The following is a 115,343-nucleotide window of genomic DNA, read 5'->3' as shown; positions in this document are numbered from 1 at the left end:
TTGGTCTTCGCCAGCTATAACACACCCGGAGCACACCGTTTGCGCCTGGATGACCAGAGCAATGCATGGCTCAAGTTCGACAGTCGCGAGATGACGCTGGTCGACAGCTCGCACTGAGTACCGCGCACAAATGCCCTGTGGCGCGGCGAGATCATGACGTCGAAAGGAATCGTATGAGCCTGTTACCTGACGCGGTTTGCTGGCATGAGGGCATGCAGTTGTTGCCCCAGCATTTTCAGTTGCAAGGGCTGCGGGCAGAGGCGTTGGTCGCGCATTTCGCCCAGGCGTGCAATCCGTGGTTCTGGGGTATCAACCGTGTCGAATTCGATCCCTCGGCCTTGAGCGCCGGGCTGGTACGTTTGCTCAATCTGCAAGCGAGCATGCCCGACGGTTTGCCGCTGAACGTGCAGGCCGGTGTCGGTCCGACGCTGGAGCTGGACGTCAACGAAGCGGTGAATGCCACGGACGATGCCACCGTCACCGTGTACCTGGCGATCAGCCCGTTGTGGCGTGCCGGGCAGTTGCTGCCGCTCAAGGGTCGGCTGCAATCGGTGGTCGGTGATGCGCTGCCGGATCTGACCAGTGGCGAATACCCGGAATCGATCACGGTATGGCGCCCGAATCCGCGTTTATGCACGCAGTTGAACAAGGCAGATGCCATCTGTTTGCCGCTGCTGAAAATCCGCAAGGAGGGCGGCGGCTTTATCCAGTTGCCGTACACACCGCCGACGCCGATTGTATTGCCGGAATCGGTTTTGGGCCGGGAGGTGGCGCAGTTGTGCGCAAGGGCGCGGGAGAAATGCATGTTCCTCGCCGGCCGTTTGCGTCAGGCGCAGCAGGCCGGCAATCAGGATGACGCGCTGGAAATTCGTCGCCAGTTGACCGCGCTCTGGGCACGCCTGCCGGAGGTCGAAGGCACACTGAGCAGCCGTGTTGCGACACCACAAAATCTGTATGTCCAGCTGCTCGGCCTGGCGGGTGCCTGGTCGGCGCTCGACCCCCTGGCCGGTGTGCCACCGTTCGCGCCGCTGGACTTTCTGGAGTTGCAGCGCGGCTATGAAGCTGTGCTCGACTGGCTCGATTGCACCCTCGAATTGATCCGCGCCGGTTACCGTAGCCTGCCGTTCGCGCGCAACGAACAGAGCTTCTCGATTCAACTGCCCGATGATCAGCCGAGCCAGCGTCTGGTGATTGGTTTGCGCATGCCCAACGGTGCCGGCGAGCTGGCGGCCAGCGAATGGCTGCGAGGCGCGATCATCGCTTCGGCACCCCACGTCCCATTGCTCAGCCGCCAGCGCATGAGCGGTCTGGCGCATCAGGCCATGAGCCGCAACGAGCAGGTGGCCTACAGCGTCGGCGATGATACGCGCCTGTTCGTGGTGACGGCGGACGGCCAATGGTTCGACGGGCAGCTGCCGTTGCAGATTGTGGCACCGGCCTCGAAACCGGCCAGCAGTCCCTGGCAAGTGGTGTTGTTTGTGCCGCAGACAAGTGAACGGGTTTGATCACGCAAGGGGCGCTGTATGTCTGAAGGGAATGGCGGGTCGGGAACATTGGGCCTCAACGACGCACCGCTGAGCAGCGCCTTTCGCCAGGCCTGGCAACAATGGACCCAGGACTGGAATCAGTTGCCCAAGGACAGCGACGAAACGGTGTTGGTGGAGGCGGTGGTCGAGATGTCCACGCAGCAGTCCCAGCGCTTGTGGCGCACGGCATTTTCCAGGGTCGGCGACTCGGCGACCGAGCAGGTCAAGGCGCTGGTCTACGCCTTTGTCGCCTTGATCGACGAGACCCTGCTGTTCACCCCATGGCCGGGGCAATCGGCCTGGCAGGACAAACCGCTGGAGGCGCGCATGTACAGCAGCCGTCAGGCCGGCGAACGATTGCCGACGGCGATCAAGGAACTGCTCGAGGAGCAAGTGGCCAATACCCGCGATATCGCCAATGTCTATTTGCAGTGCCTTGTGCTGGGGTTTGAGGGACGTTTGCGCGGTGAGCACAGTCAGGTCCAGCACGAGAAATTGCGCCTGGCGCTGTACACCTTTGCCTGGCAGCACGAGCCCGACGAGGCACACGTGATGGCCTGTCTGGAACAGCCAGCGGTGTCGCCGCCTGTGCAATTGCCGGTGCGCCTGTCGTTGCCCGACGGCTTTCGTCTGGCGCTGGGCATTCTGGCCATGGTGTTGTTGCTCACAGGTCTTGGGCAACTGGCCTGGCGTGATATTCGACAGGAACTCGAACCGGTGCTGCAAATGACGGATTCGGTCAGCACCCCGGAGCAAGACTCATGAGTACGCTGGGGATGATCGGCCTGGTCGTGGTGCTGCTCCTGGTGCTGATTCTGATCGCCGTCGCGCTCTGGTGGTTGCGCACCCAGAGCGGCGCGGCGATTCGCAGTTTTTATGCCGCTGTGCGGCACATGGAGCAGGAGCAGGGTGCCCAGGATCGTTATCAGATTCCATGGCTGCTGATGCTCGGCGACGAGGTGCAGGGCACGCAACTGTGCATGCAGTGGCGCTTGCAGCCCACCGACAAACCGGCCTGGTTCGGACGCTGGTGGTCAGATTCAGAAGGCGCGGTACTGGTGGTGCCGCAAGCGCTGTTCTTGCCGGACGAAGGCATGAACCTGCAACGGGGCGGCTGGTGGCGGTTGCTGGGGTTGATCCTGCGCCTGCGCAGCAAACGGCCACTGGACGGTGTGGTGTGGACGGTGCCGGTCAGCAGCCTGGCCAATGTCGAACAGGCGACGACCCTGGGCCTGGCGGCCCGGCGCCGCTTCATCGACCTGCTGCAACGTTTCGGCCTGAGCCTGCCGGTGTACGTGGTCATTACCGGCATGGAAGAGCTGCCGGGCTTTCAGGAACTGATTACGGCCCTGCCCGAAGAGAGTCGCGAACGAGCGCTGGGCTGGTCCTCGCCGTACAGCCCGGATGCGGCCTGGCAGTCGCAATGGAGCGATGTGGCCTTGGACCAGGTGTACCGGGCGCTGTCGGAATCGATCATTGAAATCGGTACCTTGTCCGGTACGTTGAGCAGCGATCTGTATGCATTGCCACAGCGTCTGGAGGCGCTGCGGCGTACCTTGCAAACCCTGCTGGAGCCGGTGTTCCAGGGCAATGCCCAAGGGGAAGCACCGCGTTTTCGCGGGGTGTACTTCACCGCCAACCAGCCGGCGGAAGATGCCGTCGACGGTTTTTCCGCCGACGACAGCGGCGTGCAGCAGAGCGCGTTTGCCCGCCGGTTGTGGCAGCGTCGGGTGGTCGCCGAGCGCGGCCTGGCCCAGCCCGTGCCGCGTCTGTTGCGTCTGCGTCAGCGCTGGCAGCGGGTGACCGGTGGCGTGGCGGCGGTGCTCGGGGTGATCTGGGCAGTGTGCATGCTCTGGGTCTGGCAAGGCTCGGTCAAGGACGCCCGCGACCTGGCGCGGCTGCTGCAAGGCGCACAGAAAAGTTATGTCGCGGTCATCGACGACAGTCATCGTCAGGACCCGACCCGGCGTAACGTCCAGGGCTTCTGGCGGGTGCTGGAAAAGGCGCCGCGCTGGACCTTCACCTCACTGGCGTTTCCCACTTCATGGTTTTCTCCGCTGGACGTGCAACTGGAGAGTGAGCTGCGGCTGATTGCCAAGCGGCACATGGTGCAGCCGCTGCACGATCTGCTGGGCTCGGACCTTGTGGCGCTCAAGGCGATTCGCAATACCGAGCGACGCAATGCCGTGGAAAGCGACGACCCGGCCCAGTGGCAAAACTACGTCAAGTCGAAGGAGCTGGTGGATCGCGCCGTGCGCCTGGAACAGCAGAACCAGTGGTTCGGCCAGGCCCTGAACAACTCACGCACGCCGCTCGATGATCTGGTGCTGCTGAGCAATAACGCCTTGTCGCTGAACCTCAATGTCGGCACCTTGAGGCGCGCGGCGTTTTACAACCGGGTACTGCTCGACACTAACGACGACAGCTTGCAGGCCCTGGACCTGACGGTCGAACGTCCCGGCGTCCAGAGCAATTTCAGTGGGCTGATGGAGCGCTGGCTGGACCAGTACTTCCTTGCCGACAACTTCGTCAGTCAGGCCGGTTACCTGAAACTGCACCTGGAACGACTGGAAGCCGGCAGCGGCAATACCCTGACAGAGCTCGAAGACCTGCAAGCACTGATCAGTGATTTGCAGGGCCTGATCGGCCTGACCAATTCGGCCTGGAGCCGGGGCAAGGGCCAGGACCTGGTGCCCGGTTACCGCGACATGATGGACAAGGTGCGCCAGAGCCCGCTGCTCGGTCAGCAAGTCCAGCAACAGCTGGATGACCAGGCGGCGAAATTGCAGCAGAGCTTCCGTGATCAGTGGATCGCCAAGGCCGGGGCCAGGGGCAATCTGCTGGTGCTGCAAGGCAGCGGGCAGTTGGCGTTGCAGGATCAGGTCGTGCAGTTGAGCAACGCGGTCGACGCGCTGTTCAAGCGTGATTTTGTCGCCATCGCCTTGCGCGCCGACGACGCCGAATCGGGTAATTCCCAAGGGCAGGATGTCGACGGCGATGACCTCAATGGCGCGCTCAATTATTTCGCCAGTTACAAGAGCTACACCGCCGAAGAACTGCCGCGCATCCCGCCGGCGTATCGCGGCGCGCTGCTGCAAGCCGCCGAAGATGCGGTAGCGACGGCGATGTGGGAGAGCATCAAGGACCACAAGGAACAGACCCATGCTTATGGCGTATTCAACGTCCAGGCACCGCAAGCGATTGCCTTGCAGAAAGCCTTTGTCGAAGTGCGCCGCAGTGACCTGGCCACGCGTTTGCAAACCGTGCTGAACCGCCGTGCCCTGGCGGAAGTGGTCGGTGGCCTGAATGAAATTGTCGCTCAGCCGTTGTTCAGCGGTCGTACCGAAATCAGCCAGTGGGATGGCTCGAAAAACCTCGGCCTGCAACTGTTCGGCGCCAGTGACGTGCAGGACCTGAAACTCAGCCTCAAGCAGCAATTCAACACCATGCTCGGTATCACCGAGCGGCGCAGCTCGGCACTGGACTGGCTGCGTACCCAGCAGCAGAACCTGTCGGCGCTGGATTACGAACGGGTGACGCAATTCAACGCGCTCAACGACGAACTGCTCAAGTACAAGGACCAGAACCCGGCCAGTTCACCGGCGCAGATCGAGCAACTGGTCAGTCGCGATTTCATCGACATGGACACCAGCACCTGCGGCCAGATCCTGCAAACCGCCAGCCTCGGCAGCGGCCGTGGGACGCTGGCGTTGCGCGCGCTGGATTTGCAGCAAAGCGCCATGCGCCGTTGTCAGGTCCTGCAACAGCAGCAGGCGGCGACGGCCTGGAACGATGTGGCCAATTATTTCAATCAATACCTGGCCGGGCGTTTTCCGTTTGCCAGTGGCGTGCAGGCCAGCGACGCCGACCCGGCGCGGGTCGAGCATTTTCTGGAACTGATCGACAAACGACTGCCGGTGGCACAGGCCGGGTTGGCCCTCAGCCAGGCACCGAGCCGCATGGCGGCACAGGAGTTCCTCAATCGTCTGAAGCAGGCCAGCACCTGGCTCGGGCCGTTGTTTATCCGCGACAAGAGCGGCGTGCTGGGGGTCGAGATGGATGTGCGCTGGCGCACCGATCGTGATGAGGAGCGCGGCGCCGATCAGGTCATCGCCTGGGACTTGAACGCCGGCAATCAACAGATCAGTTATCCCGGCGAGCCGCAACCGAACCTGCGCTGGATGGTCGGCCAACCGATTCGCTTGACGTTGCGCTGGGCCAGAAACGGCTCCCAGCGTCCGGCCAACGATCCGTTGCAGCCGAACCTGGTGGTGCGCGATCTGGAAGCCGGTTGGGAATATGGCGGGCCGTGGTCGTTGCTGCGCTTCATGCGTGCGCAGTCCTCGGTACAGCGCCAGCCGAACGTGGATTACACCGACTTTCCACTGATCTTGCGCCTGCCGGTCACCGGGCAGACGCCGACTGCCGAGCAGACCCGGATGTTCATGCGCCTTTCGCTGATGAGCCAGGGCTCGAAACTGCCGCTGTCGATTCAACCGCTGCCCGCCGTGGCGCCGCCTTCACCGTTCATGGGCACGGGCACCACCGCGTCTATCGCCAATACTGAGGTGGGCCTGTGAATCAACCTTCAATCCCCATGCCGGAACTGATCGACCGGCTGCTGGCGCCCATCAGCGCTGAAGCACCCTGTGGTCAGGATCTGCGTTATGAACACGAATTCGATCAGGCCCGGGAGTTGCGCCGCGAAGACGATACCAGCCTGCCGACCGGTGTCTGGCAGTCGTCGATCAAGCGTGCGCAGTGGCCGCAGCTGGAGCAACTGACGACCAGCCTGCTGCTGGAACGCAGCAAGGACCTGATGCTCAGTGCCTGGCTGGGCGAAGCCTGGTTGCATCAGGACGGCCTTGAAGGCTTGCCCGGCAGCCTCGCGCTGGTCGCCGGGTTGTGCGAGCGCTATCCCGAACAACTGCACCCCCAGGCCGAAGACGGTGATCAGTCGTGGCGGGTGATACCGCTGGAATGGCTGGCCCGGCGCTACAGCGAAGTGCTGCTGACCCGGGTGCCGTTGCTGGACACGCGCAACGGTGAATTCGAGGGCGTATGTCTGGATACCTGGCGCCGGTTGCAGTTGCAGCAGGTGCTGGTCAATGACAGCAAAGTGGCAAAAACCTCGGCGGAAACCGCCCGCAGCGAACAGAAAAAACTCACTGAACAGATTCGCGCCACGCCGCTGTCTTTCTGGTTGCGCAACCAGGGCAGCCTGTTGCTGAGCCTGCAACATCTGCAGCGCCTGGATGCCTGGAGTGATGCTTATCTGGGCGATCAGGCGCCCGGGTTCAAGGCGTTGCAGAATGTCATCGAGGCGTTATTGACGCTGGTGGAGGAGTTTATTGCCATGCACCCACGACAGCCCAATCAGCCGCCGGTCGAGGTTCCATCGGTGCCAGTGTCCATTGCCGTGGAAGCGGCGGCGCCTGAGCCTCAGGTATTCCGTGAGCCGGCGAATCGTGAAGAGGCCTATCGGCAATTGTTGCTGATTGCCGAGTACCTGGCCCGTACCGAGCCACACAGCCCGGTGCCGTACTTGATCCGGCGCGGGGTGGAGTGGGGGAGCAAGCCGTTGAGTGAATTGCTGGGTGAATTGATTTCGGCGGATGCGGAATCGCGGCGGCTGTGGACGTTGCTTGGAGTTCTCTAGAACACTGCACACCTTGCGGGAGCGGGCTTGCCCGCGATGAAGGCGGCACATTCAGCATGGGTACCGACTGACACGCCGCCATCGCGGGCAAGCCCGCTCCCACAGGATTTTGGGGTGTCAGCAAGATTTGTAGTGTGTCAGGTGGAGCGGCCTGGCACCGGCATCGGCAACGCAATCGGCGTCAGCACCGGGTTGCCGGAAAAGAACGCCGCCAGGTTTTTGCCCACCAGCTCAACGGTGCCCTGGGTCGCTTCCGGCGACAACCCGGCGACGTGCGGTGTGAGGATGACGTTGGTCAGGCTCTTGAGCGCTTCCGGCACCTTGGGCTCGGCATCGAACACATCCAGTGCGGCGCCGCCGATGCGGCGTTGTTCCAGCGCGGTGATCAAGTCGGCGGTGACCACTACGCTGGCCCGGGCGATATTCACCAGAAAACCTTTAGGCCCCAGCGCGTCCAGCACCTGGCGGTTGATCAGGTGCTGGGTGCCGAGCCCGCCCGGCGTGGCGACGACCAGAAAATCCGAGGCCCTGGCCAGCTCCGTGGGGGTCGAGCAGTAGTCGTATGGCACGTCGCTGCGATGCTGGCGGTTGTGGTAACACACACTCATGTCAAAACCGTCGGCCGCCCGCTTGGCGATGGCCATGCCGACCGCGCCGAGACCGAGAATCCCCAGGCGTTTGCCAGCCAGGGAAGGGCGCATGATTTTAGGCCATTCACCGCGACGGACAGCGGCGTCGGCCCGGGGAATGTCGCGCACCAGTGACAACAGCAACGCCATCGCGTGATCGGCCACCGAAGATGCATTGACCCCGGCGCCATTGGTCACGGTGATGTGCCGGTCGCTGGCGGCTTGCAGGTCGACGTGTTCGTAACCGGCGCCGATCACGCAAATGATTTTGAGTGCGGGCAGGGCCGCGATCTCATCGGCGTACAACCCCAGCGGACCACGCGTCAACACGGCGTCGATGCGCGCACCATGGGTGGCGATGGCCTGGGCGCGTTCGGCAGGGGTTGGCGCCAGGATCAGGTGAAAGCCCTGATGTTCGAGAATCGGCAGGTAGTCGTTGATGGTTTCAACCAGTACCAGAACGGTTGCGGTCATGCCGGGGCTCCTGTGGGCTTCGGATGGTCGGGCTCTATGTCGTTGCAGATTGCTGATTCCAGAGCGGTTTGGCAATGGCCAACTCTGGACAGTGTAGGAGCTTGCACGGCCTCTATGCCTGCCGGTAAAGATCTACACTGCAAAACCCTGTGGGAGCGAGCTTGCTCGCGATAGCGGCGTGTCAGTCAACATATGAGTCAACTGCCACTGCGCCATCGCGAGCAAGCTCGCTCCCACAGATTATGTATTTAAAACTGGATATCGGCGGTGTTGATGATCCTGGCGAACGCACCATTCAACGTCGCATTGTGGTGTTCGATAATCGCCGAGGCCGCCAGCACCGGCGTGTCCATGCAGGTATGCGCATCAGCCACCAGCAGCGGTTTGAGCCCCAGATCCGCAGCTGCCCGGCAAGTGCTGTCGATGCAGTATTGGGTTTTCATGCCGACGATCAGCAGCTCATCGACCCCGCCCGAGCGCAGGTGCTGCGCCAGCGAAGTGCCATGGAAGGCGTTGGGTCTGGTCTTGTTGAACAGGATGTCGATATCGCCATCCAGCTCAAGCTCGGGCAACAACTGCCAGAAGGGACTGCCAGCGGCAATCGGCGACCCGTCGGGGCCGGTGTGGCGGACGGCATGAATCGGTACGTTGCGTTCCCGGGCCTGTTGGATGAGCCGGCGAATATTGCCCAGCACCCGCTCGCCGTCGTGGGGTTTGTCCGGGCCGTGGAACAGGCCGACCTGCATATCGATGATCAGAAGCGCTGATGGCATGGTGTTTCTCCTGGGTGTCGTACACAACGTGCCGAACGGAGGGGAGAAACAACAAGGCCCCGTCCATTGCTGGCGGGGCCTTGGGTTCACTGCGCTGTGTTTACCCCAGCCAGCCACCACACGACCCGCCGGTAGCGGTCGTGGTGGTGCGGGTGAGGTTCAGCGCAGGGATCTTCATGTGGCCGATCATGCTGGCGCCGGGCCGGGCTTGTCAACGGCCTTTTCGGCGGTCAGAAACTTCAACGCCGCCGCCAGGATTTCATCGGACAGTGGCTCGCCCTGAGTGGCGCGGGCCAGGGTCAGGGCACCGACCATCAACGAAAATTGCACCAGCGCCTGTTGTCGATCCTGCGCGGCATCGCCGGTCTGCATCAACGAGCCGAAGGTCTGCAGCAGTCGGTCCAGGCCCTCGTTGAACGTCTGGCGCAAACCGCTACCAGCCGCTTCGTGGCACATGTCCCCGGCGAAGGCGACCACCGGGCAGCTCGCGCCGGGATTGTCGCGGCTGGCTGCCGACAGATAGGGTTCGATCAAGGCGCGGCGGGCGCTGTTCTTGTCTGCGCTTTCGGCGATCCAGGCATTCCAGCGCTCACCTGATTGCTGGAACGCCCGGCCACCGGCTTCCCGCGCCAGGGCTTCCTTGGACTCGAAATGCCCGTAGAACCCGCCGTGGGTCAGTCCGGCGGCGGCCATCACATCAATTACGCTGATCCCGTGCAGCCCCCGCTCACGGAACAGCCGCGTGGCGGCATCGACGATGGTTTCGCGATTGAGGTCGGCTTGTGCGCGGGAGACTCGGGGCATGATCGTGGCTCGCAGGTAGAGAAGGGGGCATCAGGCGTATTGGGCGATGCCGTTGCCGAATGACCAGTTTTCCTTTTTCACTTCCACCAGGCTGATGAATACGTCTTCAAGGCGCACCGCCAGTTCCGTATGCAGGCTGTCGGCGATGGTTTTGTAGAGCAGTTTTTTCTGCTCGGTGGTGCGGCCTTCGTTCAACGTGATCTGGATGATCACCAGATTGTCTGTTCGATTAATGCCCAAATACTCGGTGTCGAAGATGAAATGTTCTTCATCGTGCTCGGCCAGTATCTGGAAATTATCGTGTTCCGGCACACCGATGGCGTTGTGCATGGCGGCATAGATCAACTGACCGACGCGTTTGGCGTAGGTGGGGTCTTGATGCTTTTTGATGTCGACGCGAACCAGTGGCATAGGAATGACTCCGGGTGGAAGGCAGGTTCATTCAAAATACATGATGGTGAACCTTTATCAAGTCGAGATTGGCATGGACCGATGAGTTGTCCGCCAGCGAAGGGGGCTTCACTGACACGGAACAAGCGACCGTTCTTGGCCGCTTGCTGAACGCGGTCCAACGTTTGAATGCGGATGTTCGAACGCTGGCTGGCGCTGTGCAGTCTGCCACGTCACCAGAAATGTTCACGACATCGTAGGTATGGCCATTGTATTGGTATTGTTCAAGTGTCTTGCAGCGTCGACCGCTGGGTGCATCTGGCCCCGACCGCCTTGCATCCGTACAGCGTGTCTCGGCTGGCGCGACGTGCGCACCGCTCTGCGCTCTGTGGACCCCGGTGAGCACTAATAAAATAGCGCTAGCGTCGGGTATTGATTTGCCTTGGAATGGGAATGACCAATTGTTAAGGAAGTATGATGACTTCAAGTAAGCGTTACTTGCTCTGATTAAGCGTTGCGCAGCGATATGAGTGAGGTTTGAAGGGGCACATTAGTAGCGAGGGAGAGTATGCGGTAAATCACGCAAGGCCTCCGTTGACGGGTAGTTACTTGGCTTGCTTCAAATGGGAGCGTCGCAGCTCTGCGCAGGTTGAATTTTTTTGCGTGTCAAGAATAGTTTAATTTGTCGCGTGAGGAAAATGTAAAATAGTGTGTCTCCTTGTAGGACGCGTGCGTAGGCAGATGTGGCTTTTTTCTCAAAATATAGGCCTGTCAGTGACAAAATGCACCGCGCATTGCGTGTTAGCATTCAATAGTCAGGAGAGAGAAGTGCAGTAGATTTGCACTTGTAGAGCGGCTGGATAGAGCAGGCTCAAGAGAGAGGGGCGCAGGCGTATCTTCTTGCGCAATGGTACTTGATGATTAGAGGGTGTCTGGCATTTTATGTAATGGCGGTAGGGCTGAAGGGTCATGGCGATATGATATCACTTAATGTTGTCCTAATGTCTCCTCACTAGAACTGTCAATACGCGCTGATGTTTAATCAGGCTCCCCTGTCAGGCACCTTGCCTGCATTTCTGAAGGGGCGGGGATTTGCAGTTGCTTGTGTGTTTGATGTTCATGGCGTCAAGGTTTTTTGGTTGATAAGAGCTATTGTACTAATTTTGAGTGGGCGGGAGAGCAGGTAAATACTTGACCTGGGCGGCTAATGCATTGTAAAAAAATAATATGCGGAAATGATGTTGGCATGCTGAGGTGGCATGGCAGCATAGGAATGCTGTACAAGTTCGGGATTAAAATGATATGCAAGGTGCTAACACGCTTGATCAGAAGATATCTCCGTGTCGATGGTGCATTCCTGCTTTTCAGTCATTATCTACCTCTGTAGAGGGGGTTTATATTCTGACGAGAGGAGGGCTGACAATCCGAGATGTTAACGTAATAAGGTGTGTTGAGGCGGGTGAGCTTCTCTTTGTCAGACGAGGAAGTTATCTGGTCAGCACCGGTGAGCATCGAAGTGAATTGCTATGGATTCCCTTATCGGAGCAGTTTTTGCAGAGTTTTATCCAGCGTTTTGGTGCATTGCTCGGTGAGGTTGAGCGCAGAGATAAATGCGGGGGAAACATTATTGTCTTTGCGAGCAATCCATTACTCGTAGATTGTGTGAAAAGCATGAAAACCCTGCTTGCACATGAACATCCTCCGATGCTGGCATCCTTGAAGGTGGAGGAATTGTTGATGTTGTTTGTCTTCGGCCCTCAAGGAGCCGAATTAATGTCGTTACTGCGTCAGCAGAGCAACAGGCATGTCGAACGCTTGCAGCAATTTATGGAACAGTATTTCTTGAAAGAGTGGCGGCTCAGTCAGTTTTCCAGGGAGTTTGGCATGGGGCTGACGACCTTCAAGGAGTTGTTCGGGGTTGTGTATGGCGTTTCTCCAAGGGCCTGGATCAGCGAGAGGCGTATTTTGCATGCTCATCATTTGCTCCTTAATAGCGAGCTGAGCATCGCGGACATAGCCATGGCAAGTGGCTTCTCCAGTCAATCGTACTTCACTCAAAGTTATCGGCGACGGTTCGGTTGTACGCCAAGTCGATCCCGGCAGGGTAAAGAGTCGGTGCTGAAGTACGCAAGCATGATCTCCATCCGTCTGAAAGAGCCGGCGTGATGAATGCTTGAGCGATCTTGCGGAGCCGATTTGTCTGGAGTCGCCAGTCAGGATCGAGAGCGTGGTGGTGCTGTTTATTTTTGTTGGAAATTGATAAAAAATCGCCGTTTTCTATAAGTTTTTAGATTTTATTTTTGATACGGTCTGTCTATTGATTATTAGATCGCATCAGCGACGATTTATAGGAAATGTCTAAGCGTATTTGCCTTGAGTAGCCGTGTCATTACAGCTGTCAAGTGTCAATTTGCATAGATTTATGAAATATGCAGGGATGTAATTTCAGGAGTTCACTATGAATATCCATCTGCTCAGTGTTTATCTGGACGGGGTTTTGTCCTTGTCGATGATGCATCGAAATGGAATCGAGGTATTTTCTCTGCGCCACCATGCGCATTGCGTCCTGATTGCGGCACAGGTGGCCTGGAAGTGGCAGCGTGGACTGATTCAGCGCTATTTCATGGGGGTCCGCTTACCCGTTTGCTGCTCCAGTTCGCAACACTCTACTCATAAGGCTATCAACGCCTTGTCAATGAATATGACGATAGACCATGAATGCGCGAGTGCAAGGCTTGCCATGGGTATCGCTCTGCGCAGTACATTTTTCGATCCCGTACCTGCCAAAGTCTGTTCCTCAGGCGCGCACTTTACTTCGACCTCAAAAAAAATCGGCGACTCATTCAAGTCTGATCGAGTGTTGGTCAATGGGGCGAAGTTTGTGTTGTGGCAATGTTTGCATTGACTATGCCAGGCGTCACCCACTTTCGTTGTTAATAAAGTAAGCAGGCTGCTTATGGCACTGACTGCCTGAAAGTTCCTGCTTATGGCGAAAATTAATTAATGATTTGAACTTGTCGTTGTGACGGGGAATGGGCCGAAGCGCTCATTGCACGGAACAGATGATGACCGGTGTATGTCTGCTCATACATCGTTTGCGATGACGGTCATGTGTGTTGGAAATATCTACTTAACAGTTGCCTGGGTGGGATGAAACTTATGAGTTCGATCATTGAAAAACTTTGCGAGCGTGCCAGAACTTCTCCTTCGCAGAGGGCATTCGAGTTTCTGTCGTCCAAGGGCGTGTCGGAGCAAGTTCTGGATTACGCCGAGCTGAAGCGCTCTGCAAGTCGCGTGGCCGCCATGCTCAAGTCTGCTGGAGCGGTTGCCGGCGAGCGTATTCTGATTCTCTGTCAGCCTGGACCTGAGTACGTCACTGCTTTTTTTGGCTGCCTGTATGCAGGGACAGTGGCTGTGCCTTTGTTTCCGCCGCGTAACCGTCTGCATGTCTCTCGGGTTGTCAGCATTTTGAAGGACGCCCAGGCGTCCTTGTTGCTCTGCAATACCAAGGGAGTGGGGCGTTACGGGGCTTTTTTTTCCGAGATGGGCGTCCCTGACTCTGCATTGCTGACGATTGATGCAAGCGAGCGCTACGTTGATGAGTTGCCGGAGCCTGCAGTTCAACTTCCGCAAAACACGGCATTCCTGCAATACACTTCTGGCAGCACGGGAAATCCGAAGGGAGTGATGGTTTCCAATCAAAATATTCAACACAACCTGGGGATGCTCAACGAATGGTTAGGGGGGAAGCCTGGCGAGATCATGGTCAGCTGGCTACCGCCTTACCACGACATGGGATTGATCGCGGGCCTACTGGCCCCCGTCATGGGCGGTTATCCGTGCGTATTGATGCCACCGGAAACCTTTGCCCATAGCCCTTTTGTCTGGCTGGATGCGATCAGTCGATATCGGGCGACGATTAGCGGAGCTCCCAATTTTGCCTACAGCATGTGCTGCCAGCGAATAACCAATGAGCATCTATCTACGTTGGATCTTGCCAGTTGGCGGCATGCTTTCAACGGTGCCGAACCGGTCAGGGCGCGCACCATGGCTGAGTTCTCTGCACGTTTTGCTGCCAGCGGTTTTGATCTGCGAGCCTTTGCACCGTGTTACGGGTTGGCTGAAAGCACGTTGATCGTTACCGGCTATGCCGGTGAGAAGCAGCCCTCGAGCCTCCTGGTCGACAGGCAGATCCTGCAGGATGAAAAACACGCCATCATCAATCAACAACTCGATACATCGCGGGTGCAAGACAGTCCAGTGTGGCGCTCACTGGTCAGTGTCGGGCCGGTCATTGGCCAACAACGCTTGCTGATCGTCGATCCTGACACGGGCTTGCCATCAGCCGAGCGCTGTGTCGGCGAGATCTGCGTATCGGGGCCAAGCGTTGCCGCTGGGTATTGGCAGCAGGAACAGGCCACCAGTCACGCCTTTTACTCAGTCAAGGATGATACGGGACGGGTTTATCTGCGTTCCGGTGATCTCGGGTTCCTGCACGAAGGGGAGTTGTACGTGACCGGTCGCCTGAAGGACATGATCATCATTGCAGGGCGCAATTTCTATTCGGAAGACATCGAGCAGTCGGTTGTGACAAGCCAGTCCAAAGTGGTCGCCAACGGCTGCGCGGCATTCGTCAGCGAACATGACATTCAGGAAAACCTGGTGATTGTCGCCGAGCTTGAGCGCACTCAGCGTCACGGCAACCTGCAGGACGTCATGATCGATATCCAGAAAGAAGTCTGGATGAAGCACGAAATCAATCCGCAAGCCGTGGTGCTGGTATCTCCCGGCCAGGTGCCACGTACCTCCAGCGGCAAGGTCCGCCGCAAAGCCTGTCGCCAGGCCTGGGAAAACGGCGAACTCAAGGTGCTCGATCAGTGGGCGCGGGAGCCTTCGATGGCTGACTGAGTTCTCGCCAGGAGGCTGTTACCTCAAAACCGGAATCAAAGGTCTCGTTAACCCTGCCGCTGGATGAAGCCTGATTGGCTCATCCCGATGGTATAGGGGGCCTGTGCCCGGCATAAATTTCAACCTCTCATTATTTGAATAACTTTCGGGTGGCACTATGAATACACCAGCTTTTTTTTCCGAGAGCGAGAAGGCCGGCGGTCCCCAGACGGACTTTCAGGACATCGCAATCATCGGTATCTCCGGTCGTTATCCCATGGCCGAAAATCTTGATGAGTTCTGGCGCAACCTCGCGTCAGGTCGCGACTGTGTATCCAGGCTGCCCGACGACCGATGGCAGGCTGGGCATCCGCAGCTCGGTAGCATGGGCGACATCCAGGGCGGTTTCTTGAAGGATGCCGATTGCTTCGATTCTCTGTTCTTCAACATCACCCCGAGAGAAGCCGCCAAGCTTGATCCACAGGAGCGCCTTTTCGTGCAGTGCGCTTACGCGGCCATTGAAGACGCCGGCTACACCCGCAAGACGTTGGGCAAGTCTGCGTCCAGTCGCCATGCAGGGCAAAGCCGGGTGGGAGTCTTTGCCGGCGCTATGTACCAGGAGTATCAATTCTACGGTATTGAAGCTTCACTGATCAGTGATAGCACGGCATCGGGCGGTGTGGCCGCATCGATTGCCAACCGGGTGAGTTTCTTCTGCGGTTTCAATGGTCCCAGTCTGACGCTCGACACCATGTGTTCGTCCTCGATCACTGCCATCCACCTGGCTTGCCAGAGTCTGCATCTGCAGGAGTGTGAGGTGGCGCTGGCCGGAGGCGTCAATCTTTCTCTGCACCCCAATAAGTACCGATTGCTCAGGGACAACAAATTCCTTTCGCACAAGGGCCGTTGCCGCAGTTTCGCCAGCGGTGGGGATGGCTACATTCCCAGTGAAGGGGTCGGGGTCGTGGTGCTCAAGCCCCTAGCCACGGCGTTACTCGATGGCGACCAGATCCACGGTGTCATCAAGGCCAGTGTGATCAACCACGGCGGTCACTCCAGTGGTTATTACGTACCCAACGCCGAGCAGCAATCGGCATTGATCAAAGAGGCCATCGACAAGGCTGGTATCGATCCCCGGCACATTCAGTATGTCGAAGCCCACGGCACCGGCACACCGGTCGGCGACCCGGTAGAGCTAAAAGGACTGTGCACGGCTTTTGGCGCTTATACCCAGGACAAACAGTTCTGTGCGATCGGCTCGGTCAAATCGAACATCGGCCATTCCGAAAGCGCCGCCGGTGTCGCTGCGCTCAGTAAAATCGTGCTGCAGATGAAGCACGGGCAACTGGCGCCTTCGTTGTATGCCGATGAAACCAATCCTGACCTCAACTTCCGCGACTCTCCGTTCTATGTGCAACGCGACCTGGAAGCATGGTCGCGTGAAACCGATGAACAGGGCCATGAACGCCCACGTATGGCCAGTCTGTCTTCCTACGGTGCAGGTGGCTCCAATGCTCACCTGATCATCGCCGAATACCTGCCGCCGCCAAGGGGTGCTAAAGCACCACCGCAAGTGGCTCCAGTGCTGTTGTTATCTGCCCCCAATCAGGCGGCCTTGAAGCTGCAGGCCAGGCAACTCCTGCAATTTTTCCAGGCCGGTGGAGTTGCCCGCTCCCAGACATTGATTGATTGTGCCTATACCCTGCAAGTGGGCCGGGAGGCCTTTGATTGGCGTCTCGGTTTCGTGGCCATGGATGTGGCAGCCGCTATTGTTTCACTGGAGCGGTTCCTTGAGGCACCTGATGAGCCGGCTGCGCACATCTTGCATGGCCGGATAGGTCGATCGGCAGTTTCGATGGATATCGAAGCCGGTGCTGACCCTCAGCAATGTCTGCGTGCCTGGATTGAAGGTGCGGATATCGACTGGGCAAAACTGTATGGCGATGTACGCCCGGTCCGCGTCAGCCTGCCGACTTATCCGTTTTCCCGGAACAAACTCTGGTTGAAAACCGATACCCGCCTTTCACCTCTGAAGGATGAACATGGCGCCCACCCTTTGCTCGGTCAGCATCAGCCTGGAACATCGACATTTACGTCGACGTTCAGCGGCCAGGAAGGTTTTCTGGCGGACCACCAAGTCGACGGCAACCCGATATTGCCTGCCGTGGCCTACCTGGAGATGGCCAGAGCGGCCCATGAGGCGTTGAGCCCTCATGAGGTGTCTCTGAGCCTGCACAAACTTATGTGGTCCAGGCCGGCGCAAGTGATAAATGCTGTACTCGATATGCGTATCAGCCTGAGCGCCAACGATAGCGTTACTCCCTCATTCGTCATCGAAAGCACCGATGCTTCGGGTCACTACCTGACGTGCGCCAGGGGCACGATCGGCAAGTTGGAGGAGCCAGCGCCACCCGTACTCGATGTGCAGGCATTCATTGCCCGGCATTGCCAGAAACGGTACGAGGGAGCCGACTGTTATCGCCATTTCACGAACATCGGCCTGGACTACGGACGTAGCCATCAGACCATTGAATACCTGCACGCAGGCGCACACCACGTCGTTGCCAGGCTGAGCCTGGCGCAGTTCGATACCCACTACCAACTCCACCCTTCGATGGCTGATGGCGCGTTCCAGGCCATCATCGGATTTTATCTGGGGGTCGACCGCAGTGTCGGACTACCCGTGCCTTTTGCGCTGGAGCGGGTCGATCTGCATCGAGCCTGTTCATCTGAAATGTGGTGCATTGTCTCGCGTTCGAAACAAGGTGATGGCAAGGTCTTCGATATTCAGTTACTCGACGTTGAAGGGCGTCTGTGCGCCTTGTTCAACGCGTTGACGATCAAGGATTTCTCGGCGGCGAAACGTGTTGCGGCCAACACAGCGCCGGCCACCGTGGCCTCGGGTACGAATGTGTCCTTGGCGGTCGAGTGGCGCCCGCGTCAATGGACCGCGACGCCGGCACCTGTGCCTTCAAAGGTATTGCAGATCGGCACGCAAGACGGAATCGAAACAGAACTGTCGCGCCTCTTGCCACAGCGCGTGTACGCGGATCACCGGGAACTGGGCAGCCGCGAATCATGTGAGCGCCTGCTGACCCGTGCAGGGGAGTTCGATGAAATTCTGTGGGTTGCGCCGACGTCTGGAGCCGACCTGATTCAAGCCCAGGAAACAGGATTGTTGAGTCTGTTCCGACTGATCAAGACGCTGCTGTCGCAAGGCCGCCATACGCGTCAGTTGTCATTGACGCTGGTCACTTCCCAGGCCCAGTCGGTATTTGAGGCTGAGCCGGTCTTTGCAGCTCATGCCTCTGTACACGGGTTGGTGGGGGCGCTTGCCAAGGAGATGCGCAAATGGCGTTTTCGAATGATCGATCTGGACGGGACTTGCCCTTGGCCGCTTGAGCAACTGCTGGCATTGCCCTTTGATGCGAAGGGTGAAACCTGGGCCTGGCGCGCAGGCCAGTGGTATCAGCAGTGCCTGATGGCATGCCATGAACCGTTGGTGAAGGAGGCTCAGGCTTTTCGTCGGCACGGGGTATACGTGATCCTCGGTGGTGCCGGCGGTATCGGCAAGGTCCTGAGTCGTTACCTGATCGAGCACTACGACGCCAATGTCATCTGGCTCGGCAGGCGCAGTCTGGAGCAGGGCGTCGCTGCGCAGCTGGACAGCTTCAGCGACCTGTCACATCCACCGATCTACTTTCAGGCCGACGCCACCGACGCGGCGGCTCTTGCCCAGGCTCACAGGCAGATCAAACAACGCTTTGCACACATTCATGGCGTGATCAATTCCGCCATTGTGCTGCAAGACCAGAGCGTTTTGACCATGGATGAACAAACGTTCGCTCTGGTGCTGGGCACCAAGGTCGCCAGCAGCGTCAACATAGCCGCGGTGTTCGGCAACGAACAGCTCGACTTCATGTTGTTTTTCTCCTCGCTGGTGGCCTTCCTCAAGACTGCAGGGCAGAGCAATTACGCGGCGGGTTCGGTGTTCCAGGACACGTTCGCCCACCACTTGCGCAGTGTTTGCCGGTTCCCGGTCAAGATCATGAACTGGGGCTATTGGGAGGCGTTCGGCGCGGGTGCTTCCGAGCACTATCGTCAACGCATGGCCAGCATCGGCGTTGCCGGCATTGATACCGCCGATGGCGTCGCGGCTGTCGAATTTCTACTACGCAGTTCGCTTTCGCAACTGGGTTTTATTCACATGCTGGAGTTCACCAATCTGAGTATCGTGCCGGGCATGGTTTTGGACCGGGCGTTGGAAATCGCTGATCAGCACACGTCAGTCAGCGATGTGAAGGGCGTACTGGCTCGTGCAGCGCAACAGATGCAGGCTCTGATACCGCAGAACTTCGATGCGGCCATTGGTGCAACACCGAAGGTGGCAGCCTCGACTGCGGCATTACCCGTCGAAGCGGGCAGGGTGCAGGCACAACGGTCTGTGAAAGACGCCGGCGAACCGCTGCCTGATTTACGCAGCAAGGCGCTGGCCCATATGGCGGCACTGGTCAGCGAAGCCCTGCAAGTACCCCTTGATGAGTTGGATGTCAGTACACCACTGGTGCGCTACGGCGTCGACTCGATCTCGGCGGTGTACATTACCAATGCCCTGGGCGAGGTGTTTGGCAGCGTCGATGGCACCTTGTTGTTCGACCTGCAGACGATCGAAGAACTGGCCGACCATTTTCTGTCTGTTCAGCCGCAGGTTTACGCGGACTTTTTCGCCACCGTGGTGGCCGATGACTCTGCGCCCAGCATGGGCCAACCTGCTGTCTTGGCCGGCGAAGACTTGCGAATCGCCATCGTCCTGCGCATGCGTACCGTGGTCAGCAATGCGCTGGAGGTTGCGCTCGATGAACTGGATGACAGCACGCCGCTGGTGCGCTATGGGGTCGATTCGATTTCGGCGGTGTACATCACCAATGCGTTGGGCGAATTGTTCGGCACTGTCGACAGCAGTCTGCTGTTCGATGTCCAGACCATCGATGAACTGGCAGATTACTTCCTCACATACGAATCCGACGCCTGCGCCGAGCTGGTCGGGGCAGGCACCGGCGTGGTTGGGGCAGACAATGCTCAAGGCTCCTCCCTGGGCTTGACACCGCCATTGGTATCAGCGCCGAAACAGGCTACAGCTGTGGAGCCGCAACTACCGATGCTGGCGATCAACCGCGACGACGACATCGCAATTGTCGGCATGGCAGGTCGTTATCCGCAGGCGCTCGATCTCCCTGCGTTCTGGCATAACTTGCTCAACGGTGTGCACTGCATCGAAGAAATTCCCGCACAGCGCTGGGACTGGCGCACCGGCTTTAGCGACGACCCTGAATTGATCGGCGGCTGTTACACGCGTTGGGGCGGTTTCATCGCGGGGCATGACGAATTCGATCCGGTCTTTTTCCATATTTCCCCGGCTGAAGCCGAACTGATGGACCCGCAGGAGCGACTGATTCTGCAGCACACCTATGCCTGCATCGAGGACGCGGGGTACACCCCCAAGGCGCTCTCCAGCGGCGGTGAAGTCGGCGTGTTTGTCGGCGTCATGAACAGCGACTATCCGCTGGTTTCACGCTATTGGTCGATCGCCAATCGGGTGTCCTACGTTTTTGATTTTCGAGGTCCGAGCATTGCACTGGACACGGCCTGTTCCTCGTCCCTGACGGCGCTGCACATGGCTGCCGAAAGCATTCGTGGCGGCAGCTGTGCCAGTGCTCTGGTGGGCGGGGTCAACCTGATCACCGACCCGGTGCACCTCTCCAGCCTGTCCTATATGCAGATGCTCTCCCACGGCAATGCCTGCCGTGCCTTTGGTGATCAGGCGGACGGCTTCGTCGCCAGTGAAGGGGTGGGCGTGGTTATGCTCAAGTCCCTGGGGCAGGCCCGGCGCGAAGGCGACCATATTTACGGTGTGATCAAGGGCAGCATGATCGGTGCCGGTGGGCGGACATCGGGCTATACGGTGCCGAGCCCGCGATCGCAGTCCCAGGTCATGGTTCAGGCACTCGAACGTGCCGGCATCGCTGCACAGGATGTCAGCTACATCGAGGCCCATGGAACTGGAACAGCACTGGGTGACCCGATTGAAATCAAGGGACTGGTCGGCGCATACGCGGCGCCGGCAGGGTCTGAGCAGACATGCGCGCTGGGGTCGGTGAAGTCCAACATCGGCCATGCGGAAAGTGCCGCCGGTATGGCTGGCCTGAGCAAGATATTGCTGCAAATGAAGCACGGCATGCTGGCGCCAACCCTGCATGCACAACCGGGCAACCCACGTATCGATTTCAGCCAGACGCCGTTGCGTCTCGTGCAGACGGCTCAAGTCTGGGAACGGCGGATCAAGCACCAGGACGGACACACCTGGCTGATGCCGCGTATTGCCGGTCTTTCTTCTTTCGGTGCAGGAGGGGCCAATGCTCACCTGTTGATCGCCGAGGATGATCAACGTCATGAGTCAACACCTTGCCCAATGGCGAGTGCGATTGTGCTGTCGGCGCAAAGTCTCGGGCAACTGCATCAACGTATTGATGATCTGTTGCAGCATCTGCACAACGAAAAGCTCGAAGACACCCATCTTGCTCGTCTGGCATTCACCCTGCAGACCGGGCGCGAGACCCTGGAGTGGCGGTTGGGGTTCATCGTCCGCGATATGGCCCATCTGAGCCAGTGCCTGCGCCAGTTACTGGACAGCGACTGGTCGCAACTGAGCTGGCTGGCGAGCGACAACTCTGTACCACGCAGCAAGCCGACATTGCCGCCAGTCAATGGCGAAACGCCCTGGTCCGGCGCTGCACTACAACAACGGATCGACAACTGGGTGCAGGGTGACCCCATGGATTGGGCGCCGTGCCATGCTCGGCAACCACAACGCCTGAGCCTGCCCGGTTATCCGTTTCGTCGTGACCGCTATTGGCTTGCGCCGAGTCATGATCTGCGCCGTCTGACGCCAACAGCGGACGGGCGTTTGCCTTCTCCCGTCAGCGACAGTCAGGCGCTGGAGCCGCGTCCAAAGCAACCGGTATTGACCTACCGGGAAGTCTGGCAGCCACAGGAACGGCAAGGGCATAGCCCGCAAGCGATTGTCCGGCGCGTCCTTTGCCTGGTTGACCATGCCGCGCACGGCCTGGCACTCGGCCCGGTTATAGAGCAGGCGCATCCGGGGTGTGAGGTGGTGTTCCTGCTCTGCGAGGGTGACGCATCCGGGCTGGGCAATGCTGTGGCTGTTGTCCGTGATGACCTTGAGGGGTTTACCGCAGCCTTTGAGCAGGTGCGTCAACGCATGTCCCAGGTGGACATCTGCTACCACGCACTGGGTGCCTGCGATATCTATTACTGCGAGCGTTATCAGGGGCTGCTGTACAGCCTCCAGGCCATCATGGCGGCACGGTTGCCGGTAGGTCGGCTGTTGTTGCTGGCCCGTTATCCTCAACCAAGAATGCAGGCCCAGGTCGAGAGCTGGCTGGGGTTTGTTCGCTCGCTGCCCATGGTCATGCCACAGACGCGGGTCAGTTTGCTGGCATGCCAGGACAATCACAGCACAGGCGCCTTGTCGCTGCCTGACTGGTTCGCCCTTCATGTGTTGCCAGAGGCGCTGGCCGGTGGTGATGAAAGCGTGTTCTATCGCGATGGCATGCGTCATGTGGCTGTCATCGAGGCCTTGACGCTGACCGACAGCCCTCTGATCGCGCAGGCGGGTAAGACCTGGTTCATCACCGGCGGGATGGGCGCGCTGGCGCAGTTGCTATGGCGTCGTCTGCATGCGCAGGGGGCCAATCTGGTTCTCGCCGGGCGTTCGGCGCTGACACCGGACCAGGCCAGAGACATTGGGGCACTGGACCGCGGTATCGGACGCCTGTTTTACGTGCAGGCTGATGTCAGCGACGAAATCAGCTTGCGTCGTGCGGTACAGCAAGCCAAGGCCCGCTTCGGGCAGATTCACGGTGTTATCCACGCGGCGGGAGCGGCTCCGACCACGACGCTGGAGGCAATTGATCTGGCGGACTTCCAGCGCGTACTGGCGGCCAAGGTCGAAGGAACGCGTGCGCTGTTGCGTGTCTTTGAACCCGAAGCACTGTCCTGGCATGTGCAGTTCTCGTCCTCGTCGGCGATTCTGGGGGATTTTGGTTCTTGCAGTTATGCCGTGGCCAACCGGTACCAGAGCGCGTTCGCCCAGGCCAGGAATGACGACAGCTCGACGCGCCATATCGTCATCAACTGGCCGTTGTGGCGCGATGGGGCAATGGGGCTCAACAGTCGCCGCGAGGAGCGCTTTTATCTGGACGGCAGCGGCCAGGACTATCTGGAAACCAGCGACGCTCTGGCGCTGTTCGAGCAGATTCTCGCGACAGCTGTGCCTCAGGCGATTGTTCTGGTGGGTAGCAACAACCCATTGCAGCGTCGTCTATCGGGCCACACTCCGGTAGTGCAGGACGTGCCGGGCGTGATCGAAGCGGTTCAACCGTCGTCGGCCGCGGTCGATGCGCAGCAGGTGCGTCAATGGGTACTTGAGGCCATCGAAGAGCAGCTGAAGCTGCCGGCGGAGCGCATCAGGACGAGTTTGAACTGGACAGAGATGGGCTTCGATTCGATCAAGCTGGCTCAATTGGGCAAGCAGTTGTCTCAACGATTGGGGTGCAACCTGACACCCGCAACGTTTTTCGGCAACCCGAGCGCCGATGACCTGATTGCTTTCCTGGCGCGCACCTTGACGACACAAAGTGCGCCTGTCGAAGCCGTCGTGAAGCCGCCAGCGGCACCGATGAACACATCCGGCGCCTATGAGCCGATTGCGATCGTCGGTGTCAGCGGCCGTTTCCCGGGGGCCGATTCAGTCGATCAGTTATGGGAGAACTGGGCCGAAGGTACATCCGCCATTCAGGCGGCCTCGGCATGCCGTGGTTTGCGGGCAGACAGCGCCGGTTTTGCTTCACAGTCCAGGCTCTACGGGGGCTTTATCGATGATGTGGAGGCGTTCGACCCGCTGTTCTTCGAGCTGTCGCCCCAGGAAGCAGCGGTCATCGATCCGCAACAGCGTCTGTTTCTGCAAGCCGCCTGGCATGCGTTCGAGGACGCCGGTTATCTGGGCGCCTCGATCCGTGGCAGCCAGTGCGGTGTGTTTGTAGGTGCCGAAGAGAGCTTCTATGGCGAGCAACTGGCCCACGAGGGGCGGATCAATGCCAACCGCAATGCCACCCTGTCAGCGCGGATTGCCTACGCGTTGGACCTCAACGGTCCCAACTACAGCCTGACCGCTTCCTGCTCCTCCGGGCTGGTGGCGATCCACCAGGCGTGTCGTGCTTTGCATAACCGTGAATGCACCATGGCACTGGCCGGTGGCGTCAGCCTGATGGTGTCCTCACGGGAGCTTGGGGTATTGGCCGATGTCATGCCGCTGGCACAGGAACCGGCGTGCCGGGTTTTCGATCAGGGCGCCAGCGGACTGGTTCCGGCCGAAGCCGTGGCCGCCGTGGTGCTCAAGCCATTGAGTCAGGCACTGGCCGACGGCGACCAGGTTTACGGCGTGATTCGCAGCAGTGTGGTCAATTACGACGGTCGTACCAATGGCATTCTGGCGCCGAATCCCGTTCGCCAGGCCGAACTCTTTGCCCAGGCACTGACCACCGCAGGGGTTGAGTCCGGGCAGATCCAGTTGGTGCTGGCCCACAGCATCGGCATGCAACTGGGCGATCCGGTCGAAGTGCAGGCCTTGCAGCAGGTGTTCGGCACAGACCGCGCCGTGCCCTGTGCGTTGAGTTCGATCAAACCACTGGTGGGCCATAGTTTCGCGGCCTCGGGGATCGTGGATCTGTTGGCCATGTTGATGGCTATGCGTCATGCATCTAAGCCCGCCTTGCAGGGCTTGCGCCAGGTCAACGAATACATCGGGTTCGATCGGTCCGGTATTGCTCCGGTACTCAGTCGACAACCCTGGCAGGTGGCGCCAGGGGAGCTTCGACGCGGTCTGATCAGCACCACGGGGATCAATGGTTCCAACGCCTGTCTCTTGATAGAAGAAGCACCGCAACGTTGTGAGACCACATCCACACCCGCCGATATGGCGCACCTGATACTGCTTTCAGCCCCGGATGCCGGGCGCCTGGCGAACCTTGCAAAGGGGTTGCTGCTGCAGGTCACGGATAACCCTTCGCTGCAAATCGAGGACATCGCGTTCACCTTGATGCAGGGTCGTGAAGCACTGGAGTGTCGAGCTGCCTGGGTGGTGCATTCGCTTGGCGAGTTGCGTAGCGCGTTGGCCGGTTTCAACGACGGGGCGTTGGGGTATCGCGGTGATAACCCGGTGCTGGAGTCGCTGGCCCCTGCGCAATGGCCCGCTTCGCCGGATCGCGACGCGTTGCAGGCCCTGGCCGCGAGTTGGGTGACTGGGACGCCGATGCCCGAGCGTCCGGCGCTCAAGGGCCGGCGCACCCGCTTGCCGCTGACCGACTTCCTGCGCACGCCTTGCTGGTCGGCCGTCACTCTGTCCGGCCCGGCCATACAGCCCGTGGCAGAGGCTCTTGCCCGGCAGGATAACGATGTCCATGCCTTCATCCTCGCGTTTCTCGAACAACACCTGGGGCTGGGCTCCGCGCAGTTGTTGGTGGACAAGCCGCTGCGTCAATACGGCATGGATTCGGTGCTCGCGATCAGGCTTGCGCATGCTCTGGAACAGCGTTTCCAGGTGCGGCTCTCGGCGCGTGCCTTCCATGAGAACCCGTCGCTGGCGGCGCTCAATGCCCATATCCAGCAACAACCCGAGATCGCTCCTGCGGCCAGGAGCGAAGTTGCGCAGTTTCAGGATGCACAAGTCATCGCAATGCTCGACTCGATCATCCATAGCGATAAATCCCTCGACGACGTTAAGGAACTGTTGAAATGAATGCAGTTGCCACTAAAGAACAGCTTCTGGCCGCGTACAAAGCGGGAGAAATTTCCACCACACAACTGAAGAGCTTGCTGTTCGCCACTGAACCGGTGTCTCTGTCCGCTGGACAAAAAGGATTGTGGGCGCTGCACAAGACGCTGCCGGAGATCACCGCGTATCAGATTCCGTTGTGCTTTCGTTGCGACCGTGCGCTGGACTTCGAAGCACTGCAGCAGGCATACCGGCGAGTCCTGACCACCTATCCGCTGTTGACTAGCCGCCTGCGCGAGGCGCAAGGCCAGCCGAACCTGCAACCCCAGGCGGTTTCACGGTTCAGCCTGGTTCTGGAAGACGTTCGTGGCGTGCCCTCGCAGCAGATACTCGACACCTTGCATGGCTTGAGCAAGCAGCCTCTGCCGCTGGAAGGAACTGCGTTGATCGATGGCCGTGTGTTCCAGGCGGATGATGACCAATGGTGGGCCTTGTTCCGAGTTCATCACATTGTCTTCGACGGCACGTCCGCCTTGCTGTTTCTCAATCACCTGTTTGATGCCTACCAAAGTCTCACCAGTGACACGCCGTCGCGGGTCGAGCCACCGGCGGCGCACTTCGGTGAGTTTGTCGCCTGGCAAAGCGAAATGCTCGAAGGTCCCGCTGCGCAGCCACTGCTCGACTACTGGAAAACTGCACTGGAGCACGCGCCGCTGCCTCTTGAACTGACGACGGACTTCCCGCGCAGCAGCACGGTATCGTTCGAGGGCAGCAGTGTTCGTCTGCCCGTGCCCGCGGAATTGAATGCACGCCTGGAGGCTTTTTGTTCCGAGCATGGTTTGACCCGGGCGGTGTTCTTCCTGGGCATTTTCAACGGCTTGCTTAGCCGGTACACCCAGCAGCAAGACATTATTGTCGGCATGCCGACGCTGGGCCGCCCCAAAGAGTGTTTTGGCCAAAGCATCGGCTATTTCATGAACATGGTGCCGATCCGTAGCCGCGATATTGAAGTCGATAGCGCGCGTGACTACCTGCGACGCCTGCAAGAGACTGTGGTCGATGCCGTCGACCATTGCGACTATCCCTTCCCAACGCTGCTCAATGCACTGAAAGTGCCCCGCAATCAACGACAGCGGCCGCTGTTCAACATCGCTTTCGCCCACCAGAACTTCGCCAACAGCCACGGGTTGCAACAACTGGAACGTCAATATACCCAGCCTCTGGGTATCACCATGGTCGAGCAGTTGCGCCAGGAAGGCGAGTATGAACTGGAGCTTGAGATCATCGAAAACGCCGACGGCGCGGTGATCAACTTCAAATACTCGACTGAGCTGTTTGAAACGACGCGCATCCAACGCATGCTCGCGCACTATTTGCGGTTGATGGACGGAGTGCTGGCCGAACCGCTGCGCTCTCTGGCGGACCACGACATTGTGCAGGCCGAGGAACTGGCACTGTTACAACGCTGCAACGACAGCGACCTGCCATTGCCAGCGGTCGCGAGCCTGCTGGAGTGGGTGCAGCAACAGGCCGACCGTCACCCGGAAAAAACCGCCTTCCGGCATCACGAAAACACCCTTGATTACCGTTCGTTGATGCAGGGCGCGCAGGCGCTGGGGCATTTCCTGAATGCACGGGGGATCGGACCGGGCGCGAAGGTTGCGATTTGCCTCGAACGCTCGCTGGACCTGCCGCTGGCCATCCTGGGCGTTGTGCACAGTGGCGCGGCGTACGTTCCGCTGGACCCGACGTACCCCGGCGAGCGTCAGCGCTACATGCTCGAAGACAGTGGCGCGAGTCTGCTGTTGAGCCAGTCGACCATCACCCGCAACTGGTCCGTGCCCTGTGAGGTACTGTGCCTGGACAACGAGCGCGCACGCATCACGGCGTATGCCGACACCCAGGTGCCGACACTCAAGGCGCGCAGTGACAGTGACCTGGCGTACCTGATCTACACCTCGGGCTCCACTGGCAAGCCCAAGGGCGTGATGGTGCCCCACCGTGCGTTGAACAACTTTCTGCATGGCATGGCCCAGATGCTGGAGGTTGATGAGCGTGATCGTTTACTGGCCGTGACCACCTTCAGCTTCGATATCGCGGGGCTGGAGTTGTTGCTCGGGCTGATTCGCGGTGCCGAGTGCGTCCTGTGTGATGCCGCTGTGGCCAGCGATGCCGAGCGCCTGAAGACATTGATCGAACAGAGCGATCCGAGCCTGATGCAGGCGACGCCGACCACCTGGCAATTGCTGTTCCAGGTCGGCTGGCAGCCGTCCTCGCAGTTGAAGGTGTTGTGCGGCGGAGAAGCGATGCCCGTGGCGTTGTTTCAACGGTTTCAGGCGACGCCGGCGCAAATCTGGAATCTCTACGGCCCGACCGAAACCACGATCTGGTCCAGCGCCAAATGTCTGGATCATGCCGAAAGCGTGACGATCGGCGGTCCGATTGCAAACACCCAGCTGCATATCCTCAATCAGTATCGACGTCTGCAGCCGGTGGGCGCTCCGGGCGAGTTGGCGATTGCCGGTGCCGGAGTGGCAACGGGATACCATCGACTGGCTGAACAGACGGCAGACAAGTTTGTCGCCGACCCGTTTCGTCCGGGACAGCGAATGTTTCTCACCGGTGACAGCGTACTGCGCCTGGAAGACGGTGACATTCGCTGCCTGGGCCGCCTGGACCTGCAAATCAAGGTGCGTGGCCATCGGGTCGATGTCGAGGAAATCGAGACCTGCATCGTCACGCAGTGCCCGGTGCAGTCGGCAGTCGTTGTGCTGCACAAGGCGAGTGAACAAGCCGGGGTGCTGGTGGCTTACCTGCAAACCGACTGCGCTGCTGCCGAGCACCGAAAGCTGATCGCAACGGTCAAGGCAGAACTGGGCAAGCGTCTGGCGGGGTACATGATGCCGCATCGCTTTGTCTGTGAGCAGACGTTACCCCTGACCGCCAATGGCAAGATCGATCGCAAGGCGCTGATGGCTCGCGTGTTGCCGAATACGGACCGCGTTGCCCAGGCAGCACCACGCTCGGGTCAGTCGAAGATGCTGGAGCTGGTCCGGCAGGCGTGGCAGCAGGTACTCGGTTATCCCGTGGAAGATGACGATACCGGCTTCTTTGATTTTGGCGGTGATTCGGTCAGTGCGGTGCAGGTCGCGCAGTTGTTGAGTGAACAGTTGCAGCACAAGGTGGCGGTGACGCTGCTGTTTCAGTATCCGACCGTGAGATTTCTGGGGACGGCACTGAATCAATTGGCACCGGTTTCGGTCAGCGATAGTACGTCGGACACGGTTGAGGCAACACCGACGCAAACCGTTGAGCACTTGCCCAGCGCACTGGATGGCGCCGCTGCAGTCATCGGTATGTCCTGCCAGTTTGCGCAAAGCGCGGACCTGGAGGCGTTCTGGAACAACCTCTGCCAGGGACGTGAATGCGTCACTCGCTGGAGCGATGAACAGTTGCGTGAACTGAACGTTCCCGAGTCGATTATCAGGAACCCGCAATTCGTCCCGGTCAAAGCGATCCTGGACGACAAACATGCGTTCGATGCAGCCTTCTTCGGACTCTCGCCCAGGGATGCCGGCTTCATGAGTCCGGCGTTCAAACACCTGCTGATGCATGCCTGGCGGGCCTTTGAAGATGCCGGTTACATCCCGGAGCAAAACCCGCGCACGGCTGTGTACATTTCGGCCGGGCAGAGCATGAGCGGCCAGCAGGGCGCGGCAGACGCGGCGTATTTTATCGAAGACGCCGATGAGTACGTCCGCTGGCTGATGGGGCAGGGCGGCAGTATCCCGACCATGATTTCCTACAAGCTCGGTCTGTCGGGGCCTAGCGTATTCATGCAGACCAATTGCTCGTCGTCGCTGGTGGCATTGCAGGCAGGCCTGGAGAGTATCCGCAGCGGCGCCGCGGATTACGCGCTGGTGGGCGCGGCGACGGTTTTTCCGGTGTCGATGGCCGGGTATCTCCATCAGCCGGGGCTGAACTTCTCCAGTAGCGGCCAATGCCGCGCATTCGATGCCGAGGCAGACGGCATGGTCAGCGGTGAAGGCGTGGCCATGGTGTTGCTCAAGCGCGCCAGTCTTGCAATGGCCGATGGCGATCCGACCTACGCCGTACTCAAGGAAGTACATGTCAATAACGACGGCGCACTCAAGGCCGGGTTCTTTGCCCCCAGCATCGCGGGGCAGGCAGCCGTGATTGGCCGCGTGCTGGACAAGGCGGGGGTGGCGCCGCAAGAGGTCGGCTACATCGAGACCCACGGCACCGGCACTGCACTGGGCGATCCGGTGGAGTTCGCGGCGCTTAGCGACGCCTATGCAAACGGCGCTGGCGCCTTGCAATTTTGCGGTCTGGGTTCAGTCAAGAGCAACATCGGCCATACAGACACGGCGGCGGGGCTTGCAGGTTCGATCAAAGCCATCCTCAGTCTGTCCCGTCAGCAGATCCCGCCAACCTTGCACATCGGCTCGCCGAACCGGCAGATCGATCTTGAGCATTCCCCCTTCTTCCTGGTGGACCGCTTGCGCCCATGGCCGGCGCAGCAGGGGCAGGCACGGCATGCGGCCGTCAGTTCATTTGGTGTAGGCGGCACCAACGCCCATGCATTGTTTCGCAGTGCCGATGATTTGCCACGGCGCCCGGAGTCTGCGGACACGGGCCCTTATCTGGTGTTGCTGTCGGCCAGGACCGAGGAAAAACGCCGGATTGCCGCACAGCAGTTGCTGGCCTTTGTACAACACGGCGACCCCGCGTTCGACCTCGCCGACCTCGCTTACACCCTGCAAGTGGGCCGCAAGGCCTGGATCCAGCGTATCGCCATGGTGGTGAGCAATCGTGACGAGCTGCGCCGGGCCCTGACGAGTTGTGTCGAAGGGCAGGCCGCCGACGGGCTGTATCTGGGGCAGGCCGGTCGTCAAGCGGGCAGTCGCGAGGGACTAGCCCCACCGGCGACCGACATTCACAGCCTTGCCCGGCACTGGGTCCAGGGTGGCCATATCGAGGCTGATCAATGGCCAGCCGCTGGCCGTTCGCCAAGGCGCATTCACCTCCCGACTTATCCCTTCATCACTGACCGCGAAAGGCACAGTATGCCGAACACTTTGCACAACTCTGTCGAGCCCGCTCCAGCGTCCACTCCCATGGCGGCGACCGAAACGGCCAGCTATGACCTGCAAGGGGTCGTCTGCTGGGTCCGCGAAATCTCACCGGTTGGCCAATCGCAGCCCGGTGGCAGGACGGCGATTGTCTGTGACGAGCTTGAATGGCCTGGTGCACCGGATGTATTGCACATCAACCCCGCGCACTACCCGAACGAGGCCGCGCTGGCGGCGCTGTTTGAACAGCAGCCGGACATTGCACAGCTGGTCTGGCTGCTGCCTGAGGACCGCGTCGGTACATTGGCCAACATGCAGGCCGAACAACGCCGGGGTGTCTTGTGGGGTGCGACCCTGCTGCGTGCTCTGGGTCGCAGCCGCTATCAGGCCCAAGCGCTCAAGCTCACGGTGGTCACCCGCCGCAGTGTGGCGATTGTCGACCAGGACCCGGTGCTGGCGACCCACAGCGGGGCGCATGGGTTGGTCGGCACAGTGATCAAGGAGCATCCACACTGGCAGGCGCGGATTGTCGACGTTGAAGACCTTGGCGTGGTCTCGACCCCGGCCTTTGCCGCATTGCCGTTCGAGCGCAGCGGCAGGCCCTGGGCGTACCGTGCTGGCGACTGGTTCCGACCTGCGTTGCACCTGTTGGACGACACGCTGATGGGGGCGACCACGCCTGCCGGGACGACCTATCGCCGAGGTGGCGTGTACGTGGTCGTGGGCGGCAGCGGTGCCCTCGGGCAGGACTTGAGTGCCTACCTGCTGCGCAATTATCAGGCGCAATTGGTATGGATCGGTCGTAGTGCGCCCGACGCTCAACTGCAAGCGAGTATTGATAAGCTGGCGGCATTGGGGCCTGCGCCGCAGTATGTTCAGGCCGATGCGACGGACCTGGCGCAATTGCAACAAGTCTGCGCCAACATTCGCCGGCGGTTCCCCCAGATTCATGGTGTCGTGCACTCGGCAATGGTCCGTGAGAATCAGGTCCTGCTCCAGCAAACGGAGCAGGACTTCGAGCGCCAGCTCAATACCAAGGTGGCCATTGGTCTGAACCTGGCCCAGGTGTTCGGTGAAGACCGACTCGACTTCCTGTTGTTTTTCTCATCGATCAACGGCTTCTACCTGGCTCCCAACAGCTGCGCATACGCAGCCGGTGGCAGCTTCATCAGTGCGCTGGTCGACCAGCTCAACCAGCGCACTGATGGCTGCGCGAAGGTCGTCTACTGGCCGCACTGGGAAACCGCGCAACTGCGCGAGGATACCCATGGGGTGCGGCAGCACCTGGCACGGCTGGGGTTTGGTGTTTTGCCCGCCGGGGAGGGCATGGCCCAGCTTGAAACCTTTCTGTCGCAACCCTTCAAACACATGGCCAGTTTGCGCTTGACCAACGAAGCCAAGCTGCAACAGCTGAACTTCAGCGGCTTCGGCTTGCAGGCCAAGCAGCAGGCCAGCGCCGGCGACAGGGTACCGGCGGTGACACTTGAACTTGATGAGGCCCAGCGGCTGATTGAAGCTACCTACGGTCGACTGGATGAAATCGCACCGTTGTTGCGTGCGTTGATGTGGCGACAAATCGATGTCTTTCTCGGCGAAGCAGGCCTGACGTCGGGCACCCGCAGGGGCCGTTATTCATTGCAGCACCTGCAGTCGGCGCTCAATGACGGTCACTATCTTGTGCGCTGGCTCAACGCGAGCCTGCGTATTCTCGAGGACCGTGAGGAAATCACCCTTTCAGGTGACCAGGTCATTCTTTCCAGTGCCCTGGAATATCGAGTCAACAGCAGTTGGGAGCGCTGGCAGACAGTAAAGGCCGATCTTGAAAAAGACCCGTTCCTGGCATCGGTCAGCCGTTTTATCGATGTCGCATTGCAGGCCATTCCCGATGTGCTGGGCTCGCGCAAGAAAGCCACCGACGTGTTTTTCTCCAACAGTTCGATGGCACTGGTGGAGTCCATCTACAAGGAAAATCCAGTCGTCCACTATTACGGCTCGGTGGTCGGTACGCTGGTCGCGGCCCAGATCAAGGCGATTGTGGATCGACAGCCAGACGCCAGGATTCGTCTTCTGGAAGTGGGCGCAGGCACGGGCAGTTGCACCGAACACGTGTTGGCGGCGCTCAAACCGTTTGCCCAGAACATTGGCGAATACTGCTTCACCGATTTGTCGCAGCTATTTCTGCAACGTGCCGAACGTCGCTACCGCGCCGAGCATCCGTACCTGGTCACGCGTATTTTCAACGCCGAGAAGGAACCACAAGACCAAGGCATGACACCTGAACACTATGACGTGGTGATCGGTGCCAACGTGATTCATGCGACCCAGGACATTCGCACCTCGGTGCGTCACATTCAGTCGCTGATGAAGACCCATGGTCAATTCCTGTTACTGGAACTGACCGAGAATTCCCTGTTCTCCCACCTCACGTTCGGGTTACTGGAAGGCTGGTGGCGCTTCGGTGATCCGGAGTTGCGCATGCCTTATGGTCCGGCCCTGTCGGCGGCGAGCTGGCGCAGCGTGTTGCTGGATCAAGCGTTTGATAGCGTCGATTTTCCCTGTGCTGCACTGCAACGCAGTGACCTGCAAGTGGTCGTGGGCCGAAGCAGCGGGTTCGGTCTTGGCCCGCAAACGCCGCGCCGCTGGACACTGGGGCAGGCGCCCGAGTCCACGGCGACCCAGGCTCCGACGGCCAGCCCACAGCCTGCGGTGATGCGTGCCGCTGCCCAGCAGGCGGCTGTACAAATGCCAGAATCGTCTGCGTTCAAGTACGTTCTCAGCAACCTGGTGCAGGTCTTCAGTCAGGCTCTGGGCGTTGCAGGACATGACATGGATGGCGATGAATCTCTGGGGGATTACGGCCTGGACTCCATCATTGGCGTCAAGCTGGTGCAGCAGATCAATGAGCGACTCAATGTGGAGTTGGTAGCGGGGGTGCTGTTCGAATTCAACACCCTGAATCTGCTCGCCACCCATGTCGCGGGGTTGCTGCCAGCCTCGGCGTTCACTCCCGTGGCGGTTGTCGAGCCGATTCCGGAGGTCGTCGCACCGGTTGCTCCCCAGCAGCCGGCCCAAGGGCCGAAGCCGGAACACACGCCTCATCACCTTGACGTTGCCATTGTCGGCATGAGCGCCCAGTTTCCTGGGGCAAACTCGCTGTCAGCATTCTGGAACAACATTGAGCAGGGCACCGACTGTACTCAAGAGATTCCGGCGGACCGCTGGGACTGGCGCCAGTTTTTCGGCAAAAGCGATGGGACAAACCCACGCACCGAGTCGCGCTGGGGCGGTTTTATAGACAATGTCTACCACTTCGATCCGTTGTTCTTTGAACTGTCGCCCTACGAAGCGGCGCTGATGGACCCGCAGCAGCGTTTGCTGCTCAAGCACTCCTGGCTGGCGATCGAGGACTCCGGTGTTGCACTCAAACGCTTCGCGGCGAAGAAAACCGGCGTGTTCATGGCCGTCGGCGCATCCGAGTATGCGTACACCGTGCAATTGCCGGTGGGCAATCCGTTGGTGGCGTCGTCAATTTCCTCGGCGATGGTCGCCAACCGGATTTCTCACCTGTTCAACCTTCGCGGGCCGAGCGAGCACTACGACACCGGATGTTCATCCTCACTGGTGGCCCTGCACAGGGCTCTGGTGGCGATAGTCAATGGCGAATGCGAGCAGGCATTGGTTGGTGGCGTGCAATTGGTGTTATCGCCCCTTGGTGCAATCAACCTGGGTGCCGTGGGCTTTCTCAGCAGCGACGGCAAGTCGCGTTCGTTTCAGGCGGGAGCGGACGGGTTTGTCCGCTCCGAAGGTGTCGGGGTTCTGGTCCTCAAATCCCTGAAACAGGCCATTGCCGACCAGGACGATATCTACGCGGTACTCAAAGGCAGTGGCGTGGCCCATGGTGGTAAAGGGATTTCGCTGACCGCCCCCAACGCTCAGGGCATGAAGGAGGCGATCAGCCAGGCGCTGAACCGTTCCGGTGTCGAGCCTACGTCCTTGTCCTATATCGAGACCCACGGTATCGCCTCGCAAATCGGCGACAGCATCGAGATTCAAGCGTTGAAGTCAACCCTGGGCGGCGGTGCGGCGGATTGCGTCTTGAGCAGTCTCAAGCCAGTGATTGGCCACGCCGAAATCGCTTCGGGGATCGCTGCGGTGATAAAAACCGTACTGGCCTTGCGCAACCGCGTGCGTCCGGGCGTGCCCGGTTTCACATCGGCAAGCGAACACCTGTCGATGGCCCACAGCCGATTGAGCATCAGCGCGCAGCCGCGCGACTGGCCGGCACCGAACAGCGGACACCCGCGCCGCGCCGGGGTCAACAGCTTTGGTTTTGGTGGCGTCAACGCGTTTGCGATCCTTGAGGAATATGTCCATGCGGCAACAACGCTGCAAACCCGGGTCGACGAGCCGCAGTTGCTGGTCATCAGTGGCAAGCAGGACGCCGCGTTACGCCGCAGCGTCGTAGCGCTGCTGGAGTTCCTGGAAAACCACGCCACGCAAGACCTGGCGCAGTTGGCAGCCGCCCTCTGGCGCAAGACCGCGTTGCCGGTGCGGTTGGCGTTGGTGGTGAGCGATGTCCGGGAAGCCATCAGCCGCCTGCGTGCATTTATTGCCAGCGAACCGGGGCACGCGGCGCATCTGCCGGGTTGTCATTACGGTGATGAGAGCAGCCGTTCGCCTGCCTTGAACGAGCTGCTGGAGAGCCCTGGCGGAGCCTCTCTTGTGCAGGGGCTACGTGAGCAGCGCGACTACCCGCGACTGGCGAGCCTTTGGTGCAGCGGGGTGGCGCTGGACATCGAACCGTCCCTGAGCGATCAGCCGGCGCTGCGACTGCCGGCCTACGTCTTCGATGAGCGCATCTGCAAACTGCCTGCACACGCAGACGGCTTCAGTGTGCCGAGCCTGCTGAAAGCAAGTCCCGCCGAGGCGCCAACGGTGGTAGAGGAGGCCCGCCATGAGGTCGTGCAGGGGGACGCTGAAGGTCAACTGCGGTTGATGCTGGCAAGCCTGCTGCAACTGGAGCCCGATGAACTGGACTTTCAGCGACCTGTTGCGCAATACGGCGTCGATTCACTGACCGCCGTCATGTTACAGAACCGCATTTTCGAGCAGTACGGCGTGCGGCCCGGTTTGCCGCAGTTGTTGAACTGTCGCAATTTCGCCGAATTGGCCCGTAGCCTTCCCCAAGGCGCGGTGGCGGTTGCTGTGCGGCCTCTTGATGCTGTGTTGGCCGAACATCCGCCCAGTATCGGGCAACAGGGTTTGTGGACCGAACAACGCTACTTCGCACAGCAGGCCGGATACAACATTCCCTATGCGTTCCGGCTGGACGGCCAGGTGGACGCGCGACGGTTGTTCGCGGCCGCCGAAAAAACCGTTTCCCGCCACCCGTTGCTGGCGGCCAGTTTTGAGTTGCGGGGCGAAAATCTGTGGGTGCGCAACAACGCCCATCCACATCCGCAATGCACGGTTCATGACTACCATGGTGCTGATGCCCAGGCGCTGGAAGCGTTCATGCGCGAGGTCGCCAGAAAACCTTTCAACCTGGCGAACGATGCATTGCTGCGCATCGATGTATTTGCCCAGGCGCCGGATCAGGACAGCACGGTTGTGATGCTGACGTTCCATCATGCGGTGTTCGACGGCAGTTCGTTGCCAATCTTCCTGAGCACCTTTTTGGCGTTCTACGAGCAAGGCACCGAGGCCGATGTACCGTCACCGCGCAGCAGCTATGGCGCCTTTGTCGCGTGGCAAAAACAGTGGCTGCTCAGTGCAGAAGGCGCCGGCGCCCGCAGCTTCTGGCACGAGCGCCTCAGTGCACCGCATATGCTTGTGACGCTGCATGGCCAGCAGTCCGGCGACGGCGCAGAAGGCCAACCTGAAATGCTCAAGGTGGCGTTGCCGGCCCAAGCCCTCGAAGGGCTGGCACAGTTGGCCGCAGAGCGTAACGTGAGTACTTACAGCCTGATGCTGGCCGCCTTTGGCCTGCTGCTGCGACGTAAGGGTGCCAGCGGGCAACTGCGCGTCGCCACCCCGTTTTTCGGACGCCCACATACGCAGTTCGAGGACCTGGTGGGCTACTTCGTCAACTTGCTGGTGATGCCGCTCGATGTCCCCGAGGAACATGCACTGGGAGGCTGGTTGCCGACCTTGCAAAGCGAACTGCTCGACGCGCTGGAGCACGGACATTACCCGTACCCACGCCTGCATCAGGAGCTGGCACGGCCGGGGCAGCCACTGTACGACGCGGTGTTCATGTACCAGAACTGGGTGCGCTCCACCCAGCGCCGGCTGGCCGCCAGTGGGCGGCACCTGCAACCCATGTTGCAGATCCAGCAGCAAGTCGATTTTCCGTTGGCATTCGAGGTCTTCGAGGGTGAGGAGGGCAGCACGCTTTTTTGCCATTTCGACGCGGCTATTTATCCGCTGGCCCTGATGCAGGACCTGCAAAAGCAGTACCTGGAACTGCTGGCCGAAATGCCGCAACTGTGCGCGTCACAGCAGGCTCCCCAAACTGTGGAGCCAACAGGACAAGCTTCGCTGGCGACATTGTTTGAGCGCCAGGTGGCACTCACGCCTCATCAGGTGGCGCTGATTTGCGACGACCAGCCGCTGGACTACCAGCAACTCAATGAGCGTGCCAATCAACTGGCCCGTCATATCCGGCAATCGTTGCCAGCCCATGACGACAAGGAGGTGGTGGTCGGTCTGTTGCTCGAACCCGGGTCGGAATTTGTCACCGCTGTGCTTGCGGTCTGGAAACTGGGCCTGGCCTATCTGGCGCTGGACCCGACACTGCCGGGCAACCGATTGGCGTACATGGTGGCCGACAGTGGTTGCCAGTTGGTGGTCACCCACGGCGCGGCATACCAACCTCTGCAAGGGGCTTTGGAATGGACCGTTCTGGACCTGGATGCCCGACGGGCACAGATCGACGCGCAAGATGTCAGTAATGTCGCAAGTTCGCGATTTCAGGACTTCTGCTATGTGATTTATACCTCGGGCTCCTCTGGCAGTCCGAAAGGCGTAAAGGGCAGTCAGCGCGGCACGCTCAATCGTCTGCAATGGGGCTGGCAAGCGTTTCCCTATGGCGAGCAGGAGCTGTGCTGCCAGAAAACTTCACTGAATTTTGTCGACCATGTGGCGGAGCTGTTTGCACCGCTGTTGCAGGGCATAACGACGGTGATTTTCCCCGACCGGCGATTACGCGAAGGGGGCGCCGCGGCTTTTCTCCAGGTTGTTGAACAGCATCGGATCACGCGGATGGTGGTGATCCCGTCGCTGCTGCGGGCGATGCTGCAAGAGCCTGTGGCCGCGACGGCCCTGCGCAGCTTGCGCTATTGCTTGAGCAGCGGTGAGCCGCTATCTGCGGATCTGGCCAAGGCGTTTTTTGCGCTTTGCCCGCAGTCCGCGCTGATCAATGTCTACGGTTCCAGCGAAATGAGCGCGGATGCGACCTTCAAGCGCATCACGCCAGGTGCTGAAGAGCAGATCAACATCGGTCATGAGCTGGACAATGTGCGTGTGGTCATCGTCGACGAGCAGGACCGTCCGTGCGCCACGGGTGTCACTGGGCAGTTGCTGGTCGCCGGTGCGGCCCTGGCCCTGGGCTACATCGGCCAGGGTAACGAACACGACCAGCGTTTTGCGCTACTGGACCTCGATGGGGCTGGGATCAGGCGCTACTTTCGCAGCGGCGACCTGGGGTATCGGCTGGCCAACGGGGAGATAGTGCTGTCGGGCCGTCATGACCAGCAGGTCAAGGTCAAAGGACAGCGAGTCGAACTGGGCGAGATCGAAACTGCGCTGCGTGGTCATGCCAGTGTCGTGGAGGCGCTGGTCAAACAGGGCGGCGAAGACGCGGGGCTGGAGGCATTTTTGACGCTCAATGCCCCCCTCGATGGTCACACCCTGCGTGAGCACCTTGGTCGAACGCTACCGTTGTACATGGTACCGAACCGCTACTATGAGCTTGCACGCCTGCCGCGACTGGCCAGTGGCAAAGTCGACCGTCTGAGCCTTTCAGAGGCCAACGCACGCCTGCTGCCTTATGAGTCGCAACAAGCACCTGGCAGCGGCGATGCCTGCGTGGTCAGCGGTCACGAAGCCCGCGTGCTGCAAGTCGTTGCGCACATCCTTCAGGTGCCGGCAAGTGAACTCAGTCTTGACCAGGACTTCTATCAACTGGGTTTCGATTCGTTCCGCTTCGTACGCCTGGCCGATGCCTTGAACGCGGCATTCGGGGTCAACAGCTCGCCGGCTGATTTCTATCGCCACGGCACGCCACGTAAATGGCTTGCCAGCCAGGCGCTGCACAGCCCGGATAAGGGGCAGGAGAGCGAGCGCACTTCGAGCGCATTCGATGAGCCCATTGCGGTGGTCGGGATGGCCGGGGTATTTCCCGGCGCCGATGACCTGAGCCGCTTCTGGCAACAACTGTATGACGGCAATGATCTGGTCAGTGAAACACCCGCCGCCCGCTGGCGTTGGCAGGACTATGCCGACCAGCCGGGGGGTGACGCGTTGCGCTGGGGCGGTTTCATCAACGATGTCGATAAATTCTCCCCCGGTTTTTTCGGCCTTTCACCGCTGGAAGCCGAGTTCATGGACCCGCAGCATCGGCTGTTCCTGGAGTCGGCCTGGCATGCCCTGGAAGACGCCGGTTATGCACCGCGTACTTTGCCCGAGCGTGAAGTCGGTGTGTTTGTCGGGGTCAGTTCAATGGACTACGCCGGGAAATTGATGATCAACGGCGAGGTCGATCCGCTGGCGAATTTTGGCAATGGCCACAGCATGCTGGCCAACCGGGTGTCTTACCTGCTCGACCTGACGGGGCCGAGCGTGGCCATCGACACAGCCTGCTCCAGTTCGCTGGTGGCGATTCACGAAGGGGTCAAGGCCATTCGCAGTGGTGATTGTCGTTGGGCGTTGGTCGGTGGCGTCAATATCCTGCTTGAACCGCGCATTACGTTGGCCATGGGCAAGGCGCGGATGCTCAGCCCGCAAGGGCGCTGCAAAACCTTTTCCGCCGCCGCTGATGGCTATGTACGAGGCGAGGGGGCCGGGGTGCTGGTGCTCAAGACGCTCAAACAGGCGTTGGCCGATAACGATCAGATCCATGGCGTCATTCGCGGCAGCGCGGTGAACCACGGTGGCCGTGCCAATTCGATGACCGCGCCCAATCCGCAAGCACAGACCGACCTGGTGCACCAGCTGTACCAGCGAGTGGGAGTGCGCCCGGACCAGGTGAGTTACATCGAGACCCACGGCACGGGCACGCCGATTGGCGACCCGATTGAAATCAATGCACTGAAGGAGGCCTGGCAGCGCGGCGGCTATCAGCCTGCATCCGAGGCTCGCTGTGCCCTGGGCGCCTTGAAAAGCAACATTGGCCACCTTGAAGCCGCTGCCGGGATCGCCGGTGCGATCAAGTTGCTGTTGTGCCTCAAGCACAAGACGTTGGTGAAGAACCTGCACTGTACGCACAAAAATCCCCACATCGATTTGCAGGACAGCCCGTTCTATCTACTGGAGAACAGCGGCCCCTGGCTGACCGACTCTGCCAATCCACGCATGGCCGGACTCAGTTCATTCGGTATTGGCGGCACCAACGCTCACCTGCTTTTCGAAGAGTTTTCAAAGGAATCTGCTGATGAATGATCGTGATGATCAACTGATCGTGCTCTCGGCGTTGCAGCCGCACACGCTTGCGGTGCTGGCGCAGCAACTGCTTGAGCATGTACTCGCAAGGCCGGATCTTGCGCTGTCGGATATCGCCTACACGCTTCAGGTCGGCCGCGAAGCCTTGCCCCATCGTCTAGTGTTGCTGGCGGCATCCGTGGAGCAATTGATTACCCGGCTTCAGGACTATGCCCAGTCGCCCGAAGCGGCTGATCCACAGCGCTGGCGCGGGATCGCCGAGCGTGCCCAGGGTGAACGGTGGAGTGTCGAGCAATCCCGTGCTGCCGCCCACGAGGCCCTGGCCACGGCCTGGGTCGAGGGCGTCACGCTGCCATGGGCGGGGCTCTGGGCCGGGCAATCGGTGCGCCGTATCAGCTTGCCGGGTTACCCATTCGAGCGTGAACGGCATTGGGCTCAGCCGGAGCAGAGTACGCAACCCGCGTCTCAAGAGGCATCGACGCACACCTTTCATCTGAGCGGTAAAGAGTTCTTCCTGCTTGATCACCGGCTCAATGGCCAGGCGATTCTGCCAGGCATGATGTACATCGAGCTGCTGAGCCGTGCGCTGCGTGCCGAAGGGCAACCCGCGGCGCCGTTTCAGTTGCGCGATCTGGTCTGGCTGCAGCCAGTGTGGGGCAACGAAACCGGGATGGACGTCCAGGTGCGCCTGCAGTCAGTGGCAGAGCGCGGGCAACAGCTTGAGGTCCGTTCACAAGCGGCCGATGGCCAATGGGTGGTGCACTGCAAGGCCGAGGTCTGCGCGCCCTCGCGAACAATCAGCCGCCTGGACAGTGCGGCACTTGAACAGCAGGCGCGCAGCCAGTTCACTGGGGCCGACTGTTATCCGCAACTGACGGCCATGGGACTGCAATACGGTCCCGGTCACCAGTGCATGGAACGGTTGTGGGTGGGGGATTTCGGCGTACTGGTCAAACTCGATACCCCTGGTGCCACCGAGCCTCCACAGGGGGACTTTCTGGTTCATCCGGGCGTGTTCGACTCGGCCCTGCAAGCGGCTCTTGGTCTGAATATGAAGGCATCAGGCGCAGGGCCGGCAACTGTTCCCTTTGCGCTTGCGCACTTCGAATTGCTGCGCAAGTGCGAGCCGCCACACTGGGCCTGGTTACGACCGCAGCCGGATGCGCGGGCCACAGCAGCGTTGCAGTTGATCGACATCGATCTGTTTGATGCCGAGGGTGAACCGGTGGCGATATTGCACGGGCTGGCCTCCCGCGCGCTGGCCACCGGCAGCACGGTTTCCACCGCGCCATCGCCAGCCTCTGGCGCGTCAGCACCCGCATCCGCCGGGGATTTGCGTCCCGCAGCGCTTACCTACTTTCGCCAACAGTTCGCGCGGGTCCTGCGTCTGAGCGAAGACGACATCCAGGAGCAGGCACAACTGGAGCAGTACGGCATTGACTCCATCATCATCATTCGTCTGACCGATGAGCTGGAAAAGACCTTTGGACGGCTGTCCAAAACGTTGTTTTTCGAATACCAGACGTTGGGTGAAGTCACGGACTATTTCATCGCCGAACATGAAGAGATTTTACTCGGGTTGCTGAAGCAAGCACCGCAAACACCTGCCCCGGCGGTTGCCAGCGTGGTGCCTGCGCCCGTGGTGGTGCACGACGTTTCGGCACCGACTCCGGCCGCCCGTGAAGACGATGATCAGGAGATCGCGATCATTGGTCTGGCAGGGCGCTATCCCGGTGCGCGCAATATGGACGAGTTCTGGCAATGCCTGGCGAACGGTCAGGACATGATTCGCGAGATTCCGGCCGAGCGCTGGGATCACCAGCGGTTTTATGACCCGACCAGGAACACCATCGGCAAGACGTACTGCAAGCACGGTGGTTTCATCGACGATGTCGACAAGTTCGACCCGTTGTTCTTCGGTATTTCACCACGGGAAGCCATTGGCATGGAGCCCCAGGAACGCCTGTTCCTGGAATGCGCCTACGAGACGCTGGAGGACGCCGGCTACACCCGCAGCAGCCTTCCGGTGGCGCCTGGTGGCGGCAAGGGACGCAGTGTCGGGGTGTTCGTCGGGGTCATGTACCAGGAGTACCAGTTGTTCGGCGCGCAATCGACAGAGCGCGGTTATCCCTTTGCCGTACCGGGGCATCCTGCCTCGATCGCCAATCGGGTGTCTTACATCTTCAACCTGCAAGGTCCGAGCATTGCGCTCGACACCATGTGTTCGTCGTCCATCACCACCTTGCACCTGGCTTGTCGCAGCATTCGTGACGGTGAATGTGAAATGGCCCTGGCCGGTGGCGTCAATGTGTCCATTCATCCCAACAAATACCTGATGCTGGGGCAGGGTGGTTTCGCCTCGGCGAAAGGGCGCTGCGAGAGTTTCGGTGAAGGTGGCGAAGGCTATGTGCCCGGCGAAGGTGTGGGCGCGGTGTTGCTCAAGCGCAAGCGTCAGGCAATTGCCGATGGTGACCAGATCTACGGCATCATCAAGGCGTCGGTCCTGAACCATGGCGGCAAGACCAACGGCTACACGGTGCCCAATCCAGTGGCCCAGGCTGAACTGATCTCGGCGGCATTGGCCCAGGCCAACGTCCCGGCGCGTGCGGTGAGCTATATCGAAGCCCACGGGACGGGCACGCCACTGGGCGACCCGATTGAAATCACCGGGCTGTCCCGCGCGTTTGCGCGGTACACCCAGGACACAGCGTTCTGCGCCATTGGCTCGGTGAAATCCAATATCGGCCACTGCGAAAGTGCGGCCGGGATTGCCGGGATCAGCAAGATATTGATGCAAATGAGGCACGGGCAACTGGCCCCGTCGCTGCACTCGGCGACACTCAATCCCAACATCGATTTCGCCAGCAGCCCGTTCTACGTGCAACGCAGTCTGACGCCGTGGCAACGTCCAATGCTGAGCGAACACGCGGTAGAAAAAACCTGGCCGCGTTTGGCGGGCATTTCGTCTTTCGGTGCAGGCGGGGCTAATGCTCACCTGTTGATCGAGGAATACGTGCCTTCTACCGTGCAGCCACCTATTGCTCGGTCAATGCCGATCGCCATTGTGCTTTCAGCAAAAACCGCGACCGCCTTGCACCTTTGCGTGCAGCGGCTGGCATCGGCACTGGCGACCCCGGCCTTTTCCTCAATGGACTTGTCTCGCATCGCCTTTACCTTGCAGGTCGGGCGCGAAGCGATGAGTGAACGTCTGGCGCTGTGTGTGAGTTCTCATCAGGAACTGCGGGCCAGACTCGACGCCTGGTTGCAAGGTGACCAGGCGACAGCGGCGCTGCTCATTGGCACGGTGCGAGCGGCACCGGTCAGTGTATCGACCGTCGCGATGAACGATCTGCCGGCGGTCATCGCGACCTGGGTTGCGGGGCAGGAGGTGGACTGGCGTCAGGCTTATTCGCGGCCGTACCCGCAAAAAATCAGCCTGCCGACTTACCCGTTCGCCCGTGAGCGCTATTGGGTCGAGGACGAAGTCGAGGCGGCGATGGCTGCCGATGGCAATCGAGCGGCGCATCAGGTCACACAACACTTGCACCCGCTGGTGCAGCGCAACACGTCCTGCGTCGGCCAGCAGCGTTTCAGCAGCCGCTTCGACGGCAATGAGTTCTTCCTCGACGAACACCGCATCAACGGCGAAAAACTCTTGCCCGCGGCGGCGTCCATCGAGATGTTCATGGCCGCGGCGAAACTCAGCCATCGTCAGGGACACCGCGGCTCTGCACTGCGCCTGAGCCGTGTGGCCTGGCTGCAACCGGTCTGGCAGCGCACGGCTGAACTGCAACTGGACATCGAGGTTCAGGCTGAGTCCGGGACGATGGACTGGCAGCTGCGCTGTGTCGATGCACAAAGCCCTGAACGTGTGTACTGCCAGGCGAGCGTCGCCGATTGCGAGCCACGTTCGATTCAGCATGACATCGAGCAGTTGATCGCCGGTTGTAGCCGCCATCTGGGGGGCGGCGACCTGTATGAGCGTTACCGCCAGGCCGGTTATGAATATGGCGAGTCTTTCCAGAGCATCGAGACGCTGTGGGGAAGCGATGACTATGTGATTGCAAAGCTGCACGTACCGCTGGCCCGGGCAGCGAGGCTGGCCACGCCGTTCGATCTGCCTCCGTCGCTGCTCGATGGTGCGTTGCAGGCCAGTGCGGGCCTGATGTTGCCCGTTGCGAGTGCCGATCTTTCGGTGGCCCTGCCATTTGCCATCGACAGTCTGGAACTGTATGGCGCCTGCGATAACACCTTGTGGGCGTATGTCCGGCGTCAACCGGCACAGAGTGAAACGGTTACCCGGTTCGACATTGATCTGTGCGACCGCGCGGGCAATGTCTGCGTTGCTATCAAGGGATACAGCTCGCTGCGACTCAAGTCTGGTGAGACGGACGCGCCCACGCGGATGACTGCCGATGCCGAGCAGAAGGTCTATCTGTTGCCGCAATGGACCCTTGCACAACCGGCATCCAGTCCGCTAACGCACGACGTGCGACGGCTGTTGATCCTGGGGAGCGAACAGGCGGACCTGGCGCGAATCGTCGAAGGTCAACCGGACGCGGTCTGCCTGCAAGTCAGTGCCGACAGCAGCAGCGCCGCACTGGTGGCTTTGCTCGAAGGTCGGGATATCGAACACCTGATGTGGGTGGCGCCCAGCCAAAACCATTCGCCTTTTGATCATGGCGCGGTCTTGCAGGCACAGGAGGGCGGGGTGATGTTCCTGTTCAACTTGCTCAAGGCCTTGCAGCAGTTGCCGGTGGCTGGCTCTGCTTTCGAATTGACCGTGGTGCAATACGAGACCAGCGGTTTCGACGAGCATGCGATCAACTTCACTCAGGCCGGGGTTCATGGCCTGGTCGGCACCATTGCCAAAGAATCGCCACGCTGGCGAGTGCGCAGTGTCGATATTGAGCGCGACAGCGTGGCAACCCTGAGCGATATCCTGCAACAACCGCATGATCCGCTGGGGCTGCAACGGGTGCGGCGCAATGGCCTCTGGTACGTCAGGCAGTGGCTCAAGACCGAGTTCGAGCAGCCGCCACACGGCGATTATCTGCGCCAGGACGGTGTCTATGTGGTGATCGGGGGCACGGGCGGGTTGGGCACGGCCTGGAGTGAATACGCGATCGGGCACTGCAATGCGCAAGTCATATGGCTGGGCCGCCGGGCACTCGATGCCGGTATTCAACAACAGATAGACGCCTATGCCCAGGCAGGACGGGCGCCGGTCTATTACCAGGCGGATGCCTGCGACCTGGAGACACTGCAAGCGTGTCTGCGCCAGATTCGCGAGCGCTTCGGTGACATTCATGGGGTCATTCATTCAGCGCTGTCGCTTGAAGACAGCACGCTTGCGAATATGGATGAGGCGACCTTGCGTCGAGTGTACTTCGCCAAAGTCCAGAGCAGCCTGAACCTGGGCATCGCACTGCAAGAGGCGCCCCCTCAGTTCCTGCTGTTTTTCTCCTCGACCGTGGTGTTCACACCTCCACCGGGTCAGGCCAACTATAGCGCCGGGTGTCTGTTCCAGAATGCCTTGGCTGAACAGTTGGCGCGGGAGTTGCCAAGCCAGGTCAAAGTCATCAACTGGGGCTTCTGGGGTAATACCGGGGTTGCGGCGTCTGCGCACTACCGCGAACTCATGGCGCGCAACGGCATTGCGTCCATCGAGCCGGCGGACGGCATGGAAGCGTTGAATCGTCTGTTTGGTGATGATCTCAATCAGTTGGCATTGCTCAAGGTCACCGACAAGGTGCGCAACCCGCCGTCGCTGATTCCTTCCGATGAACAATTGACCGTGCTGGCCGCGCCGTCCGGGCCCCATGGTCGTATTGTTCGCCAGTCGTTGCGTGAGTCTGTCGCCGGACAACAGACGCCGCTGACAGTCCCGGCCCCGGCATCTGCCGCCACGACGAATACACAAGCGGCACCGGTCCACGAAGGGCGTTTGCTGGACGCGGCCCTGGTCTACTTCAAGCGGCTGATTGCGCAGGAGTTGCGCATTCCGGTCGAGCGTCTGCAAATCGACGAACCGCTGGACAGCTATGGCATCGATTCGATCTATTCGGTGCGGCTGGTCACGCTGTTGAATCAGTCCTTTTCCGAGGTGAGTAACACGCTGTTTTTTGAAGTGCAGAACATTCGCGCATTGGTAATGCATTTCATCGACAACCATCGGGCACAGCTTGAGACATTGCTGGGTGTGCAGACGACGCCATCACCTGTTGCTCCAGCGCCACCGGCCCCGGTCACCCTGACCGTACGGCCACCTGCGCCGACGGTGGCTGCTTCGGGGCCGCGTGACGGCGCCTGTGACATCGCGGTGATCGGCATGAGCGGGCGGTATGCGCAGGCAGACGATCTTGAAGAGTTCTGGCAGAACCTGTCCCAGGGGCGCAATTGCATCAGCGAAATTCCGGCAAAACGCTGGGACTGGCGTCAGCATTTCGATGCGCAGCGTGGCAAGTGGGGCAAGCACTACAGCAAGTGGGGCGGGTTCATCCGCGACATCGATGCATTCGACCCGTTGTTTTTCCAGATTTCGCCGACCGAAGCCGAGCGTATGGACCCGCAGTCCCGGTTGTTCCTTGAACAGGCTTATGCCTGCATCGAAGAGGCCGGTTACACCCCCGCCACCCTGTCGAGCGGGAACAGGGTCGGGGTGTTCGTCGGGGCGATGAACGCGGACTACGTCAACGGCGCCAGTTTCTGGTCGATTGCCAATCGTGTTTCCTATCTGTTCGACTTCAAAGGGCCGAGCCTGGCAGTCGATACGGCGTGCTCGTCATCCTTGAGTGCCATTCATCTGGCAATCGACAGCCTGCTGTCGGGCTCGTGCGACAGCGCGATTGCCGGTGGCGTCAACTTGATCATGAACCCGACCCACTACATGGGCTTGTCGCTGATGGGGATGTTGTCGGAGAGTGATCAGTGCCGGGCTTTCGGTGCCGATGCTGATGGTTTCGTCGACGGGGAAGGGGTGGGTGCGGTTCTGCTCAAACCATTGTCGGCGGCAGTGGAGGCTGGCGATCATATCTATGGGGTGATCAAGGGCAGTGCAATGAACGCTGGTGGTCGCACCAGTGGTTTCACAGTGCCAAATCCGGCAGCGCAGACAGCGGTGGTGAGCGAAGCCCTTCGTCGTTCTGGCATTCCAGCGCGACACATCAGTTATGTCGAGGCCCACGGGACCGGCACGCCGTTGGGTGATCCGATCGAGATCAAAGGTCTCAGCGATGCGTTTGCCGGAGCGGGTCCGGAGCGTCAGTTCTGTGCCCTGGGTTCAGTCAAAAGCAATATCGGCCACTGCGAAAGCGCAGCCGGTATCGCCAGCGTGACCAAGGTGCTGCTGCAGCTCAAGCACGCCACGCTGTTACCGACCCTGCACAGCGAACGCAGCAACCCGCGTATCGATTTCTCGCGCACGCCATTCAAGCTGCAACTCAGCGTGCAGAACTGGCAGCGCGCTTCAGTGGAGATTGACGGGCAGGTGCAGTCGGTAGCACGCAGTGCCGGTGTTTCATCCTTCGGCGCTGGGGGCGCCAACGCCCATCTGATCATTCAGGAATACGAAGAGCCAACACCGCGGGCTCCTGTTGAACCAGGTGTGGCACTGATCCTGTTGTCGGCACAATCGGCAACCCAATTGCACCAGCGCGCCGAACGTTTGCTGGCCCACCTGCAAGGCGGTGGCGCGCAGGTCGATCTGCGGGATCTGGCCTACACCCTTCAGGTGGGGCGCGAACCGATGGAGTATCGCCTGGCGTTTGGTGCGTCGACGCAGGAGGCGGTCTGCGAAACCCTGAAGGCATTTGTCGAGGGGCGTGATGTCGAGCGGGGCGAGCTGTATCAGGGCTGCGTGCAGGAGTACCGCGAGGCGATAAACCTGTTGCAGGACGATGAAGACCTGAGTCAGACCATCGATCACTGGTTTGAAAAGGGCAAGCTGGGCAAGTTGTTGGCACTGTGGGTCAAGGGCTTGCAGGTGGACTGGCGGCACTATTATGCAGAGCGTCCGGGTCGTCGCGTGAGCTTGCCAACCTATCCATTCGCCAGGGAGTTCTTCTGGCTCGACCTAGGGGCGCAAGCTGCCGCGCTGCTGCCGACACTGGCGGCACCCGCGCAACTACACCCGTTGTTGCAGGACAACCGTTGCGGCTTGGAAGTGGTTCGCTATGTCAGCCATTTCAGCGGTATCGAGTCGATATTCAGTGATCACCGCGTTGCCCAACAGCGCCTGTTACCGGCTGCGGCGCAAGTGGAAATGATTCGTTGCGCGGTCAGCGCCGCGCTGGGACACCCGGTCGACGCCGTGACGCCGATGCGTCTGCGGGACCTGGCGTGGGTGGCTCCGATCAGCGGCGAGCAGGCGCTGAGTCTGGAGGTGGTGCTCGATCGCACCGCGAAGGGCCTGCAATTCAGCCTCGGGCAATCGATCTCGGTCACCGGTGGGACCTTCCATTGCCAGGGCAGCGTGGACTTCCCTGAAGTGCAGGACCTGCGTGCGGTTGATCTGGACAGCTTGCGTGACAGCCATCCACCGCTGGGGCTGAGCACTAGCGAGTTCTACCGGAGACTGGGTGAACGTGGTCTGGAATACGGCACTTCGCTGCGTACGCTCAACTGGCTGGGGAGCAGGCCGCAAAGCGTGTTGGTGGGCTTGAGCGCCGATCCGCAGACCTATGCCGATCCGCGTTATGTGATTGACCCCGGCGTACTCGATGGGGTCCTGCAAGCACTGGCCCTGTTCGAACCGCCGGTGACCGAGGGTGCTCAGCCGTCAATTGCGCTGCCCTTTGCAGTCGACAGCATCGAGTTGTATGCGGCCTGTCGCGGCACGTTGTGGGCTCATCTGCAGCGCCAACCGGCCTTCAGTGCCTTGGGACCGAAAACCGATATCGACGTGTATGACCAGGCAGGAGGCCTGTGCCTGTCGTTGCGCGGCCTGGTTACTCGTGGTCTGGTCGCCGAAACCATGCCCTGCGTGGAAGAGGACGCACTGGTCATCCTGAGCCCTCGCTGGACGCTGGCCAACCTTTGAAGTTCGAGGAAAAGAACATGCAGCAATTAGCTCACCAGATTTATTTTTGTCACAAGGCCTCGCTGCCGTTCGTGGCTTTGAATGCGCATTTCACGGACGCGCAGTGCCATGACTTCAGTGGCCAGTCAGCCGATGGCGTGGCGCAGTCCTTTGAGCGCCTGTCAGTGTCGTTGCTGGAGCATCTCCACCAATGCCTACGTCGCGCCGGCACGCAGTTGCCGCTGGTTCAGGTAGTCCTGAGCGAAGTGCAGTTTGCCCAGCGCTCTGGCATTGCCGGTCTGTTTCGTTCGATTGCCAGCGAGTACCCGGAATTTCGCGGGCAGGTCATTGCGGTCAATGCGCAGGAGAGCCTGGCATCGCTTACCGGGAAATTACGCGGCAATGCGCAGGCGGACGACCGCCATGTGGAAATTCTCTACCGTGATGATCAGCGTTATGCGCTGGACTGGCAGGAGTTGACGTTGCTCGACCATTGCCCTTTACCCTGGCAGGCCGGGAATGTGTATCTGATCACTGGCGGCTTGGGCGCCGTGGGACGCCTTTTGATCGAGGAGATTGTGAGCCAGGGGATCAGTTGCCGCGTGATCCTCGTCGGTCGTTCCAGTGTCGATGAGACGGCGCGCCAGCAACTGGAGGCCTGGGCGCGTGCCGGCGTCCTGGTCAGCTATCGGCGTACCGATGTCGCTGATCCGGTGACGGTCGATGCCTTGATCGCATGGGTGCTGGAGACCTTTGGACGGCTGGACGGCGTGATCCACTGCGCCGGGATCATTCGCGACAACCTGTTGCTGAACAAGACGGTCAGCGAATTCGAGCAGGTGCTTTCACCCAAAGTTCGCGGTGCAGTGAATTTGGACCAGTCGACCCGGTCGCTGCCGTTGTCGTTCTTTGCCTTGTTCTCTTCATTGTCGAGCGTACTGGGCAATGCCGCGCAGTCCGACTACGCCACAGGCAACGGGTTCATGGACGGTTATGCCCGGCTGCGGGCGCAACGGGTGCGCGCCGGCCAGGGGGCCGGACGATCGGTGTCGATCAACTGGCCGTATTGGAAGGACGGCGGGATGCGTATGGACCCGCATCAGGTGGAGCGCATGTGGCAGGACAGCGGCCTGCGTGCCCTGTCCACCGCAAATGCACTCAATGCCTTTTATCAGGCATTGGTCCAGGGTGACGAGCAAGTCTTGGTGGTCGAGGGCGATGCCCGGCGCATACGTCAGGTGGCGGCGACACTGCATGGCTTCAGTGCGCAAGTAACCGTGCCGGATGCCATAAAACCGCCGAGCAAAGTGACGCAGGCCGGGACCGGGTCGCGTTCGGCATTACTGGCCCACCTGACCCGATTGGTGGCGGTGGAACTGGGGCTTGCCGAGCAACGGATTCAAATCGATGCGCTACTGAGCAAGTACGGTATCGACTCGGTCATGATGATGAGAGTTATCGGCTCCCTGGAAAGTGACTTTGGCTCCTTGCCCAAGACGCTTTTTTTTGAATACCAGACGTTAGCCGAGCTGGCCGATTTCTTTGTGGCGAAGCATGCCGACGTTGTGGCCAATCGCTGGCCCGATCAAGTGCCTGAAGCACCGGGCAAAGACGTTGCTCCCGCTGTCGTGGTGGTTGCACCCGTGCAACAGCCCGTCGTGCGCAGCGACTACGTTGCCCAGCCCGTGGCAGACAGTGATACAGAGCAGGAACCATTGATCGCTATCGTTGCGGTGGCGGGGCGTTATCCCGGTGCCGATTCGGTGGACGTATTCTGGGAAAAGCTGGCCGACGGTTACGACGGTATCAGTCAGATTCCCCCCGAGCGCTGGAATGCTGAAGACTTCTATTCCCGCACGCCAGTGCTGGGCAAAAGTACCTGCAAGTGGGGTGGTTTTCTGGATGATGTCGCGTCATTCGACCCGGCGTTTTTCAACCTGACACCGCGAGAGGCCAGCGTCCTTGACCCGAACGGGCGCCTGTTTTTGCAGACAGTTCAGCATCTTTTCGACAGTGCTGGCCTGACACGCCAGCGTATCGCCGAGCGTTATCGGTCAAAGATCGGTGTGTTCGTCGGCGCGATGTACCAGCAATACAGCGACGTCGATAGCGACCTTCTCAGCGAATCGCTGGTGTCGATCTCGTCCTACAGCTCCATCGCCAATCGGGTTTCCCATGCGTTCGATTTGCAGGGGCCAAGTCTTGCGCTCGACACCATGTGCTCATCATCGCTGGTAGCGTTGCACTACGCCCGCCAGAGCCTGCTGAGGGGAGAGTGCAACGGGGCAATTGTCGGGGGCGTCAACCTGTCGTTGCACCCCAAGAAGTACATCGGCCTTGGGGCCTCGAACATGTTGGGAAGTGCACCTGACAGCCGCAGTTTCAGCAACGGCAGCGGCTATCTGCCCAGCGAAGGAGTAGGGGCCGTTTTGCTTCGCCCGCTGAGCGACGCCTTGCGTGATCAGGACGAAGTGCTGGGCGTGATCCGTTCGAGCCACGTCAGCCACAGCGGCGGGGCCAGTCATTACGCCACGCCGAACGCAAAGGCACAGACCGCGCTGATACGCGAAAGCCTGGAGCAGGCCGGGGTTGCGGCCAACAGCATCAGCTACATCGAAGCCGCCGCCAACGGTGCCACGCTCAGCGATGCCGTGGAAATGCTGGCACTGCGCAAGGTCTTTACCGAGCCTGGAGTGGCCTGCGCGATCGGTACGGTGAAGTCCAATATCGGCCACGCCGAGGCGGCTTCCGGGCTGTCGCAACTGACCAAGGTGTTACTGCAACTCAAGCACCGTAAATGGCTGCCAACGCCTGGCATCCAACAGATGAACACCGACATCGACTTGCAGCAGGCGCCTTTTCAATTGCAATCGACGCTGTGCGACTGGCCCCAACCGATAATGATGGTCGACGGCAAGGAGAGCCGGTTGCCGAGACGTGCCGCCATCAATTCGTTTGGTGCAGGCGGCACCTATGCCCACGTCATCGTCGAAGAGTTTGAGGCCCTACAGCCTCAGTTTCCGGCACTTGTGCCCCTGGCAACCAGCGAGCAGTTGATTGTGCTGTCTGCCAATAGTGTGTCATCGCTGCGATCCTTGGCGACGGCACATGTGCAGCGATTGAGCGCAGACCCTTCGATCAGCCTGACCGACTACGCACGAGCCCTGCGCCAGCAACGCGAGGCTATGGATGTGCGGCTGGCAACCGTGGTGTCAGACGTGCCGGAGTTGATCCAGAACCTGCAAGCATTTTGTGCGGGCTCCGAGGACTGGCATGCCCCTGATGGCGCCAGTTTTGCCGGAGCCGTCGATGCTCCTGATACTCGATTGCTGGAAACCCTGGCACAGGGCCGGACAACCGACAGCCTGATTGAAGACGCCGTGAATCACCAGCGCCTGATTCTGTTGGCGGCGCTGTGGGCAAACGGTATCGATATCGACTGGAGACGCCTGGACGGCAATGAGCCCCATCGCCCAGTGACGTTACCGCTTTACCCGTTCGACAAGGTCCGGTGCTGGGTCGACACGCAACCGCCGGCGGCAGCGCCGGAGGTGCAATGGGCTGGGGAACAGCCGAAAGGCTCGTCGCAGGAGCGGATTCGAGGCGTCCTCAGTGAAGTGACCGGGTTGCCTGCCACTACCTGGCGTGAGGACCGGGCGCTGAGTGAGTACGGCCTGGGCTCCGCGACGTTCATTCTGTTTTACCAACGGCTGAGCGCGAGCTTCGGCGAGTTCACGCTGGACGCCCTGCGCGATTGCCAGACGCTGAACGACATTGTCCGTTTGCTGGACGCGCAACCGGCAACCCCGGTTACGTCACTTGCGCCACGCAATCTAAACCGGCGCTATCCGGAGTTAGTGGCACTCAATCAAGGCCGGAGTGGGCGTCCGGTGTTCTGGATTCATGCCGGCATCGGCGGCGTCGAGGCATACCAGACATTGGCGCAACGCATTGAGCGGCCGTTCTTCGGTATCCAGGCTCGGGGCTACATGACTGAGCGCGCGCCCTTGCAGGGCTTGCAAGCGATGGCGGCGTATTACTGCCATTTGATCCTGATGCAGCAGCCCTCCGGTCCCTACGCCCTGGGCGGCTATTCCCTCGGCGGCGCGCTGGCTTATGAAGTGACACGGCAGTTGCAGGAACTCGGCGAAACAGTGGAAAGCCTGGTGATGGTCGACAGCCTGGACAGTCACGCCATGAGCGGGGCAGCGGTTTCGACCAAGACCCTTTATCTGCAGAGCGCCAACATTGCCATTGGCGCCTCCTACGGCGACGACCTGGAGCAGGCGCTGGAGAACATGATCCATCAGGAGCAGATCGACAGTGACGTCAGCGACGAGGATTTTCTCCAGGCACTCGCCGAGCGCGCCTGTCAGCACAGCGCGGACGTTTCCGTCAGCCAGTTGATGCAGCGTATCCGGCATAACGCCAAGGTGCAGTCGGCCTACGACAGCACGAATTTCTTGATTCTGCCGTTACCTCAGCCGGCGGCCATTCAATGCCATTACCTGCACAACCGTGGCGGCAATTATTTCGGCGGCCTGCAACCGTATCTGTTCGTCCGTGGCGAGCACAGCGCCCTGGGACAAACCGATTACGCACAAGGCTGGAAGCGGCAAATACCAGATATCGAAATCGTCGAGGTGGATGCCCTCTGTCACATGCTGATGCTGTCCACTGAACCGGCTCTGGACCAGATCAGCAGCTATTGCCAGCGCCTATATGCCACGAACGACAGCGCAATGCCTGAAGCAATTAAAACCCCGCTGATGAAATCGGTCGAGGCCTGACCCGTCAGCAGTCGGGTCGCTAATAAACAGGAGTGAATGAAAATGAAAGCGTATATTTTTCCCGGTCAAGGCTCTCAAACTCAGGGGATGGGTGGAGAGTTGTTCGATGAGTTCGATTTCTATACGCGTCAGGCGGATGAAATCCTCGGCTATTCGATCAGGGAGCTGTGCCTGAACGATCCGCAGCGCCAACTTAACAACACGCTTTACACCCAGCCGGCGCTGTTTACCGTCAACACCTTGTATTACCTGAAGGCCATCCAGGAGGACCCGGCACCGGCAGCCTGTCTGGCCGGGCACAGCCTGGGTGAGTACAACGCGTTGCTGGTCGCGGGGGCGTTCGGTTTCGACGATGGTCTGCGCATTGTCCATAAACGTGCGCAACTGATGAGCAGCGCATCCAGTGGGGGCATGGCGGCGGTGATCAACTGCGACCTCGACAGGCTCCGTGAGTGCTTGAGTCAGGGCGCCCTGGCGGGCATCGATGTGGCCAACTACAACTCGGACTCGCAGATTGTGATTGCAGGGCTGCAATCCGATCTTAGCGCCGCCTACGCGTTGTTTGACGAGCAGAACATTGTCTATGTGCCCCTGAAGGTCAGCGCTGCGTTCCACTCACGCCAGATGGCGCCGCTCAAGGAGGCGTTCGCGGACTTTCTGCGGGGTATCAGGTTTTCCCCGTTGCGAGTGCCGGTGCTGTCCAACATTGACGCCGCTCTATACAGCGATGACAGTCTGGTTGAGCGGTTGTCCGCGCAGTTATGCAGTTCGGTAATGTGGCGCGACTCGGTACTGAACATGCGGGCGACCGGTGTCACGCAGTTCAAGGAAGTCGGTCCGGGGGATGTACTGACCAAGCTCGGTGGAAAAATACTATGACGCAATTCGAGCATGGGATTGACCGCACATTGCCGGACGACGGGGCGCGTCCGGGAGAAGCGGTGTCGGTGCACTTGCAAGCGCTGTTGCGTCTATTCGGTGCTTCCACGGGCAATGGCAGGGTGCTGAACGAACTGGAGCGCACCATCGCGGGAGATCCGGTCGGCTACTTCAACAGCCCGGCGTTCGGTGGCGACATGAAGGAGGCGCTCGAGACCGCGTTCTCGTCCGCCTGCCTTCCAGAGCTGCCGGTGTCTATTGATGAACATGTCCAGCACCTGCAGGACAAGGTGTTCAGCCGTGCAACGCCGACGGCCTCTCCTAGATTTGTCGGCCACATGACCTCGGCGCTGCCCTCGTATCTGTTGCCGTTGGCAAAGATCATGACGGCGCTGAATCAAAATCCGGTGAAGCTGGAAACCTCAAATGCCTTCACGCCGCTGGAGCGCCAGGTCCTGGGGATGCTGCACCAACTGGTCTTTGGTTGCAGCGAGGATTTCTATCGCCAGTCCTTGCAGAGCGGCGAGCATGTGCTGGGTGCATTTTGCGCGGGCGGGACCACGGCCAATATCACGGCCTTGTGGGCGAGTCGAAATAACCTGATGCCCGCCGACCAGGGCTTCGCCGGCGTTGCCCGGGAGGGACTGGCCAGCGGGCTTAAACACTATGGCTACGACGGCCTGGCCTTGTTGGTGTCGGAACGTGGCCATTATTCATTGAAAAAAGCCGCCGATATTCTCGGGATCGGTCAGGACCATCTGATTGCGGTGCCCACCGATGGCGCCGGGCGCATTCGCATTGGCGCCTTGCAAAGCTGTGTTGAACGGTTGCGTCTGGGCAACATCAAGCCGCTGGCGCTGATAGGGATCGCGGGCACCACTGAAACCGGGGCTATCGATAATCTTGATGCCATGGCCGATGTCGCGGGGCAGGCTGGCTGTCATTTCCATGTGGATGCAGCATGGGGCGGTGCGAGCCTGATGTCGGATCGACAACGGCCACTGTTCAAAGGCATTGAACGCGCCGATTCGGTGGTTATCGATGCCCACAAACAACTGTATGTACCGATGGGCGCCGGCCTGGTCTTTTTCAAACGGCCGATGTTGGCCACTGCAATCAGTCAGCACGCCAACTACATCGTGCGCAAGGGTTCCAAAGACCTGGGGCGCCATACCCTTGAGGGCTCGCGCAGCGCGATGGCGATGCTGTTGTACGCCAACCTGCACATTCTGGGGCGCCGAGGGTATGAGCAACTGATTGATCACGGGGTCGACAATGCCCGTTACTTTGCCGAATTGATCAAGCAGCAGGACGACTTCGAACTGCTCAGTGAGCCGCAACTGTGCCTTCTGACTTACCGTCACGTCCCTTCAGTGATCATGCAGGCATTGCGCAAGGCGGATGGTGCACAGTGGGTGGCCTTGCAGGACGGCCTGGATGCGCTGAATGAGGACATTCAGGAGCGCCAGCGTGATGCCGGGCGCTCCTTTGTGTCGCGTACACGGCTGACGCCGGATGTATCGGGGGGGCGCTCGATCTGTGTCTTGCGCGTGGTGCTGGCGAACCCGCTGACCACCCCGTCGATCCTCAAGGACATTCTCCACGAACAACGGGCACTGGCGCTCGACAGTCGGTGCCTGGCGCCGTTGCTGGCGTTGCTGACACCGCCAGCCCAATCCTCGGCTCCGGTCAGGGGATGACGGCTTCCAACCAGAAGGTCGCCGTCCACGAGCTGCTGACATTGCCTCGAGGGAAAGTCGATATGTGGATGGCAACCTGCAGCGACATTGACCCCGCGCTGTCTGGACGCTACCGGGACCAATTGCTCTGCGAAGAGGAGAGGGCGGCTGAGTCGACCTTCCATTTTGCCCGTGACCGTCAGCAATATCTTGTCACTCGCGCCCTGGTGCGTTGCGTGCTCTCTCGGTACAGCGACCGGTTGCCTGCGGATTGGCGGTTCGGCAAAACGGCACACGGTCGCCCGACGATTCTGTGTCCCTCTGAGGAAGAACGTGAGTTGTCGTTCAACATTTCCCATTGTGCGGGTGTGGTGCTGGTTGCGGTCATGAACGGCGGTCAGTTGGGGATCGATACCGAGTCGTACGAGCGAGGCGATGATTTCATCGCCATCGGCCAGCGCTGTTTTACCCGGGGCGAAGTGTCGGCACTCGACTGCCTGCCACCGGCGCAACGATGGCAGCAGTATGTCCGTTACTGGACGCTGAAAGAGGCCTATGTCAAAGCCACGGGAACCGGTCTTGCGACGGTACTCGACAGCTTCGGCTTCCAGATGCCAGACGTAGAGCGCATCGAATGCCGGTTCAACGATCCAGCGTCAGCGGCCACAGATTGGCACTTTAGCCTGCTCGAACCGACCGCCACCCATGTGGCCGCTCTGTGCTGTGCCGGTCACGGAGCACGCGCCCCACACTTGCTGCTGCGTCGAATGCGTCCTCTGGTCGACGAACACTTTGTCGACTTCACACTGTTGGCCCGCTCGGCGTAGAGACCGGCTACCGGGCCTGTGTATTTCTTGAAGAGTCAGAACCCATGAGCCAACGCAAAACCATTTTCATGTACCCCGGACAAGGGTGTCAGTACTTCCACATGTGCAAGACCTTGTTTGCCCACGACACGGTTTTTCGTGACAGTCTCAAACGTCTGGACCGTTGGGTGCAGGCCGAAATCGGCGGGTCGATCATTGACTACGTATTCAATGAACAGGTCAGCGCACTGATCCCCTTCGACGCAACCCTTTACTCCAATCAGGCCGTTTTCTGTTTTGAATATGCCCTGACCCAGTCACTGTTATCCCGTGGTGTTTATCCCGATGTACTGCTGGGAGCCAGTCTGGGGGAGGTGGTGAGTGCGGCGGTATCCGGGGCGCTGAGCCCCAAGGAATGCATCGGTCTGCTGGCCGTGAGCGCTCGGGTGCTGGCGCAGACTTGCGAGCCGGGGGGAATGCTCTCGGTGTTTGCTCCACCCAGTCTGTTCGATGAAGATCGCCTGTTGCACGAGAACTGCGAGATAGCATCGGTGTCCTTTGACAGGCACTTCGTGGTCGCCGCAGAACGCTCGCGGATCGAGCAGGTTGAGGCACACCTCAAGGCGGGCAACCACATCACCAGCCGCTTGCCGGTCGAATACGGGTTTCACTCCTCGGCGATCGACCCTGCCCGTTCGGCGCTGCGTGAGCACTATGGGAACAGCACACCTGGTCATCCGTTGGTGCCGGTGTTCTCCTGCCAGAAAAAAGCGATGATCCGCGCCTATGAAGTCGATCATTTTGATGCAGTGCTCAGAGAGCCGATCTATTTCAAGGAGACGCTGGCCATATTGGAGCTGCAAGGTCCCAATCTGTATGTGGATGTCAGTCCTTCCGGAACCCTGTCGACCTATTGCAAGTACATCCTGCATCCTGACTCGAAGTCCAGAACAGTACCGGTATATACACCGTTTTCGAAGCACGGAACGCTCGATCCTGCGCTATGGTTGCTGTAGTTCGTGAGCCTGGCGGACAGGAGTGCCACCCATCTTTCGCAAGATGGACCGACCGTAAATAAGGGTGTGATTCGGGCGTGTTGTGCCCAAACCTCACATAGAGACTGGACATCTGCGAGCCGTTATCGCTGAGCCCCAATCTTGGTCCCGGTGCCGTGCCAGACACGGCGCTAAATCCGATGGAGGCAGCGACGAGGGACAGTGCCAAATGTCTTGTAATACGGTGCCAAATCTGGCGCGCGCTTACACACAGGAGGGGTGTGTTGGCCCTGAAACCATCTGATCCGCACAACCGCTGCTCAGCTAAGTCTTTGCTTCTGCTCGCTAATCCCGGACAATCGCGCCCCTGTTTCGGCCAGGACGCTGCCTGTCGGTTTTTCCGACTCGTCCTGACCGGGTAGCAACTGACCGGAATGCGGAGATCCCACCGGATGAATGATCAGGCCAAAAGCGTCGACGAACGCTTTGAAGCGGCGGCACCAGTAAGTCTTTCGAGCTGGAATCGCCATGACACCACCTGGATGCTCGGCCTGTTTGGCACGGCCATCGGGGCGGGCACGTTGTTTTTGCCGATCAACGCAGGGCTGGGCGGTTTCTGGCCGCTGGTGATACTGGCGTTGCTGGCGTTCCCCATGACGTTCTACGCCCACCGTGGCCTGACCCGTTTTGTGCTGTCCGGTCGTGAAGGCGCCGACATCACTGAAGTGGTGGAAGAGCATTTCGGCATCAAGGCCGGCGCGCTGATCACCTTGCTGTACTTTTTCGCGATCTTCCCGATCCTGTTGATCTACAGCGTGGCACTGACCAACACCGTGGGTAGTTTCCTCGAACATCAATTGCACATCACGCCGCCGCCACGGGCGATTCTGTCGTTCGTGCTGATCCTCGGCCTGCTGGCGGTGGTGCGTTGCGGTGAGCAGGTGATCGTCAAGGCCATGAGCCTGATGGTGTACCCGTTCATCGTTGCGCTGCTGTTCCTGGCGGTGTTCCTGGTGCCGCACTGGAACGGCGGCATCCTCAGCACCGCGTCCACGCTGCCTGAGCCGTCGGCATTGCTGCACACGTTGTGGCTGGCCATTCCGGTGATGGTGTTCTCGTTCAACCACTCGCCGATCATCTCGGCGTTCGCGGTGGACCAGAAGCGTCGTTATGGCGAACACGCCGAAGAGCGCAGCTCGCAGATCCTGTTTCGCGCCCACGCCTTGATGGTGGTGATGGTGCTGTTCTTCGTCTTCAGTTGCGTGCTGACCCTGTCGCCTGCACAACTGGCTGAGGCCAAGGCGCAGAACCTGTCGATCCTGTCTTACCTGGCCAACCACTTCAGCAATCCGACCATCGCCTTTGCGGCACCGTTGATTGCCTTCGTGGCGATTTCCAAGTCGTTCCTGGGGCACTACATCGGCGCCAGCGAAGGCCTCAAAGGTCTGATCATCAAGAGCGGCAAGCGTCCGGGTGCCAAGGCTCTGGACCGCATGACCGCTGCGTTCATGCTGGTGGTGTGCTGGATTGTCGCGACCCTGAACCCGAGCATCCTGGGCATGATCGAAACCCTGGGTGGCCCGATCATCGCGGCAATCCTGTTCCTGATGCCGATGTACGCCATCCGCAAAGTACCGGCCATGGCGCGTTATCGTGGTCAGGCCTCGAATGTGTTTGTGACGGCGGTGGGTCTGGTGGCGATTTCGGCGTTGATTTATTCGCTGACGGCCTGATGCATAAGTGGGGGCTGTGAGTCTGCCTTCGCGAGCAGGCTCGCTCCGGGCGGCGTTCCTACAAAAGCGGTGTATCAGTCGACTTTGATGTTGAATGACACAGCGCCTTCGCGGGCAAGCCACGCTCCCACAGTGGGTTTGTGCCGAGTCCAGAATATCGGTAACACTGCAATACCCTGTGGGAGCGAGCCTGCTCGCGAAAGCGGTGTGTCAGTCGACGTTGATGTTGAATGACACAGCGCCTTCGTCGGAACGCCGCCCGGAGCGAGCTTGCTCCCACATTTCATCTTTGTTCAGTCTCCCCATCTGATCCAGCGCACACATCCCAAGGCATAAGCGGCTACGCTAGAGAAGCCATTTCTCTGGAGAGTTTCCATGCCCCGTGCCCACCCGCAATTGATCAGCGCCAAACTGGAAAAACTTCGGCCCACGCAACTCACGGTCGGCCTGGCCGAGGTGGCGGCCAAGCGTCTGGAGTGGAAGAAGCTCAAGCGCAAAGAGCGTGCTGCGGCGATTGATCACCACTGGTTTCCCAGTGTGTTGGGGCCGGACGGCGACTACTACATCGTCGATCATCACCACTTTGGCCTTGCGTTGCTGCAAGAAGAGGTCAAGCGCGTTTCGCTGCTGGTGCTCAAGGACCTGTCGTTTGTCGACCCGGTGACGTTCTGGAATGTGATGAACTTCAACCAGTGGGCCCACCCGTACGACAGTCGGGGCGCCAGGCGTTCCTTCGAGGCCATTCCCAAACGCATCGTCGACCTGCCGGACGATCCCTATCGCAGCCTCGCCGGGTTCCTGCGCCAGGCCGGTGGCTACGCCAAGGATGCCACGCCCTACAGCGAGTTCCTGTGGGCGGACTTCTTTCGCAGTCGTATCGCCAGCGACCTGATCAACGACCAGGGGCCAAAATTGCAGGCCAAAGCCATGGGCCTGGCCCGCAGTCAGGAGGCTCGGTATCTGCCGGGCTGGGTGGGGCCGATTGTCAACTGAGCCGTCGAGCGTCGCCGTCTCTTCTCGCCCCGAAGCACCCAACCGCTGGCAAGACCTGCTGGCCGGGTTATCGATTGCCGGGCTGTTGCTGCCTGAAGCGGTGGCTTATTCGAGCATTGCCGCGTTGCCGCCACAGGCCGGGGTGATCGCGCTGTTTGCCGGGTTGTTGTGCTACGCGCTGATGGGCACCAGCCGTTTTGCGATTGTCTCGGCAACCTCGTCTTCGGCGGCGGTACTGGCGGCTGCCACGGCCTCACTGGCCGGCGGTGATGCGTCTTTGCGCCTGACTCTGGCTGTCGCGCTGGTGCTGGTCACCGGGGCGCTGTTCCTGATCGCGGGGCTGCTCAAGCTGGGCAGCGTGACGTCATTCATTGCCAAGCCGGTGTTGCGTGGTTTTGCCTTCGGCCTGGCAGTGACCATCATCCTCAAGCAGGTGGCGAACGTGGTTGATGTTCACCTGACGGACATCAACCTGATCCGTTTTCTGCCACAGCTGCTGGAGCAGTGGCCGCAGTGGAACCGGGTTGGCGCGCTGGTGGCTGCGGTGGCGTTGCTGGTGCTCATGCTGTGCGCCCGTTTTCGCCGCGTGCCTGGTGGCCTGTTGGTGGTGGCGCTGGGCATTGTCGCCAGCCACTGGCTGAATCTGCCAGCTTATGGCGTGCAACTGATCGGGGTGATTGACCTGAGCCTGGAAATGCCGCGTCTGCCGCTGCTGCCGTTTGCCGACTGGCTGCGCCTGGGCGAACTGGCGTTTGCCATGGTGATGATTCTGTATGCCGAGTCTTATGGATCGATCAGTTCGTTTGCCCTGAAACATGGCGACCGGGTGTCGTCGAATCGCGATTTGCTGGCACTGGGTGCGTCGAATCTGTTGTCCGGTCTGTTCCATGGCATGCCGGCCGGTGCTGGCTATTCTGCTACCTCAGCCAACGAGGCGGCGGGCGCGACCTCGAAGCTGGCGGGCATCGTGGCGGCGGCTGTGGTGTTGCTCATCGTGTTGACGGTGCTGCCATATATCGCCCTGACGCCGGAACCGGTACTGGCTGCCATCGTCATTCATGCACTGGGCCGTGGCTTGAGTTTGCAGCCGCTGGGCCGCTATTTCATCTGGCGTCGTGACCGGGTGCTGGTGATCTGCGCAGTGGCGGCGGTGTTGGTGTTGGGGGTGTTGGACGGCTTGCTGGTGGCGGTGGCGATCAGTGTGGTGCTGATGCTCAAGCAGATGTCGTCGGCGGACATCCAAGTGTTGGGACAGATGGGCAGCGGTCATGACTATGTCGATGTACAACGCCATCCGGATGCCCGACAGATTCCCGATGTGCTGATTGTACGGCCCGGCGAGGCGTTGTTTTTCGCCAACGTGGAACGCATTCTCGGTGGTGCCCTGCGGCTGGCCCGGCATGCTTCGCCGCCGGTGCACACCATCATTCTCAGCCTGGAAGAATCGCCTGATCTGGACGGCACCAGCATTGAAGCGCTGGAGGCGTTTTTCCTGCAGGTGCGGGCCGAGGACAAACTGCTGATCCTGGCGCGACTCAAGCATGAGGCGCAGAGCGTGCTGTTGAAGTTGCCGGAGCAGGAGAGGGAGCAGGTGGTGTTCAGCGATTTGAGTGTGGATGGAGCGGTGCAAGTGGCACTCAAGTCGCACACTGTCTGACCCACAGGGGAGACGGGGTGGATTTGGCATTGTGTACAGGCATAAAAAAACGCCGCTCATCTCGCGATGGGCGGCGTTTTCATTGCGTTGCAGCGTTAGGCTTGAACGACCGGAATGTTGGCGTTCGCAGCAGCTTCACGGAACTCGGCAATCTGGTCGAAGGACAGGTAGCGGTAGACATCGGCCGCCATGCTGTCGATCTTGCCAGCGTATTCCATGTACTCCTCGACGGTCGGCAGGCGACCCAGGATGGAAGCAACAGACGCCAGCTCGGCCGAAGCCAGGTAGACGTTCGCGCCGTCACCCAGACGGTTCGGGAAGTTACGGGTCGACGTCGACACCACAGTCGAGTTCGGCTCTACGCGTGCCTGGTTACCCATGCACAGCGAGCAGCCCGGCATTTCCATGCGCGCGCCGGCCTTGCCGTAGATGCCGTAGTAGCCTTCTTCGGTCAGTTGGTGAGCGTCCATCTTGGTCGGCGGCGACAGCCACAGACGGGTTGGCAGCTGACCCTTGACCTGATCCAGCAGTTTACCGGCAGCGCGGAAGTGACCAATGTTGGTCATGCACGAACCGATGAACACTTCGTCGATCTTCTCACCAGCAACGCTGGACAGCAGACGGGCGTCGTCCGGATCGTTTGGCGCGCAGAGCACAGGCTCCTTGATGTCGGCCAGGTCGATTTCGATGACTTCAGCGTATTCGGCGTCAGCATCGGCAACCATCAGCTCAGGGTTGGCAACCCAGGCTTCCATCGCTTGGGCGCGACGTTCCAGCGTACGTGCATCGCCGTAGCCTTCGCCGATCATCCAGCGCAGCAGGGTGATGTTGGAGTTCAGGTACTCGGTGATCGACTCTTTCGACAGCTTGATGGTGCAACCGGCAGCCGAACGTTCGGCCGAGGCGTCGGACAGCTCGAAAGCCTGCTCGATGCTCAGGTTGTCCAGGCCTTCGATTTCCAGGATGCGGCCGGAGAAGGCGTTCTTCTTGCCTTTCTTCTCGACGGTCAGCAGGCCAGCCTGGATCGCGAAGTAAGGAATGGCGTGAACCAGGTCACGCAGGGTCACGCCCGGCTGCATTTTGCCTTTGAAGCGCACCAGGATCGATTCCGGCATGTCCAGCGGCATGACGCCGGTGGCAGCAGCAAACGCAACCAGACCGGAACCGGCCGGGAACGAAATGCCCATTGGGAAGCGGGTGTGCGAGTCACCACCGGTACCGACGGTGTCCGGCAGCAGCATGCGGTTCAGCCAGCTGTGGATGATGCCGTCCCCCGGACGCAGGGAAACGCCGCCGCGGGTCATGATGAAGTCAGGCAGGGTGTGGTGGGTGGTCACGTCGATCGGCTTTGGATACGCCGCGGTGTGGCAGAAGGACTGCATCACCAGGTCGGTCGAGAAGCCCAGGCACGCCAGGTCTTTCAGTTCGTCACGGGTCATTGGACCGGTGGTGTCCTGGGAGCCGACGGTGGTCATTTTCGGTTCGCAGTAAGTACCCGGACGAACGCCTTTGCCTTCTGGCAGACCGCAAGCCTTGCCGACCATTTTCTGTGCCAGGGTGTAGCCCTTGCCGGTGTCGACAGGTGCTTCAGGCAGTTTGAACAGATCGGTAGGGCCCAGGCCCAGTTCGGCGCGAGCCTTGTCGGTCAGGCCGCGACCGATGATCAGCGGGATACGGCCGCCAGCACGAACTTCGTCCAACAGGACCGGGGTCTTCATTTCGAAGGTGGTCAGGACTTCGTCGGTGCCGTGCTTGCAGACTTTGCCAGCATGCGGATACAGGTCGATCACGTCGCCCATGTTCATGTTGGTAACGTCGAACTCGATCGGCAGTGCGCCGGCATCTTCCATGGTGTTGTAGAAGATCGGAGCGATCTTGCTGCCGAAGCAGAAACCGCCAGCACGCTTGTTCGGTACGTAAGGAACGTCGTCGCCGAAGAACCACAGCACCGAGTTGGTCGCCGATTTACGCGACGAACCGGTACCGACCACGTCACCGACGTAGGCGATAGGGAAGCCTTGACCGCGCATTTCTTCGATCTGCTTCATCGGGCCGGTGACGCCTTGAGCGTCAGGCACGATGCCTTCACGGGCCATTTTCAGCATGGCCAGGGCGTGCAGCGGGATATCCGGGCGGGACCAGGCATCCGGGGCAGGGGACAGGTCGTCGGTGTTGGTTTCGCCGGTGACCTTGAACACGCGCAGGCTGATCTTGTCGGCCAGGACAGGGCGGTTGCGGAACCACTCGCCGTCAGCCCAGGACTGGATCACGCCTTTGGCATGTTCGTTGCCGTTTTTGGCTTTTTCGGCCACGTCGTGGAACGCATCGAACATCAGCAGGGTGTGCTTGAGTTGAGCGGCAGCGACAGGGGCCAGTTCGGCGCTGTCGAGCAGGTCAACCAGGGTCACGATGTTGTAGCCGCCCTGCATGGTGCCGAGCAGTTCAACAGCGCGTTTCTTGTCGATCAGAGGGGAGGTGGCTTCGCCCTTGGCCAGGGCAGACAGGAAGCCGGCCTTTACATAGGCCGCTTCGTCCACGCCAGGCGGAATGCGATTGGTGATCAGGTCAACGAGGAAAGCTTCTTCGCCAGCCGGGGGATTTTTCAGCAGCTCGACCAGGCCGGCTGTTTGTTCGGCGTTAAGCGGCTGGGGAACGATACCCAGTGCTGCACGCTCTTCGATATGTTTGCGGTAGGCTTCAAGCACAGTTATTACCCTCATCAGTGGTCCCAAATGGGTGTCCGGGACGCTCATCCCGAAATTGCCGTACTCATGCGCCGCGCGGCGTTGTGGGCCGCTTGGCCAGAATTACCGGCAATTCCTTACAGAAGCTGCTTTCAAAGTTTTACGCCTGCAGAACGGGGAGCTGATGAGGGTTGGCGTTGGGCTTTTCCCCGCTGGAAAAACCCGTCGCCAACACCGCTCTGAAGGAACGACTGTGCTCGTGACGCTTTGAAAACAGCTTCTAACGGACATTGGCGCCTTAAAAGGCTGGCTGATTCTACGGCAAAAAAAATTTAAAGGTAAGTCAGGGGGTATTGGACTTTGGTGGCGAGTCGCGTTGCCGGGCCAAAGTCCGACAGACCCCGAGACCCTGAACTTTGAGGGGTGATGAATGTTGGGCAAAGGGCTAACATGCTGACCTGTTCTGCTTTCCTGATGTTTTGCCTATCTATGCCCAATCAGACTATCAAGACCCCCTGCGTCGGCCTCTGCTCCACCGTTTACGGTGATCTGGTGTGCCGTGGCTGCAAGCGTTTCCACCATGAAGTGATCAATTGGAACGGTTACAACGAGGAGGAAAAGCGTGCGGTGTGGCTGCGTCTTGAGCAGTTGCTGTCACAAGTGATGGCCAGCAAGCTGGAAGTGTTCGATCCGCGTCTGCTGCGCCAGCAGCTTGAGCAACGCAAAATTCGTTTTGTGCCGCATCAGTCGGAGTATTGCTGGGCCTACCAATTGATCGCCCGGGGTGCGCGGGTGATCAATAACCTGGAGGCGTATGGCATGGTGCTGATGCCGGAGTTTCGCGAGTGGAACCTGCCGGAACTGCGCGATGCCATTGATCGGGAGTTTTTCCTTCTGTCTGAAGCGCATTACGAGCGCTACATTGCGCCGGGTTTCCTCAAGGACGCCTTCAGCGGCTGATCCTGGATTCTGCGGCGAGTGAGCTTGTTGTGGCGAGGGCGCTTGCCCCCGCTGGGCTGCGAAGCGGGCCCGAATGCTTGTGAGCGCTACGCACTCAAGCGGGAGCAAGCTTCCTCGCCACAGAAGCGCCCTGACACCCTCCTTGCGACAACCGTCAGGCGCTCAATGCCGCGTCACCACCTCTTCCAGATGGTCCATGATGTCTTCCGGCTTGAGCACCAGCACATCGCTCTCCACCGCATCCAGCACCACTTCTGCCGTATTGCCGATCAACGCCCCGGACAACCCGGTGCGCGCCACGGTGCCGATGACCACCACCGCCGCCTGAAGCTTGTGCACCGTGTGCGGAATCAGCACGTCCGCCGGGCCTTCCTCGATGTGCAGATGCGCATCGTCTATGTCGAACTCGGCCTGGAACGCCTTGCACTGCTCGCGGTACTTGGCCTCGATGGTTTCGCGCAGTTGAAACACCGGGTCCGCCGACGACAGCATCGGTGACGGGTGGGCGCTCACCACATGCAACTGAGCCTTGGCCAGCGCGGCGATGTCGTAGCCATGATCGACGATGCACGCGTGCAGGGAGCGGTGCTCGGCATCCGTGTTACCGACGTCGATCGCCGCCAGAATCACGCCACCCGCCCAGGGTTTGCAGGTCTTCACCAGCAATACCGGCGTCGGGCAATAGCGCAGCAGTTTCCAGTCCGCCGGGGTCAGCAGGGCCTTTTTCAGGGGGCTGTCGGGGAAGTGTTGCTTGACCACCAACCCGCAGCCTTCGGCCTGCTGCACGTCGACGATGGTTTCGTGCAGGCTTTCGTTCCACGCCTGTTCGGTGGTGACGCTGTAGCCGTCCTGCAACAGCGCGGCCTTGAGCACGCCCAACATGCCACTGTGGTCGTGCTTTTTATCGCACACCAGCAGGTGCAGATGGGCCTGGGTCACGCCGGCGATCAACTTGGCCCGTTTAAGCGCCAGGCTTTCCGCGTGTTCGGGTTCGATGACCACCAGAATGCTGCGAATGGCTTGCATGTGCGGGCTCTCCAGAAAAGTAAGAAGCGGGGGCGTTGCACAACTATAGTTGCTGGTCGTGAACCGGGTACTTGATGCATATCAACGGTGGCGACTGGTGGTCTGCCGACGGGCCGGTATAATCGGCGCCCTTCGCTCGAAAACCTTTTTATCCGTGAGCCCCATGATCCTTCCCGAAATTCACGAGTTCCTCGGCTGCCGCACCCCCGACGGCTGGGTCCAAGCCGCGCTGGCCGATCAGGAAACCCTGCTGATCGACCACAAGAACTGCGAGTTCAAGGCCGCCAGCACGGCGTTGAGCCTGATCGCCAAGTACCACTCCCACGTTGACCTGATCAACCTGATGTCGCGCCTGGCCCGGGAAGAGCTGGTGCACCACGAGCAGGTCATGCGCCTGATGAAAAAGCGCAAGATCGAGCTGCGTCAGCTGTCCGCCGGGCGTTACGCCTCGGGCCTGCGCAAAGTGGTGCGCAGTCACGAACCGGTGAAACTGGTGGATACGCTGGTGGTCGGTGCTTTTATCGAGGCCCGCAGTTGCGAGCGTTTCGAGGCATTGGTGCCGCATCTGGACGAAGAACTGGGCAAGTTCTACTTCGGTTTGCTGAAAAGCGAAGCCCGGCATTTCCAGGGCTATCTGAAACTGGCTTACCAGTACGGTGATGCCAAGGATATCGCTCAGGTCATCGACCGCGTTCGTGCGGCCGAGCAGGAGTTGATCGAGTCGCCGGACGTGGAATTCCGCTTTCACAGCGGCGTGCCCGCCGCCGCATGAAGATCAAAAGATCGTCCGAACGCAGCCCGAGCGTTCATCGTCGTGATTTGAATTGTTAAAAACTCTTAAGAGTATGAAACATCACCCAAAACCGGCCCCGAGGCCGGTTTTTGCTGCCTGTCATACGCGTGCGCCCGCCGATTGCCGCCATAATGGCGCCCACTTCATTCATGGGTTGGCAGACGGTCGTTATGGATAACCTGGGTTTTGGCAAAGTATTGCTGGTGGAAGACGACGAAAAACTCGCGGGGCTGATCGCCTATTTCCTGTCCCAACATGGTTTCGAGGTCCAGACGGTGTTCCGTGGCGACCTGGCGCTGGCGGCGTTCCTCGACTTCAAGCCAAAAATCGTCGTGCTCGACCTGATGTTGCCGGGCCAGAGCGGTTTGCATGTGTGCCGGGAAATCCGCAGTGTGTCCGATACGCCCATCGTCATTCTGACGGCCAAGGAAGACGATCTTGACCACATCCTCGGCCTGGAATCCGGCGCCGACGATTACGTGATCAAACCGATCAAGCCCCCTGTACTGCTGGCCCGCCTGCGCGCCTTGCAACGTCGCCAGGCGCCGGACAACGCGGTGTGCAGTGCACTGGAGTTCGGCAACCTGAGTATCGACCGCAGTTGCCGTGAAGTGCGCCTGGCGGGCGAGGGCATCGAGCTCAGCACCATGGAGTTCGAACTGCTCTGGCTGCTGGCCAGCGCCGCTGGCAAGACCCTGACCCGTGACGACATCCTCAACCGGATGCGCGGCATCGCCTTCGATGGTCTGAACCGCAGCGTCGATGTGTACATCAGCAAGCTGCGGGCCAAGCTCAAGGACAATCCGCGTGAGCCGATCTGCATCAAGACCGTGTGGGGCAAGGGTTATCTGTTCAATCCGTTTGCGTGGGAGCTGTAGATGCTGCGTCTTTATTTCGGGCTGTTCATCATGCTGGCCGTCGGGCTGGTGGCGTCGCTGGAAGTGGTCGACCGCACCTTCAACGCGCTGCTCGACGGCACTTTGAAAACCTATAACCGTGATGCCGTGCGCGGTCCGGCGTATTCGCTGGCGGAGCAGTTGCGCCCGTTGGACAAACCCGCTCGTGCGCAGCAAATCCAGCAACTGCAACCGCACTACGGGTTGCAGCTGGGGCTGGTCGAGGCCGGCGAGCTGGCGCTCAGTGACACGGAAAAAACCGAGCTGGCCAATCACACACTGGTGGTGCGCAAGAACTACACACGGTTCATCTCGCGCATTGACGACAGCGACCAGTTACTCAGCATCGAAATGCCCCCCGAAACCCAACTCAATACGCTGTACATGGTCGCCGCCTATTCGATGCTCGGGGTGTTGCTGGGGATCGTGCTGTTCTTCTGGGTGCGACCGCACTGGCGCGATCTGGAGAAATTGCGTCTGGCGGCGCAACGCTTTGGCGATAACAATCTGTCGACGCGCATTGAATTGTCCAAACGCTCGAACATCCGCGACCTGGCGGAGCACTTCAACCTGATGGCCGCACGCATCGAAGGCCTGATCGCCAATCAGCGTGAGCTGACCAATGCGGTGTCCCACGAACTGCGCACGCCGATTGCCCGGTTATCGTTCGAGCTCGACCAGCTCAAGCAACAGCCCGATCCGACCCAGAATCGCGAACTGATCGCCGACATGTACGCCGACCTCGGCGAGCTGGAGGAAATGGTCTCCGAACTGCTGACCTACGCCAGCCTTGAGCGCGGCGCCACGGTGATTACCCGCGAGAACATTCAGGCCAGCAGCTGGCTCGACAGCGTGGTGGGCAGCGTCGCGCTGGAAGCGGAAGCGGCGGGGGTGCAGCTGCTGATTGTCGAGTGTCAGGTCGAGCACGTCCGCATCGAGCCACGGTTCATGGCCCGTGCGGTGATCAATCTGCTGCGCAATGCCATTCGCTATGCCGAGCGGCGGGTCGAGGTGTCGCTGGTACGCACGGGTGATCATTACGAAGTGCGGGTCAACGACGACGGGCCGGGCGTGCCGGTGGACGGGCGGGAGAAGATCTTCGAACCGTTCGCCCGCCTGGACGCCAGCCGCGACCGGCGTACTGGCGGGTTTGGCCTGGGACTGGCGCTGGTGCGCCGGGTGTCGCACTCCCATGGCGGGCAGGTGCAAGTGGCGGAATCGCCGTGGGGCGGGGCGTCGTTTTGCATGACCTGGGCGCATCTGGATTAGGCTTTTGTGGTGCTCTGACTGGCCTCTTCGCGGGCAAGCCCCCACATTGGATTTGTAGTGCACAGTGGATTTGTGTACGACACCGATCAAATGTGGAAGCGGGCTTGCCCGCGATGGGGCATTCAGTTGCACCACAAATCTTCCTCAGTGGATGTGTAGTGCACATTGAGTTTTTGCCTGGCACAGATCCAATGTGGGAGTGGGCTTGCCCGCGATGGGGCCATCAGCCACAACGCAGCACTAAAAACTGTACACCACCTCCCCAGCCAACGACCCCTGCAACCGCCGATCAACAATCGGGCTATCCGCCGCCTCTTTACCCAGATACTGCACCGCCATCACCGTCGACACACTCCACCGTGCATTGATCGGCACCGCCCAGGTCAGCTCCGCGCCGCGACTCACCAGCCCACCATGGGCGTCATAAGCCCGGAACTGGCTGCGCGACGCCTGTGCATCACTGACGCCATACCAGGTACGCATATAGTTGCGGTCGCCAAACTGACTGTTGAGGCTGCCCGTCACCGTGCCGTAGCGGCCTTCGTAGAACGGTGTGCTGATGCTCAGTTTCAAGCGGTTCCAGGACAAACCGGTGTCGTGATCGTCATTATCTTTTTCCATCGCATGCTGCAGGCTCGCACCGAGGATGATCGGTCCCATCTGATACGTGCCATCGAGCCCCAGCACCGGCCGCGGCTTGATCGAGCCCATGCCGTTGAGTTCATCCGAACCCTTGAAACCAGTCTTGCGGTCCTTGCGCACATCGCTGGCGCCGACGTACACGCTGAGGCCGAAATCGTCTTCATCGAACGCCCAGCCCAGGCCCTTTTCAGTGTCGAGGAATACGCCGTAAGGGCTGACGATCTCGCCGCCCACCAGCGGCACGACCGCGCGCTCGGTGCTGCCACTGTAACGGGACGCAGTCGCCACGCCGGCACGCAGGACGTAGCGCCAGTCCTCGGCGCGTAACGTGTTGGCCGGCAACAGCAGGCAAAGCGAAGTCAATGACACACAGCACGAACGAAGCATGGGGACACCCGAGGCAGTTGGATGCGCCATGCTAGGCGGCTGCCCGCGCACAATCTTTGGCAGCTTTGTCGGGAAACTGTCAAAGACTGTGAACGCTGCTCAGCGGGTCAGGCCCAGGCGCTCATGCCATTGGGCAATGGACTCTTCGGGGTAGACGTCGAACTGTTTGTCCTTGGGCTGTACCTGCACTTCGACCCACGGCGCTTTTGAACCCAGCATCAAATGAGTGTGTTCCGGCGGCACCGGCAGCGGGGTGTCGATGGCCGAGGCGAACGGGTGAATCAGTTCCGGCCACTCGGGGCTGAACAGCCATAATCCGGTGCCACACTGCGAACAGAAATGCCGTTCGGCGCTGCTGCTGTGAGCGCGTTTATCACCATCGTCCTTGAGCCGCGCATGGTAAATCGCGATGTGTTTGCGCCCGTGAACCTTGAGACTGGCGGCATCGCCCCCGAGGTTGATCGCATAGCCGCCACCGCCCTGGGTCTTGCGACAGATCGAGCAATAGCAGCGCTGATAAGGGCAGGGGTGAGCGCTGCTGAGGCTGAACGACACCGCGCCGCAATGACAGGAGCCTTCGAGTTGCATGACAGAACCTCCAGGGGAGTCAGGGGTGATGCAGACAGCCTAGACCCGACCGGGGATTTGAGGTGACCATGAGGCCGCCTTCGCAAGCAGGGGATCTATGGCGTACTCGAATCCCCTGTGGGAGCGGGCTTGCCCGCGAAGGCGGCCTCACAGTCACCCAAGGCTCAAACCTGCCTGATTCCTTTCCCAAGAGATCCATGGCATTCACCAGCCCCCCTGTGGGAGCGGGCTTGCCCGCGAAGGCGGCCTCATGGTCACCCAAGGCTCAAACCCTGCCTGATTCCTTTCCCAAGAGATCCATGGCATTCACCAGCCCCCCTGTGGGAGCGGGCTTGCCCGCGAAGGCGGCCTCACAGTCACCCAAGGCTCAAACCCTGCCTGATTCCTTTCCCAAGAGATCCATGGCATTCACCAGCCCCCCTGTGGGAGCAGGCTTGCCCGCGAAGGCGGCCTCATGGTCACCCAAGGCTCAAACCCTGCCTGATTCCTTTCCCAAGAGATCCATGGCATTCACCAGCCCCCCTGTGGGAGCGGGCTTGCCCGCGAAGGCGGCCTCATGGTCACCCAAGGCTCAAACCCTGCCTGATTCCTTTCCCAAGAGATCCATGGCATTCACCAGCCCCCCTGTGGGAGCAGGCTTGCCCGCGAAGGCGGCCTCATGGTCACCCAAGGCTCAAACCCTGCCCGATTCCTCTTCCTCCAACTGATCCGCCTCAAACAACCGAGCCAGTTCAGCCCTGGCTTCCTGAGCCGTTTGCAGCACTTTGGCCGCGTCATCATAAATAGCGTGCTGAGCCTCCAGCACCTGTTCGTCGTGATGCTTGAAGCGCTTGATCCGCGCATCGGCCTGAGCCTGGCTCAGCCCCAGCCCGATCAGGGTGCGTCGGCTCATTTCCAGGCTTGAATAATACGTCTCGCGCACCGCCTCGGCCCCCAGGTCCACCAGGCGATGGACGTGCTGGCGGTTACGCGCCCGGGCGATGATTTTCATGTGCGGGTACAGCTTGTGTACCAGCTCGGCGGTCTTGATATTGGTGTCCGGGTCATCGGTGGCGATCACGAAGTATTCGGCCTGCTCGACCTTGGCGGCGGCGAGGATTTCCGGGCGCATCGGGTCGCCGTAGAACACAGGCACGCCGCCAAAACTGCGGGACAACTCGATGGTTTCCACCGACGTATCGAGGGCGACGAACTTGATGTTCTGCGCACGCAGAATCCGCGCCACGATCTGCCCCATCCGGCCCATGCCGGCAATCACCACACGGGGCGCGTCGGTGTCGATTTCGCGGAATTTCTCCGGCACTTCCACCGGTTTGACTTTCGGGCTGACCAGCCGCGCGCACAACAGCAACAACAGCGGCGTTACCGCCATGGACAGGGTGATGGTCAGCACCAGCAAGTCGTACAGACGCGGCTCGAACAGCCCTTGGTCGCGACCGATCTTGAACACCACAAACGCAAACTCACCGCCCGCCGCCAGCACGATGCCCAGCCGTATTGCACTGACCCTGTTCAGGCCGCCGGCCAGACGCCCGACGACGAACAGCAACGGCAGCTTGATGGCGATCAGCAGCAGGGTCAGCCCCAGCACAGTGATTGGTGCGCTGAGCAACAGACTCAGGTTGGCGCCCATGCCGACGCTGATGAAAAACAGCCCCAGCAGCAAGCCTTTGAACGGTTCGATTTGCGCTTCGAGTTCGTGACGGTATTCGGAGTCGGCCAGCAGCAAGCCGGCGAGGAACGCGCCGAGGGCCATCGACACGCCCACCAGGTCCATCAGCCACGCGGTGCCAATCACCACCAGCAGCGCGGTGGCGGTGGACACTTCGGGCAGCCCCGTTCTGGCCACAATGCGAAACACCGGCCGCAACAGATACCGACCGCCAATCACCACCACGGCGATGCTGCCCAGCACCCGCAGGCCATGGTTCAAATCGTCGGCGGCGCTGGCGGTGTGATCGCCGCCGGCCAGCAGCGGCACCATGGCGATCAGCGGAATGGCGGCAATGTCCTGGAACAGCAGAATCGCGAACGCCAGCCGCCCGTGGGGGCTGGTCAGCTCCTTGCGCTCGGCCAGGCTTTGCAGGCCGAACGCGGTGGACGACAGCGCCAGCCCGAGGCCCAGCACAATGGCGCTGTTCAGCGCCTGGCCGAACACCGTCCACGCCAGCACGCCAATCACCGAACCGGTCAGCAGCACCTGCGCCAGGCCGACGCCAAACACGGCTTTGCGCATCACCCACAAGCGTCGCGGCGACAGTTCCAGGCCAATGATGAACAGCAGCAACACCACCCCCAGTTCGGAGATATGGCTGACGCTTTGCGGATTGCCGATCAGCCCCAGCACCGAGGGGCCGATGATCACCCCGGCAAACAGATAACCCAGCACCGCGCCCAATTGCAGGCGTTTGGCCAACGGCACGGTGAGCACCGCCGCGAGCAGAAACACGACAGCGGCTTGCAACAGGTTGCCTTCATGGGGCATGGCAAAACTCCAGAACTCGGTACGGCGGGGCGTCTAGGATAAGGGTTGATGCTTTGTGCGTCAGCCATGCAGGTGCAATGAAGTCGCCTGACACACCGTCATCGCGAGCAAGCTCGCTCCCACAGGGTTCTCGGACTGACCACAAAAGGGATGTGCAATGGAGGTCCCGTGTGGGAGCAAGCTCGCTCCCACAGGGTTCTCGGCCTGATCACAAAATGGCGGTGCGGTGAAGATCCAGTGTGGGAGCGAGCTTGCTCGCGATGACGGTGTATCAGGCAATGATGCTGTTACATTTTGCATCAATTAGCCTCACCCATAGGATAAGCTGATCAATCTGCCCGTTCCTGCGAGTGCGCATCATGGCCATCAACTTCGACCTCAACGACCTGCAAGCCTTCCGCGCCGTGGTGGAGCAGGGCAGTTTTCGCAAGGCCGCCGACACGGTGCGTATCTCCCAGCCGGCCCTGAGCCGACGTATCGAAAAACTCGAAGACGCCCTCGGTGTAAAGCTCTTCGAACGCACCACCCGCCGCGTCAGCCTGACCCAGGCCGGACGCGGTTTCATGCCCAGTGTCGAGCGCTTGCTGGACGATCTGGACGTGGCGCTGCTGGGCATCAGCGAAGTTGCCTCGACCCGGCTCGGTCACGTCACGGTCGCCTGTGTGCCGTCTGCGGCCTACTACTTCATGCCTCGGGTGGTCGCCCACTACCACCGCCAGTTTCCCCGGATCAAGGTCAAGGTGCTCGACTCCAGCGCCCACGACGTGCTCAGCGCGGTGGTCAATGGCGAGGCGGATTTCGGTTTGAGTTTCATGGGCACCCAGGAGGCCGAAGTCGAGTTCGAGCCGCTGGTGCAGGAAAGTTATGTGGTGGCCTGTCGCCGGGATCACCCGTTGGCCGGGCGCAGCAGTGTCAGTTGGGACGAGTTTTATCAGCAGGATTACATCTCGCTGGACAAGACCTCCGGCAACCGCTTCCTGCTGGATCAGGCACTGGCCGGCGTCGTGCCCAAGCGCCAGAGCATCTGCGAAACACGGCACGTGACGACGATGATCGGACTGGTGGAAGCGGGGCTTGGCGTGGCAGCAGTGCCGTTGATGGCGATGCCGGCAGAGGATCACCCGATTCTGACCCGGGTGCCGCTGACCGATCCGCAGGTGATGCGCAGCGTCGGGCTGATCAAGCGCCGGGGTCGCACATTGACCCCGGCGGCACTGGAACTGGAGCGGTTGGTGGTGGCGATGAGAGTCCAGCCACCGACCGTCAGCGACTGACCGGATCCAGGCCGGTGGCTTCGACCTCGGGCCGGGCGGCCGGGGAGGCCAGGTAATCCAGCAAGGCCCTGGCTTCGGCCGGGTGTTGCGCGCCCAACGGAATGCCGGCGGCAAAACGGGTGACCGATTGCAGCGACTCCGGGATCTTGCCGACGAACTTCACCCCCGGCACCGGCAGCAGTTCGCTGACCTGTTGAAAGCCCAGTTGATAGTCGCCGGTGGCAACCACCGAGCCCACCGGGATTTTCGGGATCATTGTCGACTTGGGCTTGAGCTGATCTTCGATGCCCAGGCGTTTGAACAGTTGCTTCTCGATGTACACACCGCTGGCGCTGTCGGAATAGGCCACCGATTTGGCGTCGAGCAGGGTCTTTTTCAGCGCCTGTTCAGAGCTGATGTCCGGCGTCGGCGCACCGTTGCGCACCACCAGGCCGATCCGCGAATCCGCCAGTTCCACCCGTGAAGCCGGGTCGACCTTGCCTTGCTTGATCAGCTCATCGAGGGCATAGCCGACCATGATCACCACGTCGGCTTTTTCACCACGCGCCAGGCGATTGGGGATCGCTTCCGGGGCCTTGCCCATGGACGGGCCGAGAATGGTGTCCAGGGTATTGCCGGTGGCGGCGGCAAATTTCGGGCCGAGGACTTTATAGGCAGCGGTGAAACCACCGGAGGTCATCACACGGATTTCCTCAGCCTGAGCGACAGTGCTCAGGCCGGCCACCAGGAGGAGGGCGGCAAGGTTGAATAGTTTTTTCATCGAAATCCCCCGGCTCACGCCGTCGCCGGTTGCAGGCGACCGGTCGAACGGCGATAGAGAAACAGCGTCGCGCACAGGGCGCAGAGCGCGGCAAAACTCATCCAGTAGCCCGGTGACGCCTTGTCGCCGGTGTACTGGATCAACAGCGTCGACATCGCCGGGGTGAACCCGCCGAACACGGCCGTGGCCAGGCTATAGGCGAGCGCAAACCCGGCCACTCGCACTTCCACCGGCATGATTTCGGTAAGCGCCGCCACCATCGCGCCGTTGTACAAGCCATAAATGAACGACAGCCACAGCAGCACCAACAGCATGTGCATGAAGCTCGGCGCATTCACCAGATACGTCAGCGCCGGGTACGTGGTAGACAGCGCCAGCAGCGCCATGGCGATCAGCAACGGGCGCCGGCCGATACGGTCCGACAATGCGCCGCCGACCGGCAGCCAGCAGAAGTTGGAAACGCCCACCAGCAACGTCACCAACAAGGCGTCGGCGGTGCTCAGGTGCAACACGGTTTTGCCGAAGGTCGGGGCGTAGACGGTGATCAGGTAAAACGCGGTGGTGGTCAGGGCGACCATCAACATCCCGGCCAGCACAATCTGCCAATTGTGCAGCAAAGTGCGGAACACTTCGCGCATGCCTGGGCGGTGTTTGCGGGCGGCGAACTCTTCGGTTTCTTCCAGGTTGCGCCGCAGCAGGAAGATGAACGGCACGATCATGCAGCCGACAAAAAACGGAATCCGCCAGCCCCAATCGGCAATCATCGTTGGCGCCATCCACTGGTTCAGTGCATACCCCAACGCGGCCGCAATGACGATCGCCACTTGCTGGCTGGCCGACTGCCAACTGGTGAAGAAACCCTTGTTGCCCGGCGTGGCGATCTCCGAGAGATACACCGAGACACCGCCCATTTCCGCGCCGGCCGAGAAGCCTTGCAGCAATCGACCGATCAGCACGATGGCGGGGGCGAACAGGCCAATGGTTTCATAACCGGGCACCAACACTATCAGGATCGTGCCGCTGGCCATGATCGACAGCGTGACGATCAGGCCTTTGCGCCGGCCCACGTCGTCGATGTACGCACCGAGCACCACGGCGCCCAGCGGACGCATGAGGAAGCCCGCGCCGAATACCGCGAAAGTCATCATCAGGGAGGCGAATTCGCTGGTGGCCGGGAAGAACACGGCAGCGATCTGTGTGGCGTAAAAGCCGAAAAGGAAAAAGTCGAACTGTTCGAGGAAGTTGCCCGAGGTGACCCGGAATATCGAACCGGCCGCCGAACGACGAGACGTCGTTGCCCGTTGGGTTGCTGCTGTCATTGACCTGTACTCCAGCGCTTTTATGACGTGCGCGACGAGTACGCGGCGCACGGTTCTTATTGGCGCGGATAGTGGAGCAGGGTCAGCGATATGATAAGTGCATTGTTGGCATGGATTGATGCGTGGGGTGGATCAATGGGTTGGCTGTAGAAGGTTATCGCCTGGGCCGACGCCTTCGCGAGCAGGCTCGCTCCCACATGGGATCTGGTGTGCACATCAATTTTGCGGACACATGAGGCCCCTGTGGGAGCGGGCTTGCCCGCGAAGAGGCCAGCAGCGGCACCGCAAGACTCAGAGACAAGCCTCGATATGCGCCATCCCCCGCGCCACATACTCATCCTTCTCAGCCACCGGCGCGAAGTAGTGCAGCACTTCGCGCGCCGTCTCCATACCCTTCAACCGCGCGAGCACCCAGGCCGACAAATACTGCGCCGAGAAACAGCCGCCCGCCGTGGCGATGTTGCCATTGGCATAAAACGCCTGGTTGATGATATTCGCCCCGGCAGCCTGCACCCAGGGCTTGCTGGTGGTGTCGGTGCAGGCCGGGGCATCGCCGAGCAGCCCGAGCCTGGCCAGCAAAAAGGTGCCGGAACACTGCGAGCCCAGCAGTTGCCGCGCCGGGTCGAACGTCAACTGCGCCATGATCGATGGATTGTCAGCCACTTCCCGTGTCTTCATGCCGCTGCCGAACAACACCGCATCCGCTTCACACGCCTGTTGCAAATCGATATGCGCATCAATGGTCAGCCCGTTCATTGACGTCACCCGAGGCGTCGGTGAAGCGATGCTCACCCGCCAGTCTTTGTCGCCGATCAGGGAAATCCGGCTGAGCATGCCGAAGGCGATCAATGAGTCCAGTTCGTTGAAACCGTCGAAGGTCAGAATGGCGATGTGCATGGCTAATCCCTTTATTTTTTTGCAGCCTACGCCGGGTGTGGCGACCGCGCCCCGTACAGTGCGATGCAGAATCATCGCTACAGTAAGGAATGATTCGCTGCGAGTGCAGTCGGAATTCAGGTACACGACATCACTGGAGGTTCACCTTGATCCGTAAAAGCCTTATCGCCAGCTTCGCCCTTGTTGCCGGCCTCGCCGCCATCAATCCCGTCGCCTTGGCGGACGATCCACCGCAGAAAACCGTGCAGCCCGGCGTCAACAATTCCCGCAGCCTGGTGGTCGGCGACCGCGCCCCCGACATGTATCAGCGCAGCGAAAAAGCCCTGAAGAACTGGAAAGCCAAAGGCCTGAAGACGCCCAGGGCCGATGCGCAGTGGGTACAGATCAATGACAAGTACATGCTGGTGAATATCAGCAACGGGGCGATTCTGGATGTGACGCCGGTAGAGCGCTGAGTCTTCGAGACGGTTGCCAATCACTCACAATTCTGGGAAAACGGCGCCCGTGAAGCCTGCGGGCCTGTAAACCTTTGAGTGAACGCTATGAATGATGAACTGCAAATAATCGACCTTGCACCCGGAGACGGCAAAGCGGCCGTCAAAGGCGCGCTGATCACCACTCACTATCGCGGCTGGCTGGAAGACGGCACCGAGTTCGATTCTTCCTGGAGCCGGGGCAAGCCGTTCCAGTGTGTGATCGGGACGGGGCGAGTGATCAAGGGTTGGGACCAGGGGATCATGGGCATGCAGGTCGGCGGCAAGCGCAAGCTGCTGGTGCCGGCGCATCTGGCCTATGGCGAACGGACGATGGGCGCGATTACGCCGAACTCGAATCTGATTTTCGAAATCGAGTTGCTGGAAGTTCTGACGCGCGATGATTGATTCGGCGTTTGGACGATCTTTGGATTTGGCAAATCAGGGGACGAACCTGTAGAGGGGCGCTCCCCATGTTCGTTGGCAGTTTCATTGAATGAGCTGAACCGTCGCTGAACGGAGTTTGAGTAGTTGTGTACCCGCCTGCGAGAAATTAACGGCTTTACTGTCAGGGCAATGCTTTCATTTATGTATTCACCCAGATGCCAGTACGGCAATTGTACCGGCGTTGTTACTAAATGGCGCAGTTCAATCCAGGCCCTATTAGCCCAGTCCGCAATGGTTGGTCCCGACTGAAGAGCCTGCTTTAACCGTGCCTTGTCACCGTGTTATTTCATTTCTGGTACATGTCCGGATGCTGACAAAGTTGGCTCCGGATGGCTGTAAGTTCGCTTTTCTGGCCGTAAAACAACTCTTTTGGGCGCCGGGAATAACTGCTAGCCTTTGATGGCCCTTTGATATTTCGCTTGGCTGATTATCCAGTTCTGAATGTGCTAAGTCGCGAGATGAGCGGCAATATATTTTTGAATAGTTTCGCCTGCTCAGGGTTGGCTCGGCGCGCTTGATAGGCACGAGATGCTTTCATCTTTTGTTATTGCCATTGAGTTGACATGCCTGACCCTGACGCAAGGACCAGCGTTTCGCCCGAAACGCCACAACACACGGTAAGTGAAGACAGCGGCATTGCCTCACTCGTGGTGATCGCACAGCTGTGCGGCGTCGCCGTCAGCGCCGACCGCCTCAAACACCTGTCAGGGCTATCGCGACCCATTGACGCCTTGACGCTGGTGCGTCTGGCACGGCAGGTCGCGCTCAAGGCCCGCTCGACCACCAGCCAGATCAGTCGTATTGCCCAGACGCCGCTCCCGGCGATTGCCGAACTTCGCGATGGACGTTTTGTGGTCCTGGCCAAGTGCGCGAACGACAATGTCTTGCTGCACGACGAAGTGCAGCAGCGAACGTTCCAGGTTTCGCTCATCGAGTTTGAACAGCTCTGGTCCGGTCGTTTAATCCTGATTACTTCGCGCGCCATCCTCGCCCAGGGCGGCGGCAAGTTTGATATGTCGTGGTTCATCCCCTCGATTGTCAAATACCGCCGACAATTTCTGGAAGTGTTGGCCGGTTCGTTTTTCCTGCAATTATTTGGCCTTGTATCGCCCTTGTTCATGCAGGTCGTGATCGACAAGGTACTGGTCCATAAATCAATGTCGACCCTGGATGTATTGGTGTTCGGCCTGATTACCATCTCCGTGTTCGAAGCGCTGTTGGGCGGATTGCGCACTTATGTGTTCAGCCATACCACCAACCGGGTCGATGTCGAGTTGGGGGCGTGTTTGTTCAACCACTTGCTGGGTTTACCGCTGGCGTATTTTCAGGCCCGGCGAGTGGGCGACAGCGTGGCGCGGGTCCGTGAACTGGAAAATATTCGCAACTTCCTCACCGGCAACGCGTTGACGGTGACCATGGATATGTTCTTCACCCTGGTGTTCTTCGCGGTGATGTTGACCTATTCGCCGTTGCTGACGGTGATCGTCTTCATCTCGTTGCCGTGTTACATCGCCTTGTCAGTCCTGGTGACGCCGGTGCTCAAGGCGCGACTCGATGAAAAATTCCGTCGCAGCTCGGAAAACCAGTCGTTCCTCGTGGAGTCGGTGACCGGCATCGAAACCATCAAGTCAATGGCGGTCGAACCCTTGATGCAGCGGCGCTGGGAAGAGCAACTGGCCGGTTACGTGTCCAGTGCGTTCAAAGCCTCCAGCCTGTCCAGTTCGGCCAATCAACTGGCGTCCCTGATCAGCAAACTGACCACCGCGGTGCTGCTGTGGTTCGGCGCCAGGCTGGTGATCGGCGGCGATCTCTCGGTGGGCGAACTGATTGCCTTCAATATGCTCTGCGGTCGGGTCAGCGGCCCGGTCTTGCGCCTGGCGCAACTGTGGCAGGACTTTCAGCAGGTACGGCTGTCGATGGACCGCCTGGGCGACATTCTCGACAACCGCGCCGAATCCGGCGTCGCTGCCGGGCAAGCGTCAATGCCGCCGGTCAAGGGTGAAGTGGTGTTCGATCGGGTGGTCTTTCGCTACCGCGCCGATGGCCCTGAGATTCTGCGCGGCCTGTCATTGACCGCCGCAGCCGGCGCCGTCATTGGCATCGTCGGCCCCTCAGGCTCTGGCAAAAGTACCCTGACCAAATTGATCCAGCGCCTCTATTCACCCGAGCGCGGACGGGTACTGATCGACGGCATGGATTTGTCGGTGCTCGATCCGGCGTCACTGCGCCGGCAGATCGGCGTGGTCCTGCAAGAGAACATGCTGTTCAAAGGCACGGTGCGCGACAACATCGCCTTTGCTTCGCCGGGCATGCACTTTGATCAGGTGGTCGAAGCAGCAGAACTGGCCGGTGCCCACGAGTTCATCCTGGAATTGCCGCAAGGTTACGACACCGAACTGGGGGAGCGCGGCAACGGTTTGTCTGGCGGGCAGCGGCAACGCATCGCCATTGCACGGGCACTGGTGACCAATCCGAAGATCCTGATCTTCGACGAAGCCACCTCCGCACTGGACGCCGAATCGGAATCGATCATTCACGGCAACATGCACCAGATCTGCAAGGACCGCACGGTGTTCATCATCGCCCACCGATTGTCAGCGGTCAGAATCGCCCAACGCATCATCACCGTCGAGAAAGGCGTCATCGTCGAAGAGGGCAGCCACGACGAACTGCTGCAGCAAGACGGGCGTTATGCCTCGCTGTGGCGTCATCAGACGGGGCATTTGCATGTCGCTGCTTGATCGATGGTTCCCACGGCTGCAGCACTACCGCGAGATTGGCCGCGCGGCCCTCGACGCCGAAAAAGCCCAGGGCACTCCTGTGCAACGCCAGCGTGACGAGGTCGAGTTTTTACCGGCGGCGCTGGAAGTGCTGGAAACACCCGTGTCCCCGGTCGGGCGTAGCCTGATGTGGGCGCTGATGCTGCTGTTCGCGATTGCGCTGGTGTGGTCGACCATCGGCAAACTGGACGTGGTCGCGGTGGCCGAGGGCAAGGTCGTCCCCAATGGCAAAAGCAAAACGATCCAGCCGCTGGAGGCCGGCATCGTCAAGGCGATCCTGGTCGACAACGGCCAGCACGTGACCCAAGACCAGGCTTTGATCGAACTGGACCCAACCGAAGCCGCGGCGGATGTCGGTAAATCGAGGACGGCGCGGGTCGACGCCATGTTGACCATCAACCGCGCCCAGGCTTTGCTCGATGCACAGACCGGCAATCGGGCACCGACCGTACCAGCGGTCCCGGACGCCACGCCGGATCGGCAGAGAGATACCCAACGCTTCGCCGAAAGCGCCTTCTACGAACACCGCAGCAAAGTCACCGGCCTGCGTTCGCAGTTGCAAAAACGCCTGCAGGAACTGCAAACCACCCAGCACAAAATCAGCAGCCTGCAGCAAACCTTGCCAATGACGCGCGCTGAAGAAGACGACTACCAGACCTTGCTCCAGCAAAGTTACGTACCGCGCCACGCCTACCTGGAAAAGGTCCAGGCGCGCATCCAGCAGGAACAGGAACTGGCCGGGCAGCAGAGTTACGCCAAAGAACTGCAAGCCACGATCCAGGAACAGCGCGACGACATTGACACCGCCATCGCGCAGTTTCGCCGCGAACAACTCGACGCCCTCAATCAGGCGCAGCAGCAACTGACCCAGGACCAGGGCGACGAAACCAAGTCCCGACAACGCCAATCGCAAACCCATTTGACCGCCCCGGTGGCTGGCACCGTGCAGGAACTGGCCGTGCACACGGTGGGTGGCGTCGTCACCCCGGCGCAAGCCCTGCTGGTGATTGTGCCGGACGACGCCGGGCTGGAAATCGAAGCGCAGATTCTCAACCGCGATATCGGCTTTGTTCGTCCGGGGCAGGACGCCGAAATCAAGCTGGATGCCTTTCCGTATACCCACTACGGGACGATTGCCGGCAAGGTCATGTCGATTTCCCAGGACGCGGTCAAGGACGACAAGTTGGGGTTGGTTTATCCGGTACGGATACAACTGGGCGCACATTTGATTGTGGCGGATGGCAAAAGTATTCAGCTGGAACCGGGGATGTCGAGTTCGGTGGAGATCAAGACCGAGCAACGGCGGATTATTGAGTATTTGTTGACGCCGTTGTTGAAGTATCAGAGTGAGGCGTTGAGGGAGCGGTGAAATATATGACCAAGTTGGGGATGAGGGGAGCGTTATGACGGCTAAAGAGAAGATGTCCTGGTTCACCGCGTTTTATCAGATGTGGGGCGGGAAAGCCGTTGGGCTTGGGAAAAATCATCGAGCGAAATCGGTATGGATGATAGCAGCGGTAATTTTATCCATTTTGGGTCCCCTATTTCAGATTATGCATAGCCAAAACTACTCAGGTGCCTTGCCGCCTGAGGCGCCTATGATAAAAACGACAGGCACATTCATTCGTTATATCGGGCATGCGGGTCTGAAAGAAGTGCCCTATATCGTGTTTACTACCGACAGTGGTATCACTTACCGCACTGAAGATATCGTCGCTCCTGGGGCGCTGTCCGACTTGGGCGATAAAAAGCCGCCCGTAAAAGTGTATGCCGAAGGCTTTCTTCTTAATAACGGGGCAGGCTCATTTTACCCGCTCTATTTGGCCACTCTGAGTGGAGTGCCTTTAGCCTCATCAGATAAGTTGATGGCTCAGCTTTTGATCGGTAGAGATCCATTTTATTATAAAAAAATGGAGTTTATTTTGTTGATGGTTGTTATTTCTTGGGCAGGGGCTGCTTATTATGCTTGTCAACTAAGGAGTCTGGGTTTGGAGAAAAATAGAAGGGGCGGTTGCGATTGATTTTTGCACAATTTAGTTGCGGGTCGTTTTTTGTTTGACTGCACAAGGTGGGTGATTTATAGCGCATCAAGCGCGCGTAGCATGGGTTTATAAAATGGGTGTTATATGTTTTTCACGCCGCTTAAGTAGTGTGCGTGCAGGGGGTTATCATGTCTGAAATAACAACGCTCGATGCTCTTACTAAACTCATCGTTGGTCAAATGATTGGCGGAGCTGCATCAAGTGCGGACGCCGCCAATGAAATAATAGCCAGAACGGATACTGAGGAAACCGACTTTGGAAAAATCACCGATAGCATAGTTGCAAGTTCTGATTTGGCGGGCATCGCTGCCGGTAATATTCAAATATTTCAGCAGTTTTGTCTGCGTCGAGTGAAGCGGGAGCTTTGGCTGCGAGACTTGCGACTAGGGCTGGAGCTATTGGAGTGGTCGCGAACATCCTGGCAATGGGTGACACTGCCCTGGAGCAAGGGTATGACAAAACCAAAACGGGTACCATTGTCAGTACCGTTGGAGGTGTATTGCTGACTGCTGGAACGGTGGCTCTTGCACCAGAGGCAGTCATAGCATTGGGGTTTTTATTTGCTCGCGATGAGCAAGGATTTACATATTAAGGAGCGCTGAAATGTCTTTTGTTTACGAACAGATTGGTATGGATGAAGCAGAAAATAAAATCCGCTGGAAAACACATCCGGAATATCAAAACCTATGGAAGGCTCATCCGGATTTTTGGGTGATAGATCGTGGTCTTGATGTTTTTATTTGGCGTGTTCAAGGACGTATGCCTGAATCACCTAATGAGATTTTCGGGTTGTACTGGAAAGAAAATGGGGACAGTAGGATAGAGGTAATCAGGACGCTAAAGGTAAGCCCTGGTACAGATGAAAAATTATGCAATGTTTTTTTTGACGTTATACGAATCAAACTTCCCGCGTCACTCGAGTTGGAGCGGGGACAGATTGAGAATGCTCTTAAAGGTGCTTTAGAGAATTTTGCAAGGCACGACAGTGGTATAGGGAGTGTTCGGGTATCTATTCGCTAATTAATCAGCTAATTGGTTTGTTGGTGTTTATTTTACTAAGAAATAGAGAAAATTTGTTTTTTTAATTTGTGCCAAAAAAATAAACATGTCCCTTTTTTCGCTTTTTGATTCGGGTAGAGCATGCGTTTAGTCGAGCGTGTACATTAAAGTGGTGGGTTATTATGAAATGCTACTCAACAGTTTTCGCGCTGACAATTTTTGGAATTGTTGGTATGTGCAATCATGCAAGTGCTGCGCCGGGTGAAAGCTCCAGTGTTTTAGCGAGTGTGGTAGTACCAACACCAACGTTTCAAAAAACTATTAGTTTTGGCGATTTTTTTAGTAGGCCATTTGTTGAAGAGATAGTCTACAGCCCTGATGGTCGTTATCTTGCGATAGTGTACCACAGCGCTTATATGCAGTCGGATATTGTTATTTGGGATTTGCAGTTGGATAAAAAGCAGTCGCACATTCATTGTCCGTTTGATTACGGCAATATGTCGGATGTCCACCTGTTGTGGAGCCGTGACGGGAAAGTCATTTCATTCGGCGCAAAACGGCAGTGGGATCCTTTGACGGGCGCCTCCTTACCGGACAACCCGGCCATCGGCCGATCGGCTCGATTGAATAAAGATGGCAGCAAGATGCTGACCATTATCGGGGCAATTGGTGAACCCTCTTACATTTACATCTATGACACGAAAAGTTGGGCGCTACAAAAGCTCTATGTTGATGGGCTTGCTGTTAAAAAGGCGGCATGGACGTCTGAAGACAAGATCATGGTAGGTGTCTCGGGTACCATACAAACATTAAACAAAAATATCGATGGAAGGTCACTCGTTCGGCCCGACGTAGGGCTGAGGTTACTTGATCCCTCCGGGAAAACACCAACGAAAGCCGTTTGGTTTCCCGCTGTGCCCGATGATCGGCCGCGCTACTTTCCGTGGAAACAAGCAGTTGATGTGGATTTAACAGTGACCAATTTTGCTGGCAACCAGATTGCACTTGGAATAGGTCGAATTATTAATGGCAAAACCCTGGATATTCTTACCTATTATTCTTTAGAGGATATTGAAAGCGACAAGGTATCGCCGGGATTAGGTGGAATGGTTTTTAGCCTGGACGGTAGATACCTCTTCATCAAAGGCGGCGCTTGGTTTGATGGCCGAAAACCTGTCGTGAATTCAGTTATTGACACTAGTAACGGGAAGCAGGTTGCTCAATTTGGTGGTGGCGACAGAGGCATCGCGATAAGTCCAAACGGAAAGCAGTTGGCCATCGGCAATGTTCATTCGGTCCAGATTTTCAACATTCAATAATTAAAATTTTTAGGGGTACGCCATGAGCCAAACTGCACCATCAGCCACTCTGAATGATCTTGCCACTGCTGCCGTAGCCGCATACGGTGGCCCAGGCGCACCCGTCATGGGCAGTGATTGGGTACCTATTGATGCCGCACCCGCTGGCACTGACCTCGCCAGACATATGGACGTATATGGTTTTTCCGGCCAAACTTATGTCAATAGCCAAACTGGTGAGGTCATCATTGCTGATCGTGGCACCATCGGTAATGTACAAAATCTTATCTCTGATACCAATATTGCTCTAGCAGTAGGATATGGTGCGCAACGGGTCGCTAATGATTACGCCGTGGCGGCATTGGCAGCGGCACAAGATCAACTGAAAGGGCTCGGGATTAGCGTCAGTGCTGTCTATACAACAGGCCACTCTTTGGGCGGGGCAGAGTCTCAAGAGCAAGCCGCAACCCTAAGTACCATTGTTGATCAGAGGGGCGTACTGTTACTTCCCTCTGGTATCAAAATCACAAACGTCTCCTTCGATGCTCCAGGAATTGCCGGGCTATCAACTACCGGCGATAGCAGTAAGTACACGAGTTACGATTTCTCAGCTCAGGGTGATTTGGTGAACCTGGCTGGCAGTAGTAATTTGGCGGGCACAACCGATATCTCCTTGGCGGTTGGGCCACCTTTATGGGCAACTGGAGGTGTTATTGGATTAGGCGCCGCGATGCAAGATATACCTGGCCTGGGTACTGCTCTTGGTGCCGCGCTTATCGCCGACGGCTTGTCTCATGCCCTGGATGCGCACTCCAGTGTTCTTCTGGCAGATGGCTTGTCGGGAACCGCTCTGGGCATATGCAGCTGATCCAAATGAGCAGCATGTCTGCCACACAGATGCAAAATGCATTCGGTGTAACTCAAGATCAGTTTCACGCGATGACCTTGTCGCAACAAACCGAGCTGATTGGTGCGCCGCCATCAATTACTTCGAACACTCCGGTGTACGACGCTGCGGGTTATGACCAGAATGGGTATAACGCAAGCGGTTACAGCATTTATGGTATCAATCAATACGGCGACGTTGATCCATCAATTGCCGACCAAGGAGGGAAAACGAACACCGATACGATGAGCGATGGTTCCAGGGTAACAGTTGTTATTGCCAAGGATGGATCATCAACAGAAACTTTGAATAATGCGGATGGAATGGTTTATATCTACAACAGCGACGCATCAGGAGATATTATAAGAACGACGACGCAAAGTTCGGACGGAACTATACTTGCACAATCTATTGATCCGTCCACAGGGATTGTCACGCAAAACGTCACGACTGGAAGCGGGGTGGTCGAAGAAAAAGCTACAATTCAAAAAAGTCAAGATGGCAGTGCGAGCGCGATATCAACGATCTATAACAGCTGGGGACAACAGGAGATTACCGAGTCGGATCGGAAAACTAGCGACGGCAGTAGTACACGGACTGAGATCAATTACAGTGACAATGCAGTGCAGGGACACGTCGTTATCTATAATAGTGCGACAGATAAAGCCACGAGTGTCTCAGTGACGGGTACTGGTAATACAGTTGATTTAAATGGTGCCACCATCACTCTGTCGGCTGGCGCACAGGCAACAATCAGCGGCTCCAACAATAACAGCACGGGCGACACCAACTCCTCAGTCAATCTCACAAGTGGATCGAGCTGGGACGTCGTGACGATGATGAAAAGTGGCGAAGTCGTCCTCGCTAGCGCAGACGACGACATAACCGTTCACGCCAGCAACAGCTATGTATCAATGGGCGTAGAAGATCGCGTTGCGATCGATGGCAGCACTACCAACGTTACTGGCGGCATCGACAACACTGTCACCACTCAAGGAAGCGGAGAAAATGTCACCCTAGGAACGGGAAGTACGCTGGTCATGACTGGCACCAACGACGAAGCCAATCTGTCAAACGGCACCGTCTGGCTGGGCGCGAACACCACCCCCGGCGCAAGCCCTGTTGGTGATTGTGCCGGACGACGCCGGGCTGGAAATCGAAGCGCAGATTCTCAACCGCGATATCGGCTTTGTTCGTCCGGGGCAGGACGCCGAAATCAAGCTGGATGCCTTTCCGTATACCCACTACGGCACCATCGCCGGCAAGGTCATGTCGATTTCGCAGGACGCGGTCAAGGACGACAAGTTGGGGTTGGTTTATCCGGTACGGATACAACTGGGCGCACATTTGATTGTGGCGGATGGCAAAAGTATTCAGCTGGAACCGGGGATGTCGAGTTCGGTGGAGATCAAGACCGAGCAACGGCGGATTATTGAGTATTTGTTGACGCCGTTGTTGAAGTATCAGAGTGAGGCGTTGAGGGAGCGGTGACTAGGACGGCCGAATTATGTGGTGGGGATGGGGGGCGTGAGTATTGGTTTTGAGAGAGCTAGTGAACAGTCTACGCAATCTAAATATCAAAAATTTGACTGCAGTCAGAATTCAGGAATTTATCAAGGGGCTCAGATAAATATGGCTAATTCCGCAATTTACAAAAAAGTATTAATGTTTGTATTGTTTGTATTGTTTGGGTTGGGAGGCTGCATGAATGCAATTGCAGATGATGACCCGTGCTCGACACAAAATAATTCACTAGAAGCTGCACAGTGCCAGATAGAAAGATTAAAGCACCTAGAAACAGAACTTAATGCTCGTTATCAAGAGGCGTTGGAGAAGCTGCCGGATACCAATGTTTGGGATGCTCGGCAAACTAAGGATCAACTTAAAAAAGCACAGAGTGCATGGCGAGTTTACAGGGATGAAAATTGTAGTTACGTGGGTGGATTACAGGGTGGTAGCGGTAGGTGGGTAACAATTTTTGCTGTGGATTGCGATTTAGAAGAGACGGAAAAGCGTATTGATTTTTTTAAGCATTTGCCTGCGGGTGGTTGAACGGTATTTGAATTTTACTAAAGGAGTTTCAGATGACAACATCGCCATTACAGCTAGATTCAAATTATATTGTTAATACTCTGATACAAAATCTTAACTCGGTCGCATTTGCAACCGAAGATGGCAGTAATGCGTCCGCCATTTCTAGCTTTAGCTATGCGGCAAACGGGAATAGCACTTATTCGTTTGGATTGTACCAATACGATATAGGGGGGCTTCCTCAGGCGCAGACTTTTTTGAGCTCTATTGGGTTTAGTTCTAGTCAAATTTCCCAGTTGTCCCAAGCTGGAGGCTTGACAGATGCTCAGCTATCAGCACTCAGTACTCAGCTTGGTACAGCACTTCAAGACCCTACAAATGGGGCAGCATTACAAACATTAAATGATGCTTGGGCAAATGGATTGGTAACCCAGCTGCAGAATTCGTTAAATACTGTTTATGCAAGTAACCCAAGCGTCGCAGAGCAGATCTACCAAAGCCCAGAAATGCAGCTTCAGATACTGGATTACGCAAATCAGTTTCATTTATCAACAGCTGGGGCCATGACAAGTTGGCTTTCTGGACAATCCGTCACGGAGTCCGGTGGCAGTTTCCAACTCGCTGCTGGATCTCAGCTCACGAGTGATGATATCCAAAATTTTGTTATGGGAAGTAAGTATGCAGTAAATTATACGGCAGCTGAAACGACTCGAGAGGTTGCGCTAGATTCAACGTTGAGCTCAATCTCGCTTGGTACATCGATCACTGATATCAATGCAGCATTCAATGGCAGTCTAAATTCAACAAACATAGTCATAGGTTCTGGCGTTCAAGCCGTTGTTGCTGGGTCAAATGATGTATTTTCCATGGGTGATGGTAGTGGTGTCGATGCGGCAGGCTCCGCCAACTCATTTACCTGCGGAACAAATACTGTTGTCTCGGTGAACGGAACGGAAAGCGCTTCCTGTTCCAGTGGCAATCTCGCCTTGGCCGGAGATGGTATTACTGGGAGCTTGTCGTTAAACAGCACAGTGTCAGTTTCCGGATCAAATAATAATTTCAGCTTGGGTAATGGAAGTAATATAAATATTGCTTCGGTAGGCAGTAACTCTGTGACTTGTGGTCAAGAATCTGTCGTGATGACCGGTAACTCCTCTACTGCGTGTAATAATGGTAATTTTGAAATTTCAGACTCGTCCGCCAATGCGGCCATTGGGGTTTCGGGAAGTGGTGCTGCTGTTACTGCCAACGCCGCTGACATTACATTAGATAGTAATGCTAGCGCTACAGTGAGTGGTTCCAATAACAACGTTGATGCCGGTGCAGGTAGTCAAGCTACAATCAGCGGCTCCGGCAATGACATCACAGGCGATACTAACGCCTCAGTCAATCTGACAAGCGGATCGAGCTGGGACGTCGTGACGATGATGAAAAATGGCGAAGTTATCCTCGCCAGCGCAGACGACGACATAACCGTTCACGCCAGCAACAGCTATGTATCAATGGGCGTAGAAGATCGCGTTGCGATCGATGGCAGCACTACCAACGTTACTGGCGGCATTGACAACACGGTCACCACTCAAGGCAGCGGAGAAAATGTCACCTTGGGAACGGGAAGTACGCTGGCCATGACCGGCACCAACGACGAAGCCAATCTGTCAAACGGCACCGTCTGGCTGGGCGCGAACACCACCCCCGGCGCAAGCCCTGCTGGTGATTGTGCCGGACGACGCCGGGCTGGAAATCGAAGCGCAGATTCTCAACCGCGATATCGGCTTTGTTCGTCCGGGGCAGGACGCCGAAATCAAGCTGGATGCCTTTCCGTATACCCACTACGGCACCATCGCCGGCAAGGTCATGTCGATTTCGCAGGACGCGGTCAAGGACGACAAGTTGGGGTTGGTTTATCCGGTACGGATACAACTGGGCGCACATTTGATTGTGGCGGATGGCAAAAGTATTCAGCTGGAACCGGGGACGTCGAGTTCGGTGGAGATCAAGGCCGAGCAGCGGCGGATTATTGAGTATCTGTTGACGCCGTTGCTGAAGTATCAGAGTGAGGCGTTGAGGGAACGGTGAGTCTGTATGGTTGCTAGGACTTACTTGGTTGGATGTTTTGAAAAATTTTAGAAGGATATGTTAAATGTTAGATCAGATGGATGCCACGGGAAGGTTGCGCAAAATGAGCCTTGTTGCGTTCCTCACTAAATTCAGAAGACAGGCTGGGATATGTTGTCTTGTGCTTGCAGTGAGCGTATTACAAACCAAAGTCACATTTGCTGATAGCTCAAACGTCAATGAGCCTGCGGGTAACGTGGCTCGCCCCATTATTGTCAGGGCGGGTTTTGTCGTGGGCAATATGGGGGGGGTGAAAATATCAGTGCCAAATAGCTATTTGATACCTGCGCCCAGTGTTGAATATAAGGGGGAAGATATATGGCGTCCATCAAAGACGACGCCGCCTCGAAGTTTCGAAAGTGAAATTGTAGGAATTGCACTCCTGCTTCGAGATACCGACTTGCAGCCGATCCTGACAAAAGAGGATGTGGATGAGTACCAGACCGAATACAAACCCTCATCTTCCAACAGAGACCATCGGTGGATAATAATTGGTTTTGATACTAGGTTTTATGCTTTGAATCATGGCAGTATGCAGTCTACTTACGAGGGCTGGATAAAAGATGAAGCACATTGGGGGCCATGGATCCCCCAAGAGACAGATGTCTCTGGCTTAAAGCATTTCGTCTCAAAAAAACAAAATGTCAATACAACGGATATTAGCCCGCCGGACGAATTTTTTTATGATTCGTCGACGCGCAATACCTTTATAGAGTGTACAAATCGGCGCAGAGCCGTGCCTCCTTTTGATGCTAGGAGTGGTTGTACGCAAAGGTTCAATTTTCCAGAACTGAAAGCGCAAGTCAGCGTTCACTACCCGAAAGCCGATCTGCCACGCTGGCGGGAAATTGAAAGTTCAATTCAGAAAATGGTGCACACACTCGTTGTCCCGTGACCAGCCGAGTGCCGCAGTATTTGTTTGTTTTTTTGAGTTTCATGGAGAAAAGATATGCCGAAAACACTGACTACGGCGCAGCTGGAAACTGCTAAGGCGATGATTGGCAGTGGTACGCCGACAGAATTAAGCAATTTCTATGACTATATGTACCAGCAGGGTTATGGTTATGCCGCCCTTGCAAATGGCGTGGTCAATTGCCAGTGGGCTACAGGAACTACAGCACAAAATTACATGATTAATAGTGCTGGAGCTCAAGGTGTCATTCTTGATGCTGCGGCGATTCAGAAAATTGAAGCTGGTATGGCCAACGGTTATATAAATACCCTGTTAGGCTATGCGAACTCAACTGGCAGTACCAGTCAGGATATCAGTGCCGAGGATGCTTTAAGTATTCACTCGGACCCCGAAACGGTGTATTTCAACCGCAGAAAAAGGTGACAGGTTTATTTTTTAGAATCGCGTGCCAAAAAAATAAATTTGTCCCTTTTTACTTGATATGGCCGAGTGCGCCGAGCCAATGCGGCAACTGACTCAGTACCAACATCGAGTTGCTCCACGCACACGGTCTGAGCCCGGGTTTTGTCCTGCTCATTCAGGCCAATGGAAACCAGTGCGGCGACAATGTTCGTTTCTGAGCCGCTTGCAAGGGGACTGACTGCTTGATCGTGGCTCATCGATGGATCCTGGTAGCGAAGGCGCACTTTGCAACTCCTGTAACGGTGTCTTCGTTATCGACGCCCCGGTCTTCGCTACTCCCGCACCCCAATGAACAGATCCAGCCCAATCGGTAATTGATCCCCGAGAGCAAGGGCTATTCGTTGAACTTGATCACCGGTTAAAAGCCATTCCCCATCCGCGCTTTCAGAAAGGCTTTTCCAGCCGAGGACGTCCATGACGGCGACTTCAAACTCGGGCCGAACTGTCAGGTTGAATTTCAAGGAGTCATCCTCGCCATCACCTTTTAAAAAACCACTGATCCATAAAAACATAAATAGCCCTTTATTTTGCGGTGAATCTGCCGGGTTTTGCGGGATCTATTTGCTCACCCGTTTCGTGATTGAATTCGCCCAAGTGCTTACCTTGTTTGTCATACATTTCTATCGCGCCTGTTTTGCTATCCCATTCATATATTCGTCCCTTTTGGTCGTCCCGTTCTGCCAGTTCAGTGGCAGTCAAGTAACGACTGGTAATGTGATGACCGTCGCCTGAGGGTGGTTTTTGCACCCGGGGTATGTCTGTTTTGCGAGTCATGAGCGTCCTTGTTTCATCGTTTTGAAACCGATGCGGACGCTATATCAATGGTTAATTCATGGCTGTAGGACGAGTCTGAAACTCTGCCTGGCGTTACAAATTGGCTTTGTTGCTTGGGTTGATTTGATCGTTCCCGGGAGATATTGGAGCGATTTGTGAGCCAGCCTTTTGCTGTGGATCAACGTTATCCAGCGCCTAGGTTCCCACCCAGCATGACGCTCTAGCCCCGTGCGCAACCTGCAAATAATGCGTTGTATGTCAGCTCGCGAAGAACGTTAACGCGGTCCATCCGACGAAGCCCTGAACAACGCCTTGCCACTGCCGGCCATATCAGTGACTATGCGTTGCATATAGGGGTAGGGGGTATAGGTATGTCGCACATCCATGAACACAAAGACGATCTGCTCAAACGCGTCCGACGCATTGCCGGTCAGGTTCAGGCTGTCGAAAAGGCGCTGGTGACCGACGCCGATTGTGCCAAGACCTTGCACCTGGTGGCGGCGATCCGTGGGGCGGTCAATGGTTTGCTGGATCAATTTATCGATGCCCACGCCCGTGAGCATGTGGCTCACCCCGATCTCAGCGATGAAGAGCGCGCCCAGGGCGTTGAAGAATTGCTGCAAGCCATCCGCCGTTATTCGAAATAGAGCATGATCAACATGACACCGACACCTCAGGCTTCGCCGTTTGCCCACGATCACATGTTCCTTGGCGACTCCCACGATGAGAACGCCCGCCGAACCTTATGGGTTGTGGTTCTGACATTCGTGATGATGATTGGCGAAATTGCCGCCGGTTACATCACCGGTTCCATGGCGTTGCTGGCCGACGGCTTTCACATGGCGACCCATGCCGTGGCACTGGGCATCGCGGCGGCGGCCTATGGATTTGCGCGGCGTCACGCCAACAATGCGCGCTTCAGTTTCGGCACTGGCAAGGTCGGCGATCTGGCTGGTTTTGCCTCGGCCATGGTGCTGGGACTGGTGTCGCTGGGTATCGCCGGTGAGTCGATCCTGCGCCTGTTTCAGCCCACCACCGTGGCCTTCACCGAGGCGGCGTTAATCGCCGTGGTGGGGTTGGCAGTGAACATCGTCAGCGCCTTTCTGTTGGCCGGCAATCATGGACACCACGGGCATGATCACGGGCACAGCCACGACCACGGCCATCATCATGACAACAATCTGCGCTCGGCCTACGTCCATGTGTTGGCCGATGCCCTGACCTCGATTCTGGCCATTGCCGCGTTGCTGGCCGGTCGCTTCCTGGGCTGGGTCTGGCTGGACCCGGTGATCGGCATTGTCGGTGCCATCGTGATTGCGAATTGGGCCTATGGTTTGATGCGCGACAGCGCTGCCGTGCTGCTCGACTCCACGGATGAGCATGTGGCCGACGAAATCCGCGAATTGCTCGAATCACCAGGTGACGTGACCATCAGCGACCTGCATGTCTGGCAGGTCGGCCCTGGAGCCCGCGCGGCAATTGTCAGTGTGGTGGCGGCGGCCAGTGTCAGTGCCGATGCCATTCGCGAACGCCTGGCACCGGTTCATGAGTTGTCTCACCTGACGGTGGAATACCGCGCCGCGTAGGTCAGCCTCGGTTAATGCGCGGTCAGTAGCGGCGTCACCAGCGTATCGAGTAGCGGCAAGTCAATCTTGGGCTCGCCGACGCTGCCATCCTTGCGAACCACGCCTTGGCGGTCGATCACGTAGGTCATAGGCATCCGCCATACCCGGCCAAAACCCGAGAAATCGGCGTCTCGCTGGAGCGCTGCCGGGTAGCTGTAGTGAGCCATGACCTTGTGCACCATCTGATCATCCTCCGGCTCATCCATGCTGATCGCAATGATCTTCAATCCTTCACTTTTATGCTGTTGGTAATAGGCTTCCATGGCCGGCATTTCTTCGCGACACGGTTCGCACCACGACGCCCAGAAATTCACGATGACCACCTGGCCCAGCTGTTTATGCAAATCAAACGCTTGGCCATCCAGTGTTTTGGCCGTCAGGTCTGGAGCTTGCTCACCCACATCAATCGCCCAGGCGGGCAGGCAGATCAGGTTGCAACAGAGCGCCAACAGCGACAGTAGTGTTCTTGCTGACATCCGGTTTTCCTCGGCTTGTCTCAAATGGGAAGAGGAGAGCAGGCTCGTCCATCGTCGGCTGAAAGTCGGCGGCGAACCGCCGACTGCCTGCCAACTAGAACGAGTAGCGAGCGCCAACGGTCGCCGTGTAGCGCGGTGCAAGCTGTACGCCGTTGACGTTCTGGTACACCGGCAACTGCACGAAGCTGTAGAGCGAGACCTTCTTGCCAACCGGCACCGTCACCCCGGGACTGAGATAGGCCAGTGTGCCGCCGGTACTGATGGTGTCGGCCTGTGCGCCTTCATCGCGCTCGACGTGCCGCACATTCAATTGCATTTGCGGCATGACGTAGGCGTTGCCCATGTAGCGCAAGCCCACGTTCAGGTTTATGCCGTCGCCGGGACGATAGTGGTCGCTCGAATTCAGCGCCTTTTGCACCATCGCCTGGCTGAAGTAGTCCCAGTTCTTGTTCAACGAGTCCATGTAATAGACGCCGAGGATGCCGTCGGTGGTGCCCGAACCGGGCTGCAGGCCACGGTCAATGGCGACGGGCCCAGGGGCGGTTGGATCGCTTGAAGCGGCGGTGTCGTCATGGGCGCCAGTGGGCAGCTTCAAGCCGAACAGCACGCCAACATTGTGCTGTGGCGTAAAGCCCTGATAACGGCCGATGACCTTGACGTCACCCAGGCTTGAGGTACTGGAGCCGTATTGGCCTCCGCCGTCGCCCGCCGTGGTGCCGTCCGATGCGGTGCCCAGGGTGCTGTGGCTGCGAAAGATGTAAGGCACCTGCAAATCCACGCCCCAGCTGGCGTTGAAGCTGTAATCCAGACCCATCGTCAGGTAGTCGTTGCGGGTGTATTTCTCCACTTCCTGTGGATCGCCCTTGTTGGAAATCTGGCTGGCGGCAGCAGGGGAAATGGTGTTGGTGCCGCTACGCAACTGGTTTTGATTGAGGTAGTCGTAGCGCAGGTCCAGTTTCAAACCGGACGAATTGCTGATCCCCAGATTGTCCCAATCGGAACTGAGGGTGCAGCCGCAACTGGCGCATGCCAGCGCGAGGTGCGGGAACAAAGCGGTGACAGACAAAACGGCGAACGGCAGGGCGGTACGCCGGGTATGGCGCAGCGATGGCATGACCATGGAGAGGGCATTCCTTGATTGAATTGCAACGCAGGGAGGCGGGCATCCCGAGAGCATCGGGATGGCCGGTCTTCGCAACAGTCATCAGAAAGCGGCAGGTGGACCGCGTGGCTCCGAGACCAGCCAGACGGCACTGACATAAGGTTTATAGGTCGCCTGCGCTCGTACGCTTTCGGCGTGACCGGACAGTTGCCACTGCACGACGCTGGGCGGTAGACCGATATCCACTGCATGCACGACACAGAGCAAGCAATGGCATTCGTGAAACTGATCGGGTTCGGGGTTGCTGCCGGGCGCGGCATGGACGTGGCCGGCCATGTTGCAGTGTTCGCCCATTGCCATTGGCTGCCCATGTGCAGCAGGCAACCACAGCATCACACTCGGCAGCAACGCTGCAAGCATGGCCAGGCGAAGGGCGAGCTGACGCAATGAGCGGGAAAGTCGGGGCATGGATACGAAAGTGACGTCGCTGGTTGTCAGGCCAAAACGGCCAGGTCGAAACACTGGTATTGCCTGGTAGCACTTCAATCCAGGTTCCCGGCTGGCTGGCGCCTGCGGTGCTCCTGAGACGTTCATCCTTCGTCGGCGCCAAGGGTGACAAACAATGGTCATCCGTACAACGCGTCAATAGGGGCTGCGGCATTTCGCCGCAAGCGATGCTGCTACCTGTGCTGGCTGGAAATCATGTGGTGTTTGTCGGGCCGCCTTCGCGGTCTATCTGACAGGTCGCACGGCATGAGGCGCCGTCACGCCCGATGCGCCATGCGACTGTCCGCCGGCGCCTCGGCGCGGTTTTCCAGGCTGTAGTCACGCACCACTTCAGCCACCCGCAATCGATAATCGGCAAACACCTGCGCCCGTCCCGCCGCCTGGGCCATGCGATGGCGTTCCAGCGTGCGCCATTGGGCGACGGCTTGCTCGTCACGCCAGAACGACAGCGAGAGCAATTTGTCCGGGTCGGCCAGGCTCTGGAAGCGTTCGATGGAGATAAACCCGTCGATCTCGCTGAGCAGCGGTTTCAGCGCCGCAGCGATGTCCAGATAACGCTGGCGATGTTCGGGATGGGGCAGGGCTTCAAATATCACGGCGATCATGATTGCACCTCGCTAAACAGGGGAATGCGGCCATTGAGGGAAGGGCGGTAGTGCCAGTTCAGGCGGTCCAGTGATGGATTGATGGCCTGAATCTGTTTCAGGGTGGCGCTGGCGAGGGTCAGTGCCAGAGACTGCCCCGGGCAGTGGTGGCGGCCATGGCCGAAGGTGAAGCTGCGTCGATTGGGGCGCTCGAGGAGGAACGTGTCGGGGTCATCGTTGAGCTGCGGATCGCGATTGGCCGAGGCCAGCAGCACCAGGACCACATCGCCGGGGTTCAGGCTCACACCGTCGATGTCACAGGGTGCGGCCACGAAGCGGCGGGTGTTTTGCACCGGCGGATCGAAGCGCTGGGTTTCAGCGATCCAGTCGTCCATATCACCCTGCAACGACGGCTGCTGGATCCATGCAACCAAGCCGTTGCCGATCAACCCGGCGGTGGCCTCAAAGGTCTGGGAGCACAGTCCGATCAGGTTGGCGATCAGCATTTCGTGATCAGAAGACGTTGTCGCAAAGCGTTGTTTGATGCCCAGCAGCAACGGGCTGTGGACGCTCGGGTCCGCCAGCAATCCGATGAAATAGCCGCGCAACTGCTCGGCTGCCGCATGGGCTGCCTGCAATTGCACCTGATCGCTGAGCGGCGACAGGCAAGCCACGAAGTCCGCCGTCAAATCACTGATTGCCCGGCCCTGAGCCGGCGAAAATCCCAGCAGTGCCGCGACCACGCAGACCGGACCACGGAACATCGCCTTGTAGAGCCCGTCAGCGCCCGGTGCGATCAAGCGTGCGGCGACCAGCGAGCGCACTTCGTTCTCGTCAATCAGTCCCAACCCCGGCTCAATCGCCGCCCTTGGGCAACGCTGTTTTTCACCTTCGTTCATCCGCATCAACCGCCCGAACACCTGGCCCGCGATGCCGTCGGCAATGGCCTTGGGCACTGGCTCATGCGCCGGCCGAACGTGGCAGCCCGGATGCGTCAGCACCGCCGCCACGGCGCGCGCGCTGCTGGCCAGCCACAGCTTCAGTCCTTGATGAAACACCAGGCCGCCCTCGGCACGCAGCTGTGCGTAATAGGGATAAGGATTGGCATGAGTCGCGGCGATGATCGGATCCATGGGTCGCAGCCTTGTTCGGTGTGGGGAAAGTGTTGCTACTATCACCAATCCCACAGACCCATGATTCGTCCGGGAGCGAAATATGAACGTTGAACAGCACGACATCGGTGTCTCGCAGGTGGCCGCGGCCATTGCCGAACCGGCCCGGACGAAGATCCTCTGTTCCCTGATGGACGGCCACGCCCGCACCAGCACCGAGCTGGCGACGATTGCCGAAGTCAGCGCCTCCACCGCCAGCGCGCACCTGGCCAAGCTCAAGGACCTGGCGTTGGTGCGCCTGCACGTTCAGGGTCGCCATCGTTATTACAGCCTCGCCGATAAACGCGTGGCCCAGGCGCTGGAAGCGCTGATGGTGATCGGCCAGAACAACGCGCCGGCCTTCAACCCGCGCACCCCGGATCGTCTGCAATTCGCCCGCACCTGTTACGACCACATGGCCGGTACGCTGGCGGTGCTACTGCATGACCGGCTGCTGGAAGCGGGATGGTTGCTGGAGACGGATGAACAGGCTTATCGGCTGAGCGACAGTGGCGAGGCGCTGTTCGAAGGACTGGGTATCGAGGTCAAGGATTTGAGTACGTTGCGTCGCCGCTTCGCCTGTCCGTGCCTGGACTGGAGCATGCGTCGGCCGCATCTGGGCGGATCGCTGGGGGCGGCCCTGTTGCAAGTCGCGATCAGGCGCAAGTGGGTGAGTCAGGACCTGGACAGTCGGGCGTTGGCGTTGACTGGGGTGGGGCGCAAGGAGATGGGGGTGCGGTTTGGCCTGGTGTTGCCTGATGGCGCCGAGCAGGGCGTTGCGGCACACAAACAACGTCAGCCGGCTGCTGTCACCAGCACCCGATAAGGGCGGGTGCAGCCTGCGATCTTTGCCAGGGCAAGATCGCAGGCTTGTGCGGCCGGGAGATTTATACCGCGTCGCCCTTTATCGCCACCAACGGTTTTTCCGGGACGCTGGCCGCGCTGCGATAGCAATAGCCGATCAGCCCCAGGGTGATAATGACCAGGCCCACGATGGACAACGCATCCGGCGCGGGTTGGTCGAGGAACAACATTTCCGCCACCAGGGTCACGATCACCTCTCCGGCGAGGGTCGCATCGACCGCCGCGATCTGCATCGCCGAGGTGGTGCTGTTACGCGCCCAGTAAAACAGGCTGGTGGCGCACACGCCGGAGAACAGGGCGACGGACAAGCTGCCGTAGACCTGGCCAGCGGACGGTGGGGGCGGTTGAACGAACAGCACCAGCAAGATCCAGAACGGCACGGAGCCCAGGCTCATCAGCAGGACACAGGCCGCCGATGACGTCAGGACTGTCGAGTCGATCTTCTTCACAGCCTTGAGTGACCCGGTCTTGGCGCCATTCAACAATTGGTTGCCGATCGGGTAGGCAAATGCCGAGATCAATACCGGGATCACGCCGTACAGCAGGTCGTTGGTCGCGACTCCCTGTTTGAACTGGGCGTAGTTCACCAGCACCACGCCCAGCACGATGAAGACCGAGAGCAGGATCCCCCGCGTCGGCATTTTCATGCCGAACAACACCAGCACCAATGGACTGGCCAGTACGGTGGATTGCCAGGTGGCGGCCACCAACCAGCCACGGGAGTAGTCGGCTGCGTAACAAATCCCGGCATAGAACACGCCGAAACCGATGGTCCCCGCGATCAGCCAGAACACCAGGTTCCTGAAAAACACCTGGAACAGTTGCGCCATGAACGCCGTGCCCTTTGCCAGCAGCAGAAAAGGAAACAGCAGCATCAACATGAATACAAAACGCAGTGCCGCCGACCAGGCCCAATGCCCGCCTTGCAGGTGCATGACGTAATTCATGATGAAAGTGGCACTGAAGAACGCCGAACTCAGCAAGCCGATGAGGATCAGTTGATAGGTTGGCCTGGTGGGGCTATGAGTGGACATCTGTTGCACTCTCCTGTGGTAATACGCGATCCAGAACCCAGTTGTTCATCACGTTGACCACTTCCTCGTGAAACGACAGCCTGCCGGGCAGGCTCCAGCGTGAATTGATGCCGCGCTGGTGGCGTTCGCAGATTTTGTTGTCTTCATCGATCACCATATCCCAGCGCTCGATGTAACGGCTGGAGATCGCTTCGAAGTCGTCACGCGCCACTGTGGTCTTGGGGAAACAGTAGCCGACACCGACGGCCGTGTGCGTCTCGTCCACCGGGATCTTGTTGATCCACCAGCAGGAGTCGAGGGTCGTCACCAGGAAGAAGCCCGGGTAGATCATCGTGAAGTAGGTGCCGGTCGCGGCTTTTCCACTCAGGCCTTCTATGTGCGGAAAAACCGGGCCGTGATCGGTGGACATCACGGACACTGTTTTGGGGCACTCGTAGAAGGTCGTTTCGTACTCGCCGTTGGACGGTTGTCTGGGGAACACTTGCTGGCCGATGGACAGCGGATGAACCGTGGGGGCGTGATAGTCCTCCATGTCCACCTCGGTGTAGAGCTTCCAGTTGCACGCCACACTGTGATCGATTTCCTTGATGCAGTGCATGTTGGCCAGGTCGTACTTTTCCAGCGTCTGGGGCAGATCGCCGAGGTAGTCCAGCAGCGGGACGGCGTCAGTGTCGAAGTTGATGAACAGAAAGCCGGCCCAGCTTTCCAGGCGGATTTTCAACAGCCCGTTTTCGGCCTTGGAGAAATGCTCGGTGCGTTTCATGTCCGGCGCGCCGACCAGATCGCCGTTATGCGAGTAGCCCCAGTTGTGATAGGGGCAGCGGATCTGTTTCGCCACGCCGTGGCCATCGAGCAGCCGCGCGCCGCGATGACGGCAGAAGTTTTGAAAGGCCTGGATTTTCCCTTCTTCGTTGCGCGTCACCAGTACGGATTCGTTGAGGATATCGACGACAAAGTAGGCCAGCGGCGTCGGCAGTTTTTCCGCACGGCCGATAAACAGCCAGGACTTGAGGAAGATGTTGTCGACCTCGGCGTTGAAGAAGTCCTTGTCCTTGTAGCAGGCCGGAGGCAGGGATTCGGCCTCCAGGAAGTTCTTCCTGACGTTGTCGAACATCGCCGTACGACTGTTGAACAGGATCGAGGTGTTGTCGCTCATGACAAAGCTCCTTCTTGGGCTCGCGCACCCTGATGGTTGACGTCGAACAGCTGTTCCAGATCGTGTTCGATGGCGTCGAACAGGCTCGCCAGTAACGAGGTGTCGATCACCAGGGCGGGCAGGAATTTGAGCACCTCATCCGCAGGACCACAGGTTTCAACAATGAAGCCTTTTTCATACAGTCGGTCTGACAGTCCGCCCGGAATTTGCGGGTCGGTAAAACGGATACCGCTCAGCAGGCCGCGGCCGACGTACTGCAGGTTCTGTATCCCGTGGGCATTGATCAGGCGGTTGACCCGGTTAAGGATATAGCGCTCCTTTTCCTCGACCGCTTGCTCCAGTTCATTGTTTTTCCAGAACTTTTCAATGGCAGCGGTGGCGCCGACGAAGCCCAGGTTATTGCCACGGAACGTGCCATTGTGTTCGCCAGGATCGAGTACATCGTTTGCCGGATTGACCAGCACCAGCGACAGTGGCGTGCCAAACCCGCTGAGGGATTTGGACAAAAGCACGATGTCCGGGGTGATGCCGCTGTTTTCGAAGCTGAAGAATGTCCCTGACCGTCCGCAGCCGCATTGAATGTCATCGACAATCAGCAGAGCGCCCACCTGTCGGCACAACTTTTCGATGCGTTTGAGCCAGGCGGAACTGGCGGCAGTCAACCCGCCTTCGCCCTGTATGACCTCCACGATGAAGGCGGCGGGGGCGTCAATGCCGAACTTCGGGTCCAGGACCATCTGCTCGACGAGGGTGGCGGTGTCGATGTGATCACCGAATGCATTGTCATAAGGCAGGATGGTGACGTCAGTCAGGGTCACCCCGGCGCCGGCCCTTTTCTTTTTGTTGGTCGTTGCCGCGAGCGCCCCCAGGCTCATGCCATGGAACGCACCGCTGAAGCTGATGATGTTTTTCCTGCCAGTGGATTTCCTCGCCAGCTTAAACGCCGCTTCCACCGCGTTGGTGCCGGTAGGGCCTGGGAACAGCAGCTTGTAGTGCATCTGCCTGGGCTTGAGGATGTGCTCGATAAAGGCCCTGATGAACGTTTGCTTGGCGTCGGTGTGAAGGTCCAGCGATTGAACGATGTGCCCGTCAGCGAGGTGGTCGATAACGGCCTTGATGATGTCGGGGTCATTGTGTCCGTAGTTCAACGAACCGGCTGCGCTCAGGAGATCAATGTAGCGGTGGCCTTGTGTGTCGAAGATGAACGAGCCTGCGGCTTTCTTGAAAATGGCCGGGAAGCTGCGGCAGTAGGTTCTGACTTCGGATTCGTTTTCTTCGAAGAGATTCAACATTCTTGCTCCCTGACAGGCGCGCCTGTGCGGCCCTTTTCCAGAATCTGGTTGGCTTGTTTTTTGATGTCTTTAGAGGCTTCTTTGCGGGTGGGTGGGGCGCTTTCAGGTTGCACGCTTACACTGATGAGGCCCTGACTCAGGTTGTCCAGCACGCTGACCAGCGCATGGGCGCACAGGGTGTTCAGGCCTTTGACCAGTGACGCGTAGTTTTTCGGGACGGTGCCCAGCAGCACTTTCTTGAGGATGGGACCGGTGTCGACACCCTTGTCGATAAAATGCACCGTGACGCCTTGTTGTGCACCTTCGAGCACCGCCCAGGCGTACGGGTTATTACCGCGCACCTCGGGCAGGATGCCGGGATGAACATTGATGATGCCCATCCCCGAGGCGTCGATCAGGTGTGATTTGATGATGCGCGTGTCACCCAGGATGATCAGGTCGATGCCGCTGGTCCGTATCAGCTCCAGGCAGTCTTCATCGTTAAGGTTGCTGACGATCCGGTAGGGGATGTTGTCGCGAAGACACAGCTGTTGCGCGGTCTCGCCCGCACGGTAGTCGGGTAACAGGTGCAGGACGTCATTCTGCTCCTGCGTGCCGGCGATTCCCGCATCGCACAACTCTTCAATGACCAGGGACGGCGGGTAACCGTTCGCGATGAGGTGTTCGAGCATCTCGCAGCCGCGCGGATGATCCTTGAAGTTCAGGTAGGCGTAGTTGACTCCCGTACGCCATGATTTCAGGTAGTCGCTAATGGCACCGATCAACATGAGAAAATCCTTTTCAAGGCAGGCGACTTACGCCGAAGCCGGGTACGCACCCGAGGCATCATGGGTTTCGTTACCGATCAGCCCCGGCGAGAAGACGCAGGCAATAACGAAGTCGGTCTTGCAACGCACGACATGGCTGTCATGGTCATTGAGGGCGTACATCGACCCTGCCTTGATGGTGTGCCGGGTCCCGGTTTCAACCTCTTCAATCTCGGCTTCGCCAGAAATGCAATAAACGCACTCCAGGTGATTGAGGTACTGCATTTTCGTTTCGGTGCCGGCGTACATCGTCGTGATATGGAAGCCGAAACCCATGCCATCCCTGGCCAGCAGCATGCGCACGCTGTCCCAGGTCTCGGCTTTCTTGTGGCTGTCGGTGTTCGTGACATCGTCGAGTTTTCTGACAATCATTGACCATTCCCTTACTTGTTCTTGAACCTCTGGGTTGTGAATGGATACAAATGCAAGGCACGGGCAATCTGTGCTCGGGTGAGCGGTCATTCAGGTGGCTGAATGGTGGAACCGTCGTCGGTTTGCGGGTGAGGAGCCACGGCGCTGGAGCCGCTACGGGCTGAGTATCGCGAGAAGCGAGGTTGTCGACTGAAGGAGGGACGCGCCGCTCGGGGCGGATGGGGCTGAAGACGAGGTCGTTGGCAGACTGCTGATGCTTGGATCGTGCCTGCAGGTGACATCCATCATGTTCAGATCCCTCTGATAAAACGCTCTTGTTGGCGATTTTGGCCGCGTGGTCCGTGCGGCCGCAAGCAATGTATAGCTGAGTATTTTGGGGGCGCAAGTTTTTACGAAATATATTTCAAATTAATTCGGATGGCAGTTTCCGCAGGTTGGCTGTATGACTTACCTGTATAGGCAAGTGGGTTTTCAGAGTTTGGTACTATCGTTCAAAGTTGTGTGTGACGGGTAAAAGACAACTCTAAAACTGTCTTTAATCGGTGCAGTTTTTTATAGAATTTATATTTCATGTTTCTTGACGGGCTCGATTTCGTGCGTTAGGTTTGGCCCACGGATGAACTCGGGACATGGATATCGGTCGATCATGAGTACGCTAATAAAAATAATTAATGACTTCGAACAACTGCCATTGGGTGATATCACTGCGCTGAATACCGCAGCCGGTGCTTCTTTCTTCTACGATGTTCGTTTTCTCCGGGCGGCTCATTATTACCCGCTGCTGCCCATTCTCGATGCTTATTATATTCTCGCCTATCAGCACGCTGTCCTGGTGGGTTTTACCGTCGTCTATTCCCAGCGCTCCCCAGATCCCTTTGGTTCCTTGTCGCGTGCCACCGGCCTGAACTTCAATGACAGTCTCGTTTGCCTGGGTCATATCATGCATGGCTATGAAAGCGAGATTATCGCTTTGACGGACCAGGCCGATAGTGTCCGCGGTGAAATATTCAAATCGATCAAAGTGTTGGGCATGCGCCTGGGTGCCAAGTACGTAGGCCTTATCAATATCGCTAACGATCAGTTGGTATCGGCGGGTGTTTTCGAGGGCTATCAGGCCAGCTTCATGTGGGACCGTTACTTCATGGACATTGCCTGTGTCGATACGGTCGAGGACTATATAGCCGGGCTGCCCGCCGACGGGCGTCGGGAAATGAATCGCCAACAAAGAAAACTCCAGGCCAGTCATCATCAGGCCTCGGTGCAGTCGCTGCCGGTATCGAATCTGGCGCAGATCGCCGAACTGGTTTGTGTCACCAGCGCACGGCACGGCACCCCGGATTATTACCCGCCTGCGGCGTTCAAGCCGTTCGTGGAAAGCTGCGCAGGCTTGATTCGCCTCATCAGCGTGCAGGAACATGATCAGGTGCTGGGGGTCATGGTGTGTTTTCTTCACGACAAAACCCTGCATATATGGGCCGCCGGCATGTCTTACGACAAGACCGACTTCAGCCCTTACAGCGTGTGCATGCTCGAAGCCTTCCGTTACGCCAAGCAGGAAGGCCTGGACACCATCGAAATTGGCCGAACCAACCATAAAATAAAAACCCGAATGGGTTTTAAAGCAAAAGAGCTGTTTTCCCTTATCGCCTCTGCCTGAAACTTCTATCGGTTGATCAGCGGCAGGCGTCAACTTACCTTGAAATAAGTCGAGAATGTCTTGTGAGTAAATACGAGCACTATAATACGACGTCTATTAATTATGACAAGACGCGAACTGCCGTGGGTGTCGAGATCGTGTTGGGTTATTTGGCTCGGCTAAACAAACCCGCCCCTCTCATGACCGTGCTGGATGCCGGGTGCGGCACCGGTAACTATGCGCTGGAGCTGGCGCGTGCCGGCATGAGTGTTGTTTGTGCCGATTACAGCGAAGGCATGTTGGCTCAGTGCAAGCAAAAGATTGAAAGTCATGGTTTTGCTAATGCCGTCTGGAAACAGTGCGACTTGTCGCTGTATGTCAGTGAAGGTCAGGTATATGACGCGGTCATGTGCAATCAGTCATTGCATCATCTGGACCCTGCTGACGATTTCAAGGCAGTGAAACATTTTCTGGGCGAAGCGACAAAGTCACTTAAAGAGGGGGGTGTCATTCTGATCAACACCATCACCCATCAGCAGTTGGAGAATGGGGTGTGGTGGGGGAAGTTGATCGAAAAAGCGGTCGAGCGGATGAAACCGCGTTTTATCGAATATGAACCGCTGCAAGCTTTTCTGCGCACGATTGGCTTCGAGATTACCGATCGTGTGGTCAATATCGACAGCATCATTCAACAGTCGGGGTACTTCGATCCCAATGCCTTGACCTCACTCGAGTTTCGCCAGGGCGACTCGCACTTTGCCTTGCTGAGCGAACAGGAACTTGACGAAGTATTGGGCCGGATCGAACAGATGATCCGTGAGGGAAGTGCTGAAGATTACATTGCCAAGCGCGATCAGCTTCGCCAACAGATCGGCCAGTTCACTTATTACGTGATCAGGAAGATCGGCGAGTAAGCGCGTCATGCTCATCACTGGCGGCACTCGCGCAACGTTCGCCGCCAGCACCTTGCGGGCTGTGGAGCAGGCCTGTGCAACAACGCTGTCCTTCATGGAATGACCCTCTAAAGGAATACGACAATGAAAAAAACAACAACGTTGAAGTCATTGATTCAGGACAAGAACACCAGCTTTCTGATGGAAGCGCACAATGCTCTGAGCGCCAGGATTGCGCAGGAGAGCGGCTTCAAGGGACTCTGGGCATCGGGTCTGTCGATCTCCGCCTCCCTGGGATTATGTGATCGCAACGAAGCCTCCTGGACTCAGATCCTCGACATCGTCGAGTTCATGAGCGACCACACCACGGTGCCGATCCTGGTTGACGGCGACACCGGTTTTGGCAACTTCAACAATGTGCGTCGTCTGACTAAAAAGCTCTGCCAGCGAGGTATTGCCGGTGTCTGCCTGGAAGACAAACTCTTTCCCAAGGTCAACTCGTTCATCTCCGGTGGCAACGATCTGGCCAATGCCGACGAATTCTGCGGCAAGTTGCGCGCCGCCAAAGACAGCCAACTGGACGATGACTTCATGGTCGTCGCCCGTGTCGAGGCATTGATCAGCGGGTTGGGCATGGATGAAGCCCTGGAGCGTGCGCACAAGTACCACGGGGCCGGTGCCGACGCGATTCTGATTCACTCCAAGCGCAAGGACGCCAGCGAAGTGCTCGAATTCAAGGCGCTGTGGAAGGACCGATGCCCGGTCATCATCGTTCCGACCAAATATTCGAGTGTCGAAACCAATCTGTACAAGGAGGCGGGCATCAGCACGGTGATCTGGGCCAACCATAGCTTGCGCGCATCCATCCATGCCATGAAGCGCATTACCCAGCAAATCCAGAAGAACGAGAACGTCTCGTTCATCGAAAAGGATATTGCCACCCTCGAAGAGATCTTCATGTTGACCGGCGAAGCAGAAGCACAGTTGGCCGAAGACAAATATCTGATGCCTGCAACCGCCTGACTTCATCCCCCGGTTAAACGAAGGATCACCATGATTGACGCATCTGATTTTGTCGATGAATTGGTCCGGGGTGGCATCCGTTATCTGACGGGTGTTCCCTGTTCATTCCTGACGCCGCTGATCAACGAAAGTATTGCGCGCCAGGATACCCGTTACCTGATCGCTTCCAGTGAAGGCGATGCGTTGTCGATTGCCAGCGGCCTGTGGCTGGGCGGCAAATCGGCAGCGGTGATGTGCCAGAACTCCGGTTTGGGAAATATGGTCAACCCGCTGACTTCACTGAACGATACGTTCCAGATTCCGACGCTGCTGTTGGTCACCTGGCGCGGGACACCGGGCGAGAAGGACGAACCACAGCACGCGCTGATGGGGCAGATCACCCCGGATCTGCTGACGTTGCTGGGCATTCCCTGGCAGGTATTGCCCAAAGAGCCACAGGAGGCGCTGGCGTTGTTACGCTCTACGCTACAGGCAATCGCAACCACTGAAAAAACCCGTGCGCTGGTGATTGAAGGTGGCACGTTCACTGCCTGCCGCGCACCCTCGGACCGTGACCTGCCAGGGGCGTCCGAGCGGCTGCCCAGCCGTGCCGAGGCGCTGAGTGCCATTGTCGCCAACACCCCGGCTGATGCCGTTCTGGTCGCCACCACGGGCAAGACCGGTCGTGAGCTGTTCACCCTTGATGACCGGTCGCGCAACTTCTATTGCGTGGGTTCGATGGGGTATGCCAGTGCCATCGCCCACGGTCTTTCGTTGGCAACCGATCAACCCGTCTATGTGCTTGACGGCGACGGGGCCGCGATCATGCACCTGGGCAACCTGACCAGCATTGGCATCAGCGGGCGTCGCAACTTCACCCACATCGTGATCGATAACCAGACGTACGACTCCACTGGCGGCCAGAAAAGTGCCGCTTTCAACGTCGACTTCTGTGCCATCGCCATGGCGTGCGGTTATCGCGGTGCGACCCGATGCCATTCGATCGGTGAGCTTCAGGCAGCCCTGAAGCAAGGCCATGAAGGGCCGCACCTGATCCATGTGCCAGTCAACTGCGGTGCCATGGAAAACCTCGGCAGGCCCACCATGCCGCCGCCGGTAGTCGCGCGACGCCTCAAGGAAAACCTGGTGTAACCCACTTCCACTTTCTCTGTTCAAGGCAGCATTCAACTATGTCGAGTTCATCCAAAGCCATGCCGGTCAATTCCATTGTCCAGGCAATGGGCATCTACGCCTCCAAAGCCATTTCGAACAAGGCCAAGGAAGATCCTTCAATCGCCGACCTGAGCTTTGGCGAACCGGTCTTTGGTCCGCCGGACTACGCGATCGATGACATCAAACACCGCAATCTCAGTTACGAAACCTTTCTCGACAGCGCCAAGCGTTACGAAGGTTCGCAGGGCTCTCTGGGGCTGCGTCAGGCTGTCTCGGACTGGTACCGCCAGCGTTACGCCCTGGAGGTCGATCCGCACACTGAAATCATGATCACCCATGGCGGCGTGGAAGCGATCACCCTGGCAATGCTGGCCGTGACAGGCGAGGGCGATGCCATTGCGTTGGCCGACCCTTCTTACATGCTTTATTCCAGAACGATTCAACTGCTCAGCCGCCAGGTCGCTCAGGTGTCCCGTGCCGCCGGGGGCAACGAAGTGGCCAATCTGCTGGCTACCCAATCGATCGACAAGGCCAAGGCCTTCATCATCAACTCCCCGGAAAACCCGAGCGGTTATGTGCTGAGTGCCGAGGACTGGAAGTCCCTGGCGCAGTTCTCCAATCGCAACAACACCTGGATCATTCATGACGAGGTGTACGACACCATGACCTCCGGGCGTTCGCATACCCCGGCGTTCGGTATCGAAGGCCTGCGGGACAACACCATCACCATCAACAGTTTCTCGAAGAAGTTCGGTTTGCCCGGGCTGCGCATCGGCTGGATGGTGGCCCCCAAGGCCGTGATCGAGCTGGCGAAGAAAATTCACGACTACATGTACCTGGGCGTGAACATCCAGTACCAGGCCATCGCCGAAACGCTGTTGCGTCATCCTGCCCGAGACGCATGGCTGACATCCTCTTCGCAGATGGTCGCTTCGCGTGCGGAGATCAGCCGCGCCACGCTGACGTCCGAGTTCGGTTTTACCTGGAATCGCGAGCCTCACGGCGCCATGTTCCTGTTCCCGAACATCAGCGGCCTCTACCGCTCACTGCCGGCGAGCTACAAGGCAGCGGCCGGCACCGAAGGCGAGGCGGTGGCCGCCTTTCTGCTCAATGAGCGCAAAGTGGCCGTGGTGCCTGGTTGTGTCTATGGCAAGGAGGGCGACAGCAGTGTGCGCATGGTGTTGTGTACTGCCGACAGCGTTTTCAATAGCGCACTCGAACGCCTGAGCTCAACACCGCTGGGTGTCTGATCGCGACCCTTGACTAGCCGGGAACATGCCATGTCTTCGTATATCGATCTCAAGCAACAAGGCTTTAGCGTCTTGCGCCAGGGCCTGACGGCCGACGAGTTGCAGCGTCTTGACGACACCTGCAGGCAGTTGCTCGTCACGGGACGAGAGGTGCTGGCCCGTCGTAGCCAGGACCCGGACATGGCCACCGCCAGGGAGCGCGATGAACGTGCGCCCGTGGTGGTCGGCGAATCGAGCAATCCAATGGAGGTGTGCCGGATCGAATGGCTGGCCGGCAGCACCCCTTACATTCAGGACCATCTGAGCAACCGGTTGCAGCGGCTCATCAGCGATATCGCCCAGGAGCCGTTTCACCTGTTCAAGGACAAATGCAACTTCAAACATCCGGGCGGTGGCGCCTTCGGTGTTCATCAAGACATCGCCGCCTATCGTCATTTCGACACGCATTACCACATTACCGCGGCCATCGCGCTGGACCCCGCCACGCTGCAAAACGGTTGCCTGGAGGTCGCGCCGAGGTACTTGAGTGAGCACGATGCCGAGGACGTCGAGCAGATCCTGGCGACCCCGATGGGACCAAGGCCGCTGTTCAATTACCACCGCGGCGGTACGCACAACGGTGATATCGAGGCGGCTATCAGTGCCAAGTTCGAGTGGCAACCGATCACGGCCCAGGCCGGTGACGTGATCCTGTTCGATTCTTATGTGCCCCATCGTTCGGCACGTAATGATTCGGCGTTCGATCGCCGCATGCTGTTCTTCACTTTTGCCGCCGGTACGGCCCATAAGGATTTGTACGACAGCTATTACGCGTCGAAACGAAATGACCCAGGCAACCCGATCTTTCACATATCGACACCCACCCGGCATCGTTGAATCGTCCTGTGCCTGTTGGTCTATCCGGAGAGCTGATCATGCGCAACACAGATGCCCAGGTGCTTTTCACACCTGGCCCCCTGAACACCTCGGCCACGGTGAAAAAGGCCATGCTGGACGACATCGGGTCCAGGACAAAGGCCTCGGCCGAGCTGATCTCGCGGGTCTGTTCGAAGCTGCTGAAGGCTTACGACGTTGGCGAAGCCTTTGCAGCGATTCCGGTGCAGGGCAGCGGCACGTTCGCTGTCGAAGCCATGCTGACCAGTTGCCTGCCAGCGGCCGACTATTGCGTGGCGGTGCTGGTCAACGGCGAGTACAGCAAGCGGATGCTGGAAATCTGTGAGATCCATGGCCTCAATCATGTGGCACTGCAGTGCAATACCGAGGAGGCGATCGATCCTGAGCGGGTCGACGTTTTTGTACAGCAGAACCCGCAGATCACCCACCTGGCGCTGGTGCATTTCGAGACCGGCCTGGGGGTCCTCAATGACCTGGCGCAACTGCTCAAAGTGTGTGAGCAGCGCTCGGTAAGCCTGTTGCTCGACGCGATCAGCACCTTCGGCGCGCTGCCCATCCCGTTCGATTCGCCAGCGATCACGGCCGTCGCACTGTCGGCCAACAAATGCCTGCACTCGGTACCGGGCATTGCGTTTGTCATTGCCAGAACAACGGCGTTGCACGCCACCGTGCGGCGCAGTTTGAGCCTGGACCTGCATGCGCAGTGGCGCAAACTGGAAAATGCTCATCAGTGGCGCTTCACGCCACCGACCCATGTGCTGCTGGCACTCGATCAGGCGCTGAATGAATGGGCGCAGGAGGGCAAGGCCGAGCGGCGTCTGGAAAAATATCGCCGGCTCAATCAGCGGCTGGTCCGACAGTTGGCCGAGCAGGGCATCGTGCCGTTGCTCGATGCACGTTTCCGGGCGCCGATGATCACCACGTTTCTGCTTCCCGACAATTTTGCCCTGACGTTCGATCAGTTGTACCGACACCTTGAATGCGACCGGTTGATTATCTATCCCGCCACCTACTCGATGGCCAGCTCCTTGCGCATCGGCTGTATCGGTGAACTGGACAGCGGCGATATCGATCGCCTGGCATCAGCCCTGCGACACGCAGCAACGATATCCACCGCGAGCGAGCCTGCCACTCATGCATGAAATCAATCTGCGCATCACCGGCCCGACCCCCCTGGCACCCGCAGTGCTTGAAGCCATGAGCCAACAGATGGTCAGCCATCGCAGTGACGAATTCAAAGACCTGTATGCCAGCGTCGACCGGGATGTCCGGGCGTTGCTCGGCACACGTCACCCGACCATCTTCCTGACGTGTTCGGGCACCGGCGGGTTGGAGGCAGCCGTTCAGAATGTGCTGCGCCCAGGTGACAAGGTGTTGTCGTTGCACACCGGTTTCTATGGCGAGTTGTTTGCGCAGATTACCGAGCGCTGGTTGCAGGCACCTGAACAACTGATTCGCCTGCACAGTGAGCCGGGGCAGTCGACCGATCCGCAAGCACTGACGCAGTTGCTACAGCGCCAGGATTTCGATGCGGTGCTGATCACTCACAATGAAAGCTCGACCGGCGTACTCAATCCCCTCGAAGACCTGGTGCGGATCATCAAGGCCCATTCGCAGGCGCTGCTATTATGCGATGCGGTCAGCAGCGCCGGGACCACGCCGATCCACATGGATCGCTGGGGGGTGGACGTATTGATCACGGTGCCGCAGAAAGGTTTGATGGCGCCGCCCGGGCTGGCCATCGTGATTGCCAACGATCGGGCGCAGGAGCGGGCACGCGGTGCTCGTGTCGGTCTGTACTTCGATTTTCAGCGGGCGCTGGCCAGTGGGCGAATGCAGCAAACCCCCTCGACTCCCTCGATCAGCTGCTTTCGCGGCTTGCAGGCCAGCTTGCAATTGCTGTTCGCCGAAGGGCTGGACACGGTCTACGAACGTCACGTTCAAGCCCGCGCCATCTGCCAGGGCGCACTGGCGGAGCTTGGACTTGGCAGTTTCGCCATGGCCCCGTTCCAGTCTCCCGGTGTCACTGCGATCAGTCTGCCCGAGTCTATCAGTGCCCAAACATTACAAAGAGCGCTGGAACAGAACTACAATCTGTTTGCCACACCGGCTGCCGGTCACTGGCAGGACAGGGTGTTACGCATTGCTCACATGGGCTGGTTCAGTCTTGCGGACATCGACCGGGCAATCGCCTGTATGAAGGATCATATGAGACAAACCTATTGAATACCGAGATCAGTCACCTCGATCTTTCGATGGCCAAGGGCTATGCCCTCAACATCGTCTACGCCGTGTTGACGGCCATTGCCATCGTTTTCCTCAGCCATGTCGGTGCCGGTATTCCCATGACCGTGGCGCTGTTCTACATGGCCGTCGGTTCGAGCATCGCATTCAATGTAGTGGAAGCTGCGCGCTTCAAAACCCTACACCTGGCGGTAGTGGACCATTGGCGCCACTGGCTTGGGATGTCCGTCGCGTTCATCTTGAACTGGATTTTTTCCTATTACAGCGCCACCCATTCCACGGCCGAATTCTATATCTCGGTGTTTTTCCTGACGTCCGCCTGTTGCGCGAGCCTCAGGGCACGAGATGTCTGGAAGGCACTGGTGTGCGTGCTGGCCATCTACATTGCATTCGTCCTGACCCAAGCCAGTATCGCCGCGCTGATTGCTGCCGTGCTGGCCGGCATCTCGGTGTATGCCTATTTCGTCCTTTCGCACGGGTTTGCGACGCGCGCGCAGCTCTCGGCCAACTCGGTGGTCGCCGTGCGCTGCTATTTGCTGGCAGTCGCCGCCTTTGTCTGGTTGCTGGCCAATGGTGAACTGGCCCGGTTGATCGTCCCGGTTTACCAGATACCGGAACTGCTGTTTCTGGTGTTCTTCAACATGATCATTCCTTCATTCCTGTCGCAGACGTGCCTGCATCATGTCGGTGTGACGCGCTTCACCCAAATCAATTCGCTGATCCCGGTGATCGCATTCGGGTTGCAGACGATTTTCCTGGGGGAGTGGCGGATGCCGATTCT

75 protein-coding genes (2 of these 75 only partly in view) are annotated in these 115,343 nt (G+C 58.8%); 50 read left to right on the top strand and 25 right to left on the bottom strand.

The window, feature by feature from the left end; genetic code table 11:
- The 5 genes in view from POF45_RS04305 to tssA are tightly spaced (at most 56 nt apart) and all read left to right on the top strand, a layout consistent with a single transcriptional unit that may run on beyond the window.
- Positions 1-117, top strand: the final stretch of a protein-coding gene (locus POF45_RS04305) for a type VI secretion protein (protein ID WP_409077890.1). Its footprint begins 330 nt before the window's first position; 117 of the gene's 447 nt are visible here — the last part of the coding sequence; its start codon lies beyond the left edge, outside the window; the stop codon is at positions 115-117.
- 56 nt (positions 118-173) lie between these two features.
- Positions 174-1,505: a type VI secretion system baseplate subunit TssK gene (gene tssK / locus POF45_RS04300; RefSeq protein WP_282315172.1), complete on the top strand. Its 1,332-nt coding sequence runs from the start codon at positions 174-176 to the stop codon at positions 1,503-1,505.
- 18 nt (positions 1,506-1,523) lie between these two features.
- Positions 1,524-2,291: a DotU family type IV/VI secretion system protein gene (locus POF45_RS04295; RefSeq protein WP_259494707.1), complete on the top strand. Its 768-nt coding sequence runs from the start codon at positions 1,524-1,526 to the stop codon at positions 2,289-2,291.
- A complete protein-coding gene (locus POF45_RS04290) occupies positions 2,288-6,106 on the top strand; it encodes a type VI secretion system protein (RefSeq protein ID WP_282315171.1) in 3,819 nt (1,272 codons plus the stop codon). Before POF45_RS04295 ends, POF45_RS04290 begins: the two co-directional genes overlap by 4 nt.
- Positions 6,103-7,185: a type VI secretion system protein TssA gene (gene tssA, locus POF45_RS04285; protein WP_282315170.1), complete on the top strand. Its 1,083-nt coding sequence runs from the start codon at positions 6,103-6,105 to the stop codon at positions 7,183-7,185. The genes POF45_RS04290 and tssA overlap by 4 nt, the downstream gene beginning before the upstream one ends.
- A gap of 137 nt (positions 7,186-7,322) precedes the next feature.
- On the opposite strand, the gene POF45_RS04280 is transcribed toward tssA, so the two are convergent.
- The 4 genes from POF45_RS04280 to POF45_RS04265 form a co-directional block, all read right to left on the bottom strand.
- Positions 7,323-8,288, bottom strand: a complete 966-nt coding sequence (locus POF45_RS04280) for a 2-hydroxyacid dehydrogenase (protein ID WP_282315169.1) — start codon at positions 8,286-8,288, stop codon at positions 7,323-7,325.
- Between the two features lie 248 nt (positions 8,289-8,536).
- The gene (locus tag POF45_RS04275; protein WP_282315168.1) at positions 8,537-9,061 is read right to left on the bottom strand and encodes a cysteine hydrolase family protein; all 525 of its coding nucleotides are present in this window, start codon (positions 9,059-9,061) and stop codon (positions 8,537-8,539) included.
- Positions 9,062-9,247: 186 nt separating this feature from the next.
- Entirely contained in the window at positions 9,248-9,865 is a 618-nt protein-coding gene (locus POF45_RS04270) for a TetR/AcrR family transcriptional regulator (RefSeq protein WP_282315167.1), read from the bottom strand.
- 30 nt (positions 9,866-9,895) lie between these two features.
- On the bottom strand, positions 9,896-10,276 hold the full coding sequence (locus POF45_RS04265) for a tautomerase family protein (protein ID WP_282315166.1): 381 nt from the start codon (positions 10,274-10,276) through the stop codon (positions 9,896-9,898).
- Positions 10,277-11,557: 1,281 nt separating this feature from the next.
- Between POF45_RS04265 and POF45_RS04260 the strand changes: the two genes are divergently transcribed.
- The 14 genes from POF45_RS04260 (at position 11,558) to POF45_RS04195 (ending at position 63,298) form a co-directional block, all read left to right on the top strand.
- On the top strand, positions 11,558-12,421 hold the full coding sequence (locus tag POF45_RS04260) for a helix-turn-helix transcriptional regulator (RefSeq protein WP_259494698.1): 864 nt from the start codon (positions 11,558-11,560) through the stop codon (positions 12,419-12,421).
- 292 nt (positions 12,422-12,713) lie between these two features.
- Positions 12,714-13,160 carry a hypothetical protein gene (locus POF45_RS04255; protein WP_282315165.1) on the top strand — a complete coding sequence of 149 codons (447 nt, stop codon included), beginning with the start codon at positions 12,714-12,716 and terminating at the stop codon, positions 13,158-13,160.
- Positions 13,161-13,414: 254 nt separating this feature from the next.
- Positions 13,415-15,163 carry a fatty acyl-AMP ligase gene (locus POF45_RS04250; protein WP_259494694.1) on the top strand — a complete coding sequence of 583 codons (1,749 nt, stop codon included), beginning with the start codon at positions 13,415-13,417 and terminating at the stop codon, positions 15,161-15,163.
- Positions 15,164-15,320: 157 nt separating this feature from the next.
- Positions 15,321-26,018 (top strand): SDR family NAD(P)-dependent oxidoreductase, encoded by a 10,698-nt coding sequence (locus tag POF45_RS04245; protein ID WP_282315164.1) that lies wholly within the window; start codon positions 15,321-15,323, stop codon positions 26,016-26,018.
- On the top strand, positions 26,015-40,747 hold the full coding sequence (locus POF45_RS04240) for a non-ribosomal peptide synthetase (protein WP_282315163.1): 14,733 nt from the start codon (positions 26,015-26,017) through the stop codon (positions 40,745-40,747). Before POF45_RS04245 ends, POF45_RS04240 begins: the two co-directional genes overlap by 4 nt.
- A complete protein-coding gene (locus POF45_RS04235; protein WP_282315162.1) occupies positions 40,740-49,787 on the top strand; it encodes an SDR family NAD(P)-dependent oxidoreductase in 9,048 nt (3,015 codons plus the stop codon). Before POF45_RS04240 ends, POF45_RS04235 begins: the two co-directional genes overlap by 8 nt.
- A gap of 17 nt (positions 49,788-49,804) precedes the next feature.
- Complete coding sequence (locus tag POF45_RS04230; protein WP_282315161.1) at positions 49,805-54,556, top strand: SDR family NAD(P)-dependent oxidoreductase; 4,752 nt, start codon at positions 49,805-49,807, stop codon at positions 54,554-54,556.
- Between the two features lie 42 nt (positions 54,557-54,598).
- A complete protein-coding gene (gene fabD, locus POF45_RS04225) occupies positions 54,599-55,435 on the top strand; it encodes an ACP S-malonyltransferase (protein ID WP_282315160.1) in 837 nt (278 codons plus the stop codon).
- Complete coding sequence (panP, locus tag POF45_RS04220) at positions 55,432-57,135, top strand: pyridoxal-dependent aspartate 1-decarboxylase PanP (RefSeq protein ID WP_259494685.1); 1,704 nt, start codon at positions 55,432-55,434, stop codon at positions 57,133-57,135. The genes fabD and panP overlap by 4 nt, the downstream gene beginning before the upstream one ends.
- Entirely contained in the window at positions 57,132-57,941 is an 810-nt protein-coding gene (locus POF45_RS04215) for a 4'-phosphopantetheinyl transferase family protein (protein ID WP_282315159.1), read from the top strand. The genes panP and POF45_RS04215 overlap by 4 nt, the downstream gene beginning before the upstream one ends.
- A 44-nt stretch (positions 57,942-57,985) precedes the next feature.
- On the top strand, positions 57,986-58,936 hold the full coding sequence (locus tag POF45_RS04210) for an acyltransferase domain-containing protein (protein WP_349016863.1): 951 nt from the start codon (positions 57,986-57,988) through the stop codon (positions 58,934-58,936).
- A gap of 431 nt (positions 58,937-59,367) precedes the next feature.
- The gene (locus tag POF45_RS04205; RefSeq protein ID WP_259494679.1) at positions 59,368-60,648 is read left to right on the top strand and encodes an HAAAP family serine/threonine permease; all 1,281 of its coding nucleotides are present in this window, start codon (positions 59,368-59,370) and stop codon (positions 60,646-60,648) included.
- Between the two features lie 375 nt (positions 60,649-61,023).
- Positions 61,024-61,641, top strand: coding sequence for a ParB-like protein (locus POF45_RS04200; protein ID WP_282315157.1), 618 nt, complete (start codon positions 61,024-61,026; stop codon positions 61,639-61,641).
- Positions 61,631-63,298, top strand: coding sequence for a SulP family inorganic anion transporter (locus POF45_RS04195; RefSeq protein ID WP_282315156.1), 1,668 nt, complete (start codon positions 61,631-61,633; stop codon positions 63,296-63,298). Before POF45_RS04200 ends, POF45_RS04195 begins: the two co-directional genes overlap by 11 nt.
- Positions 63,299-63,393: 95 nt before the next feature.
- Here POF45_RS04195 and acnB read toward each other — a convergent pair whose 3' ends face one another.
- Complete coding sequence (gene acnB / locus POF45_RS04190; RefSeq protein WP_259503200.1) at positions 63,394-66,003, bottom strand: bifunctional aconitate hydratase 2/2-methylisocitrate dehydratase; 2,610 nt, start codon at positions 66,001-66,003, stop codon at positions 63,394-63,396.
- Positions 66,004-66,471: 468 nt separating this feature from the next.
- Between acnB and POF45_RS04185 the strand changes: the two genes are divergently transcribed.
- Positions 66,472-66,942, top strand: a complete 471-nt coding sequence (locus tag POF45_RS04185) for a DUF1289 domain-containing protein (protein ID WP_259494674.1) — start codon at positions 66,472-66,474, stop codon at positions 66,940-66,942.
- A 162-nt stretch (positions 66,943-67,104) separates the two neighbouring features.
- Here the strand turns inward: POF45_RS04185 and POF45_RS04180 are convergent, their stop codons facing one another.
- Positions 67,105-67,968, bottom strand: coding sequence for a universal stress protein (locus POF45_RS04180; protein WP_282315155.1), 864 nt, complete (start codon positions 67,966-67,968; stop codon positions 67,105-67,107).
- 163 nt (positions 67,969-68,131) lie between these two features.
- Here POF45_RS04180 and POF45_RS04175 point away from each other — a divergent pair, with 163 nt between their 5' ends.
- The 3 genes from POF45_RS04175 (at position 68,132) to POF45_RS04165 (ending at position 70,926) form a co-directional block, all read left to right on the top strand.
- Positions 68,132-68,740 (top strand): MiaE family protein, encoded by a 609-nt coding sequence (locus POF45_RS04175; protein ID WP_105345386.1) that lies wholly within the window; start codon positions 68,132-68,134, stop codon positions 68,738-68,740.
- Between the two features lie 191 nt (positions 68,741-68,931).
- Positions 68,932-69,639: a winged helix-turn-helix domain-containing protein gene (locus tag POF45_RS04170; RefSeq protein ID WP_259494671.1), complete on the top strand. Its 708-nt coding sequence runs from the start codon at positions 68,932-68,934 to the stop codon at positions 69,637-69,639.
- Positions 69,640-70,926 carry an ATP-binding protein gene (locus tag POF45_RS04165; RefSeq protein ID WP_259494670.1) on the top strand — a complete coding sequence of 429 codons (1,287 nt, stop codon included), beginning with the start codon at positions 69,640-69,642 and terminating at the stop codon, positions 70,924-70,926. It abuts the gene before it with no gap.
- A 240-nt stretch (positions 70,927-71,166) separates the two neighbouring features.
- Here the strand turns inward: POF45_RS04165 and POF45_RS04160 are convergent, their stop codons facing one another.
- The 3 genes from POF45_RS04160 to POF45_RS04150 form a co-directional block, all read right to left on the bottom strand.
- The gene (locus POF45_RS04160) at positions 71,167-71,955 is read right to left on the bottom strand and encodes a MipA/OmpV family protein (protein WP_282315154.1); all 789 of its coding nucleotides are present in this window, start codon (positions 71,953-71,955) and stop codon (positions 71,167-71,169) included.
- 99 nt (positions 71,956-72,054) lie between these two features.
- Entirely contained in the window at positions 72,055-72,543 is a 489-nt protein-coding gene (locus POF45_RS04155; protein WP_282315153.1) for a GFA family protein, read from the bottom strand.
- Positions 72,544-73,216: 673 nt separating this feature from the next.
- Positions 73,217-75,028, bottom strand: a complete 1,812-nt coding sequence (locus POF45_RS04150) for a monovalent cation:proton antiporter-2 (CPA2) family protein (RefSeq protein ID WP_282315152.1) — start codon at positions 75,026-75,028, stop codon at positions 73,217-73,219.
- 359 nt (positions 75,029-75,387) lie between these two features.
- On the opposite strand from POF45_RS04150, the gene POF45_RS04145 reads away from it, so the two are divergent.
- Complete coding sequence (locus POF45_RS04145) at positions 75,388-76,302, top strand: LysR family transcriptional regulator (RefSeq protein ID WP_259494663.1); 915 nt, start codon at positions 75,388-75,390, stop codon at positions 76,300-76,302.
- Here POF45_RS04145 and POF45_RS04140 read toward each other — a convergent pair.
- From POF45_RS04140 to POF45_RS04130, 3 genes are all read right to left on the bottom strand, one after another.
- Positions 76,292-77,062, bottom strand: coding sequence for a substrate-binding domain-containing protein (locus tag POF45_RS04140; RefSeq protein ID WP_282315151.1), 771 nt, complete (start codon positions 77,060-77,062; stop codon positions 76,292-76,294). The two genes, POF45_RS04145 and POF45_RS04140, sit on opposite strands and share 11 nt — an antisense overlap.
- A gap of 14 nt (positions 77,063-77,076) precedes the next feature.
- Positions 77,077-78,381 (bottom strand): MFS transporter, encoded by a 1,305-nt coding sequence (locus POF45_RS04135; RefSeq protein WP_282315150.1) that lies wholly within the window; start codon positions 78,379-78,381, stop codon positions 77,077-77,079.
- Positions 78,382-78,672: 291 nt separating this feature from the next.
- Positions 78,673-79,278, bottom strand: coding sequence for a DJ-1/PfpI family protein (locus POF45_RS04130; RefSeq protein WP_259494658.1), 606 nt, complete (start codon positions 79,276-79,278; stop codon positions 78,673-78,675).
- Between the two features lie 146 nt (positions 79,279-79,424).
- Here POF45_RS04130 and POF45_RS04125 point away from each other — a divergent pair, with 146 nt between their 5' ends.
- From POF45_RS04125 to POF45_RS04060, 14 genes are all read left to right on the top strand, one after another.
- Positions 79,425-79,733 carry an RcnB family protein gene (locus tag POF45_RS04125; protein WP_282315149.1) on the top strand — a complete coding sequence of 103 codons (309 nt, stop codon included), beginning with the start codon at positions 79,425-79,427 and terminating at the stop codon, positions 79,731-79,733.
- A gap of 87 nt (positions 79,734-79,820) precedes the next feature.
- Complete coding sequence (locus POF45_RS04120) at positions 79,821-80,159, top strand: FKBP-type peptidyl-prolyl cis-trans isomerase (protein WP_259494655.1); 339 nt, start codon at positions 79,821-79,823, stop codon at positions 80,157-80,159.
- Positions 80,160-80,761: 602 nt separating this feature from the next.
- Positions 80,762-82,939 carry a type I secretion system permease/ATPase gene (locus POF45_RS04115; protein ID WP_282315148.1) on the top strand — a complete coding sequence of 726 codons (2,178 nt, stop codon included), beginning with the start codon at positions 80,762-80,764 and terminating at the stop codon, positions 82,937-82,939.
- Complete coding sequence (locus tag POF45_RS04110) at positions 82,926-84,347, top strand: HlyD family type I secretion periplasmic adaptor subunit (protein WP_282315147.1); 1,422 nt, start codon at positions 82,926-82,928, stop codon at positions 84,345-84,347. Before POF45_RS04115 ends, POF45_RS04110 begins: the two co-directional genes overlap by 14 nt.
- 34 nt (positions 84,348-84,381) lie before the next feature.
- Positions 84,382-84,999: a hypothetical protein gene (locus tag POF45_RS04105; RefSeq protein WP_282315146.1), complete on the top strand. Its 618-nt coding sequence runs from the start codon at positions 84,382-84,384 to the stop codon at positions 84,997-84,999.
- 149 nt (positions 85,000-85,148) lie between these two features.
- On the top strand, positions 85,149-85,526 hold the full coding sequence (locus POF45_RS04100; protein WP_259494651.1) for a hypothetical protein: 378 nt from the start codon (positions 85,149-85,151) through the stop codon (positions 85,524-85,526).
- Between the two features lie 97 nt (positions 85,527-85,623).
- Complete coding sequence (locus POF45_RS04095; RefSeq protein WP_259494649.1) at positions 85,624-86,040, top strand: hypothetical protein; 417 nt, start codon at positions 85,624-85,626, stop codon at positions 86,038-86,040.
- Positions 86,041-86,201: 161 nt separating this feature from the next.
- Complete coding sequence (locus tag POF45_RS04090; RefSeq protein WP_282315145.1) at positions 86,202-87,338, top strand: hypothetical protein; 1,137 nt, start codon at positions 86,202-86,204, stop codon at positions 87,336-87,338.
- Positions 87,339-87,360: 22 nt separating this feature from the next.
- Entirely contained in the window at positions 87,361-88,185 is an 825-nt protein-coding gene (locus tag POF45_RS04085) for a hypothetical protein (RefSeq protein WP_282315144.1), read from the top strand.
- 1,143 nt (positions 88,186-89,328) lie between these two features.
- Positions 89,329-89,694, top strand: a complete 366-nt coding sequence (locus POF45_RS29775; protein ID WP_431978588.1) for a beta-barrel domain-containing protein — start codon at positions 89,329-89,331, stop codon at positions 89,692-89,694.
- A 36-nt stretch (positions 89,695-89,730) separates the two neighbouring features.
- Complete coding sequence (locus POF45_RS04075; protein ID WP_282315142.1) at positions 89,731-90,255, top strand: lysozyme inhibitor LprI family protein; 525 nt, start codon at positions 89,731-89,733, stop codon at positions 90,253-90,255.
- 1,692 nt (positions 90,256-91,947) lie between these two features.
- Complete coding sequence (locus POF45_RS29770; protein ID WP_431978587.1) at positions 91,948-92,313, top strand: beta-barrel domain-containing protein; 366 nt, start codon at positions 91,948-91,950, stop codon at positions 92,311-92,313.
- Positions 92,314-92,377: 64 nt separating this feature from the next.
- Complete coding sequence (locus tag POF45_RS04065) at positions 92,378-93,247, top strand: hypothetical protein (protein ID WP_282315140.1); 870 nt, start codon at positions 92,378-92,380, stop codon at positions 93,245-93,247.
- Positions 93,248-93,301: 54 nt separating this feature from the next.
- Complete coding sequence (locus tag POF45_RS04060; protein WP_282315139.1) at positions 93,302-93,688, top strand: hypothetical protein; 387 nt, start codon at positions 93,302-93,304, stop codon at positions 93,686-93,688.
- A gap of 5 nt (positions 93,689-93,693) precedes the next feature.
- Here the strand turns inward: POF45_RS04060 and POF45_RS04055 are convergent, their stop codons facing one another.
- The 3 genes from POF45_RS04055 to POF45_RS04045 form a co-directional block, all read right to left on the bottom strand.
- Positions 93,694-93,924 (bottom strand): hypothetical protein, encoded by a 231-nt coding sequence (locus tag POF45_RS04055; RefSeq protein WP_282315138.1) that lies wholly within the window; start codon positions 93,922-93,924, stop codon positions 93,694-93,696.
- Between the two features lie 75 nt (positions 93,925-93,999).
- On the bottom strand, positions 94,000-94,239 hold the full coding sequence (locus tag POF45_RS04050) for a pyocin S6 family toxin immunity protein (RefSeq protein WP_282315137.1): 240 nt from the start codon (positions 94,237-94,239) through the stop codon (positions 94,000-94,002).
- Between the two features lie 10 nt (positions 94,240-94,249).
- The gene (locus POF45_RS04045) at positions 94,250-94,345 is read right to left on the bottom strand and encodes a colicin E3/pyocin S6 family cytotoxin (RefSeq protein ID WP_431978602.1); all 96 of its coding nucleotides are present in this window, start codon (positions 94,343-94,345) and stop codon (positions 94,250-94,252) included.
- Positions 94,346-94,872: 527 nt separating this feature from the next.
- Here POF45_RS04045 and POF45_RS04040 point away from each other — a divergent pair.
- Positions 94,873-95,148 carry a metal/formaldehyde-sensitive transcriptional repressor gene (locus POF45_RS04040; protein WP_259494638.1) on the top strand — a complete coding sequence of 92 codons (276 nt, stop codon included), beginning with the start codon at positions 94,873-94,875 and terminating at the stop codon, positions 95,146-95,148.
- 12 nt (positions 95,149-95,160) lie between these two features.
- Entirely contained in the window at positions 95,161-96,087 is a 927-nt protein-coding gene (gene dmeF / locus POF45_RS04035; protein WP_282315136.1) for a CDF family Co(II)/Ni(II) efflux transporter DmeF, read from the top strand.
- Positions 96,088-96,098: 11 nt separating this feature from the next.
- On the opposite strand, the gene POF45_RS04030 is transcribed toward dmeF, so the two are convergent.
- The 5 genes from POF45_RS04030 to POF45_RS04010 all read right to left on the bottom strand — a co-directional run bounded on the left by POF45_RS04030 (position 96,099) and on the right by POF45_RS04010 (position 99,928).
- Complete coding sequence (locus tag POF45_RS04030; protein ID WP_259494635.1) at positions 96,099-96,602, bottom strand: TlpA disulfide reductase family protein; 504 nt, start codon at positions 96,600-96,602, stop codon at positions 96,099-96,101.
- A gap of 94 nt (positions 96,603-96,696) precedes the next feature.
- Positions 96,697-97,722: a TonB-dependent receptor gene (locus POF45_RS04025; protein ID WP_282315135.1), complete on the bottom strand. Its 1,026-nt coding sequence runs from the start codon at positions 97,720-97,722 to the stop codon at positions 96,697-96,699.
- Between the two features lie 84 nt (positions 97,723-97,806).
- Complete coding sequence (locus POF45_RS04020) at positions 97,807-98,172, bottom strand: DUF2946 family protein (RefSeq protein ID WP_282315133.1); 366 nt, start codon at positions 98,170-98,172, stop codon at positions 97,807-97,809.
- A gap of 296 nt (positions 98,173-98,468) precedes the next feature.
- Positions 98,469-98,816, bottom strand: coding sequence for an antibiotic biosynthesis monooxygenase family protein (locus POF45_RS04015; RefSeq protein WP_282315132.1), 348 nt, complete (start codon positions 98,814-98,816; stop codon positions 98,469-98,471).
- On the bottom strand, positions 98,813-99,928 hold the full coding sequence (locus POF45_RS04010; protein ID WP_259494628.1) for a cytochrome P450: 1,116 nt from the start codon (positions 99,926-99,928) through the stop codon (positions 98,813-98,815). Before POF45_RS04010 ends, POF45_RS04015 begins: the two co-directional genes overlap by 4 nt.
- Positions 99,929-100,010: 82 nt before the next feature.
- Here POF45_RS04010 and POF45_RS04005 point away from each other — a divergent pair, with 82 nt between their 5' ends.
- Positions 100,011-100,772, top strand: a complete 762-nt coding sequence (locus tag POF45_RS04005; RefSeq protein WP_259494627.1) for an ArsR/SmtB family transcription factor — start codon at positions 100,011-100,013, stop codon at positions 100,770-100,772.
- 61 nt (positions 100,773-100,833) lie between these two features.
- Here the strand turns inward: POF45_RS04005 and POF45_RS04000 are convergent, their stop codons facing one another.
- The 5 genes from POF45_RS04000 to POF45_RS03980 are packed head-to-tail and all read right to left on the bottom strand — an operon-like array spanning position 100,834 to position 105,470.
- The gene (locus POF45_RS04000) at positions 100,834-101,844 is read right to left on the bottom strand and encodes a multidrug resistance efflux transporter family protein (protein ID WP_282315131.1); all 1,011 of its coding nucleotides are present in this window, start codon (positions 101,842-101,844) and stop codon (positions 100,834-100,836) included.
- Positions 101,831-103,000 carry an aromatic ring-hydroxylating oxygenase subunit alpha gene (locus tag POF45_RS03995; protein ID WP_282315130.1) on the bottom strand — a complete coding sequence of 390 codons (1,170 nt, stop codon included), beginning with the start codon at positions 102,998-103,000 and terminating at the stop codon, positions 101,831-101,833. The genes POF45_RS04000 and POF45_RS03995 overlap by 14 nt, the downstream gene beginning before the upstream one ends.
- Positions 102,997-104,292 carry a diaminobutyrate--2-oxoglutarate transaminase gene (gene ectB, locus POF45_RS03990; protein WP_282315129.1) on the bottom strand — a complete coding sequence of 432 codons (1,296 nt, stop codon included), beginning with the start codon at positions 104,290-104,292 and terminating at the stop codon, positions 102,997-102,999. The genes POF45_RS03995 and ectB overlap by 4 nt, the downstream gene beginning before the upstream one ends.
- Positions 104,286-105,059, bottom strand: coding sequence for a formyltransferase family protein (locus POF45_RS03985; protein ID WP_282315128.1), 774 nt, complete (start codon positions 105,057-105,059; stop codon positions 104,286-104,288). The genes ectB and POF45_RS03985 overlap by 7 nt, the downstream gene beginning before the upstream one ends.
- Before the next feature lie 27 nt (positions 105,060-105,086).
- The gene (locus POF45_RS03980) at positions 105,087-105,470 is read right to left on the bottom strand and encodes an ectoine synthase (RefSeq protein WP_259494621.1); all 384 of its coding nucleotides are present in this window, start codon (positions 105,468-105,470) and stop codon (positions 105,087-105,089) included.
- Between the two features lie 646 nt (positions 105,471-106,116).
- Between POF45_RS03980 and POF45_RS03975 the strand changes: the two genes are divergently transcribed.
- From POF45_RS03975 to POF45_RS03935, 9 genes are all read left to right on the top strand, one after another.
- Positions 106,117-107,127, top strand: a complete 1,011-nt coding sequence (locus POF45_RS03975; RefSeq protein WP_259494619.1) for a GNAT family N-acetyltransferase — start codon at positions 106,117-106,119, stop codon at positions 107,125-107,127.
- A complete protein-coding gene (locus POF45_RS03970) occupies positions 107,124-108,020 on the top strand; it encodes a class I SAM-dependent methyltransferase (protein ID WP_282315999.1) in 897 nt (298 codons plus the stop codon). The genes POF45_RS03975 and POF45_RS03970 overlap by 4 nt, the downstream gene beginning before the upstream one ends.
- Positions 108,021-108,143: 123 nt before the next feature.
- Positions 108,144-109,022, top strand: a complete 879-nt coding sequence (gene aepX / locus POF45_RS03965; RefSeq protein ID WP_259494615.1) for a phosphoenolpyruvate mutase — start codon at positions 108,144-108,146, stop codon at positions 109,020-109,022.
- 30 nt (positions 109,023-109,052) lie between these two features.
- The gene (gene aepY / locus POF45_RS03960; RefSeq protein ID WP_282315127.1) at positions 109,053-110,153 is read left to right on the top strand and encodes a phosphonopyruvate decarboxylase; all 1,101 of its coding nucleotides are present in this window, start codon (positions 109,053-109,055) and stop codon (positions 110,151-110,153) included.
- Between the two features lie 38 nt (positions 110,154-110,191).
- On the top strand, positions 110,192-111,424 hold the full coding sequence (locus tag POF45_RS03955) for a pyridoxal phosphate-dependent aminotransferase (RefSeq protein ID WP_282315126.1): 1,233 nt from the start codon (positions 110,192-110,194) through the stop codon (positions 111,422-111,424).
- A 30-nt stretch (positions 111,425-111,454) separates the two neighbouring features.
- Positions 111,455-112,300, top strand: coding sequence for a phytanoyl-CoA dioxygenase family protein (locus POF45_RS03950; protein ID WP_259494611.1), 846 nt, complete (start codon positions 111,455-111,457; stop codon positions 112,298-112,300).
- A 38-nt stretch (positions 112,301-112,338) separates the two neighbouring features.
- A complete protein-coding gene (locus POF45_RS03945; RefSeq protein WP_259494609.1) occupies positions 112,339-113,460 on the top strand; it encodes a 2-aminoethylphosphonate aminotransferase in 1,122 nt (373 codons plus the stop codon).
- Complete coding sequence (locus POF45_RS03940) at positions 113,453-114,544, top strand: pyridoxal-phosphate-dependent aminotransferase family protein (protein WP_282315124.1); 1,092 nt, start codon at positions 113,453-113,455, stop codon at positions 114,542-114,544. Before POF45_RS03945 ends, POF45_RS03940 begins: the two co-directional genes overlap by 8 nt.
- Positions 114,541-115,343 carry the 5' portion of an EamA family transporter gene (locus tag POF45_RS03935; protein WP_259494606.1) on the top strand. 73 nt of this gene lie beyond the right edge of the window, so only the first 803 of its 876 coding nucleotides appear in the window; the start codon lies at positions 114,541-114,543; the stop codon falls past the right edge of the window. The genes POF45_RS03940 and POF45_RS03935 overlap by 4 nt, the downstream gene beginning before the upstream one ends.

It is taken from the genome of Pseudomonas fungipugnans, from assembly GCF_029955235.1.
In the GTDB taxonomy this organism is placed as follows: domain Bacteria; phylum Pseudomonadota; class Gammaproteobacteria; order Pseudomonadales; family Pseudomonadaceae; genus Aquipseudomonas; species Aquipseudomonas fungipugnans.
Note: the sequence above shows the minus strand (reverse complement) of the source record. Positions and strands in the feature narration are given on the sequence as shown.

What these genes read in the sequence shown, in the direction of transcription:
- POF45_RS04005 (WP_259494627.1), top strand. Translation starts at nt 100,011, where the DNA reads ATGAACGTTGAACAGCACGACATCGGTGTCTCGCAGGTGGCCGCGGCC.
- POF45_RS04100 (WP_259494651.1), top strand. Translation starts at nt 85,149, where the DNA reads ATGTCTGAAATAACAACGCTCGATGCTCTTACTAAACTCATCGTTGGT.
- POF45_RS04210 (WP_349016863.1), top strand. Translation starts at nt 57,986, where the DNA reads ATGAGCCAACGCAAAACCATTTTCATGTACCCCGGACAAGGGTGTCAG.
- POF45_RS04215 (WP_282315159.1), top strand. Translation starts at nt 57,132, where the DNA reads ATGACGGCTTCCAACCAGAAGGTCGCCGTCCACGAGCTGCTGACATTG.
- POF45_RS04155 (WP_282315153.1), bottom strand. Translation starts at nt 72,543, where the DNA reads ATGCAACTCGAAGGCTCCTGTCATTGCGGCGCGGTGTCGTTCAGCCTC.
- POF45_RS04055 (WP_282315138.1), bottom strand. Translation starts at nt 93,924, where the DNA reads ATGAGCCACGATCAAGCAGTCAGTCCCCTTGCAAGCGGCTCAGAAACG.
- POF45_RS04105 (WP_282315146.1), top strand. Translation starts at nt 84,382, where the DNA reads ATGACGGCTAAAGAGAAGATGTCCTGGTTCACCGCGTTTTATCAGATG.
- POF45_RS04145 (WP_259494663.1), top strand. Translation starts at nt 75,388, where the DNA reads ATGGCCATCAACTTCGACCTCAACGACCTGCAAGCCTTCCGCGCCGTG.
- POF45_RS04045 (WP_431978602.1), bottom strand. Translation starts at nt 94,345, where the DNA reads ATGTATGACAAACAAGGTAAGCACTTGGGCGAATTCAATCACGAAACG.
- POF45_RS04115 (WP_282315148.1), top strand. Translation starts at nt 80,762, where the DNA reads ATGCCTGACCCTGACGCAAGGACCAGCGTTTCGCCCGAAACGCCACAA.
- POF45_RS04030 (WP_259494635.1), bottom strand. Translation starts at nt 96,602, where the DNA reads ATGTCAGCAAGAACACTACTGTCGCTGTTGGCGCTCTGTTGCAACCTG.
- POF45_RS04010 (WP_259494628.1), bottom strand. Translation starts at nt 99,928, where the DNA reads ATGGATCCGATCATCGCCGCGACTCATGCCAATCCTTATCCCTATTAC.
- aepY (WP_282315127.1), top strand. Translation starts at nt 109,053, where the DNA reads ATGATTGACGCATCTGATTTTGTCGATGAATTGGTCCGGGGTGGCATC.
- POF45_RS04260 (WP_259494698.1), top strand. Translation starts at nt 11,558, where the DNA reads ATGCAAGGTGCTAACACGCTTGATCAGAAGATATCTCCGTGTCGATGG.
- fabD (WP_282315160.1), top strand. Translation starts at nt 54,599, where the DNA reads ATGAAAGCGTATATTTTTCCCGGTCAAGGCTCTCAAACTCAGGGGATG.
- POF45_RS04205 (WP_259494679.1), top strand. Translation starts at nt 59,368, where the DNA reads ATGAATGATCAGGCCAAAAGCGTCGACGAACGCTTTGAAGCGGCGGCA.
- POF45_RS04065 (WP_282315140.1), top strand. Translation starts at nt 92,378, where the DNA reads ATGTTAGATCAGATGGATGCCACGGGAAGGTTGCGCAAAATGAGCCTT.
- POF45_RS03995 (WP_282315130.1), bottom strand. Translation starts at nt 103,000, where the DNA reads ATGAGCGACAACACCTCGATCCTGTTCAACAGTCGTACGGCGATGTTC.
- POF45_RS04165 (WP_259494670.1), top strand. Translation starts at nt 69,640, where the DNA reads ATGCTGCGTCTTTATTTCGGGCTGTTCATCATGCTGGCCGTCGGGCTG.
- POF45_RS04235 (WP_282315162.1), top strand. Translation starts at nt 40,740, where the DNA reads ATGAATGATCGTGATGATCAACTGATCGTGCTCTCGGCGTTGCAGCCG.
- POF45_RS04090 (WP_282315145.1), top strand. Translation starts at nt 86,202, where the DNA reads ATGAAATGCTACTCAACAGTTTTCGCGCTGACAATTTTTGGAATTGTT.
- POF45_RS04110 (WP_282315147.1), top strand. Translation starts at nt 82,926, where the DNA reads ATGTCGCTGCTTGATCGATGGTTCCCACGGCTGCAGCACTACCGCGAG.
- POF45_RS04085 (WP_282315144.1), top strand. Translation starts at nt 87,361, where the DNA reads ATGAGCCAAACTGCACCATCAGCCACTCTGAATGATCTTGCCACTGCT.
- POF45_RS04000 (WP_282315131.1), bottom strand. Translation starts at nt 101,844, where the DNA reads ATGTCCACTCATAGCCCCACCAGGCCAACCTATCAACTGATCCTCATC.
- POF45_RS04175 (WP_105345386.1), top strand. Translation starts at nt 68,132, where the DNA reads ATGATCCTTCCCGAAATTCACGAGTTCCTCGGCTGCCGCACCCCCGAC.
- POF45_RS04015 (WP_282315132.1), bottom strand. Translation starts at nt 98,816, where the DNA reads ATGATCGCCGTGATATTTGAAGCCCTGCCCCATCCCGAACATCGCCAG.
- POF45_RS04265 (WP_282315166.1), bottom strand. Translation starts at nt 10,276, where the DNA reads ATGCCACTGGTTCGCGTCGACATCAAAAAGCATCAAGACCCCACCTAC.
- POF45_RS04255 (WP_282315165.1), top strand. Translation starts at nt 12,714, where the DNA reads ATGAATATCCATCTGCTCAGTGTTTATCTGGACGGGGTTTTGTCCTTG.
- POF45_RS04150 (WP_282315152.1), bottom strand. Translation starts at nt 75,028, where the DNA reads ATGCCCCATGAAGGCAACCTGTTGCAAGCCGCTGTCGTGTTTCTGCTC.
- POF45_RS04040 (WP_259494638.1), top strand. Translation starts at nt 94,873, where the DNA reads ATGTCGCACATCCATGAACACAAAGACGATCTGCTCAAACGCGTCCGA.
- aepX (WP_259494615.1), top strand. Translation starts at nt 108,144, where the DNA reads ATGAAAAAAACAACAACGTTGAAGTCATTGATTCAGGACAAGAACACC.
- POF45_RS04185 (WP_259494674.1), top strand. Translation starts at nt 66,472, where the DNA reads ATGCCCAATCAGACTATCAAGACCCCCTGCGTCGGCCTCTGCTCCACC.
- POF45_RS03950 (WP_259494611.1), top strand. Translation starts at nt 111,455, where the DNA reads ATGTCTTCGTATATCGATCTCAAGCAACAAGGCTTTAGCGTCTTGCGC.
- POF45_RS03980 (WP_259494621.1), bottom strand. Translation starts at nt 105,470, where the DNA reads ATGATTGTCAGAAAACTCGACGATGTCACGAACACCGACAGCCACAAG.
- POF45_RS04160 (WP_282315154.1), bottom strand. Translation starts at nt 71,955, where the DNA reads ATGCTTCGTTCGTGCTGTGTGTCATTGACTTCGCTTTGCCTGCTGTTG.
- POF45_RS04290 (WP_282315171.1), top strand. Translation starts at nt 2,288, where the DNA reads ATGAGTACGCTGGGGATGATCGGCCTGGTCGTGGTGCTGCTCCTGGTG.
- POF45_RS04050 (WP_282315137.1), bottom strand. Translation starts at nt 94,239, where the DNA reads ATGTTTTTATGGATCAGTGGTTTTTTAAAAGGTGATGGCGAGGATGAC.
- POF45_RS03940 (WP_282315124.1), top strand. Translation starts at nt 113,453, where the DNA reads ATGCATGAAATCAATCTGCGCATCACCGGCCCGACCCCCCTGGCACCC.
- POF45_RS04230 (WP_282315161.1), top strand. Translation starts at nt 49,805, where the DNA reads ATGCAGCAATTAGCTCACCAGATTTATTTTTGTCACAAGGCCTCGCTG.
- POF45_RS04250 (WP_259494694.1), top strand. Translation starts at nt 13,415, where the DNA reads ATGAGTTCGATCATTGAAAAACTTTGCGAGCGTGCCAGAACTTCTCCT.
- POF45_RS04095 (WP_259494649.1), top strand. Translation starts at nt 85,624, where the DNA reads ATGTCTTTTGTTTACGAACAGATTGGTATGGATGAAGCAGAAAATAAA.
- POF45_RS03945 (WP_259494609.1), top strand. Translation starts at nt 112,339, where the DNA reads ATGCGCAACACAGATGCCCAGGTGCTTTTCACACCTGGCCCCCTGAAC.
- POF45_RS04170 (WP_259494671.1), top strand. Translation starts at nt 68,932, where the DNA reads ATGGATAACCTGGGTTTTGGCAAAGTATTGCTGGTGGAAGACGACGAA.
- tssK (WP_282315172.1), top strand. Translation starts at nt 174, where the DNA reads ATGAGCCTGTTACCTGACGCGGTTTGCTGGCATGAGGGCATGCAGTTG.
- dmeF (WP_282315136.1), top strand. Translation starts at nt 95,161, where the DNA reads ATGACACCGACACCTCAGGCTTCGCCGTTTGCCCACGATCACATGTTC.
- POF45_RS04245 (WP_282315164.1), top strand. Translation starts at nt 15,321, where the DNA reads ATGAATACACCAGCTTTTTTTTCCGAGAGCGAGAAGGCCGGCGGTCCC.
- POF45_RS03955 (WP_282315126.1), top strand. Translation starts at nt 110,192, where the DNA reads ATGTCGAGTTCATCCAAAGCCATGCCGGTCAATTCCATTGTCCAGGCA.
- POF45_RS03975 (WP_259494619.1), top strand. Translation starts at nt 106,117, where the DNA reads ATGAGTACGCTAATAAAAATAATTAATGACTTCGAACAACTGCCATTG.
- POF45_RS04200 (WP_282315157.1), top strand. Translation starts at nt 61,024, where the DNA reads ATGCCCCGTGCCCACCCGCAATTGATCAGCGCCAAACTGGAAAAACTT.
- POF45_RS04060 (WP_282315139.1), top strand. Translation starts at nt 93,302, where the DNA reads ATGCCGAAAACACTGACTACGGCGCAGCTGGAAACTGCTAAGGCGATG.
- POF45_RS04275 (WP_282315168.1), bottom strand. Translation starts at nt 9,061, where the DNA reads ATGCCATCAGCGCTTCTGATCATCGATATGCAGGTCGGCCTGTTCCAC.
- POF45_RS04120 (WP_259494655.1), top strand. Translation starts at nt 79,821, where the DNA reads ATGAATGATGAACTGCAAATAATCGACCTTGCACCCGGAGACGGCAAA.
- POF45_RS04135 (WP_282315150.1), bottom strand. Translation starts at nt 78,381, where the DNA reads ATGACAGCAGCAACCCAACGGGCAACGACGTCTCGTCGTTCGGCGGCC.
- POF45_RS04270 (WP_282315167.1), bottom strand. Translation starts at nt 9,865, where the DNA reads ATGCCCCGAGTCTCCCGCGCACAAGCCGACCTCAATCGCGAAACCATC.
- POF45_RS04280 (WP_282315169.1), bottom strand. Translation starts at nt 8,288, where the DNA reads ATGACCGCAACCGTTCTGGTACTGGTTGAAACCATCAACGACTACCTG.
- POF45_RS04140 (WP_282315151.1), bottom strand. Translation starts at nt 77,062, where the DNA reads ATGAAAAAACTATTCAACCTTGCCGCCCTCCTCCTGGTGGCCGGCCTG.
- POF45_RS04020 (WP_282315133.1), bottom strand. Translation starts at nt 98,172, where the DNA reads ATGCCCCGACTTTCCCGCTCATTGCGTCAGCTCGCCCTTCGCCTGGCC.
- POF45_RS04180 (WP_282315155.1), bottom strand. Translation starts at nt 67,968, where the DNA reads ATGCAAGCCATTCGCAGCATTCTGGTGGTCATCGAACCCGAACACGCG.
- POF45_RS03985 (WP_282315128.1), bottom strand. Translation starts at nt 105,059, where the DNA reads ATGTTGATCGGTGCCATTAGCGACTACCTGAAATCATGGCGTACGGGA.
- POF45_RS04295 (WP_259494707.1), top strand. Translation starts at nt 1,524, where the DNA reads ATGTCTGAAGGGAATGGCGGGTCGGGAACATTGGGCCTCAACGACGCA.
- POF45_RS04025 (WP_282315135.1), bottom strand. Translation starts at nt 97,722, where the DNA reads ATGGTCATGCCATCGCTGCGCCATACCCGGCGTACCGCCCTGCCGTTC.
- POF45_RS04240 (WP_282315163.1), top strand. Translation starts at nt 26,015, where the DNA reads ATGAATGCAGTTGCCACTAAAGAACAGCTTCTGGCCGCGTACAAAGCG.
- panP (WP_259494685.1), top strand. Translation starts at nt 55,432, where the DNA reads ATGACGCAATTCGAGCATGGGATTGACCGCACATTGCCGGACGACGGG.
- ectB (WP_282315129.1), bottom strand. Translation starts at nt 104,292, where the DNA reads ATGTTGAATCTCTTCGAAGAAAACGAATCCGAAGTCAGAACCTACTGC.
- POF45_RS04130 (WP_259494658.1), bottom strand. Translation starts at nt 79,278, where the DNA reads ATGCACATCGCCATTCTGACCTTCGACGGTTTCAACGAACTGGACTCA.